Here is a 109,512-nt window from a genome sequence, read left to right as displayed (position 1 = left end):
CTGCTGCGCGACTGGCGCGCCTGGGCCTCGGCCTGGCAGCAACTCGATGGCGGCGAATGCGCGCGGCTGGCCAAGGCCCTCGACGAGGGCCAGCCGGTCGCCATCACCCTCTGCGGCGACCGCCGCTCGCGAACCTGGCGCAGCGCCGGGGGCGAGTGGCGCCGGCGCCTGGCTTCCGTTTTTTCACGCCGGCGGTCCATCGACCTGCTGGCCGACCTATGAAGATCCTCCTTCGCGACGTTCCGCCCCGTGCGGCCTGGACCCTGGAACAGGCCGGCATCCATCCCCTGCTGGCCCGCCTGTACGCCGCCCGCGGCGTGGTGGGGCGCGACGAACTGGACGACGGCCTGCAGCGCCTGCTGCCGCCCGGCGGCCTCAAGGGCGCGCAGGAGGCCGCCGTGCTGCTGGCCGACGCCATCGCGGCGCAGCGGCGCCTGTGCATCGTGGCCGACTACGACTGCGACGGCGCCACCGCCTGCGCGGTGGGCCTGCGCGGCCTGCGCCTGCTCGGCGCCCGCAACGTCGACTACCTGGTGCCCGACCGCGTCGCCGACGGCTACGGGCTCACGCCTTCGATCGCGCAGCGCGTGAAGGACACCGGCGCCGACATGCTGATCACGGTGGACAACGGCATCGCCAGCGTGGACGGCGTGGCCGCCGCCAACGCACTCGGCCTGCAGGTGCTGGTGACCGACCACCACCTGCCGGGCCCGCAACTGCCCGACGCCGCGGTCATCGTGAACCCCAACCAGCCCGGCTGCGCCTTCGAGAGCAAGTCCATTGCCGGCGTCGGCGTGATGTTCTACGTTCTGCTCGCGCTGCGCGCCGAGCTGCGCTCGCGCGGCGCGTTCGATGCGGCGTCGCAGCCGAAGCTCGACGCGCTGCTGCCACTCGTGGCCTTGGGTACGGTCGCCGACGTGGTGAAGCTGGATCCCAACAACCGCCGCCTTGTGGCGCAGGGCCTGCGCCGCGTCCGCGCCGGCGCCCTGCCCTGCGGCCTGGCGGCCCTGTTCAGCGCCGCCGGCCGCAAGTCGCAGGTGGCCACCACCTTCGATTTCGGCTTCGCGCTGGGCCCCCGCATCAACGCCGCCGGCCGGCTGGCCGACATGCGCCTGGGCATCGAATGCCTGCTCACCGACGACGCCGCGCGCGGCACCGAACTGGCGGCCACGCTGGACGGCATCAACCGCGAACGCCAGGGCCTGGAGGGCGAGATGCGCGAGCAGGCGCTGGAGATCGCCGAGGCCCTGTTCGAGGAAGGCGAAGAGCCGCCGCCGGCGCTGTGCGTGTTCGATCCGGACTTCCACGAGGGCGTCGTCGGCATCGTGGCCTCGCGCCTGAAGGACCGCTTCCACCGGCCCACCTTCGTCTTCGCCGCCAGCCAGGCGCCGGGACGCGAGCACGAGCTCAAGGGTTCGGGCCGCTCCATCCCCGGCTTCCACCTGCGCGACGCGCTCGACCTGGTGGCCAAGCGCCACCCCGGCGTGCTGCTGCGCTTCGGCGGCCATGCCATGGCGGCCGGCTGCACGATCGCGGAAGAGCATCTCGACACCTTCGAGCAGGCGCTGGCTGCCGTGGCGCAGGAATGGCTGGATGCGGCGACGCTGATGCGCCGGCTGCACACCGACGGGCCGCTCGCGCCGGAATACCGCCGCCCCGAGCTGGTGGACACGCTGCACGAGCAGGTGTGGGGCCAGGGCTTCGCGCCCCCAGTCTTCAGCGAGGAGATGGAGGTGCTGTCGCAGCGGCTGGTGGGCGAACGCCACCTGGCCGTGAAGCTGCGCCACCAGGGCCAGCCGGTGGACGGCATCTGGTTCGGCCGCACCGACCCGTTGCCGGCGAAGGCGCGCATCGCCTTCCGCCTGGAGGCCGATGAATGGCAGGGGACGCGGCGGGTGCGGTTCCTGATCGAGGGGATGGAGACGGCCTAGGAGCCGCGCAGGCTCAGTGGCGGTGGCTCCAGCCGTGGGCGTCGTCGAAGTAGGCGAACAGCCGCACCGCGGTGCGCCGCAGTTCCTCGTCGGCCACGGTCTGGGCCCGCGCCAGCTGCCACATGGCGTACTCGCGGTCGCCCAGCATCATGGAAGAGCTCACGCAGCGGCCGTGGCCCGCCATCAGCAGCGTGAAGGTGGCCAGCAACTCCGTCGGACAGTAGCGACCGGAGGACTTCGGCAGGTCGAAATCGTCGCAGGCCTCCATCGAGGTTGCCTCCTCGGCCCGGTTGTCTTCGATCACCGGATCGGCGAATTCGGCGGTGTTCATGGCGCGCTCCCCAGGATTTTGTCTGCTCAAAGAATAGGCAACGCGCCGGGCCCAGCCCGTCGGCGGCTGCACCCTGTAACTGTCGGACGCAAGCTCAACACGGGCGCGGAAAGACTCCTGCCGGCGAAGGCGAAAACGCGCAGGCGGTAGGCGCACAACGCGCCCGCGACCCGCGCGGCCGCGCGCCGGCACGGCGCCTTCTCTGGCGCCGGGATGGAAGGGTTCAGCGGGAAACTAGCGCCACCGGCCCGCCGGCATCGCCTGCGGTCGGACGGCTGGTGCCCGGGACGAAGGGCAGGGAGCAGCTGCCGATGGTGGACTGCGCCAGGTACTGCAGGCAGTCGGCATGGGCCATCCGCTGCACCTCGACGGCGGCGCGCCGGTTCTCGGCCTTGCGCACCTGGTGGGTGCACAGGAGGTAGAACGCCAGCAGCTGGGTGGCCACCACCGCGGCGAGCACCAGCCAGAAGCCGGGGTCGCGGGGCATTCCTTCACGGGGATCTAGGAGGCGAGACAGCATGGACCAGTCCGATACGCGTTCTGCAGACCATGCTAGGCAAGCACATTCGGGCGCGTTGGCCGCGCCCGACGCGAACGGGTGTAGGACGGAATCTCGGCGCGGCGCTGGCTGATCCGCAGGCGCGTGCTGCCGCTGGGGTCTCGCGAAAGGATGAGGTTGGCCGCGGGCCGGGGCCGCGCCGGGGCTCAGGCCTTGGGCAGCGTGACGCCGCTCTGGCCCTGGTACTTGCCACCGCGGTCCTTGTAGCTGGTCTCGCAGGCCTCGTCGCTCTCGAAGAACAGGACCTGGGCGCAGCCCTCGCCGGCGTAGATCTTGGCCGGCAGCGGCGTGGTGTTGGAGAACTCCAGCGTGACGTAGCCTTCCCACTCGGGCTCGAAGGGCGTGACGTTCACGATGATCCCGCAGCGGGCATAGGTGCTCTTGCCCAGGCAGATGGTCAGCACGTTGCGCGGGATGCGGAAGTACTCCAGCGTGCGCGCCAGCGCGAAGCTGTTGGGCGGGATGATGCAGACGTCGTCATGGAAGTCCACGAAGCTCTTCTCGTCGAAGTTCTTCGGGTCCACCACGGTGCTGTGGATGTTGGTGAAGACCTTGAACTCGGGTGCGCAGCGGATGTCGTAGCCGTAGCTCGAGGTGCCGTAGCTGATGACGCGCCGGCCTTCCACCTGGCGGACCTGGCCGGGCTCGAATGGCTCGATCAGGCCATGCTGTTCGGCCATGCGCCGGATCCACTTGTCGCTTTTGATGGTCATCGCCCGCTCTCCTGGCGCTATTCTAGGTGCGTGCCCGGACGGCTCCTCCTCCCACGACTCGCTTGCGCGCTGCTGCTGGCGCTGGGTGCATCGGCCCAGGCGCAATCGCCGCCGGCGACGGTGGAACGGGTGGGCGACGCGGTCGTCTTCCGGGGCCGGATCGAAGCCGCCTCGGCCGCGAGGTTCCAGGAGCTGCTGCGCGAGCCGGCGGTCACGCGGGTGGTGATCACCTCCCAGGGCGGCCTGGTGGCCCCGGCGCTCGACATGGCGCAAGCGCTGTTCGAGCGCGGGCTCGACGTGGAGGTGCCTCAGGCCTGCCTTTCCTCTTGCGCGAACTACGTCTTCCCCGCCGGCCGCCGCAAGCGACTGGGCCATGCGCGGGCCGTCGGCTGGCACGGCAACATGACGCACGTGCTGCACCTGCACCAGAGCGGCCGCGAGCGCTGGAGCGAGCCGGAGATGCAGGAGGCGCGCCTGCTGGCCAGGCGTGAGCAGGCGTTCTTCCGGCGCATCGGCGTGGACGGCTTCGTCTGCTGGTTCGGCAAGATCGCGCCCCACGACGTGGAGGAGTTCTACGCCCTCACGCCCCAGGACATGGCGCGCTTCGGCATCGCCGGCGTGGTGGTCGATCCCGGCCCGTCGGGTCCCGGCGCACCGGAGCTCCTGTCGGTCGATGCGGGGAAGATCGAAAGCCTGCGGCCGGCGGTGGCCGTCGACACCCCCTAGCCCCGGTCAGGTCGGCGAAGCGGCCTGGCCGTCCACGTACACCCGTTCCACCACGCGGTCGTCGCCCAGCACGATCAACGAGAACAGCAGTTCGTCCAGGTTGCGCGCGTTCGCGACCTTGCGCGCCAGCAGCGGCGTGGCCTTGGGGTCGAGGACGAGGAAGTCGGCCTCGGCACCGGGCTGCAGGTTGCCGATGGTGCCGTCCAGCCCGAGGGCCTGCGCGGCGCCCGCCGTGTGCTGCCACCACAGGTGCTGCGGGCTGAGGCTCACACCCGGCTTGGTCTGGCCTTCGCGGCCGACGCAGTAGGCCGCCAGCATGGTGTGGAAGGGGCTGAAGCTGGTGCCGCCGCCCACGTCGCTGGCCAGGCCGTAGCGGAAGCCCACGCGCCGTGCGCCTTCGTAGTCGAAGAAGCCGCTGCCCAGGAAGAGGTTGCTGGTGGGGCTCACCGCGGCGGCCGCGCCGGTGACGCGCATCAGTGCGCGGTCGTCGTCGTCGAAGTGGATGCAGTGGGCGTAGATGGCGCGCTCGCGCATCAGGCCGAAGCCGTCGTAGATGGCCAGGTAGCTGCGCGCCTCGGGGAAAAGCTCGCGCGCCCAGCGAACCTCGTCTCGGTTCTCGGCGACGTGAGACTGGATCCAGACGTCCGGATACTTCGAGGCGAGTTCACCGGCACCGCGCAGCTGCGCTTCGGTGCAGCTGGGCGCGAAGCGCGGCGTGATCGCGTAGCCCAGGCGGTCGGTTCCATGCCAGCGGCGGATCAGCGCCTCGGTGTCGACGAGGGACTGCTCGGTCTCGTCGCGCACGCCATCGGGCGAATGGCGGTCCTGCAGCACCTTGCCGGCGACCAGGCGCATGCCACGTGCCTGCGCCTGCGTCATCAGGGCATCGACCGAGGCGGGATGGGAGGTCGCGAAGGTGAGCGGCGTGGTGACGCCGTGGCGCAGCAGCTCGTCGAGGAAGATCTGCGCCACGCCCTGGGCATAGGCCGGGTCGGCGAAGCGCGCTTCGTGCGGGAAGGTGTAGTTCTCGAGCCAGGGCAGCAGGCCCTCGGCCGGAGAGCCGATCACGTCGGTCTGCGGGAAGTGCACGTGCAGGTCGATGAAGCCGGGGGCCAGCAGGCGGCCTGGAAGGTGCTCGACCGCCACGCCGGGGAAGTTGCCGGACAGGGCCGACCAGGAGCCCGCGGCGCGCACGCGCTGGCGGCCGTCCGGGCCGGGGCCGATGAGCAGCAGGCCGTCCTCGTCGTAGACCGCCGAACCATCATCGGTGAAGCGCAGCAGGGCGGCTCGATAAGCTTTCATGATCTGGATTCTGGAGTCCCGTCTCCACGGGGATGGCGCGAGGCGCTCGGCGCGCCCCGCGTCATTTTGGGAGCTTGCCCTGGACCCCGGATACGAGAAAGTTCATGGACAGTATCTGCTCGTCCGTCATCGCGGCGCCCGCGGGCGTGACGGCGCGGCCTTCGTTGTCGACGATCGGGCCGCTGAAGGGCTTGAGCCTGCCCTGCGCGATGTCGCGCTGCCGGGCCAGCACCTCGTCGCGCACGGCCTGGGGCGTCTTCGGCCCGAAGTGCTCGACCTTCACCATGCCCTCGCGCACGCCGCCCCAGACGTTGCCGCTGCGCCAGCGGCCGTCCAGCGCCTCGCGCGTGCGGCGGGTGTAGTAGTCGCCCCAGTGGTGGGTGACGGCGAGCAGCTGCGCATCCGGCGCCGCGAAACGCATGTCGGAGTGGTAGGCGACGGCCAGCTTGCCGCGCTCCTGCGCCGCCGTCATGACGGCGGTCGAGGCGGTGTGGAAGGCGATCACGTCCACGTCCTGGTTGAAGAGCGAGAGTGCGGCTTCGCGCTCGCGCGGCGGATCGAACCAGGCGTTGAGCCAGACCACCTTGACCTGCGCCTGCGGGTCCACCGAGCGCATGCCCAGGGTGAAGGCGTTGATGCCCTGCAGCACTTCGGGGATGGGAAAGCCGGCGACGTAGCCGGCCACGTGGGTGCGGCTCACCCGCCCGGCCGCCACGCCCGCGAGGTACCGGCCCTCGTAGTAGCGCGCATTGGCCGTGGCCACGTTGTCGGCCGCCTTGTAGCCCGTGATCGACTCGAACTTCACGTCGGGGAACTCGCGCGCCACCTTCAGCGTGGGTTCCATGTAGCCGAAGCTGGGCGTGAAGATCAGCTTGTGGCCCTGCCGGGCCAGGTCGCGCAGCACGCGCTCGGCATCGGGACCCTCGGGCACGTTCTCGACCGAGCGGGTCTCCACCCGGTGGCCCAGCGCGGCCTGCACGGCCTTGCGGCCTTCCTCGTGCTGGCGCACCCAGCCGGCTTCGGTGAGGGGGGCGACGTGGATGAAGCCGACCTTCATCGGCGCGGTGGCCTGCGACGTCTGAGCGGCGGCAGTGAGCGATAGCAAGGCGGCCGCGAACGCGGCAGCGAGGTTTTTGTACATGGTGTTCCTCTACATGGCCCCGCGAATGAAAAAGCCGCTGCGGGGCACAGCGGCTGGCGACGATTCTACGGCGACGTGCTCAGGCAGGCGCGAAGCGCAGCGCGGCGATCTCCAGCAGGCCGTCGAAGATGAGGCTGTCGACCAGCTCGAATGCCACCGACAGGTGCGGCGCCATCTTCCAGCCGGCCCCGCCCGTCATGAAGCAGGCCGGCTGCGCACCGCACTCGCGCCGCACGTGCTGCACCATGCGCTCGATGGCGCCCGCGATGGCGTAGGTGCCACCGCTGGTGAGCGCGTCGCTGGTGTTGGTGGGGAACTCGCGCACGTCCCCGGTGGGCACGTGCAGCCCGGCGGTACCGGACTCCAGGGCGCGCAGCATGATGCCGTGGCCGGGCAGGATGAAGCCGCCCAGGAACCGCCCCTCGGCGTCGACCGCTTCCACCGTGACGGCCGTGCCCACCATCACCACCACCATGGGCCGTGCGGGCCCCTCGGCCAGCAGGCGATGGCGGGCACCGATCATCGCCACCCAGCGGTCGGCGCCCAGCCGCGCCGGATGGTCGTAGCCGTTGGTGAGGCCGGCCTCGCCGGCGCTGGAGTGCACCCACTGCGCGGAAAGGTCGAGGTCCCAGGCTTCCTCGATCTGCTCTTCGGCCCGGCGCCGCACGGCGTCGCCGGCCACGGCGCAGCCGAGCATGCGCGCCGGCCTCGGCAGCCGCGACCACGGCCCTTCGGCCAGGCGCTCGATCTGCTCCAGGAACTCGGCCCCGTGCGCCAGCACCGGCGAACCCGGACGCGGCTCTGCATGCAGCGCCCACTTCAGGCGCGTGTTGCCGATGTCGATGAGGAGGAGGGACACGCCTTCAGGCGGCGGCCGAGAGCTGCTCGCCGAGGGTTTCGAGGCAGTGCGCGAGGCTGTCCTCCTGCGTGCGCAGCTGCTCGCATTCGGCCAGCAGCTGGTCCAGGCGCTTGCGCAGGTGGCCGTGGGCGTCCCTGGCGTCGTCCAGGTTCAGGCCCGAGGTCTTGCCCTCGGCGGCGGCGCCGGCCAGCGTGCCCAGGCGCGAGCGCCATTCCCTGGCCTCGCCGCCCACGGTCTTGTGCAGCGCCGCCCGCAGCGCCTGGCGCCGGTCGGCGGCGGCACGGGCCTGCTGGTGGACCTGCTGCGAGGCGGCCACCGCCGCACGAAGAAGTTTCAGGCGCGTCACCAGCGTCTCACAGCGGGCCGCGTCGGCGCGGATCGCCTGCGGGTCGGCGCCGGCCTGCGCCTCGCGGGTCTTGAGCTGGTTGCGCATGTCCTGCAGCCAGCGCGCGCCCTGGTCGATCATCTTGTCGAGGGCGCGGTATTCCACCTCCAGCTCCACCATGGTCCGGTCGCACGCGCTCGCATGCGGCTGCTGCGCCTGCTGGACCGCCGCGACCGCGGCCGGCAGGGCCTTGATCACCGCCTCGATGTCCTCGACCTGGGCGGCGAACCCGGCGCCGGCATTGCGGCTCTTGCCGGTGACGGCCGCCCACAGGCCCTTGGGCTGCAGCAGCGAGAAATCCAGCGTGGGCAGCACCTGGGCCAGGCCCTCGAGCAACGGCTGGAACGCCGCGGCCCGCGAGGCGACGGCCTGCCGCTGCAGGTCGACCCGCAGCTCGGACAGGCGCCGCACGTGCTGGTGGCCGGCATCGGCGGCCATCTGGTCCAGGAAGGCGGCCGGCGAGACCGGGGCGCGGGCCTTGGCCGCGACCTGCGCCAGCTTGGCCGGCGTCATCAGGGAAGCCGTGCGGTCTTCGGAAGAGTCCATGGGGCGGAGGGCGGGCGGGAGTGGGCGCCAATATACCGCCTCGGGCGGCTGTCGCTCCAATCGGGTGCGCGGCCGGCGGCTCAGATCGCGCCGAGCCAGCACGCGCGCTGGATGGCGGCCAGCTTGCTGTCCACCTTCAGCTTGCCCATGGCGTTGGCCAGGTGGTAGTTGACGGTGCGCTCCGAGCAGGACAGCTGCTGCGCGCTTTCCCTTGCCGTGAGGCCGCGGAAGGCCAGCACCAGGCATTCGCGCTCGCGCGGGCTGAGCGTGGAGCGTTCGTCCGCGATGCAGCGCCGCACCACCGGCCAGACGTTCAGCGCCGACCACACCAGCGAGGCCGCCTCGGCCCGGTCGTTGAGTTCGCGCGGGCTGAACATGAAGCATTCGAAGGCGCGGCCGGCCGGCAAAGGGAACTCGACCCGCACCACCGTCTGGAAGCCGTGCGCCAGCCAGAGCAGCCGCCAGCGGCCGGCCGAGTGGTGGTCGGCCTTGGCGATGTACTGCCAGGCCACCAGGGGCGCGTCGGAGTCGCGCCAGCGCGCGCCGAAGTCGTGGCTCTCGGCGAGCGCGCGGGCCGCGGTGGCCAGGCCGGGCGGGTGGACCGCGACCACCTGCCGGTCGTCGCTGGTGCCGAAGGGGTCGGGGCCGAGGACCACGATCGCCTCGACCGAGGACTCGCGCAGGGCACTGACCCATTCGCTCAGGACCGTGTCGAGGTCGGAGCTGTCAAAATTAGCAGGGTTCGACATCGACACGGTCGTGGTTTCGTACCGGGCTGAGACAATAGCAGCTCCATGTGCCACAGGCTGAGGTCGACTCCCCTTCCATGATCCATTCCCCGCCTGCCGTCGCGACACGCGCACCGACCCGTCTGCGGGGCGGGAGTGCGGCGGGCGCGGTGCGTGCGGGGACGCGGGGTCGGGCCGCATGAGCTTTCCGCTGTTCAACCGGCCCGGCACGATCGTCTTCCTCGACGACGATCCCGACTACCTGGAGATGCTGGCCCTGATGCTGCCGCGCAAGTGGCGCGCCCGGCTCTTCGTGCAGCCGCGCGAATGCATCCGCCAGCTGCAGCAGGAACTCCCCTTCTGGGAAGCCGACACCTGGAGCCAGCAGCAGCTGGTGGACCAGTGGCGCGCCGGCCGGCCGCTGGTGCCGCAGATCCTGGAGTACTGGGCGCGGCAGACCGAGCGCTTCTCCCTCACGCGCGTGTTCGTGGTGGATTACTCGATGCCGGAGATGGACGGCCTGCAGGCGCTCGACGCGCTGGCCGACTGGCCGGGGGCGCGCGTGCTGCTCACCGGCCAGGCCGACGACCAGGTCGCCATCGACGCCTTCAACGCCGGCCTGATCCAGCAGTTCATCCCCAAGCAGACGGCCGACATCGAGGCGCGCCTGGTGGACGTGCTGGAGCGCCTGCAGGGCACGCCGCACCCCAGCCACGCCCAGACCTGGCGCGCCACGCTGCGGCCCGAGCAGGCCACGCTGCTGCGCGACCCGGCGGTGGCGGGCCGGCTGGGCGCGCTGGCCGCGCGACACTGGGTGGAGCACGTGGTCATCGGCGACCCGTTCGGCGTGATCGGCCTGGATGCCGACGGCGCCGCCAGCTGGATGCAGCTGGAGACCGGCATCGGACTGCCGGCCCTGGCGGAACTGGCGCAGCTCGAAGGCCTGGGCGCCGACGTCGTGGCCGACGTGCGGGCCGGCCGCAAGCTGGTCGACCTGGAAGTGAGCCAATCGCTGCGGCGTCCGCCGCAGGTGGCCGACGCGCTGCCGCTCGACGAGGCGGGCAGCGCCTTCGCGGCCTGGTTCCCGCTGGACGTCCAGGGCCTGGGCGATGCAGGCTACAGCCGTTGGCTGGCCCGCCAGCCGCAGCGGCGCATCGACTCCTGACGACGTCCTGGTCGGGCCTTGCATTGAAGGCCGATTGAAGAGGAACCCGCGCCCCGGCGGGACAGCACCCCTGTCAGTCCTGACAGGGGGGACAGGCACCAAGTCCTTGGCCAGCGGGCTTCAGGCCAGCTTGCCGTGGCACTGCTTGTACTTCTTGCCGCTGCCGCAGGGGCATGGATCGTTGCGGCCCACGCGCGGCATCGAAGCCGTGCCCGCGGCGGCGGCCGCCACCGCGGTGCGGACGGCCGTGGACTCGTCGAGCCGGCTCTCGGCCTCGCCGCTCTCGTTGGGCGCGGTGTAGGTGACGTTGGAAATGCGCTCGGCGCGCTCCTCCAGGTCCTCGGCCGCCTGGTCGAGCTGCTCGCCGGACTGCACCTTGACCGTCATCAGGATGCGGGAAACCTCGTTCTTGACCGAATCCAGCAGCTGGCCGAACAGCTCGAAGGCTTCGCGCTTGTACTCCTGCTTGGGCTGCTTCTGCGCGTAGCCGCGCAGGTGGATGCCCTGGCGCAGGTAGTCCAGCGCCGACAGGTGCTCGCGCCAGTGCGTGTCGATGCTCTGGAGCAGCACGACGCGCTCGAACTGCGTGAAGTTCTGCTGGCCGATCTCGGTCACCTTCTGGTCGAAGGCCTCGTTGGCGGCCTTGATCACCGTCTCGAGGATGTCCTCGTCGGTGATGGCGCTGGACTCCTGCACGCGCTGCTGCAGCGGCAGTTGTATGCCCCAGTCGTCCGCCAGCACCTTTTCCAGGCCGGCCACGTCCCACTGCTCCTCCACCGATTCCGGCGGCACGTACTGGTGCACCAGGTCGGTGAAGCAGCCTTCGCGCAGCGCCGCGATCTGGGCGGACAGGTCGCCCGCGTCCATGATGTCGTTGCGCTGCTGGTAGATCACCTTGCGCTGGTCGTTGGCGACGTCGTCGTACTCCAGCAGCTGCTTGCGGATGTCGAAGTTGCGCGCCTCCACCTTGCGCTGCGCGCTCTCGATGCTGCGGGTGACGATGCCGGCCTCGATCGCCTCGCCGTCGGGCATCTTGAGGCGGTCCATGATGGCCTTGACGCGGTCGCCCGCGAAGATGCGCATCAGCGGATCGTCCAGGCTCAGGTAGAAGCGCGAGGAGCCGGGGTCGCCCTGGCGGCCCGAGCGGCCGCGCAGCTGGTTGTCGATGCGGCGGGACTCGTGCCGCTCGGTGGCGATGATGCGCAGGCCGCCCTGCTGCACCACGAACTCGTGTTCCTTCTGCCATTGCGCACGCATCTCGGCGATGCGCTGCTGCTTGTCGGCGGGGTCGACGGACTCGTCGGCCTCCAGGGCCTCGATCGCCTTCTCCACGTTGCCGCCCAGCACGATGTCGGTGCCGCGGCCGGCCATGTTGGTGGCGATGGTGATCATCTTGGACCGCCCCGCCTGGGCCACGATCTCGGCTTCGCGCGCGTGCTGCTTGGCGTTGAGCACCTGGTGCGGCAGGCCTTCCTTGATGAGCAGCTCGTCGATGATCTCGGAGTTCTCGATCGACGTCGTGCCCACCAGCACCGGCTGGCCGCGTTCGTGGCACTCCTTGATGTCCAGGATGGCGGCCTGGTACTTCTCGCGCGTGGTCTTGTAGACGCGGTCGAGCTGGTCGTCGCGGCGGCTCGGCCGGTTGGGCGGGATCACCATCGTCTCCAGGCCGTAGATCTCCTGGAACTCGTAGGCCTCGGTGTCGGCCGTGCCGGTCATGCCCGCCAGCTTGCCGTACAGGCGGAAGTAGTTCTGGAAGGTGATGGACGCCAGCGTCTGGTTTTCCGGCTGGATCGGCACGCCTTCCTTGGCCTCGACGGCCTGGTGCAGGCCGTCGCTCCAGCGGCGGCCTGACATCAGGCGGCCGGTGAACTCGTCGACGATGACCACTTCCATCTGGCCGTTCTCGCCAGGCTGCACCACGTAGTGCTGGTCGCGGTGGTACAGGTGCTTGGCCCGCAGCGCCGCGTACAGGTGGTGCATCAGCGTGATGTTGGCCGGGTCGTACAGCGTCGCGCCTTCGGGGATCAGGCCCAGGCCGGAGAGGATGCGCTCGGCGTTCTCGTGGCCCTGCTCGGTGAGGTAGACCTGGTGGGTCTTCTCGTCCACCGTGAAGTCGCCCGGCTTGATGACGCCTTCGCCGGTGCGCGGGTCGGCCTCGCCTTCCTGGCGCTGCAGCAGCGGCACCATCTGGTTCATGGCGACGTACAGGTCGGTGTGGTCCTCGGCCTGGCCGCTGATGATCAGCGGCGTGCGCGCCTCGTCGATCAGGATCGAGTCCACCTCGTCGACGATGGCGTAGCTCAGGCCGCGCTGCACGCGGTCGGCCGGCTCGTACACCATGTTGTCGCGCAGGTAGTCGAAGCCGAACTCGTTGTTGGTGCCGTACGTGATGTCCGAGCGGTAGGCCGCCTGCTTCTCCTCGCGCGGCATCTGCGGCAGGTTCACGCCGACGGACAGGCCCAGGAAGTTGTAGAGCTTGCCCATCCACTGGGCGTCGCGGTTGGCCAGGTAGTCGTTGACCGTGACCACGTGGACGCCCCGGCCGGCCAGCGCATTGAGGTACACCGGCAGGGTGGCGGTGAGCGTCTTGCCTTCGCCGGTGCGCATCTCGGCGATCTTGCCGTTGTGCAGGCCCATGCCGCCCAGCAGCTGAACATCGAAGTGGCGCATCTTCATGATGCGCTTGGAGCCTTCGCGCACGACGGCGAAAGCTTCCGGCAGCAGCGCATCCAGCGTCTCGCCCTTGGCGACGCGGTCCTTGAACTCCTGGGTCTTGGCGCGCAGCTGGTCGTCGCTCAGCTTCTCGAGCTGCGGCTCCAGGGCATTGATCTGGTCCGCCACGCGGCGGTACTGCTTGAGCAACCGGTCGTTGCGGGATCCGAAAATCTGGGTCAGGAAGTTCTTGGCCATGAACGCGATGCTGCCCTGCCGGCCCCGGGGGCCTGGCAGGGCAGCGCAATCCTTAGGTGCTGCAGCAGTTGGGGGTGCCCGCCGGCCGATGCAAGCAGCGGCCGGTCGGCAAAGCGAAAGATTTTACCGCCGCGTCGAGGCGGCGAGCCGGCCGGAGGCCATGCCGGGAAGGTGGGCGCCGGCGTTGAGGAACTTCTGCGGGTCCTGGGCGATGCCGTCGAGGAGCACTTCGAAGTGCAGGTGCGGCCCGGTCGAGCGGCCGGTGGACCCGACTTCGGCGATCTTCTGGCCGCGCTTGACCAGGTCGCCCTTGCGCACCAGCGTCCGCGAGGCGTGCGCGTAGCGCGTGACCAGGCCGTTGCCGTGGTCGACCTCGACCATGTTGCCGTAGGCCGGATGCGGCTCCTGGGCCACGACCACCCCACCGGCGGCGGCTAGGATGGAGGTGCCCGTGTCGGCCTGGAAGTCCAGCCCGGTGTGCAGGGCCGAGCGGCCGGTGAAGGGGTCGATGCGCCAGCCGAAGGCCGACCCCACCGGGCCGCTGCTGACCGGATGCTGGGTGGGCACCATCATTTTGCGAACGCGCTGGTCGAACAGGCGCGACTCGGCCAGGGTGAGCAGGTCGGCGCGCTGGTCGGTCAGCGCGTCCAGCTCGGTGAGGGTGCTGCGCAGCTCTTCCATCGTGATCGGCCGGCCCGACACCAGCGTGCCGCCGCGGCCGGGCGCGGCCTTGATCTCGGCCGGGTTCACGCCCGCGAGGCCCGAAACCCGCTCGCCGAGCGCTTCCAGCTGCACCAGCTTGGCCTGCATCTCGCCGAGCTTGCGCGCCATCGCATCGATGTTCTCTCGCATGTAGCGGTCGCGCTGCTCGATCTCGTCCTTGACCACCAGCCGCACCAGGGTGCCGACCACCGGCCAGCCCTCGCGCGCCCCCTTGAGGAAGACCCAGTGGTACAGCAAGGCGACCAGGAGCGTGAGCAGCATGGCCAGGCCCAGCAGGGCCAGCACCAGCCGCGTGCCGCTCAGGTGGACGGCGCGGCTCTTGGCCAGCCAGGCATCCGTGATAATGAAATGCACTCGCTCCTCCTTCCCGCACGTGAACCGCAATCTCCACCCCGTCACCGTGCAGCAGGCCGCCGAAGGCTCGCCCACGCTGGCGAGACTGGCGGAGCTGGCACGGGAGTCCGGTGAACGGCTCCGCGCGATTGAATCTTTGCTCCCCGCAGGGCTGCGATCCGCAGTCAAGGCCGGGCCCATCGAGGGCACGGGCTGGTGCCTGCTGGTGGAAGGCAACGCCGCGGCCGCCAAACTGAGGCAGGTGCTGCCTGCGTTGCAAGCTCAGCTGTGCGGCTTGGGCTGGGAGGTTACAGCAATCCGCATCCGGGTCCAGACCGTCCGCGGCTGAGCCGCCGGACGGGCTTGCGACCCGGCTGAACGGCGTGGCGGACAATCCCCGTGCGCCCCGCCGCCCCCTCGCCCGAGAGACGAGTTCCACCGTGTTGACAGACCCATTCGTTCCCGCGGCCGATGCGGCCGCTCAGGGCCCCGCCCTGCAGGCCTTCTGCCGGGCGCTGCCCAAGGTGGAACTGCACTGCCACTTGCTGGGCGCGATCCGGCAGGCCACCTTCCATGAGCTCGCCCGGCGCGAGGGCGGCTTCGGGCCCGAGCAGATCGATGGGCTGTTCGCCCACGGCGAGAAGCGCCAGGGGGCGATCCCGGGCTTGCGCGCGCTGGAGAGGCACGTCCTGCGACGCCCCGACGATCTCTACCGGCTCACCCGTGAATACCTGGAGGACGCGCGCGCGCACAACGTCCTCTACGCCGAGTTCTTCTGGAACCCCACGGGTGTCGTCAGGCACTCGGGCCTGTCGTACCGCGTGTTGCAGGACGCGATCGTGCAGGCCGCGAACGACGCCGAACGCGACCTCGGCATCGTCGGTCGCCTCGTGCCCGCCATCGACCGCGAGGCGCCGCCGGCCGAGGCCGATGAGATGGTCGCGTGGATGGTGGCCGCGCGCCGCGACGAGGTGCCCGGCATCGGCATCGACTATCGCGAGGCGCTGGGCCCACCCGAACTCTTCGCGTCGGCCTATGCTGCCGCGCGTCGCGCCGGCCTTCGCACGACGGCGCATGCCGGCGAATACGGGATGCCCTGGACGCATGTGCAGACGGCCCTCGACACGCTGGGCGTGGACCGCATCGACCACGGCTACACGGTGGTCGACCGGCCCGAGCTGGTGCAGCAATGCCTGGAACGCGGGATCGTGTTCACCATCGTGCCGGCCAATTCCTACTACCTGCGCACGCTGGCACCCGAGCGCTGGGCGCTGGACCACCCCATCCGCCGCATGCTCGCGCTGGGCCTGAAGGTCCACCCCAACAGCGACGACCCGACGTTGCACAACATCTCGCCCACGCAGGCCTGGAGCATGATGGTCGAACAGTTCGGCTGCAGCATCCAAGGCCTCCGCGGCCTCATGCACAACGGCCTGGACGGCGCCTGGATCGACGCTCCCCGGCGCGAACGCTGGCGTGCCGACTGGACCGCGCGCTTCGATGCGCTGGTGGAGCAGCATTTCCCGGCCGCCTGAGTGAGACTCCCCTCCCGCGCCCCTTCCCTGGATTTCCCCATGACCCAGAACCTTCGTCGCTCCGTCGTGCTGGGCGCGCTCGGGCTGATCGCCGCAACTTCCGCCCTCGCGCAACCCGCCTGGCCCTCCGCCAAGCCCATCACGCTGATCGTGCCCTTCACCGCGGGTGGCGGAACCGACGGCATCGGGCGCCTCTTCGCGCAGAAGCTGGGCCAGCAGATCGGCCAGTCGGTCGTGGTCGACAACGTGGGCGGCGGTGGCGGCACCATCGGCACGCAGAAAGCCGCACAGGCCGCGCCCGACGGCTACACCCTCCTCATGGCGGTGGACAGCCCCGCCGCCATCGCGCAGTACGTCAATCCGCCGGCCGTGAAGTACGACACGCAGCGCGACTTCGCGCCCGTGGGCATGCTCAGCACGCTGCCGCTGGTCATCATGGGCCGCCCGGGCCTGGCCGCCTCGTCTTTCCAGGAGGTGATCGCGCTCGCGAAAGCCAATCCCGGCAAGCTCACCTACGCCACCTCGGGCATCGGCACCGTACTGCACCTCGCGATGGAGCGCTTCCAGCAGCAGGCCGGCTTCCGCCTGGTGCATGTGCCCTACCGCGGCGGTGCACAGGCGATCACCGACCTGATCGGCAACCAGGTGGACCTGGCCATCCTGCCCACGGGCTCGGCGGTGCCGCTGGTCGGCAGCAAGAAGGTCAAGGGCTTGGCGGTCACCGACGCGCGCCGCCTGCCGGCGCTGCCGGAGGTGCCCTCGATCACGGAGCTGCCGGGCTTCAAGGACCTGGCAATGACCGCATGGATCGGCATCTTCGCGCCCGCGGGCACGCCGGCGCCGGTGATCGAGCGGCTCAGCACCGAGATGAACAGAGTGCTGCAGATGCCCGACGTGCGCGCCAAGTTCGCGGAGCAGGCCATCATCCCCGGCGGCGGCAGTGCCGCGGACTTCGGCGCGTTCGTGAAGAGCGAGCAGAGCCGCTACGAGCGCATCGTGCGCACCGCGAATATCCGCGAATGAGCGGCCACCATGGCCAAAAAAAAAGCCCGCAGACCGCGGGCTCGGAGGCAGATGATGCCTGGGGTCAGTAGCGCTGGCCCCCGCCGAAGCCACCCGTGCGCGGAGCACGCGACTCCATCGGCTTGGCCTCATTGACGACCATGTCCCTGCCGCCCACATCCTGGCCGTGCATTCCGCCGATGGCGGCATTCGCCTCCTCGGGCGACGACATCTCGACGAAGCCGAAGCCCTTCGACCGTCCGCTATCGCGGTCCATGATGACCTTGGCGCTGTTGACGGATCCGAATGCGCTGAACGCGCGTTCCATGTCGCTGTCGCTGTAGGAATAGGGCAGGTTGCCCACGTAGAGTTTGTTTCCCATGATGTCTCCATTGAGGAAATGCCGCGCGGCAACATGCCGTGCGGTGCACAACGCCAGAGAACATCGGAGGGGATTCGACAACGTCGCGCTGGATTGCCATGCCAGCGGAGGGAGAAGAGACCTAGAGAACGACGATCTGTTGAACGTCCAGCCAACGCATAGTAGCACGGGGACGTGCAACCGCACGGGACCTCCGATGGCGGCACCATCGCAGGCCTTCTGTCAGGCCGAGTAGCGCTCTGCTGAAGTCACGCAGGCTCCGCGACCCTCCGCTTCCTGCCGCTGCCGGCCGCCTGCCGTGCTCCAGCCGCCGCGGTGCGCAGCAGTCGCTGGAACGTCGGGCAGTCCGAATGGCTGGCCGCGGGGCAGACCGCCGCATGCCGCAGGCTCTTGCTCACGGCCTGCAGCCGCCGGATGGTCCGCTCGATCTCGTCCGCCTTCGCGGCCAGCATCTGCCGATCGAGACTCGGCCGGCCCCCCGGCGAGAACATCGAACGGATCTCGCCGAGCGAGAAGCCGGCCGAGCGCGCCAGGGCAATGAGCGCCAGCTGCTCGAGCACGCCCGGCGAGAACCGTCGCCGCAGGCCATCACGGCCGACCGAGGCGATCAGCCCCTTCTCCTCATAAAAGCGCAGCGTGGAAGCCGGCACGCCGGAACGCTTCGCGACCTCCGCGATATCCATGGGCAACCCCTTGACTTCAAGTGGACTTGAACTTCTATCCTGCCAGAACCACTCAAGGAGAATCACATGACCATGACACTCGATGCCCTGGCCCGCGAATGCCACAGCCTGCTCCTGGCGGACGGGTCGCCCGCCGGCCGCGCGCAGGTCGCGGCCCTGCTCGGCCGGGCGCTGCGCGACGAGGAGTTCGTACGCGCACAGTTCGCCGGTGGCATGCCGGAACGCAAGATCCTCCACGAGGACCGCGACCTCGGCTTCTGCATCCTCGGCCATGAGTACCAGGACGCCAAGGAAGGGGGGCCGCACGACCACGGCCCGTCGTGGGCGATCTACGGACAGGCCGAAGGCGAAACGACGATGACCGACTTCCAGGTCGTGCAGCCGCCCGCCGCCGGCGCCGCAGGGAAAGTGCGACGGCTGCGCAGCTATGTGCTGCGCCCCGGGGATGCCCACCTCTACAACGACGCGCGGTCCACGCGCCGAGCCGTGGCGGCCCCACGCGGCTGATCCGGATCGAAGGGACGAACCTGGAGAACGTGGCGCGGGGAAAGTACGAGGTGGCGACCGACTGAGACCAGGAACGGACGACCCGTCATCCGCCGCGAAGGAGATGCCCTCATGAATCCAAGCCCGATCGCGCCCCGCTGGCGCAGCCTGTTCCGCCGGTGGCCGGCCGCACTCTTGGCCCTGGCCATCGCGGCGACCTGCGTCCACTGGGGCGGCGGCGACGCACGGGCCGCCGCGCCATCCACCCCCTCGTCGTCGCCATTCCAGTCGTTGGGCGCGGCGGTGTCCTGGGTCAACTCGCCACCGCTCGCGCCCGAGTCGCTGCGCGGGAAGGTCGTGCTGCTGGACTTCTGGACCTACTCCTGCATCAACTGCCTGCGCACCCTGCCCTACATCCGCGCCTGGTCGGACAAGTACCGCGACCTGGGGTTCGTCGTGGTCGGGGTGCACACGCCCGAATTCGGTTTCGAGCACCGGCCGGCGAACGTGCAGCGCGCCGCGGCGCGGCTGGGCATCACCTTCCCGGTCGCGGTGGACAGCAATCGCGCCATCTGGCAGGCGTTCGGCGTCAGGGCCTGGCCTTCGCTCCATTTCGTCGACGCGTCCGGGCGCGTGCGCAGCCGGCAGGTGGGCGAAGGCGGCTACGAGGACGCCGAACGCGTCATCCAGCAGCTGTTGCGCGAGGCCGGCCGCAAGAACGTGCCCACCGATCTCGTCGCGCCGCAGGGCGAAGGAACGCAAGCCGCGCCCGGCCCGATGCCCCCGGCCTCACCCGAGACCTACGTCGGCGCCTCGCGCAGCGAGGGATTCCGGGCCGCGAGCGGCGGCCTGCGCGCGGGACGCACGCACGAGTACTCGCCGGCGCCGGTCCTGGGCCTCAACGAATGGACGCTTGCCGGCCAATGGAAGGTCGGCGAGGAGGATGCGCAACTGCAGCGCGCCGGAGGACGCATCGCCTACCGCTTCAAGGCCCGCGACCTCCACCTGGTGCTGGGGCCTGCCGAGGACGGCCGTCCGGTGCGCTTTCGCGTGAGGCTCGATGGCCAGGCGCCCGGCCCGGGCGGCGGCAGCGACCTCGATGCCAGCGGCATGGGCCTCATCGACGGTCATCGGCTGTACCAGCTGGTGCGCCAGCAGCCGTCCGCCGCCGAGAGGCTGTTCGAGATAGAGTTCCTCGATCCCGGCGTGCGGGCCTATGCATTCACGTTCGGTTGAACGAACGTTCGTCCTGCGCACGGATACCTGACCCGAATGACAGAAACCACTCCCACGCTCGAACTCCTGCCGCGCGACCTGGCCCCGTACAGGACAGGCAACACCGGCATTCCCTACGTGCACCGCTTCGACTCGGGACGCCCCGGGCCGCACGTACTGGTCAACGCGCTCACGCACGGCAACGAGTTCTGCGGGATGGTCGCCGCGACGCATCTGCTCGACCGCGAAGTGCGGCCGCTGCGCGGCGTGCTCACCGTGAGCTTCGCGAATGTCGAGGCGTACGAGTCGTTCTCGCAAGACGACCCGTTCGCCAGCCGGCAGTTGGTGCACAACATGAACCGCATCTGGTCGCCGGACTGGCTCGAAGGCGGCGGGATCAGCCCCGAACTGCGGCGTGCGCGCGAGCTCCGGCCAGTGCTTGCGGCGGCGGACCACATCCTTGACATGCATTCGACCTCGCAGCCGGTCGAACCTTTCTGGGTGTACCCGGCTTTCGACCGCAATGAGCGCGCCGCCACCGCCATCGGTGTGCCGGCCATTCACCTCGTGATGCCGGATGGCCTGGGCACCGGCACGCCGGTCATCCAGCACGGCCGCCACGGCGATCCGCACTCGGACTCCGTTGCGCTCGTCGCGGAATGCGGCCAGCACTTCCTGCAAGCCACCGGCGAGCTCGCGGTCGAGGTCACCCTGCGATTCATCGCGCACTTCGGGCTGATCGACGCGGCCCCGGACTGGGCGCCCCCCGCTGCGACACGGCGTTACGAGCTGCTGTCGACCGAAGTCGTGCAGCATGGGCACGTGCAGTTCTCGCGCCCGGTGGTCGGCCTGGAAACATTCGCGCGCGGGGAGTTGATCGCGACCGATGGCGAACGCGAGATCCGCTCGCCGTGCGACGGTTGCACGATCTTTATGCCGACGCGCAAGGCCGTCATCGGCCGCGAGCTCGTCTATCTCACGCGTCCGCTGTCCTGAGTGCGATAGAGCGCCGGCTCGGCAGGAACCAAGCTGCGCCCTGATGAAGCCGGCTTCGGTGGGATGCAGTGATGAAGATGCTCGAGCCGCACCAGGGTCGACAGGCGCGGCGTAGGCGCAGCGTCGTCCTACGTCCATTACTCTCCGCACCGCACACGCGACGTGCGGGCAAGCGCCAAGATGGCGTGAGGCCGGATGGTCCAGCCGAGTGGAAGGAGACAGCAATGCCGCAAACGACCAAGGCCTCCAGGGGAGGCAAGACGCAGTCGACCAAGAGCAAGAGCCGCTCCAGCGGCGCCGTGTCCGAGAAGGCCGCAGCCAAGAAGGCGTCGCGCTCGAATGGGCCGACGGGGCCGAACAAGCACGGTGAGAAGAAGAGCACGCCGCATTGAGCGGCTGCCACGAAATTGCTGAGAGACGGCGCGGCTGCTTGAGTGCGGGTCTCAGATCTGTCGACCGCTTGCGAGTATGCTGCCCGGCTTTGACCACCTGACTGCCGATGACGCAAGCCGAAACGCCCAAGAAGAACTCCGCCTTCATGAAGGCGCTGAAACCGAGCCCCGAACTGGCCGCGGTGATCGGCCCCGAGGCCGTGCCACGGACCGAAGTCACGAAGCGGCTGTGGGAGTACATCAAGGCTCACAACCTGCAGAACCCTGCCAACAAGCGCAACATCGTTTGTGACGAAAAGCTCATGGCGGTGATGGGCAAACGCGAGGTCACCATGTTCGAGATGACCGGCTTGGTGGGAAAGCACCTGCACGCGGCCTGACCGCCAAGTCGTCTCCGGCCGGCGAAGTCCTGAGCGGCGCGCTCAGGCCTCGCGCTGCAACTGCGCCAACTGCTCGCGCAGCCGCATGTTCTCCGCCGCAAGCACGGCTACGCGCTGACGCAGCGATTCGATCGTGTCCTCGCCCTCCACCGCAGTCTCGACATGCCGAGGCGGCGGCTCGACGGCCAGAGTCTTGCGCGATTCGCGCACGCGCCTGGCCGCCTGCTTCAGCTCCTCCTTGCCGCCGGTGGCCGCGGCCACCTGCTCTTCCCGGGGCAAGCTGGCGACCGTCGCCGCGGCATTGATCGAGATCTCACCCGCCTTGACGGCCGCGACCACCTCGGGCACGGCCTGCTTCTGGATCCTCTCGATCTGCATCACCCGGCTGCTGCTCAGACGGGCCACCCGGGCAAGGGCCTCCCGCGTGGTCTCATGCACCTCGCCGGCGGGTGCAGCAGCCGCAGAAGCTTCAGCAGTCGCCGCCTTGGCAGCTGACGCCTCAGGGCCAGCTTCCGGAGACGTTCGCGACAGCCGCTCGGCAACGATCTCGCGCTTGCGCAAGGCCAGCACGCCGCGCTGGAAGTCCGACAGGCTGCGGCGGCCAAGGTGCTGGTCGATCATCCAGAGGTGCACATCTTCGATCGAGCCAAAGCGAGTGCTCTGCACCGTCTGGAACGGCACGTCATGCTGGCGGCAGATGGCGTAACGGTTGTGGCCGTCCACCAGCATGTTGCCCCAGAGCACCAACGCGTCGCGGCAGCCCTCGGCCAGGATGCTGCGCTCGAGCGCACGGTACTCCTCAGGCGTCAGCGGATCGATGTAGGCCTTGATTGTTTCGTTGACGACGATGTCCATCGAGGAATGCGGGACTGGGGAAATGCGAGGGACGCGCATTGTAGGCAGCGGAGAGCCGGCTTCCGTCGTGTCCCTGCCAGTCGCAGGAGGGTCGGCTGATGGACCTTGACCCGCCTCGTTCGGCCCTCTTCAGGTTGTCTTCGCAATGGGCGACAGGCGCGAGGGCCCGACGGGGGCCATGGGGCGTTGTTGGCTCCGATGCCTCCTGATCTGTCGGACGCGGTTGGTTCGCTGGTCGCCGATCCGCCAGGCTGTGCGCCTCGAAGCCGAAGTTGCCCGGTTGAGCGTGGCGGTCACCGGGTTCTTCCAGCGGCAGTTGCTCGTTCGAGTCCTACGGCAGTTCCAGGAGGAACCTGGAGTGAGCCCGCACCGTCGCACGAATGAAACTGAGCCGCAGATCCTGGTTGCGCTTGCTGCGATGAGGTGAGAACCTCCCCGCATGTTGAGAGACTTGGACGTGAAAGAAGATCAAGCAGGGCCCCGGCGCGGCACGTGCGTCGGCATTTCGCTGGATTCGACCGGGAGATCAGAACCGATGCGCCTGGAGGCGCCCTTGTTCGTGATGGCCCTCGGAGGTTTTCTGGGAGGCATTGCTGCCGCAGCCATCCAGGCCGGGTTCCTGGGCTTTGTCGTGCTGACGCTGGGATCGGCCTACGGCCTGCTGGCGGCGCTGGGCAGCTTGGGCAACGGTTATGTCGCGTTGCAGCCGAGGATGGTGATTCTTCTGGCTTTCGTGCCGATGCTGGTGGGGTTCATTGGCATGCTGCTGGGTACGGCCCTTCTGGACTGACGCCGCCTGGCGCGGTGTCGCTCAACTTGGCTGTCAGCTTTCGCTGATGAGTTTGTCAGCGGCACTTGACGTGTGGGTAGTCGGCGTCCGACATCCATTCCCGACCGTGGATTGGTCTCAGAGTGCATCCATGTTCGCTGGCGCACTGCGGGCAGGTGACTTTGCCGCTCCAGCCCATCGGACGGTATCTGGTGGCTTCCTGCTCGACCGCACACCGCTTGCTCGGCCGTGTCGCCCCGAACCTCGGCACTACATCGGGTTTCAACGCAAAGTTCGAACCTGCTCGTTTGGCCCCACATTTCGGCCCTCGGGACGCAACCGCCCGAACCAGTCTTGACCCATTGCCCTAGCTGGCGACGCCCTGGTCGAGAACCTGCCAATTCCACCTGTAGAGGAACTGAGACATGGAAACCGATTTCATTCGGATGGGCATCGTTTACATCCACCTGATCGCATGCTGCGTCGCCATCGGCACGGTGTTCATGGGCGATCTCGACATGGTGCGCCGCCTGCTGCGCTCCAGTGACGACCGGACCGACCCGGCGCACTTCACAAGCCTGCACACCGTCGTGTCACGGGCCCTGATCGCACTGTGGATCACCGGAGTTGCCCTGGTCGGGTTCGACGTCTGGCTCAAGGGCGCCGGCATCCTGGCCAACCCGAAGCTCCAGGCCAAGATCGCGATGGTCTGCCTGCTGACCATCAACGGCCTGGCGCTCCAGCAGTACGTGCTTCCCTACCTGAAGAAGACGGGTTCCCTGATGGGCCTGTCGTTCAGCCGCCGCATGAAGGCCCTGTTCATCGGATCGGTCTCGGGCGTGTCCTGGTTCTACGCCGCCATGCTGGGCATCGCCCGTCCGCTCAACTGGAAGTTCTCGCTGACGGAAATCCTGGCCGCGTACCCGGTGATGGTCGCCGGTGGCTTCGTCGGCATGATGGCCCTGACCGCTTGGGCCGAGTACCGGGCCCGGTACGCCGGCATGGACATGGAGCTGTTCGGCCCGCGCGAGCTGCGCCGCGTCCCGGCGCTGGCCGCCGCCTGACCGGCTCCGCGGCCGCTCAGGCCACCCCGCCCCACAGCGCGTGCATCGCGGCCGCGAAACCAGCGGCATGCGCCGCCGGCGGCCGGGGCTCGGCGCCGCCGACGAACACGCGTGCGACCCTGGCGTCGGGCGACGAGAACACCGCGGCATCCAGCACCCGGTCGGCGGGGATGCCCAGCAGCGCCGGCGAAGCCGGATCCAAGACGCAGAAGTCGGCGCGCTGCCCCGCGGCCAGCCCGGCGAGCGGCAGGTCCGCGGCGGCCCCACCGCCGCCGATCGCCGCATCGAACAGGACGGCGGCGGTGGCCTCCCGGCCCGCCGCCCGTGCCGCGACGTTGCGCTGGCGCAGGACCAGCCGGCCCGAGTACTCCAGCAGCCGCAGCTCCTCCATCCAGCTGCGGGTGATGTGGCTGTCCGAGCCGATGCAGCAGCGGCCGCCGGCCGCCAGCCAGGCCGGCAGGTCGAACACGCCGTCGCCGAGGTTCGCTTCCGTGCTCGGACACAGCACGATGGCGGCCCCGCTGCGTTGCACGCCGTGCAGCTCGGCGACGCTGGCGTGCGTTGCATGCACCAGGTTCCATCCGCCATCGAGGAGATCCTGCTCCAGCAGCCACTCGATCGGGCGCCGGCCGTGCTGCGCGATGCAGTCGTCCACCTCCAGCTGCTGCTCGGCGATGTGGATGTGGACCGGCATGCCGGCCCCGCGCGCGGCCTGGGCGGTTTCGCGCAGGGCGCCGGCGTCCACCGCGCGCATCGAGTGGATCGCGATGCCGGCGGTGAGCGACGTGTCGTCGGCGCCGAGCTTGCGCAGCGCCTGCGCGATGCGCAGCACGGAATCCGGTGTGGAAGCGAAGCGGCGCTGGTCCACGCGCAGGCCTGCGGCCGTGAAGCCGGAGCGCATGTACAGCGTCGGCAGCAGCGTCAGGCCGATGCCGGCGCGCTTGGCCGCCCGCACCAGGGCCAGCGACATCTCCAGCGGATCGGCATAGGGCTTGCCGTCCAGGTCGTTGTGCAGGTAGTGGAACTCGCAGACCTGCGTGTACCCCGCCTGCAGCAGTTCGGCGTAGAGGAAGGTCGCGATCGCCTCCAGCTGCGACGGCGTGATGCGCAGCGCCGCGGCATACATGCGGTCGCGCCAGCTCCAGAAATCATCGCGGCCCGCGGGGCTGAGCTCGGCCAGGCCGGCCATGGCGCGCTGGAAGGCGTGGCTGTGGCCGTTGGCGACACCGGGCAGCACCGGGCCTGGCAGCACCTCGGCGCCTGCGCGATCCGCCTGGCCGGCGCCGGCACGCATCTCGGCCCAGCGCCCATCATGGCCCGCCACCAGCAGCACGTCGCGAGCCCAGCCGCCGGCGATCCAGGCCTGGGCGGCGAAGAAGCGGCGGCCTTCAGGCATACAGGCTCCGACAGGCGGACAGGGCCTCCTGCACCATGTCGCGCAGCACCGGCTGGATGGCGACGGCCCGGGCATCGTCGTAGTCCCACGGCGGCGCCTCGCGCATGTAGAGGCACTGGCACATCTCCAGTTGCACGGCATGCACGTGCTCGGCCGGCCGGCCGTAGTGGCGCGTGATGTAGCCGCCCTGGAAGCGGCCGTTCACCACGTGGGTCACTTGCGGATGGCGGGCGGCCGCCCGCGCCACGGCATTCGTGATGAACGGATGCGCGCTGGCACCGCCGGCCGTGCCGATGTTCAGGTCGGGCAGGCGGCCGTCGAACAGCCAGGGGATCTGGGAGCGGATGCTGTGTGCGTCCCACAGCAGCACGAAGCCGTGCTGCGCCTTGATCCGCGCGAGCTCCCCCTCCAGCGCCTGGTGGTAGGGGGCCCAGTACGCCGCGCGCCGCTGCAGCCGTTCGGCCGGCGAGGGCGCCTGGCCGTCCCGGTACAACGCCTCGCCGGTGAAGAAGCGGGTCGGGCACAGCTCGGTGTTGGAGGCGCCGGGATACATGGGCGCGTCGTCCGGCGGCCGGTTCAGGTCGATCACATAGCGCGACACCGTGGCCTGCAGCACACTGGCCCCCAGTTCGCGGGCAAAGGCATAGAGCCGGTCCAGGTGCCAGTCGGTGTCCTCCACCTCCAGGCCGCGCGGCACGAAGCCGGCCCGCAGGGGCTGCGGGATGCCGGTCCCCAGGTGGGGAATGCTCACCAGCAGCGGCACGTTGCCCGGACTCAGGGTAAAGGTCATCTCGCTTGTCCTTCCACGAAGGTGGCGCGGCAGGGATTGAGCCCCAGCGCGTAGCTCAGTTCGGCGGGGCTGCGCACGTCCCACAGCACGAAGTCGGCGCGCAGGCCGGGAGCAAGCACGCCGCGGTCGGCCAGCCCGAGGGCCTTGGCCGCATGGCGCGTCACGCCCGCCAACGCTTCCTGCGGCGTCAGCCGGAACAGGGTGCAAGCCATGTTGAGCATCAGCAGCAGCGAGGTGCAGGGCGAGGTGCCGGGGTTGCAGTCGGTGGACACGGCCATCGGCACGCCATGCTCGCGCAGCAGCGCGAGCGGCGGCAGTCGCGTGTCGCGCAGGAAATAGAAGGCGCCGGGCAGCAGCACCGCGACCGTGCCGGCCTCTGCCATCGCGCACGCGCCGGCCTCGCCCAGCCACTCCAGGTGGTCGCAGCTGAGCGCGCCATACGATGCGGCGAGTTCGGCACCGCCGCTGTCGCTCAACTGCTCCGCATGCAGCTTGACCGGCAGGCCGAGGGCACGCGCCTGGTCGAACACGCGCCGGGTCTGCGCGGTGCTGAAGGCTATGGTTTCGCAGAAGGCGTCCACCGCGTCCGCCAGGCCCTGCGCATGCAGTCCACGCATCATGCGGCAGACCTCATCGATGTAGTCGTCCGGGCGCCCGGTGAACTCCGGCGGAAGGGCATGCGCGCCCAGGAAGGTGGTGCGCACGGACACCCGCTCCACCTCGCCCAGCCGACGCGCCACGCGCAGGCACTTGGCCTCGGCTTCCAGCGACAGGCCGTAGCCGGACTTGATCTCCACCGTGGTGACGCCTTCGGCAAGCAGCGCGCGCAGGCGGCGGCGCGATTGCGCGAGCAGCTGCGCCTCGTCGGCGGCGCGCGTGGCCTTGACGGTGGAGACGATCCCGCCGCCGGCGCGGGCGATGTCCTCGTAGCTCGCGCCGTTCAGGCGCGCCTCGAACTCGGCGGCGCGGTCGCCGCCGTACACGAGGTGGGTGTGGCAGTCGATCAGCCCCGGGGTGATCAGCGCTCCCCCGGCGTCGTTCACGATGACCCCCTTGCGCCACTGCGGCGGCAGCTCGCCGCGCGGGCCGACCCAGGCGATGCGCCCGTCCTGCACGGCCAGCGCACCGTCCTCGATCAGGCCGTAGGGTTGCGGCGCGTCTTCGGCCAGCGTGGCGATCCGCGCATGGGTCCAGACCTGCAGCTTCATCGCGCGACCTCCATCCACAGTGCATCTTCGGCCATGACGTGCCCGTCGGCGGGCGCGTCCTGCAAGCGCCAGGCGAGATGGAAGGCCGGCACCGACACCGCCTGGCCGCCCAGCACCATCCGCGCCGGCGCCGAGTGCGCATACAGCGCCAGCAACGCCGGGGCGTCCGTGCTCACGGCCAGCTCGTTCCGCAACCGGCGCATCCGCGCGTGCCCCGGCGCCGCCATCAGGTTGAAGTCGCGCGTCGCACCGCCCGGCAGCTCGCAGTGCACCGCCGCGCCGCCGTCGAACCGGAAGGCCTCGCTCGCGCGCGTCAACCGCTGCTCGTGCCCCTCGATCCGCAGCACCACCCCCGCGCCTTCCAGCACCGCGAACCAGCGCTCGAGGCCTTCGAAGCGCGAGAACGGCCCGGGCGACGCCACCTCGGCGACGGACAGGCGCACGCGCCACTCCGAAGCCGTCGGCCAGGCCAGCAGCTCGCGGGTGGCGCCGCCGCCATTGCGCCACGGTTGCGGCTGCGTCGCGGCCAGGGAAACCATCTGCCAGCTCATGCCTGGAACTGCCCGCTGAAGCTGTAGCGGGTGCCGGGGTAGAGCTGGCGCGCGACGCTCGCCACGTTGGCCCCGCTGACGGTACGCCGCATCATCGCCAGGCAGGGGTCGCCGGTCTTGATGTCGAGCGCCTTCGCTTCCTCGGCACTCGGCAGGCACGCCTCGATGGCGTAGCTGGCCTCCGTCAGCGGCGCGTGCTGCAGCAGGTGCAGGGTGGGCGAGACCCGCGTGAAATCGGTCTGCAGGTACTCGGGTGCAGCCTGCGGATTGACGTAGCGGTCTTCGTACTGGATGGGCACGCCGTTCTCCAGGTGGACCAGCACGGTATGGAACACGCGCGCGCCCCGGCGCAAGCCCAGCGCCTCGGCCACCTGCGCGCCCGCCTTCTCCTGCGCAACCTTCAGCACGCGCGTGCCGTGCACATGGCCGCGCTCGGCCACCTCCTCGTGGATGTCGCGGATCACCAGCTGCGACGAGATGCGGTGCAGCTGGGCCACCCGCGTGCCCGAGCCCTGCACCCGGGTGACCAGCCCTTCCGTGGACAGCTCGCGCAGCGCGCGGTTGGCCGTCATGCGGCTGATGCCGAAGCGTTCCGTCAGCGCCGCCTCGCTGGGCACCGGGTCGCCGGGTTTCCACTGGCCGCTGGCGATGTGCTGCCGGATCCAGGCCTTCACCTGCTCGTAGACCGGCACGTCGATTCTTCCCATGGGCCCGAAGATACCCCATTGACAACGACTTGTATAGACAACTATTCTTCGACGAAATCAGCTTGTATAGACAACTCGCCACCGAACCGGAGCCGCCGATGTCCGACCTATCGCAAACCCCTCTTCTCGCCGCGGGCCCGCGGCCGGTGCGCGCCCCGCAGGGGACGCAGCTGAGCTGCGCCAACTGGCAGATCGAGGCCGCGTACCGCATGGCCCAGAACAACCTGGACCCCGCCGTCGCCGAAAACCCCGATGCCCTCGTCGTCTACGGCGGCATCGGCAAGGCCGCGCGCAACTGGCCCAGCTTCGAGGCCATCCTGGAATCGCTGCGCCGCCTGCAGCCGGACGAGACCCTGCTCATCCAGTCGGGCAAGCCGGTCGGCGTGTTCCGCACGCACGCCGGCGCCCCCCGGGTGCTGCTCGCCAACTCCAACCTGGTGCCGCGCTGGGCCACCTGGGAGCACTTCAACGAGCTCGACCGCAAGGGCTTGATGATGTACGGGCAGATGACGGCGGGCAGCTGGATCTACATCGGCAGCCAGGGCATCGTGCAGGGCACCTATGAAACCTTCGTCGAGGCCGGGCGACAGCACTACGGCGGCGACCTGGCCGGGCGCTGGGTGCTGACGGCGGGGCTGGGCGGCATGGGCGGCGCCCAGCCGCTGGCCGCTTCCTTTGCCGGCGCCTGTTCGCTCAACATCGAGTGCCAGCAGTCGCGCATCGACTTTCGCCTGCGCACCCGCTACCTGGACAAGCAGGCCGGGGACCTGGACGAGGCGCTGGAGCTCATCCGCCACCACACGACCCGCAAGGAGGCCGTCTCCATCGGCCTGTGCGGCAACGCCGCCGAGATCGTTCCCGAGCTGGCGCGGCGCGCGCAGGCCGGCGGGCTGCGCCCCGACATCGTCACCGACCAGACCTCCGCGCACGACACGATCAACGGATACCTGCCGATCGGCTGGACGGTCGAGGAATGGCAGGCAGCGCAGAAGGACCCCGCGCAGCACGCGCGCCTGATGCAGGCGGCCGGAAAGTCCTGCGCCGAGCACGTCCGGGCGATGCTGGCCTTCCACGCCATGGGCATCCCCACGGTCGACTACGGCAACAACCTGCGCCAGGTGGCGCAGGATTTCGGCGTGGACGACGCCTTCGCCTATCCGGGGTTCGTCCCGGCGTACATCCGCCCGCTGTTCTGCCGCGGCGTCGGCCCGTTCCGCTGGGTGGCCCTGTCCGGCGATCCCGAGGACATCCGCAGGACCGACGCGAAGATGAAGGAGCTGTTCCCGGGCAACCGCCACCTGCACCGCTGGCTGGACATGGCCCAGGATCGCATCGGCTTCCAGGGCCTGCCGGCGCGCATCTGCTGGATCGGCCTGGGCGAGAGGCACCTGGCCGGCCTCGCCTTCAACGAGATGGTGAAGAACGGCGAGCTTAAGGCGCCCATCGTGATCGGGCGCGACCACCTCGACAGCGGCTCGGTGGCCTCGCCCAACCGCGAGACCGAGGCGATGCAGGACGGCAGCGATGCGGTCAGCGACTGGCCGCTGCTCAACGCGCTGCTCAACACCGCCAGCGGCGCCTCCTGGGTCAGCCTCCACCATGGGGGCGGCGTCGGCATGGGCTACTCGCAGCACGCCGGCGTGGTGATCGTCTGCGACGGCACGGCCGACGCGGCGCAGAAGATCGAGCGCGTGCTCTGGAACGATCCGGCCACCGGCGTGATGCGCCACGCCGATGCCGGCTACGAGATCGCCCGGGAGTGCGCGCGCGAGCATGGCCTGCAACTCCCGATGGTGGAGTGAGCGTGCAGGAACGGGAAACCCTCGTCGCCGGCGAGATCACGCTGCCCCAGCTGCGCCGCCTGTCCACCGGCCCCGGGCATCCGGTGCAGCTCGATCCGCGCTGCCGTGGCGCCATCCGTGCCAGCGCCGAGCTGGTGCGGCGCGCCGCCTCCGGCGAGGCGCCTGTCTATGGCGTCAACACCGGGTTCGGCAAGCTGGCCACGCAGCGAATCGCGCACGATGACCTCGCGCTGCTGCAGCTGAAACTGCTGCGCTCGCACGCGGTCGGCGTGGGCGAGCCGCTGTCCGGGCGCGTGGTGCGCCTGATCCTGCTGCTCAAGGCGGCCAGCCTGGCGCGCGGCTACTCCGGCGTGCGCGAGGAAGTGGTCGACGGGCTGCTTGCGCTCTACAACCGCGGCGTGGTGCCGGTGATCCCCTGCCAGGGCTCGGTCGGCGCGTCCGGCGACCTCGCACCGCTGGCGCACCTGTGCCTCCCCCTGATCGGGGAAGGCGAGGCTTTCCACGACGGTCAGCGCATGCCGGGCGACCAGGCGCTGGAGCGGGCAGGGCTGCGGCCGCTGCGGCTCGGCGCGAAGGAAGGCCTGGCGCTCATCAACGGCACGCAGGTCTCGACCGCGCTCGCGATCGACGCGCTGCTCGGCCTGGAAAGGCTCTTCGAGTCGGCGGTGATCACCGGCGCCCTGACACTCGACGCGGCGCGCGGCAGCGACGGTCCCTTCGATCCGCGCATCCATGCGGTGCGCGGCCAGCCGGGCCAGGTGGACTGCGCCGCGGCGTACCGGGCCCTGATGGAGGGCAGTGCGATCCGCCGCTCGCACCTGGAAGGCGACGATCGCGTGCAGGATCCCTATTGCCTGCGCTGCCAGCCGCAGGTGATGGGCGCGTGCCTGGACCAGATGCGCCACGCCACCCAGGTGCTGATGCGCGAGGCGAATGCGGTGACCGACAACCCGCTGGTGTTCGCCGAGGGCGGTGCGATGGTGTCGGGCGGCAACTTCCACGCCGAGCCGGTGGCGCTGGCCGCCGACGCGCTGGCCGTGGCGATCGCCGAGATCGGCGCGATCTCCGAACGGCGCGTCGCCATGCTGGTGGACACCGTGGTGTCGCGCCTGCCGCCCTTCCTGACGCCGGAGCCGGGCCTCAACTCCGGGTTCATGATCGTGCACGTCACGGCCGCCGCGCTCGCTTCGGAGAACAAGTCCCTGGCGCATCCGGCCAGCGTGGACAGCCTGCCCACCTCCGCCAACCAGGAGGACCACGTGAGCATGGCCACCTTCGCGGCGCGCCGGCTGCAACCCATGTTGAAGAACACGGCGCACATCGTGGCGATCGAGCTGCTCGCCGCCGCCCAGGGGATCGAGTTCCTGCGGCCGCTCGCCAGTTCGCCGGCGCTGGAAGGCGTGATGCGCCTGGTGCGCAGCATCTCGCCGGCCATGATGTCCGACCGCAGCCTGGCGCGCGACATCGAGGCCATGCACCACCTGGTGGCGGGGGGCGACATCGGCCACGCCACCGAGCAGCACATCGCCGAACTGCAGGCCTTGCGCCTGGCATGAAGCATGACGGCAGCGATTCCCACCCATCCCCCCTCTGGAGACCTCGCATGAAGAAGTTGCTCACCCTCACTCTGCTGGCCCTGGTCGCCGCCGTCGCGCACGCGCAGGAGACCAAGGTCGCGATCGGACTGTCCGGCTGGACGGGCTTCGCGCCGCTCACGCTGGCCAAGGAGGCCGGCATCTTCAAGAAGCACGGGCTCGACGTGACCCTGCGCAAGATCCCGCAGAAGGACCGGCACCTGGCCATCGCCTCCGGCGACGTGCAGTGCGCCGCGACCACCGTGGAGACCTGGATCGTCTGGAACGCCAATGGCGTGGCCACCACCCAGATCTTCCAGCTGGACAAGTCCTACGGCGCCGACGGCATGGTGGTCAAGGGCGACATCGGGAAGATCGGCGACCTGAAGGGCAAGACCATCGCCGCCAGCGCGCCCGGCACCGCGCCGTACTTCACCATGGCCTGGATGCTGAAGAAGAACGGCCTCTCGCCCAAGGACGTGAAGGTCGTCAACCTGGAGCCGCAGGCCGCCGCCAACGCCATCATCGCCGGCACCGCCGGCCTCGATGCGGCCATGACCTACGAGCCGTACCTGTCGGCGGTCCGTGCCAAGCCCGAAGCCGGCAAGATCATCGCCACCACGCTCGACTACCCGATGGTGATGGACACCTTCGGCTGCACGCCGAAGTTCCTGGCCGAGAACCCCAAGGCTGGCAAGGCGCTGGCCGACAGCTACTTCGAGGCGGTGGAGATGGTCCGGCGCGATCCGAAGAAGAGCTTCGAGATCATGGGCGCGGACGTGAAGCAGACCGCCGAGCAATTCGAGGCCAGCCAGAAGTACCTGCGCTGGCAGGACCGCGAGTCGAACCTGAAGTTCTTCGCCGGCGAGCACGCCGCCTTCAGCAAGGAAGCCGCCGAGCTGCTGCTGGAAGCGGGCGTCATCAAGCAGATCCCCGACCTGGCCAAGCTGGCGGACACGCGTTTCCTGAAATGAACAAGCGTCATTCCCGCGCAGGCGGGGATGGCGGGAATCTCCCATGAAACCTCTCGCACCTGTCGAACCCGCAACGCGCGTCGTTCTCGGCGTCTCGTTCTTCGTGGTCTTCCTTGCGGCCTGGGCCGCCGTCACTTTCGGCGGCCTGGTGCCCAGGACCTTCCTGGCCGACCCGCTCACCATGCTGCAGTCCGGCTGGACGCTGCTGGCCAAGCATGGCTTCCTCGCCGACATCGGCATGACGGTGTGGCGGGTGGTGGGCGGCTTCCTGATCGCGACCGCCATCGCGGTGCCGCTGGGGGTGGTGATGGGGGCGTACAAGCCGATCGAGGCGTTCTTCGAGCCCTTCGTCAGCTTCGCGCGCTACCTGCCGGCCTCCGCCTTCATCCCGCTGCTGATCCTGTGGGCTGGCATCGGCGAAGCGCAGAAGCTGGCGGTGATCTTCATCGGCTCCTTCTTCCAGCTCGTGCTGATGATCGCGGTGAGCGTGGGGAACACCCGGCGCGACCTGGTGGAGGCGGCGTACACGCTGGGCGCGCTGGACCGGGGCGTCGTCACCCGCGTGCTGCTGCCTGCCAGCGCGCCGGAAATCGCGGAAACCCTGCGCATGGTGCTCGGCTGGGCCTGGACCTACGTGATCGTGGCCGAGCTGATCGGCGCCTCCAGCGGCATCGGCCACATGATCACCGACAGCCAGGCGCTGCTGGCCACCGACCAGATCATCTTCGGCATCATCGTCATCGGCCTGATCGGGCTGGTGACGGACTTCGCCTTCAAGGCGGGCAACCGCAAGCTCTTTCCATGGGCGCAACTGAAATGAAACGCGACGACCTCGCCCTGGGCAGCGTGTCCCCCACGCTGCAGATCACCGGCGTCGGCAAGACCTTCGCCGGCGGCACCGTCGCCCTGCAGGCGACCGACCTCGCGGTGGCGGAGAACGACTTCATCACCATCCTGGGCCCGTCCGGCTGCGGCAAGAGCACGCTGCTGCGGATGGTGGCCGGCCTGGACACGCCCACGGGCGGCCGCATCACGCTGGATGGCCGCACGGTGTCCGGCCCCGGCGCCGACCGCGGCATGGTGTTCCAGAGCTACACCCTGTTCCCCTGGCTGACGGTGCTGCAGAACGTCTGCTTCGGCCTGCGCGAAAAGGGCATGCCGCTGGCCGAGCAGCACGACATCGCGCACCGCTTCATCGGCAAGGTCGGCCTGAAGGGGTTCGGGAACCACTATCCCAAGCAGCTGTCCGGCGGCATGCAGCAACGCACGGCCCTGGCCCGCGCGCTGGCCAACAACCCCCGCATCCTGCTGATGGACGAGCCCTTCGGCGCGCTGGACCACCAGACCCGCGAACTCATGCAGGAGCTGCTGCTGGGCATCTGGGAGGACGAACGCAAGACGGTGCTGTTCGTCACCCACGACATCGACGAGGCGATCTTCATGGGCAACCGGGTGGTGGTGATGAGCGCGCGGCCGGGCCGCATCAAGTGCGACATCCCCGTGCCGCTGCCGCATCCGCGCCACTACGCGATGAAGACCATGCCGGACTTCGCCGAGCTGAAGGCGCGGCTGACGGAGGAGATTCGGATCGAGGTGCAGCGCGCGGCGGGGCTGGTGTGAGACCTTGACTGAACAGCTGGTGCCGATTGTCGGGATCGAACTGACGACCTACCGCTTTCTCGGCGACGTGCGAATCGGAGGTTTCAACGGTGAACACGGCGTCGAACTCGTCAGGCGGCTGACGCCGGAGTTGTACCGGCTGAGATGTTCGACGAATGCGTCGACTGGTTGAATCCGCCACCCTTTGCGGACATTCAAGGGCACGGCTGCCCATTTGACCTGGGATGAGTCCTCTTCGGTGGCTCGGCACGCGCGCAACCGCACGCGTCGACGTCGGTGTCGATCAGGTGCCGCAATTCACCGGCTTTCGACGCTTCGTTGGCAATGACGTCGTCCAGCGCCCTGATCGTCTTCCAGCAGGCACCCAGACGCTGCTCGTCGGCCTGCATAGCTCTTCGAAGTCGATGCAGGTCGTCCAGGTATTCGACCCTGCGCAGCCACTCGTCGAGCAGCTCCGCTCTGCTCCTGCCGGTGCAGATCGTCATGACAGCCTCCGTTGCATGGCCCACCAGAACACTTGGCGTTCCTCTGACTGAGTTCCGCCAGCCGGCGCTCAGGTCGCCTGACGTTGTCGGATCAGCAGGCCCGGCGCGCGGCAGCCAGCACGGCCCGCCGGCCGTTGCTGTCGCGGCGCTCGATCAGGCTCAGCATGTCCCGCTCCCACGGCAGCATCGCCCGGCCAGGCTCGCCTGCCACCCACGTCGGCAGACAGCGCATGCACCGCACGCCCCACGGCGTGTTGTGAAGGCACGCGGGCCGCTGCGGCTCGGGCGTGCGCTCTTCGACACACAAGTTCCTCATGGCTGGAAATCGATCTCGCTCGCCTCGACGGTGCCGCTGCCGGTCAGCTGACCCCGGGCCCGGACCGTCGCACCGTTCACGAGGCTGGCGGCGAGGGTGCCGTCCTTCTCCTGCGTCAGGCCCGGCGTGTAATGGAAGGTGACGCCGCGCACGACGAACGTCCGGGCGGCCAGGTTCACGGAGGACACCGTGCCGCGCGCATCGACCTGCGAGTCACCGCCCCCGTCGTCGAGTTCGATCCTTCGCGCCACCAGCACGTTGTTGGCGATCGCGCCTTCGACTTCCACGCGCAAGCCGACCGGCAGCACGGTGCCGGCGGGCAGGCGGGACACGTCGATGGCCACGCCGTTGACGCTGAAGCTGGTGCCGCTCTGCAGCAGGATGCCTTCCACCTCGGACTCGTCGCAATCCTCGATGCGCGAGCGCAACTCGACGCGCGTGACAAGCCACTGGCCGCCCGCGTTGGGCGTGGTGCTGGTGCGCACGCGAACGAACTGCCCCTCGGCTAGGCCCGCGTCCGGCAGCCGGTCGGCGGGCGTGCCTGCATAGGCGAACGTGGCAGTGCCGACCCGGAAGCTCCTGGCCGCAGTGTCCAGCCCGGTCACGAAGCCGCGCACCTTGAATTCGCTCGTCGTGTCTTCGCGCTCGATGCGCGACGCAGTCACCACGCCCCCCGCGCCGGCGAATCCAGAGACTTCGAGCACGTCGCCGATCGCGATGCCCGCGAACGAGGTGCCCTCGAAGACGGTTGCCGCGTCCACCTTCACCGTCTGCCCGAACACCACCAGCGTGTCCGGGGCGGTCCTGGATTCGACGGGACCCTTGATCTGGCTCTCAACCGTGATGGTGGTCGCCGTGGCCAGGGGCAACGAGCCCGCTGTACCGGGCGTGACGCTGCCGCCCCGCACGCTCACCACCATGCCCAGGCGCAGGTCCTGCGTGCCCAGCACCTTGTCGCCGTCCTCGTCCACGATGCGCGCTGCGTTGTCCTCGTAGCGCACGCCATTGACGATGACGGAGCCGAAGCCGGTGATGCGACCGGTGGAGAACGATCCGGTCCCTCCGGTGTCGACGCCGGCCACGTCACCCCCAGCGCCACCACCTCCCCCGCCGCCGCACGACGGAAGAACGACGAGGCCCGCCGAGGCGAGCAGCGTTACGAGGGCCAGCCGGCGAGGGATGCGCGGCGAGTCAGTCGGGAAGGTCGTCTTCTTCATGCTGTTGCTCCTTCGAGGGCGTAGGACGGTGTGGGACCTGTTGATCGGTCGGCCGTGACATTGGACCGGTGTAGGCGAAGAATCCGATGCGCACGCGCTGGTCTGCCCTGCGCTCGGCAGCCTTGTCCGCATCCACCAGGGCCTGCAGAGCGGGGGCGATGGCGTGCAGCAGGCGTTGCCATTCGGCGCTGACGAGCGTCCGGACCGCGGCAAGCGAGTCCTGCGAGAGTTCGTCGGCAAAGAGCGCCTGCTCGAACTGCCGGCTGCCGTCGGCCAGCACGTTCTCGACGGCTGCGCGGAGGTGGTCGCCGACGTTCGCGCCGAGGAACGCCAGCATTCGGTCCACGTCGGCGCGGGGCACGAAGGCGCGATCGACCAGGTGCACGCGGTGGCCCTCGTCGACGCGGGCGAGGCCGAGGCGGGTGAGTTCCTCCAGCAGGGTACGTGGATGCACGTCGCGCGTGACCGACTGCGCCAGCGTCTCGAAGCTCGGGGCCGGGCCGTTCACCGGAAGCACCAGCGGCGCCCCATCGGCATCGCGCAGGGCCGGGTCGGAGAGCCAGCGCGTGAAGGCTTGGGTCGGCGGCGACGGCCGCGCGGGTGTCACGCCGTCCTGGCCCTTCTGCATCAGGCGGGTGACCTCGCGCCGGTTCAGGCCCGTCGTGGCGCTGATCCGGCTGACGGCCCGGCCTGCCGCCGCGCCGGGATGGGCGTCGCGCGCCGCCTCGACGTAGCTCTGCTTGAGCAACTCGGCGACTTCGGCGAACGGCAGGCCCCGGCCAACGGCCAGCCGGGCCAGGGGTCGCAGCACGGCTTGGCACGCCTCGATCAGCGGCTGCCCGCTCAGGGGCGCCACAGCGATGGGCGATCCATCGGCGAGTGGAGTCGCGGTGCCGGAGGCGTGCAGGGGGTCGCGAAGAGGCATGTCGGGATATGGGCGTTGGGCTGGAGTGTAAATGTGCAAATCGCACAGTCAAGAGAAATGTGCAAGCTGCACATGCCAACTCATCTTGACGGCGCTGCCGACTACCCGCGGTGGAGCTCGCGGGCGTAGGATCCTGCCAGCCGACAAGGGGAGCACCATGAGCTGGCAGACATGGATTGCGTACGCAACAGTGGTCTTCGCGGTGATCATCACGCCTGGACCGGCTGCAGCTCTGTGCATGACCCATGCATCCGTGAACGGCAGCTTGCGCACGCTCTTCACGATCGGCGGACTTCTTCTCTCTTCGCTGGCACTGATCGGTGCCTCGGCTGCAGGACTCGGCGCTGCACTGGCCACCTCGGGGACGCTGTTCACGATGATCAAACTGGCAGGTGCGGCTTACCTGGTGTATCTGGGGATTCGGATCTGGCGCTCTCCACCCGCCCGTCCCCGCCAGGACCCGGCACCAGCCGCGAACGGCGTGCGCCAGTCACCCGTTCAGCTGCTGCGAACTGGTTTCCTCGTGGGCCTCAGCAATCCAAAGGACCTTCTTTTCTTCGGAGCGCTCTTTCCCCAGTTCATGAATCCCGACGGGGATGCCTGGCACCAACTCGTGGTGCTCACGGTGACGTGGTTGGTCGTCGCGGGTTCGCTCATGTTCAGCTATGCATTGGCCGGCTTCCAGCTGGCTGCCGCGCTCGGCAGATTGGGCCCCCGCAATCTTTTCAACAGAGTCACGGGTGGAGCCTTGATCGCTGCGGGAGCCTTCCTCGCAATGTTCAGGCGGTCGGGCAGCTGACCCGCTCGGATGTTCGACACCATGCGGCACAAACTGGGAGCACCGCATCACCGGGCGGGAGGATAGCCGCCGACGGCGAGAGCCTCGGCGAAATCCTGGCTGTCCTGGTCCGACATGATCTTGACGAGCCTTCTTTCGACGTCGACATCGACCTTCGCTCTGGCGTCGATAAGACGGCAGATCAATTTCACGGTGCTGGCGCAGTGCCCACATGTCATGTCCGGGATGGTCAGTTCAATCACGGCTTTCCTTAAGAGTAAGCCGTGCATCGTCATGGTTGCCACGATGGCAATGTCAAGTAGAAGGCGGGGCGAGAGCGCCGTCAGGGCGATGTCCGCGCTCGAAGTGACGCTCAGTCGAAATGTCCGAGGCCGGCCAGCACGAATGCCGCGTCGCGGGACGCGGGCGATGACGCCCCCATTTATCGCCCGCATGCCTCCACCACCTAGCGCGCGCCTGCGACATGGCGACGTGATCACCGCATTCCAGGCTCGATGAACTGGACCGAGAAGCAGAACCAAGCGCTTTCGGCCCGCTGGTACTGCACGACAAAGGCTTGACGTTGACATCGTGTCAATCCCGAGACTTCGTTCCATTCCGGTGAATTGACCTCATCGAGGTCAGCCGGAATCCAGCCGAAAGCTGGCCAACCTGGAAGAGGTCCCATCATGCAAAAGTCCATCATCGCCATCCTGCTGCTGTCCTCCGCTGCCGCGTTCGCCAACGAAGCCGCCGACGAGCAGGCCAACCGCACCGCCTTCTCCGGCTCGCTGTCCCGAGCCGAAGTCAACGCCGGCATTGCCCAGGCGAAGGCCGACGGCAACCTGCGCTTCGACGAGTACGCGAGCAACCAGCAGAAGGCCGACGGCTCCAGCCGCAGCCGTGCCGAAGTCCGCGGCGAAGCCATTCAGGCCGCCCGCACCCGCGTCATCCACGAGCAGATGTGACTGATGTGCAAGCCCAAGGCGCGTGGCGTCGGTAGACGCCGCCACCGCCGGGCGAGGTACTCGCCATGGAGTCGCAGCACACCAACGCCAGGCCGGTCGCCGCACCGGCCCAGGCGGACGTCCTGCTGTTCCGGCAGGTCAAGCAGGCGATCGTCGACCGGTGCACCCCGGGCGCTCCTCAGCACCAGCCTATAGGAGCTTCGTGCCCAACGGAACCGGCTGGTCCGGCACGCACAAAGCGACTTCGCCCTTCTCGTTGTGAAAGCCTGTCACCAGGCACTCCGACATGAGCGGCCCGATTTGTTTCTTGGGGAAGTTCACGACGGCCACCACCAGCTTGCCGACCAGATCCTCCGGCCGGTAGAGATCCGTGATCTGCGCGCTGGACTTCCGGATGCCAATCTCCGGACCGAAATCCACCTGCAGCACGTACGCAGGCTTGCGAGCTTCCGCAAACACCTGCGCGGTCAGAACCTTCCCAACCCTCAGTTCCACCCGCGCGAAATCGTTCCACGAGATCACTTCCATCGCTCGTCTCCGTCATTGTGGGCCTCAGGGGAAGCCCGCTTTCACGCGGCCAGCAGGAACTGCGCATACATGCGCGCCGTTTGGGACGGGGCCTCCATCATCGGAAGGTGGCCCACGCCAGGCAGGACATACGTCGATGCGCCGGGCAGCAGGCGACGAATCGAGAGCACGCCGGAGACATCGAACAGCTGATCGCTCTCGCCCCAGAACACTGCCGTCCGCTTACGGAGCTCGCCCAGGCGCTGCTCGAGAAGGTAGCGGTCCTCGAGCTGTTCGCTCCAGATCCGCAAGTTCGAGTCCGCCAATGCGATGGCTTGCGTCCGAGCGCCATGCAAGACGGGATACGGCAGGAAGGGGGGTCTCTTGAACAAGAGCCTGAGCATGCTCGCAAACTCGGCCCGCGAGCGCGGGACCAAAGGAGCGCGTCCTGCATCAATCAGCGAGTCCATGACACTGGGCCGCACCGTTCGCAGGCCATGGGGGGCCCCAACGAAAGCTACGCTACGGACCTGTTCCGGACGCCGGAGGGCCAGCAGGGCTGCCAAGGTTCCTCCCATGGAACTGCCGGCCACGTGAAGCTCAGGCAAGCCGAGTGCTTCGACGAACTGTTCCAGCCGCTCGACCTGGGATGCGTAGTCGTACCTCTCACTCGCCAGTCGACTGCTCGCTCCAAAGCCTGGGAGATCGGGCACGATCACTCGGTAGCGCGATGTGAGGCGCCGCGCAAAATCATTCCAGTGGTCCTTCTCGCCGAAGATGCCATGCAGCAACAGCACGGTATCTCCGCGCCCACCAGCAAGGTAGTGCACCTCGTGCGATCCAACCCTGATTCGATGGGCAGAAAGCCGCGCTGTTGCCCGGTGGCCAGCTCTGAGTACGGGTAGACAGACACCCGGAAGTCCATACCAAGCGGTCGCGCCTGCGGCGGCGAGGCCTGCGAACACGAGCACACTCACTGTTGCTGCACTCCATTTTTCGCACTGCGGCCGGCGGCCGCGCCAATCAGGCGGTGGTAGAAGGTAATCATCTCGACGTAGTTGTTGATGGAAATCCGCTCGTTCGTGCCGTGGAACCGCAAGAGGTCGTTCTCGCGCGCCCGCACCGGGGAGAAGCGGAACACCTGCTCGGCCAGCGGCTGCATATGGCGTGCGTCCGTCGCACCCACCATGAGGCCGGGAGAAACGACGGTTCCGGGGAACACCTCGCGAATCGTGGTTGCGACGTGACGGTAGGCGTCGGAGCTCGTCCCTGATACCGGTGAAGCCTCCGAGGCGAAGCCGCTGCGCCGGACCTTGATGGCTGGATTCGCAACAACGGTCTCGGTGTGGCGCAGGACGTCTTCTTGAGTGTCACCCGGCAAGATGCGGACGTTCACGAAGCCTTCGGCTTGCGCAGGCACCACGTTGACCTTGTTGCCGGCACGCACGACGGTCAACGCCGCCGTAGTGCGCGTCAGCGCGTTCGAGCTCCGATCCTTTTCGAGCTGCTGCTTGATCAGAGGCGCGAACAACCACAGGTTCGAAAGCAACACACGATTCGGCCACGGCATCTCGGGCGCGAGCGTGTCGAACATCTCAGCCGCGACGCCAGAGACGGCGTTCGGCATTGGCGTGCGCTCCAGGCGTGCCAGCGCATCGCTGAGCATGCCAATGGCCGTCTCGCGCGGGGGCATGGAGGAGTGGCCTGGATGATCATGAGCTGTAAGGGCCATCGTCATGATCCCTTTCTCGGCGATACCCACGAGTGCCGCGGGCTTGTCCAAGCCCCGGATGACTCCTTCAGTGATCAGCGTGCCTTCGTCGATCACGAACTCCAGTTTCACGTCGCGAGTGGCCAGGAGCTCCGCGACTTTCTTCGCGCCGTTCTCGCCCCCAAGCTCCTCATCGTGACCCGCTACCAGGTAGACGGTCCGCGCAGGCTGGAAGCCCTGCGCAACCAGCGCCTCGATGGCCTCGAGCATCGAAAGCAGGTTGCCCTTGTTGTCCCAGGCACCTCGACCCCAGATGAATCCGTCGCGCACGATGCCAGCGAAGGGGTCCACCTCCCAGTCCTTCTCAGTACCCTCGGCGATCGGCACCACGTCCTGGTGCGCTACGAGCATGATGGCCTTGGCTCCAAGGTCCGTGCCCCGCCACGTGTAGAGCAGGCTGTGCCCGGCGACAACTTCACGCTGGAGCGCTTGATGCGCGCGTGGGAACGCTTGCTCGAGGTAAGCGCGCAACTTGACGAATTCGTCCGCGGATGCGTCGGGGCGCTCGTCGTAGCTGATGGTGCGGATCCGCACAGACTCGGCAAGACGCTGCGCAGCCGCATCACCGTCCACCTGGAGGCGGGCGACCGGCTGAACCTCCAACTGCTTGCTTTGCTTGCGCAAGGTGTTCGCGATCAGCAGCAGGGCGAGCGCGAGGACCGCAAGAGCGATGAACAAAAGGGCACGGCGCACCATCACACACCTCCTACCAGCGCAGCACGTTCGATTTGGGCCTCCGCGCGAGCGATCCGCTCACGTTGCATGTCCCTGAGCCTGGCCACCCTCTCAGGCCCAGCTTTCTCGGGAGAACCGCAGTCGAACGGCGGTTGTGGGTCGTACTCGAACGCGAGTTGCAGAGTTCGGGCCATTTCCTCTCCAGCGAGCTCGGCAGCGAGTTGCAGCGCGAAGTCGATGCCTGCCGTGACGCCGCCTCCAGAAATCCGGTTTCTATCTCGGACGATGCGCGCTTCAACCGGGATTGCACCGAATCGAGTGAGGTACTTGCGCCACATCCAATGACAGGCAGAGCGGTATCCCACCAACAGCCCAGCCGCGCCAAGCACCAGCGCGCCATTGCACACTGAGGTGACGTACCGCGCCCCGCTGCCCTGCCGTTTCAGGAAACCAAGGGTCTGTTCATCGGTGAGCTGATCGGCGATCCCGAATCCACCTGGCACGCAGAGCACATCGAGTTGGGGGCACTCGTCGAAGGTGGAGGTGGGCTCAATAGAAAAGCCGACATCCGTCATCACCGGGGCCCTGTCCTTCCAGACGAGGTGGACCTTCGCTTCGGGAACGCGGCTCAGGATCTGCGCAGGCCCGGTGAGGTCCAGCTGGGTGACATGAGGAAAGAGAAGGAACCCGATGTGGAGCGGCATGGTCGTTCTCCGGTGTTTGACGGCGTGAGCATCGCTCCGTAGGCTGGCGGCAGCAATGTCTTGTTTCCCACCATTCCTGCCATGTCCCGTCGCGTCGATGTCCTCATCTTTCCCGGGTTCCAATTGTTGGACGCCGCCGGTCCTGTCGCGGCCTTTGAGGCTGCACGGGGCTACGAACTCCATGTGATTTCCGCAGCCGGCGGCCCCGTGCGCAGCTCTTCAGGCGTGAGCTGGCTCGCGGAAGGGATCCCCCGCGGCGACCGCGACACGCTGCTGGTCTCGGGCGGAGAAGGGGTAGACGCCGCCACGCTCGACGAAGCCCTGGTGAAGCTGCTTCGGCGGGCGTCGCGGAAGTGGGGCCGCGTCTCCAGCGTGTGCTCGGGGAGCTTGCTGCTCGCGGCTGGAGGCCTCCTGGATGGCCGCACCGCGACGACTCACTGGTCACGGACCGCCCAGTTCGAGCGGCAATTTCCCCAAGTTCAGTTGCAACCGGAACGCATCTTCGTCCACGACGGGCCGATCTGGACCAGCGCCGGGGTGACCGCTGGTATCGACCTGGCCCTCGCGATCATCGGGCACGACCTGGGCCCGGATGCCGCGCGTGCCGTAGCCCAGGAGCTGGTGGTCTACTACCGCCGGCCTGGCGGCCAGTCGCAGTTCTCGGCCTTGCTCTCCATGCAGGGCGACCGAAACCGGTTTGAGGCCCTTCTCGACCATGTGCGCAAGAACCTCGCGCAGCGCCATAACGTCGAGGACATGGCAGCCCAAGCGTGCATGAGTCCGCGTCACTTCGCCCGCGCTTTCCATGAGGAGACCGGATACACGCCGGCAAAAGCAGTGGAACGCTTGCGGGTCGAGGCTGCGCGGTCTGCCCTCGAAATCCCCGGCGCCTCCGTCCAACGCATTGCTGTCGAGTGCGGCTTCGGGGATCCCGAGCGCATGCGCCGCAGCTTCATCCGACTGCTCGGTGTCCCCCCATCCACCCTCCGGCGCGCGGCGCCTCGGAATTGACAGCACGCGGCGGCCGGAACACAGTTTCCCTCCCAGCGTGCATGGAGCACCGCATGAACCACCTGAACATTGGGGAAGCCGCCGCAGCGGCCGGGGTCACGCCCAAAATGATCCGGCACTACGAGTCACTCGGAATGATCCCCGAGGTGCAGCGCACGGAGGCGGGCTACCGGCTCTACTCACCGCGCGAAGTCGCCATGCTTCGCTTCATCCGCCAGTCGCGTGCGCTCGGCTTCTCGGTCAAGCAGATCGAGTCGCTGTTGTCCTTGTGGCGCGACGAGCATCGCGCGAGCCGGGAGGTGAAGGAAGTCGCCAGGCAACAGCTTGCCGAACTGGAGGAACGCCAGCGCGAGATCGACGAGATGCGCGCCACGCTGTCGCACCTGGTATCCCTTTGCAGGGGCGACGACGATCCGCACTGCGCCATCCTCGACAAGCTCTCGGGCGCGACCGCGCCAGCAGCTGTTCCGGCTCGCCCCGCAAAGAAGAACCTGAAGGAAGTGCGGGCGGGGTCCACCGTTCCCGCCCGCAAGAACTGCCACTCCGCGGCTCCCGAGGCGTCTGCCCATGCCGCGCTGGCGGCGTGGACCCGCGGGCTCCGGCCCTGAGGCGACTCAGGGCGACGGCGCCTTCACCCACCGCGGCTCGGCCTTCACTCCGCCACTCAGCGTGCCGAGGAAGGCGACGAGCTGGTCCACCTCCGTGGCGCTGAGACCGAGCGGCTTCAGCTCACTGTGGCCTTGCGGCGCGGTGGGAGCCCGGTTGTAGTGCTCCACGACTTCGCGCAGCGTCGCGAACTGGCCCGCGTGCATGTAAGGAGCGCGTTCGGCAACGTTTCGCAGCGAAGGGACGCGGAATTGCCGTAGCTGGTTCGCGCTGTTTTCGTCGAGGAAGCGAATCTCGCCGCACTGCTCCGGCTTCGCGTCGCTGTACCGGCCCAGGCAGTTGAATTCGTCCTTGATCACCTGCCTGGCCCCCGCGAGGCGGCCCAGGTCGGCTGCGAGTCCGTGGGCGGCCGGCACACCGGTGTTGTGGAACTCGTTGTTGGTGAACAGCGGGCCGCCGTGGCACTGCAGGCACTGCCCCTTGCCCAGGAACAGCTTGAGGCCGGCGATCTCGTCGCGCGTCATCGCCATCTCCATCTTCGCCGTATCGCCCTGCGCAGCTGCTTCGACATAGGCGTCAAAGCGCGATGGGCCAGGATCGATCCGGCGCTCATAGGCGGCGATCGCCTTGCCCATGTTGGCGAAGACACCATTGACGGTCTCCTTCTGCGCTGGTGCCAGCTCGGACCAGGCGGCGTTCGCCTTGGGATCCGCGACGGGCCCCGCGTGCCTGGGGAGGGAATCCAGAGCCGGAAGCTTGCCGAAGACCGCCTCGTACTCGGCGCGGTACTGCTCGGCGACGAGGTGAACGTACTGCGTTCGATCACCCCCATGCTCGACCGCGCTCTCCAGCGGCCCCAACGCCTGTGCCCACTGGCTGTCCTTGCGCCCGTCCCAGAACTGCCACGGGCTGCGTGCCGTTCCGATGATGCTCATCGTGCGGCGGTCCGTGGTGCCGACACCCTTGCCGAGTGGCGTGCCGTCCTGGAACGACTTTTCCGGGAGGTGGCAGCTCGCGCAGGCCACCTGGCCGTTGGCGCTCAACCGTTGGTCGAAGAACAGGCGCTGGCCAAATTCGGCCGCACGCTCGTCATCGGCAACGCGGTTGGACGGGTCCGCCGGCAGGGGCGGCAGGCGGGACATGGAGAGCTCCTGCAGTTGCGCAAGCTCCTGCTGCGTCCAGCGGGAACCAGTCGCCACCGACAGGAGCATGACCGCCACGATCGCGAGCAGCGTGCAGGCGGTCCACTTCTCGATGCGGTTCATGGGGCGGCTCCTACTTCTTCAGCTGCAGGTTGAAGCGCACGCGCTCGGTGTGGCCGCCGGCCGTGATGTCGAAGTCCATCACCCACCAGCCACCCATCTGGAACTTCACGCCTTCGAGCAGGTAGTCACCGTTGCCGAGGTTGCGAGTGACGCGCGGGCGGGTGGGAAGGCCGTGCCGGTGCTCGGGCATATCGCCATCCACGGCAATGGTCGCGTCCGTGACGGGCGTGCCGTCGATCTGCGCGATATGCAGCGTCCACGCATGCAGGCGGCCGACGGGCACCGGAGCGTCGGTGCTGTAGGTAACGCGGAAGCTGCCTGCGGATGAACTGCGTTCAGTCGCGTACTCGGCCGTGTCTTGCGGCGGGCGGACCCTGGCGTCGGCGTTGCAGCCGGCGGCCACACCGAGTGCCAGCATGGCGCTGGAGACCAGCAGGGAGCGGCGTTGCATGGTGCGTTGCATGACTCGCCTCCTTCAGTTGCAGCGCGACTGGCCGTTGGCGGCGGCCGCGAAGGCCATCGCCGGGTGCGAAAACCCGATGTCGCGCAGCTCGTCCGCGCTCATCAGTTCGAACTCACGCTTGTGGCGGCGAAGGCGGCGGGCCTCCTGGACGCGGCAGGTGAAACGCTGCCAGGTGGAGGCGAGTTGAGCGATGAAGGTTTGCATGGAAGGCTCCTTTGAAGATTGAAGGTGGTCGACGTGACCTGCCTGCAAGGTTCGGCCTTCCCGCGATGTCAAGGTCAATCAACGCGTCCCAAAACAAATCTTTCGGGGCGGGTTGACCTTGCCATCGTGTCAATTCCGAGCATGGCGCCATTCCAAACGCACCGGAGAACCGCCATGCCCCTCAGCAATCCCGCTTCCTTCACCAGGAGCGCCCTCACCGTCGCGCTGTCGCTGATCACGGCTGCGACCATCGTCGGCTGCCAACCCGCCATCGGTGATGCGTCGGCCGCCCCACCTGGGAGCCCCGCGCCCTTGCCGGTGGTCCAGGTGGTCGCCGTGCAGCAGCGCGCGGTGGCGCCCCAGTTCTCGCAGGTCGGCCGGGTGGAGGCCGCCCACCGCGTCGAGATCCGCCCTCGGGTGGCGGGTCACATCCAGGCCGTGCTGTTCCGCGAGGGCGACGTCGTGCGTGCGGGCCAGCCCCTGTTCCGCATCGATCCGCGTCCGTTCGATGTCGCGTTCGAACGCGCCCGGGCCGAACTGCAGCTAGCACGCGCCAAGGAGACGCTGGCGCGTAGTGAAGCGGATCGCGCGCAGCGCCTCGCGTCCGAGAAGGCGATCTCCACCCAGGAGGTGGAGCGCCGCGCGGCAGCGCACGCGGAAGCGCTTGCGCTTTCTGCCGCCGCGCAGGCCGCTGTCCAGTCGACCGCACTGGATCGGGAATTTGCGGTCATCACGGCACCCGCCGCAGGCCGCATCGGCCGCACCTTGGCCACGCCCGGGAACTACGTCGTCGCCGGCGCAGGGCAGCCGCTCGCCACCCTGACAGCGGTCGCGCCGCTGCACGTCTACTTCGACGTGTCCGACGCCGTGCTCATTCGCCAGCTCGCCGCCGAGCGCAAGCCAGGCGGCTGGCAGGCGCGAATCCTCGACCCGCAGTCCGGCGGCCCGCTCGCCTCGGCACCGGTCGACTTCGTCGACAACGAGATGGTCGCAGGCACGGGCACGCTGCGGATGCGCGCCCGCATCGACCAACCGGTGCCCGGGCTGATGCCCGGCCAGTTCGTGCGCGTGCAGCTCTCCGGCCAACCCGCCGAGAGTTTGCTGGTGCCCGAGAAAGCCGTTGCGACGGACCAGGGCCAGCGCTTCGTCCTCGTCGTGCAGCCGGACCAGCAGGTGGCCCACCGCGCGGTCCAGCTGGGAGCTTTGCACGGTGACCAGCGGGTGATCACATCCGGCCTGCAGCCCGGCGACCAGGTCGTGGTCTCCGGCCTGATCAAGGTGCGCCCCGGCATGAAGGTCCAGCCGCAAGGCGCACCCGCCGCCGACCAGGCGCAAGCCCCGACGTCCACCAAGAGCTGAGGAGTGCCGCAATGAAACTCGCCCGCATCTTCATCGACCGCCCGATCGTGGCGATCGTGCTGTCGCTCGTGATCCTGCTGGCCGGCCTGGCCAGCATGGGCCGCCTGCCGCTCACGGAGTATCCGAACGTGATGCCGCCCACCGTCAACGTGACGGCCAACTACCCCGGCGCGAATCCCGGCGTGATCGCCGACACCGTGGCCACGCCGCTCGAAACGGAGCTCAATGGCCTGCCCGGCCTGCAGTACATGAGCTCGCAATCGACCGGCGATGGCCGCTACGCGTTGAGCCTGACCTTCGCGCAAGGCACGGACCCGGCGCGCGCCGAGACCGAAGTGCAGAACCGCGTAGCGCGCATGCTTTCGCGATTGCCCGTCGAGGTGCAGCGCACCGGGGTCGCGGCCGAGAAGGTCTCGCCGGACATCCTCATGGTCGTGCACCTGGTCTCCCCGGATAACCGCTACGACCTGCTGCACCTGTCCAACTTCGCGCAACTGAACATCCGCGATCGCCTGTTGCGGGTGCCCGGCGTCCGCACCGTGGCCGTGTGGGGGGCCGGTGAGTACAGCCTGCGCGTCTGGCTCGACCCCGAGCGCATGCTCGCATATGGCCTGACCGCGGGCGACGTGGTCTCCGCGATCCGCGAACAGAACATGCAGGTGGCGGCCGGTTCGGTGGGCCAGCCGGACACACGTTCGCTGCAGCAACTGCCCCTGTCGGTGACCGGACGCCTGTCTTCGCCGGAAGCCTTCCGCGACATCGTGGTGCGCACCGGTACCCATGGCGAGCAGTTGAAGCTCTCCAGCGTGGCGCGCATCGAGCTCGGCGCCAGCCAGTACAGCCTGCGCAGCCTGCTCGACAACCAGCCGGCCGTCGCCCTGCAGATCACGCAAGATCCTTCGGCCAGTGCTCTTGAGGTCGCCAAGGCCGTGCGGGCCGAGATGGAACGGCTGCAGAAGGACTTCCCGCAGGGGATCGAGCATCGCGTCGCCTACGACCCCACCCTGTTCGTGCAGGCGTCGATCAGCAACGTGCTGCAGACGCTGGGCGAGGCGATCGCGCTGGTGGTCCTGGTCGTCCTGTTGTTCCTGCAGAACTGGCGCGCGTCGCTCATCCCGATCGCGGCCGTGCCCGTGTCGCTCGTGGGCACGCTGGCCGTCATGCACCTGCTGGGCTTCTCGCTCAACACGCTGTCGCTGTTCGGGCTCGTGATGGCGATCGGCATCGTGGTGGACGACGCCATCGTGGTGGTGGAGAACGTCGAGCGGCACCTCGCCGATGGCCTGGCGCCGCGAGAAGCCGCGTTGCGCGCCATGCAGGAGGTGACCGGCCCTATCCTGGTGATCACCGCCGTGCTCGCGGCCGTGTTCATCCCGACCGCTTTCATGGGCGGCCTGTCCGGCGAGTTCTATCGTCAGTTCGCCCTGACGATCGCGATCTCGACGATCCTGTCCGCGCTCAATTCGCTGACCCTGAGCCCGGCGTTGGCTGCGCTGCTGCTCAAGCCTCACGGCGCTGGGCGCGGGCGGATGGCGCGTTGGCTCGGCGGCTTCAACCGCGGCTTTGATGCGCTCGCTTCCCGCTACGCCCTGTTCACCGGGCAGGCGGTCCGGCGCAGCGCCCGGCTGCTGGTGCTGTACGGCGCGCTCATCGCACTCACCGTGCTGGCGTTCAAGGCGACACCCACCGGGTTCGTGCCGGCCCAGGACAAGTACTTCCTGGTGGGCATCGTGCAGCTGCCGCCTGGCGCTTCACTGGACCGCACGGAGGCGGTCACGCGCGAGATGACGCGCATCACGCTCGAACAACCCGGCATTGAGAGCGTGGTGGCATTCCCCGGCCTGTCCATCAACGGCTTCGTGAACAGCCCAAGCGCCGCTGTCGTGTTTGCCATGCTGGACCCGTTCGAGCAGCGCAGCGACAAGTCGCTGTCGGCCGGTGCGATCGCCGGAGCGCTCAACGGCAAGTTCGGCGGGATCGACGACGGCTTCGCGGCGATCTTTCCTCCGCCTCCCGTGCCGGGCCTGGGGCAGACCGGCGGCTTCAAGCTGCATATCCAGGACAAGGCGCGGCTCGGGCCGCAGGAGCTGGAGAAAGCCCTGCAGCGCGTGATGGCTGCCGCCGGCAAGGACAAGCGGCTGGCCGGGCTCATGTCCGGCTACCAAGCGCAAGTGCCCAAGCTCTCGGTCGAGATCGACCGCGAAAAGGCCCGAGCCATGGGCGTTCCGATGAACGCGCTGGCCGAGGCGATGCAGGTCTACCTGGGCTCGCTGTACGTCAACGACTTCAACTACCTGGGCCGGGCCTGGCAGGTGAACGTGCAGGCGGACGCTGCTTTCCGCAGCAACGCAGACGCCGTTTCCGGGCTGTGGACGCGCAACGGCGCCGGCCAGATGGTGCCGCTCGCAGCGATGGTCAACGTGCGCACCGCCTTGGGACCGGACCCGATCAGCCGCTACAACGGCGTTGCGTCGGCCGACCTCTCCGGCGGCCCGGCGCCGGGCGTGAGCGCAGGCGACGCGCTCGCGGCGATGCAGGAGATCCTGGCGCGCGAACTGCCCGAAGGCTTCAGCTACGAGTGGACCGACCTCACGTACCAGCAGATGCGAGAGGGGTCCAGCGGCTTGCTTGTGTTCCCGCTGGCCGTGGCCCTGGCGTTCCTGATCCTGGCCGCGGCCTACGGAAGCTGGTCGCTGCCGGCCGCGGTGCTCGGGATCGTGCCCACGGTACTGCTCGGCGCGCTGGCCGGCGTCTGGGCCACGGGCGGTGACAACAACCTGTTCACGCAGATCGCTTTCGTGGTGCTGATCGGTCTTGCGACCAAGAACGCGATCCTCATCGTGGAGTTCGCGCGCCGCCGGCAACAGGAAGGCCAGAGTCCCATCGCGGCAGTGGTGGAGGCGGCGCGGCTGCGCCTGCGTCCGATCCTCATGACCTCGCTGGCATTCATCATGGGCGTCATGCCCCTGGTGTTCGCCGCCGGGGCGGGCGCCGAGATGCGGCAAGCGGTAGGTGTCGCAGTGTTCGCCGGCATGGTGGCCGTGACCCTCGCCGGCCTTGTGTTCACCCCCTTGTTCTTCGTGCTGCTGCAGCGTCGCAGCGCCTCGTCTTCCCTGGAGGTCCGCCATGCGTAAGTTCGCACTGTCCACCCTTGCCCTCGCGGCGGCGCTGCTGGCTTCGCCCGTCCTCGCGCAGGAAGCCCCTCCTGCAGTCGATGCTTCCGTCCCGGTCGCGCAGTCGACGGGCTGGTGGCACGCGCTGCGAGACCCGGTGCTCTCGGCGCTCATCATGCAAGGGCTGGATGCCAACCTCGACATCGAGCAAGCTCACGAGCGCATCCTCCGCTCGCAGGCGCTGGTGGCCGGCGCTCGCGCCGAGTTCGGCCCGAGCGGATCCGTCGGCGTACAAGGGCGCGCCGCGCAGGCCAGCGAAGCCGAGGCGCCTGGACTCACCCGGGGCGAGCGCCGCACCCAGAGCGTTGCGGCCGCCGTGGAATTCAGCTGGGAAGTGGACCTGTTCGGCAGGCTCGGGCACCAAGCGGCTTCCGCGGCCCAGCGCCTGCAGGCATCCGAAGCGCAACTTCGCGGCGCTCGCCTGGCAGTGAGCGCGGAGGTTGCCAACGCGTACTTCGCCCTGATCGGTGCGCGAGAGCAACTCGAGATCGCCCGCACGGTCGCAGCCAATCGGGAGAGCACGCTGCGCCTGGTGGCTGCTCGCGCCGGAGGCGGCATGGCGGCGCCGATCGACGAGCTGCGTGCCCGCGCGGACGTGGAGGCCGCCTTGGCGGAGATCCCGGTTCAGGAGGCGGCAGCGCGGGTGGCGACGCATCGCCTGGCCGTGCTGACCGGTCAATCGCCCAGCGGGTTCGCCCTGCCCACCTCCGGCACCGTTGCGCCGGCCGCGATCGCCATTCCGCTCCCGGCAACGGACGCCTGGCTCGCGCAGCGACCGGACGTGCAGGAACTGGAGGCGGAACTGCGCGCAAGGGCGCTCGATGTGAAAGCCGTGCGCGCGGAGTTCTATCCGCGCCTGACCTTCAGCGGCCTGCTCGGGTTCGTCGCGGGCTCGGTATCCGCCATCGGAACGGGAGGAAGCCTCTCCTGGCTGAGCGCACCTTCACTGCTGACGCCTCTATTCGACCGGCCGCGCATCGAAGCTAGGCTGGCCGCGGCCAAGGCCGGCGAGAAAGAGGTCCTGGCGGCCTATCGGCAGCGCCTGCTGCTTGCCACCGAGGACCTGGAAAACGCACTGGCGCGGTACGGCTCCGGCCAGCAGCAGTTCCAGAACCTGCAGCGGCGCACGCAGCATGCGTCCGAAGCGGAACGGCTGTCGCGGGTTCGGTACGAAGCGGGCGCGGCCGACCTCCTGGAACTGCTGGACGCGCAGCGTACGGCCCAGCAGGCCCAGGGTGCGCTGTCCGCTACCTTGACCCAGCAGCGGCAGAACCTGGTCGCGGTTTTCCGGGGGATGGGCCTCGGGGCTTGACCTTGCCACCACGGCAAGGTTGATAGTCGGCGCCATTCCAAGGAGCCGCCTCATGCAACACCTCAACATCGGAGACGCCGCTGCCGCTGCCGGGGTCACCCCAAAAATGGTCCGCCATTACGAGTCCCTCGGCCTGATTCCCCAGGCCGAGCGGACCGACGCAGGCTATCGCCTCTACGGAGAGCGCGAGATCGCCATGCTCCGGTTCATCCGCCAGGCGCGCAGCGTCGGGTTCTCGATGCAGCAGATCGAAGAGCTGATGTCCTTGTGGCGCGATCCTGATCGCCAGAGCCACGACGTGAAGCAGGTAGCCAAGAGGCAGCTGGAGGAACTGGCCGAGCGCCAGCGCGAGCTCGACCAGATGCGCGCCACGCTCGAGCAGATGGTTTCGAAGTGCCGCGGCGACGAGAGCGCCCACTGCGTGATCCTGGACCATTTGGCTTCGGCGGCCACCTCGCAAGCTGCCGGGGGGCCTATTCGCGCCAGGCGTGCGCTGAAGGAAGTGCGCCCCGGTGAAAAGCGGGTTGCGCAGGAGCGCCGGACGCGGATGGACGAGCGCAAGCCAGCGGCGGCCCATGTGGCGCTGTCTGCCTGGGCTCATTCGTTCACCAGCTTGTCCGGGGCTTGAACGCGGCCAGTCCTGATCCGATCTGGAGATCGACATGCGAGGCTCACTTCGCCTACGCCTGCGCCGACTGGCGTTCTGGCTCGTTGCGGCCGCTGCCGGCGCCGTGTTCTTCGGCGCGGTTTCACACCATGTCTACACCGTCGACTTCAAGCCGCTTGCCGCGTTTTGTCTGCCGGTTCTCGTCATCTTCTTTGGGTTCACGTCGCTCCTGTACATGCGCGGACGCTCCCTGGCGAGGGGAAAAGCGCAGGTTCGGACCCTCTTCGCGGCCGAACGGAGCATGCAAGGCACGATCGCCTACCTGTCCGGAATCGTGCTCGGCACGAGCCTGTATGGCCTCTGGCGCTACCTCGATTTCCACTTCGATCCCGCGCAGCCCACGGCCCCGGGCGCATGGCTGCTCCTCTTCCTCGCGCCCTACGCGCTGATGCAGGCGGGCTTTGTGCTCTTCATGAGTGGCATGTGGACGATCGTCCCGCAGTTGCTGCGCCCCGTCAGTCCATACGAGGTGTGGCGCAGGATTGGCAAGAGCCCGCTTGACACGCCCACAGCGGCAAGGTCGATAGTTCCTTCACCAACCGAGAACGGAACAAATCCTGGTCGCATTCCGAGCGCTGGGCATGACCTGCGGCCATTCCGCCAGCGCCATCGCACGCGCAGTCGCGCCGATGGACAAACGCGCCCGTTTGGAGGTGCGCATCCCCGAGAAGCTGGTTCTGATCACCGGGGCAGCGACGCAAGAGAAGCTGGCCGAAGCGATCACTGAAGCCGGGTACACACCTGAGACAGTCGGGGCGAGTGCCGAAGTCCGCGGCGAAGCCATCCAAGCTGCCCGGCGCCCACTCCGTCGGTGAGGTGTACTGATGCCGCGAGTTCAGCCGGACTACCCGTCCTGAGGTGGTCCGGCCGAACTGTCCTCGAGCAATCGCAAGCGAGTGATCGCCGCCTCGACACCAAGCGCTGGGCTCGCGAGCACATCGACACCCACACCCGGCAGCATGTTCGAAACCGGAGCCATAGAGGCTTGAGCGAGAACGACTACGCGAGGCTTGGCCGCAGCGCCTCGCATACGCGAAGTGATCGCGCTGGCAATCGAGTTCAGGTATCCGGCACGATCGCCCTCTTCGAAGAGCTGCCAAGCATCTTCGACGCACAGCACTTCCAACCCCACGTCCGAACCGATTCGGTTTGCAGATTCCTGCAGCAACGCTGTCGTCGGTGCGACCGTGCTGCGCAATGCGGTGACCACCAGCACAGGGCCGCCATCACTCACTGCGCGATCAGCCATGGCTCGATCGATCCGCGCTGCCTCCACCCCCTGCGGGGTTGGAGCCCGCTCCGCGAGACCCCCGATCGTTGAGCAGGTACATACGACCAGCGTCGCTCCAGCCTGCGCCGCATCTAAGATCGCGCCATGGACGAGTTGCACAACCGCCGGATGGTCCGCGCCAAGTTCGCGCGCTTGCTGCAGCAGGTCTTCACGGACGACATGGTCAACGGTCACTGACGGGTCGGATGTCTTGACTAGCGCTTCGAAAGTCTCCACGTGAACCGGGGAAGTGTGAAGGAAAGCCAGGTGTTTTTTCATGGCCGACTCCCGGTCCTCAACACCACATTCTGCGCTGCGCTCTCGCGGTACAAACTGACTCGGACCTGAACCAGGGAACGGCTGCTTCTGGCCGTTCGCGACCGAAGCTCACCCAGGCTCGGCGTCTCCAGCGATCCCACGGCAATGGACCGAGGGCTCGCCGCTGACGTCAGTCGCCCCATGACCACCCGCAGGCGCCGCTGCGTCTGCGTATACGAGATCTCTGGGAAACCGGTGATCGACTCGAACCAGTTCACCGCCGCACTCCTTCGCTCTCATCCCATAGCACCTGGAATGTGGAGGCTTCCCACATTACCCGCTCAGCCTTCGCTAGCACCGCGTCGATGGCTAACGACTCGATCGGGTAAGGCCCTGCGGCCACCTTCCAGACGGCGATCCCACCCTCCCATGGGGAGATGGGCCGGGCGGCATACACCTTCGCATAGCCGATGTAGCCATCCGCGTCTGATACGGCATAGGCCGCGAGGTAGTGCCCGCAGATGGGGCCAGCGATGCGCTCCAATGCGGTGCTGCCGGTGTCCGTAGAAGGATGACCAATTATGTATCAATATTTGTAACGATCCACCGCGCTGGTGGAGAAGTCCGTGGAGAAGCGCGGGGTGCACGGGCGAGTGCATGTACTGACGCGGCCCGCAGCAGGTTGCTGTTTCTCTTGGCAGGGCTGGGGCTGGAGCTCGAGGGGTCTCACCGAAGTAGGCACCAGCGGTGACGTCGCGTGAAGAAGGGCTACTCGGTTCTCGAGGCACAACTTCAGCGGAAGTTGCCGGAGTGTCAATCGGTCGACAGGCGGCCACTTCTGGCCCGAAGCGGAAGGGTGCTTCCGGGCGGCAGCCTTCTGGGGCAATCGGCGCCCCGAAAGTCGGTTGCCCTACCGTCCCACAGCCTTGATCTCGGCCCCCCTCGCGATGGCAGTGTCGTACGCCGCCACGAAGTGACCGTCGTCTCCGCCGTCGACTGAGAAGCGCGTGCCGGCCGGCCCAGTCGTCTCGCCCGTTTGCGGACTGACCGAGGTGATGTTCCGCTCGGCGACAGCGTTGAGGCCGGCGAGCGTCACGCCATCGGCGCCGACGACGAACGAGCCGATGCGCGCGACGAACACTCGGCCCGTTGCGGTGGAGACCTGCACGAAGCCCTGGAAGCCGGTGCCGTCCGGTGCGATCTCCACGTCATCGATCTGCGGCGCGACCGAAAAGATCGTTCCCGTCCCGATCTGGGGCGCACCTGCCGCGTCGAGGATCTGCCAGTGCACGTTGACCGGCACAGTCGGGTCGGCTGCAGGCTGCGACCAGAGCACGCCGATGCGGTCGTCTTGAAGGCGGGTGGCGGCGAACTGGAACGTGCCGGCCCCCTCCGCGCCCTCGACGAGTCGTTCGGGGCCCAGTGCTTCCGAGCCGCTGCCGAACCGCCGGGTATGGATGGCGAATCCCGATCCGCCCGACGCTCCGCCTCCTGCGGACTGAAGCCACGCGACCACCAGACCGCCGTCCGATAGCGGCATGGCCTGCAACTGCGTCTGGTCACCCCCAATGGTGCTGACGGCAACGGTATCACTCGCGAACGAACCGTCCTGGGCCAGGCGCCTGAAGAACGCCTGGCGCGGCGCGGCCTGCCCGAGCGATCCCGACCACGCAACGACGCAACCGCCGTCGGACGTCCCCTTCAGGTGAAGTTCAGAGTCCACGTCCGCATACACGGTCGGATCCACCAGCGTTGTGCCCTGCACCAACTCTCCAGCGGCGTTGAAACGCTTGACCTGCACCGTCTTCGTGAATGCGCGCGCACTCTGGTCCTGCGGCACTGTAGACGCGGCCCAAGCCACCATCCAGTCGCCATTGCCCAGGCCGGTGACGTTGTAGCTGCGCAGGGCCGGCGTGAGCCGGGTGACCTCCACGGGTCCACCGAGGTTGCTTCCACTGGCATCGAGCCGCTGCGCCAACAGCGACGGACCGGAAAGCCAGAGGACCACCGACTCCCCGTTCGCAAGGCGCGCGACACGCGGGCCCTGGCCCGCACCACTCAGGGGGATCACCGCATTGGCCGAAACCGTGACGGGGCCGAAGGCGTTGAACTGGACCACGCCGGGGCTTTCTCCCGCTCCCGCGCCTGGAGCGCCGCCGACCGCAGGAACCTCGCCGCCGGGGTCCCCACCGCCAAGGGCGGGAGATTGCCCGCCAAGTCCCGTCCCCGGGTCGCCGGTCGAGTCCCCACTGGTGGTCTGCTGACCGCCGCCGCCACCGCCGCCGCATGCGGTCAAGGCAAGTGCCAGCAGGCAGGCGATGCTGCCTTGCCTGGCTCGTGTGATCCTGGTGGGTCGTTCCATTGCGTCCTCCTGCCCGCGGGGCGTCATGCTCGACAGGAAGTGCACTCGGCGTTGGAAGCAGAGTTGCCGCCTGAATGGGTCACCCTATAGGACAGTCGACTCCGTTCCCATCCTCAATCGAGGTGAGGCAAGCGCAGTCCAATTGAAAGTTCGGTGAGTGCGCCGATACGAGCTATCGCGATGCAGCGCTACCGGTGTCCGGTGGATGGCCGATCATTGTTTCAGTATCTGTAACGATCCACCGCACTGATCCGTAGCGGGCCGCGCCGCCGAGGTCGCTGGAGCAGCCTTCCATGACGTCGACCCGGCTCACGTTGCATCGCAGCGCTTTTGTTTCACGTTGCGACAGGCAATGCAGAGCTCGCGCCGACTTCAATGGTCTCCAGGGAGAAGTGATGGCCGTAAAAGTCGCACATGTCAGTTTCGGGGCCGTAACGCTCCTGCTCGCGTCCAGCGCCTGGGCCCAGCAGAACGTGATCCAGACGGAGAACGCCAAGCCCGGGAACTCCGACTGGCCGATCACGGCGCTTTCCGACCAGCCCACGGTGGAGGGCTATGCGTCACACACCAGCGTAAGCCGGGGCGAGACCATCCGCTTTTTCGTCAGCAGCTCGGCGCCGAGCTACACCATGACGATCTACCGCATGGGCTGGTATGGCGGAGCGGGTGCTCGCCGCATGCACCAGGTGACGCTGCCCGGCACCAGGCAGTCGACCGCGGCACCCGACGCGCAGACCGGAATGATCGATGCGGGCTGGGCCGAGTCCTACCGGCTGACGATTCCCGCCAGCGCCGACAAGTCGGACTGGGCCACGGGCGTCTACCTGGCGAAGCTCACGCCCAGCAGCGGCTCCCAGAGCTACATCATGTTCGTGGTGCGGGACGACACGTCGACCGCGCCGTTCACCTTCCAGTCGGCCGTCACCACGCACCAGGCCTACAACAACTGGGGCGGCAAGTCGCTCTACCACTACAACAGCGGCGGCGCTCCGGCCCGCAAGGTGTCGTTCAACCGACCGTACAAGCGGCAGGCCTGGTCGGACGCGGGCACGGGCAAGTTCCTCAACTGGGAGATCTACTTCCTGCGTTTCCTCGAACGCGAGGGCCACGACGTCAGCTACATCACCAACATCGACGTGCATGCCAACCCCGGCCGGCTGCAGCAGCACAAGGCCTTCCTCGTCGCCGGGCACGACGAATACTGGACCTACCAGATGCGGGCCGGGGTGCAGCAGGCGCAGGCGAACGGCGTGCACCTGGGCTTCTTCTCGGCCAACCAGACCTACTGGCAGATCCGGCTGGAACCGAGCGCAGCGGGCGAGGCCAACCGCACCGTCGTCGCCTACAAGGAAGCCGCGCAGTCCCAGGACCCGCTGGCGATCGACGGCGAGGCGTCGAACGACAGGTACATCACCACGCGCTTTCGCGACCTCAAGCCGATCTTCGGCGTGGACGACCCGGTGGCGCAGCCGGAGAACGCACTGGTGGGGGTGCAGTACCACGGCGACCCGTTCAACGGCGACATCGTGGTGTCGGACCCGGGAAACTGGGCCTTCGCCAGCACCGGCGTGGTGGCGGGTTCGCGCTTTTCCGGGATGCTCGGGTACGAAACCGACACCATCGTGAACAACGGCTACTCGCCCGGCGGCCTGCGCAAGCTGGCCGAGTCGCCGGACCCGTGGGGCAGCTCGCACGTGGTGACGTACACCACGCCCAGCGGCTCCATCGTGTTCGCCACCGGCTCGATGCAGTGGAACTGGGGCCTCGACAACTACGGCTTCCGCAACCTGGAGAACGCGGCGGTCAAGCAGACCACTCGCAACGTGCTGGCGCGCTTCGGAAGTTCCGCGCTACCGCTGCCGATCAACCTGCTGGCCACGGGCGGCCCGCAACGCGTCGACCTGACTTGGACCGCAGTGACCGGGGCCACCGCCTACAACGTGTACCGCGGCACCTCGGACAGCAACCTGGGCACGGCACCCTACCGCACGGGGATTACGGCCACGGCGTTCGCCGATATGGCCTTGGAGGCGGGCACGTACTACTACCAGGTGGCGGCGACCAACGGCACGTCCGAAGGCGGCCGCTCCGCGGTGGCGTCGGGCGTTGCAGGGGTAGCGGCCCCGGCCCCGGCCCCGGCCACGGCACCTGCACCTGCACCTGCACCTGCACCTGCACCTGCACCGGCACCTGCACCTGCACCGGCCACCTGTTCGTTCCCCGCTTGGGTGCAGGGGCAGCAGTACGCTGCCGGCGCGATCGTCGCCTACCAGGGTGCCTTCTACCGGGCCAGGTTCGCCAACCCCGGCTACAACCCGACGATCAGCACCTACTACTGGGAGCGCTACACCTGCACGACCGCCCCCGCCCCCGCCCCCGCCCCCGCACCCGCACCCGCACCCGCACCCGCACCCGCACCCGCACCCGCGCCCGCCCCGGCGGCTTGCTCCTACCCGCTCTGGGTGCAGGGCCGCCAGTACGCTGCGGGCAGCATCGTCACCTACCAGTCTCGGCTGTACCGCGCCAAGTTCGCCAACCCCGGCTACAACCCGACCATCAGCACCTACTACTGGGAGCCGTACACGTGCCGTTGAAACACCTTCCCGTCCTGGCGCTGGCGAGCCTGGGCTTGGCGTACGCGCAGGACATCAGCACCGAGGCTTGGTACGCGGTGCCGGACGGGCGCGGCGTGCAGGTGGTCAATATCGAATGCGGGCGCGACTACATCGATCCGCGCGAGATCGTGGTGGAGCCGGACACGCCCGTCGAGTTCGCCGTCCGCGGAGAGAATCCCGGGGAGGAGTTCCAGGCCGAGCGCATCGCCTCGCTGCCGGTCGAGAAGTCCGCCAGGAAACTGGGATTCACGCCGCGCGGACGCGGCAGCAAGCACGGCATCTTCTGCAAGCGCCAGGGTGCGCCGGACAGCGAGGTGGACCCGCGCAAGCGCGGCATCCTGCACATTGGCCATCCGCACGGGAGGCCGTAGCGTCGGGCGACAGCGTGATCATCGGCGCCGGCGACTGTACTGCCGACGCCAGCATGCTAGGCAATGGCGACGTGACGGGGCCGTTGCAGACGTAGCGCCGAGAAGCGAACACTCAACGCTCAACTGACCCGCCGACTTGGAAAGCTCACTTACTCCACATGAGGCTGAGGAGCGAGGGGGCGAGCGCATGGACGACGAGCCGAGTGTCCCGGTCGACCACATGGAACTCTCCCGCCTCGAGCACGACGTCGCGGCAGTCGCCGTCGTGCGTAAGCCACACGCAGCCGTGGAGACATCGGATGGTGCCGCCTTTGAAGCTCGGCAGGGACCGGAAGTCGTACTGCTCGAGTTGAACGCTCGCTAAACGGAGGCGTGCCGGCTCAGCCACGCGGACGAATGGAGGGTGACTCCACAGGCTCACGATGCTCGTGAGAAGTCGGCCAACGACAAGGTGGGAGGCAGCTGTCATGTGGGGCTCCTGTGATCGGGTGCTGGATTCGACTGTCGGCAGACGCAGCTTGCAGGTCTTGGAACCCCCTGAAAAAATCGCTAAACCTCCTGAAGGACCCTTGTGTCTGCCGTCTACCGTTTCGGTCGGTTCGAAGTCAGGCCTTCCGAGCGTCGCCTGCTCGCGGATGGCACTCCCGCTGTGCTCGGCGCACGCGCTTTCGATGTACTCCTGTGGCTGATCGAGCACCGGAGTCGTCTGGTGACTAAGCAGGAGTTGCTGGAGGCGGTTTGGCCGGGCCTGGTGGTTGAGGAGAACAACCTGTCGGTACAGGTCTCAGCGTTGCGCAAGGTCCTGGGCCCCGCAGCGATCGCGACCGTGCCGGGGAGAGGCTTCAGGTTCGCGGCCGAGGTGGAAACCGGCGCCCCGGCATCCCAGGCATCCTCTTCCGCCGAGGCGCCTGTCGCGTCGGCAGGCGCCACGGCGCTGCCCTTCGACAAGCCGGCAATCGCCGTCCTGCCTTTCGCCGTGCTCTCCACGCACGCTGCCGACGCGCTCCTGTGTGACGGCCTCGTGGCCGACATCACGGCGCTACTCGCACGCGTACCAGGCTTTTTCCTTATCTCGCGCGCATCCTCGTTCGTGTTTCGCGACCGAGCCCGGAACTTGTCCGAGATCGCGGGGCAGCTTGGTGTGCGTTATCTGGTCGAAGGAAGCCTGCGAACGCACGGCGAGACGTTGAGGGTGTCGACGCAGCTCATCGATGCGTCGGCCGGCCACGTCCTATGGAGCGGGGACTTCGGAAGTTCGCGCAAGGATGCGCAGGAGATGCAGGAGGGCGTCGCGCGCGGAATCATCTCGCAGCTTCAACCTGAACTCACACGCGCCGAGATCAACCTCATTCGGCGGCAGCGTCCCGGCGACCTGACGGCATGGGCGCACTACCACCAGGCGATCGACGCAATCGCCAGCAGTGGCTGGAGCGAAGCTTCGCTTGCCGAGGCACGCGCACACTTGATTGGTGCCGTCGAGGCCGCCCCGGAATTCGGATTGGCGCATGCCTACTTCGGCCTGCTCACGGCGCTCGGTTGCAACCTCGGACTGATCGCTCCTTGGCCGGCGATGACGACCGATCTCATGGCCTTGATCGAAAAATCACTGCGCTTGGACGGAGGCAATCCTGAGGTACTGGGTTTTGCAGGGTGTGCCCTGAGTGACATGGGGTTCCATGAGCGCGCCATCGAAATTCTGCAAGATGCGCTGCAGATCGATCCCAGCAATGCTCAGGCGGTCGTAGCACTGGGCGCGGCGCTGGTGCAGAGCGGCCGACTCGACGATGGGATCGATCTGATGCGTCGAGGTATGCGAATCAGTCCACGCGACCGGCGGCTTTCGTTCTGGGGCTGGACGCTCGCCGTCCATATGCTTCGCGCGGGGCAGCCAACGGAGGCACTTTCGGAGGGACGCATTGCACAAGGGCGGGATCCGCGCTTCTATCTCGCGCGCATTCTTGAGGCCGCGGCCCGCGCACGGCTTGGGCGACTTGAAGAAGCGCTGCCGCCCCTGATGCGCGCGCGTGAGCTGCGCCCCGCATTGACGCTCGGGGAAATACGGCAGACCCATGGTGAGCGCGCCGCCGAGGAGCTAGCGCCAATATGGAGTTCGAGCTTGCCGGTGTCGAGATAGGGCGGGCGTCGGCTGCTTATCCGAAAGCAGCCGACGCCCGATTCGTCCGCTCCCCTGCCCTCAGCTGCGGAGTCTCAGTCGGTGAGAACGCCGGTTGCGAGCGCGAAGACATGCCACCTGCGGTCGTTTGGAATGCGGGCTCGGCAACGCGATCTTGGCAGCCCAGCGACTTCGGCGGAGCGCCCGCAAGTTGTGGAACGCGCCGGCCAACCAAACTGCGTCACGACCTTCTTGCGCGACTGCCACCGACTTGAACGATCGTGCACAGCGTGCGCGCGATCACCAGCGGTTGCGAAACTAACGTCTTGACACGATTCAGCTACTCTTATACGGTCAGCGGGCTGCACTGCACCCACCGGAGTTGCTCAATGAATCAAAGACTGATGGTCCTGGCATTGGCCGTTGTCGGTGCTTGCCCCGCGTACTCTCAGAACCAGTGGAGTGAGGAGGAGAAGGCAAGGCTGCAGAGACACAGTCCGGAGCTGCGGCAGCTACAGAGAAGCAGCGACTGGTTGGAGAACAAAAGAAGGGCACTCTCGGACCTGTTCTCGGGGGAGAAGACGCAAGAGCAGATGGCTCGGGAGGCAGAAGAGGAGCGCAACAACCGAGAGGAACAAGAGGCGCGGCCCAAGTCGGCGGCAGAACTACAGCAGGAACGCGAAGAGGCTCAGCGACGTCAGACACAGCACAACGAGGGGCAGTCGGCTGCGCGCCAAGAACTTATGACGCGCGTCGCCAAAACTTACAGGGACTGTAAATACGCGACCAGCAGCCGACAATTCACCATTGCCGAGGCGCAGGCCGAGTGCAAGCCCTACGCTGACGCCTTGAAGCAGTGCCCGAGTGCAGGAGTGGACTGCGAAAGGATGCGGAGGGAGTTGAAGTATGCAACGCCCGACGAACTGCTCGGAGAAGCGGCGCAACGCATTTCAGATGAAGCCGTCAGGAGTGCAACGCAGAAGGACGAAGCGCGCAAGCAGGCAGAGCGAGAGGCTCGCAGAAAAGAGAGCGAAGAGGTGATGAGAGACCCGAACACCTTCCACTCCCCGGCCCCTTCGACGGGTTGGCGCAAACAGCAGTCGGAGCAGGAGGCGCTCAGGAAGAAAGAGGACGAAGAAGCCCGTAGGAGGCAGGACGATCCACGCTGGCGTCAGCAGGAAGCCCGTCCGAAACAGCCGCCGGGCCAGACGTCCACTAAGCAACCTGCAGAGCAGCCGCAAGCATCCGCGGAGGACACCAAGCAGATCATCAACTTCCTGGGCGCGGTGGCGGCCGGTGCCGCGCAGGTCGAGGCCAATCGCCGTCAAGCCGCCGCGGCAAGCGGCGGCTCGAGCGGAAGTCCGAGTCAGGCACAGCCCGCCGGAGGGGGTTGCTCGAACGCCGCTCTTGCCGGGACCGGAAGAGTGTGCACAGCGCGTTGATACGCGGTGCCGGCGTGACGCCTTTTTGTCGCGCCGCAGCCTTACTTCTTCAGCTCGACCTTCTTGCGGCTGTTGCCACGAAATGACTCACACTGACACAGCAGTTCAAGGTGTCATTCGCCAAGATCAGCAGACTGCTTTGGTGCGCACCGCAAGGAGCAGAGAGTGGCTAAGTCCTTGTGCGGCTTAGCTTTTATCAGCCGCAGTGAGGCGATCGGCCAGTCCAACCCCTCCAGGTACTGGTGCCGACTCTCGGGATTGAACCGAGGACCTACCGCTTACAAGGCGGTTGCTCTACCACTGAGCTAAATCGGCTTGGGCGGAAATTCTAGACCCGGGCGGGCAGCCCGGCGGCGCTACTTGACGCGCTTGAGGGCCGGCCGCGGGCCGGTCGGCGGCTTGGGCGGATCGCCCTCCGGCGCGCCGCCGCCGGTTTCGGGCGTCACCAGCTGGACCACCTTGCCTTCCTGCTCGGAAGACGCGCCGGCCGCGGGGACGCTGCTCAGCGGTGAAGGCTTGCTGCTGGCGGTGGGCGCAGCCGCCTCGGTGCCGGGCGCGGGCACCGGAAAAGCCATGCCCTGCCCGTTCTCGCGGGCGTAGATGGCGATGACGCGGTTGACCGGCACCATGATCTCGCGCGCCGTGCCCGCGAAGCGCGCCTTGAACTCGATGAATTCGTTGCCCAGCTTCAGTGAGCTGGTGGCGTCGAAGCTGATGTTGAGCACGATCTCGCCGTTCTTGACGTACTCGCGCGGCACCTGGACGGTTTCGTCCACCTGCACCGCGACGTAGGGCGTCAGCCCGTTGTCGGTGCACCAGTCGTACAGCGCCCGGATCAGGTACGGGCGCGTGGACGTGGACTCCAGTGCGTTCATCAGTTCTCGTGCTCCCCCGCCGCTTATTTGCGCATCACCTTCTCGGAAGGCGTCAACGCTTCAATGTACGCGGGGCGCGAGAAGATGCGTTCGGCGTACTTGAGCAGCGGCGCGGCATTCTTGGACAGTTCGATGCCATAGTAGTCCATGCGCCACAGCAGGGGCGCGATGGCGACGTCGAGCATCGAGAAGTTCTCGCCCAGCATGTACTTGTTCTTGAGGAACACCGGGGCCAGCTGGGTCAGGCGGTCGCGGATGTGCGAGCGGGCCTTCTCCAGCGCCTTCTCGTTGCCCTTGGCGGCGCGAGACTCCAGCGTGCTCACGTGGACGAACAGCTCCTTCTCGAAGTTGAGCAGGAACAGCCGCACCCGCGCACGGTCGACCGGGTCGCCCGGCATCAGCTGGGGATGCGGGAAGCGCTCGTCGATGTACTCGTTGATGATGTTCGACTCGTACAGGATCAGATCGCGCTCGACCAGGATGGGGACCTGGCCGTACGGGTTCATGACGTTGATGTCTTCCGGCTTGTTGTAGAGGTCCACGTCGCGGATCTCGAAGTCCATGCCCTTTTCGAACAGGACGAAGCGGCAGCGGTGGGAAAACGGGCAGGTGGTTCCCGAGTACAGCACCATCATGTCAATGGCTCCTTGGCAAAAGTGAAAACACGGTCGATGTCGACCGTGTCAAAACACGGTCGGCGAGCCGACCGTGCCTTTGGGGACGCGCGCCCGGCGGGCGCCGGGCAACCCGTGTGGCTATCGGATGTCCTTCCAGAACGCCGCGTTCAGGCGCCAGGCGAAGAAGGTAAAGACCAGCAGGAAGATCATCACCCACACGCCCACCCGCACCCGGGTGTTCTGGGCCGGCTCGGCCATCCAGGCCAGGTAGCCCACCAGGCTGGCGACGGCCTGGTCGTACTGCGCCGGCGTCAGCGTGCCGGGCGAGATCTGCTTCCAGCTCTTGAACACCTGCAGGTCGTAGCCGTGCGACTTGACCGTCTCGAACACCGGTTCGCGGATGCCCTGCAGTTCCCACAGGGCATGCGGCATGCCCACGTTCGGGAACGCGAGGTTGTTCCAGCCGGTGGCCTTGGTCGGGTCCTGGTAGAAGGTGCGCAGGAAGGTGTAGAGGTAGTCGGCACCCGTGCCGCCATGGCCGGAACGCGAGCGGGCGATCAGCGAGAGGTCGGGCGGGTTGGCGCCGAACCACTCCTTGGCCTGCCTGGGATCGATGGCCGACTTCATGGTGTCGCCCACCTTCTCGGTGGTGAACAGCAGGTTGTCCTTGATCTGCTGCTCGGTCAGGCCGATGTCGCGCAGGCGGTTGTAGCGCATGAAGGCTGCGGAGTGGCAGCTCAGGCAGTAGTTGACGAAGAGGCGGGCGCCGTTCTGCAGCGCCGGCAGATCGTTCGTCATGTTGGGCGCGCGGTCCCACGCGACGCCTTCGGTGACCGCCTGGGCGGGCGCCGCCAGCAGGGCCGACAGCGAGACGGCCAGGGAAAGGAGGAGCTTTTTCATTCTGGTCGGGTCCCCGGGATCAATGCGCGGCGAAGGTGATGCGATCGGGCACGGGTTTGAACTCGCCCAGCCGGCTCCACCACGGCATCAGCAGGAAGAAGCCGAAATAGAAGAGCGTGCCGAACTGCGACACCCGCTCGCCCACCGGCGACGGCGGCTGCACGCCCAGGTAGCCCAGCACCAGGAACACGATCACGAATGCGGCGTAGACCCACTTGTGCCAGTCCGGACGGTAGCGGATGGACTTCACGGGGCTGGCGTCGAGCCAGGGCAGGAAGAACAGGATGATCACGGCGCCACCCATCACCACCACGCCCCAGAACTTGGCGTCGATGGCCAGCATCAGGACGATGGCGATGGCAGCCGCCACCACGGCGACGGCCTTGCCGACCAGCGTCAGGCGCGACCGCAGCACTGCGAACGCCGCGGCGATCGCCACGCAGACGACCAGCACGTACATCATCTCGCTGGTGATGGCACGCAGCATCGAGTAGTACGGCGTGAAGTACCAGACCGGCGCGATGTGCGAGGGGGTCTTCAGCGGGTCGGCCGGGATGAAGTTGTTGTACTCCAGGAAGTAGCCGCCGAACTCGGGCGCAAAGAAGATGATCGCCGAGAAGATCATCAGGAACACCGCCACGCCCAGGATGTCGTGCACCGTGTAGTACGGGTGGAAGGGGATGCCGTCCAGCGGCTTGCCGGCGGCGTCCTTGGGCGCGTTGGGGCCCTTGATCTCCACGCCGTCCGGGTTGTTGGAGCCGACGTCGTGCAGCGCCAGGATGTGCGCGACCACCAGGCCCAGCAGCACCAGCGGCACCGCGATCACGTGGAAGCTGAAGAAGCGGTTCAGCGTGGCGTCGCTCACCACGTAGTCGCCGCGGATCAGCAGCGCCAGGTCCGGGCCGATGAAGGGGATGGCGGAGAACAGGTTCACGATCACCTGCGCGCCCCAGTAGGACATCTGGCCCCACGGCAGCAGGTAGCCCATGAAGGCCTCGGCCATCAGCGTCAGGAAGATGGTGCAGCCGAAGATCCAGACCAGCTCGCGCGGCTTGCGGTATCCGCCGTAGATCAGGCCCTTGAACATGTGCAGGTACACGACCACGAAGAACGCCGAGGCGCCGGTCGAGTGCATGTAGCGCACCAGCCAGCCCCAGGGCACGTCGCGCATGATGTACTCGACCGAGGCGAACGCCAGGTTCGCATCCGGCTTGTAGTGCATCACCAGGAAGATGCCGGTGACGATCTGGATCACCAGCACCAGCAGCGCCAGCGAGCCGAAGAAGTACCAGAAGTTGAAGTTCTTGGGCGCGTAGTACTCCGACAGGTGCGCCTTGTAGAACAGCCCGACCGACGGATAGCGGTTGTCGAACCAGTTCCCCAGCTTCTGGCCCATCGTCGCGTTCGGGGAGATTTCCTTGAATTCAGCCATGGTGCTTTCCCGCTCAGGCCTTCTTGTCTTCGCCGATCAGCAGGCGCGAGTCGGACAGGTACATGTGCGGCGGCACCTCCAGGTTGTCCGGCGCGGGCTTGTTGGAGAACACGCGGCCGGCCACGTCGAACGTGGAGCCGTGGCAGGGGCAAAGGAACCCGCCCTGCCAGTCGTCGGGCAGCGAGGGCTGCGCGCCGGGCTGCAGCTTGTCGGAGGGCGAGCAGCCCAGGTGCGAGCAGATGCCGACGGCCACGAACACCTCGGGCTTGATCGAGCGGTACTGGTTCTTCGCGTACTCGGGCGTCGGGTAGGCCTTGCGCTCGGATTTCGGGTCGGCCAGCTGCGCCTCGGTCTTCTGCAGGGAAGCCAGTTGCTCGGGCGTGCGGCGCAGGATCCAGACGGGCTTGCCGCGCCACTCGACGGTCACCTTTTCACCCGGCTTGAGCGCCGAGATGTCCACTTCCACGGGCGCCCCGGCCGCTTTCGCCCGCTCCGAGGGCTGGAAGCTGGCCACGAAGGGAACGGCGGTGAAGGCAGCGCCTGCGGCGCCAGCACAACCGGACGCGATCAGCCACGTCCGCTTGCTGGTGTCCAGTGGGGTGTCACTCATGTAGTCCTCGAAGGGAGATCGCTTGTAAGGTCAACCCGGCATTGTAGCGGACCGTATCCCCCGAAATCCACCCGAGCGGGGGGTGGCGCGATCGCTGCGCCATACTCCCGGCCGTCCCACAACAACAAGGAGCGGGAATGAGCATCGCCAAGGAGTTCCGCGAGTTCGCGGTCAAGGGCAGCGTGGTCGACCTGGCCGTCGGCGTGATCATCGGCGCCGCGTTCAACAAGATCGTCGACTCGCTGGTGAAGGACATCATCATGCCGATCGTCAGCCTGGTGGCCGGCGACCTCGATTTCTCCAGCAAGTTCTTCATCCTGGGACGGGTGCCCGAGGGCGTGCCGCGCACGCTGGCGGACCTGACCAAGGCCGGCGTCCCGGTGTTCGCCTGGGGCAACTTCCTCACCGTGCTGGTGAACTTCGCGATCCTGGCCTTCATCATTTTCATGATGGTCCGCCAGATCAACCGCCTCAAGCGCGCCCAGGCCGAACCGGCCGCCGCCGCGCCGGCCGCGCCGCCCGAAGACATCGTCCTGCTGCGCGAGATCCGCGACAACCTCAGGAAGTAGCCGCGCTCCCGGCGGCCAGCCGCCGGGCCATCCGCAGGGCCGCAAGCAGGCTGGAAGGATCGGCGCGGCCGCTGCCTGCGATGTCGAATGCGGTCCCGTGGTCGGGGCTGGTGCGCACCAGCGGCAGGCCCAGCGTGACGTTCACGCCCTGCTCCAGGCCCAGGTACTTGACCGGGATCAGGCCCTGGTCGTGGTACATCGCGACCACCACGTCGAACTCGCCCGGACGCTGCGGCGTCGAGCGCGCGCGCATGAACACGGTGTCCGGCGCCCAGGGGCCCGACACATCCAGGCCCCCGGCCCGCGCGGCCTCCAGCGCCGGAGCGATCGCCTCCTGCTCCTCGCGCCCGAACAGCCCGCCCTCCCCCGCGTGCGGGTTGAGCCCGGCGACGGCGATGCGCGGCGGCCGGCCGAGCAGGCGCGACAGCGCGGCATGGGTGATCCGCAGCGTCTCCAGCACGTTCGCGCGGGTCACCGCCTCGATGGCGTCGCGCAGCGAGACGTGGATGCTCACCAGCACGGTGCGCAACTCCTCGCTGGCCAGCATCATGCGAACGGGCATGCGGGTGAGGTCGCAGCCGGCGTGCGCGGCCGCCTCGGCCTGCAGCAGCTCGGTGTGGCCGGGATAGGCCACGCGGGCCGCGGCCAGCGCCTCCTTGTGCAGCGGCGCCGTCACGATGGCCGCGACTTCACCGCGCAGCGCCGCCCGGGCCGCCCAAACGACGGCGTCGGCCGCGATGCGACCGGCGGCGGCGTCCACCCGTCCCCAAGGCACGAGCGTCGCGGCCTGGCTGGTCGCCAGCAGCGGGATGCAGCGCGGCGGCACGTCCTGCGCCTGGCCCGGCGAATCGATGACCGCGATCGGCAGGCCCGCCCGGCCGGGCGCGGCGATCGCTTCGGCCGAGCGGCGCAGGTGCAGCAGGTCGCCCACCACGAAGCAGCCGGCCACCTCGGCTGCATGGTCGCGGAACAGCCGCGCGACGATCTCCCCGCCGATGCCGGCCGGGTCGCCTTGCGTGATCGCGATGGGCGGGACGAAAGCGGCCATGGCGCCCTTCAGGCCGGGTTGTCGATGTCGATGAAGCGATGCTCGATCCCGAGCGCCGCCGCCACGTGGGCGGCCACCGCCGGAGCGCCGTAGCGCTCGGTGGCGTGGTGCCCGCAGGCCAGGAAGCTCACCCCGCATTCGCGCGCGTAGTGCGCCTGCGGCTCCGAGATCTCGCCGGTGATGAAGGCCTGCGCGCCGGCCGCGATCGCCGCCTCGAAGTAGCCCTGGGCGCCGCCGGTGCACCAGGCGATGCGGGACACCGGCCCGGTGCCGCCTTCCACCAGCGTCACCGTGCGGCCGAGCGTCTTGCCGACGTGGTCGGCCAGCGCGGGCGCACCGGGGAAGGAACCGCCGTCCTGGCGGGTTCCGAGGAAGCCGAGGTCCTGCTCGCCGAAGCGCGCCTGCGCCTGCAGCCCGAGCACGGCGCCCAGCTGCGCGTTGTTGCCCAGCTCGGGGTGCGCATCCAGCGGCAGGTGGTAGGCGAACAGGTTGATGTCGTGCGCCAGCAGCAGCGCGAGCCGCTGCTTCATCCAGCCGGTCACGCGGCCGTCCTGGCCGCGCCAGAACAGGCCGTGGTGCACGAACACCGCATCCGCGCCGGCGTCCACGGCGGCCTCGATCAGCGCGCGGCTGGCGGTGACGCCCGAGACGATGCGGCGCACCGGCTCGCGGCCCTCGACCTGCAGGCCGTTGGGGCCGTAGTCCTTGAAGCGCTCGGGCTGGAGCAGCCGGTCGAACGCGTCGGCGAGTTGCTGTCGGGAGGTCATCGGCGGCACCGAAAAGCCCCATTGTGCGGGAGCGCACCAGGCGTGCGCGACCGCTAGCGTTCACCGGTGGCGGCATGGCGCTGCGGGCGCGACCCCGCACGCATGCCCCCGCGATCTACACTGCGGCTTTCCCTCAACGCCCGCCGTCATGCGCCGCTCCTGGCTCCTGTTTTCGCAGACCGTCACCATCCTGCTGGCCGCCTATTTCGTGGTGGCGACCTTCAAGCCCGAGTGGCTGCGGCGGCCGGGCATCACCACCCAGAGCACCGGCGTGACGCTGCTGGAGGCGCCCGCCCCGGCCGGCGGGCCGTCCCCGGCGGGGAGCTTCCGGCTGGCGGCGCAGCGCGCGTCCGCGGCCGTGGTGAGCATCAACACCAGCAAGGCGCCGCCGCGGCATCCGCAGGCCAACGATCCCTGGTTCCGCTTCTTCTTCGGCGACCAGGGCGGGGCGCAGCCGCAGGTGGGCCTGGGCAGCGGGGTGATCATCAGCCCCGACGGCTACATCCTCACCAACAACCACGTGGTCGAAGGCGCTGACGAGATCGAGGTCACCCTCAACGACAGCCGCAACGTGCAGGCCAAGGTGATCGGCACCGACCCCGACACCGACCTGGCGGTCCTGCGCATCAACCTGGAGCGCCTGCCGGTGATCACGCTGGGCAATTCCGACGCGCTGCAGGTAGGCGACCAGGTGCTGGCCATCGGCAACCCCTTCGGCGTGGGGCAGACCGTCACCAGCGGCATCGTCAGCGCGCTCGGCCGCAACCAGCTGGGCATCAACACCTTCGAGAACTTCATCCAGACCGATGCGGCCATCAACCCGGGCAACTCGGGCGGCGCGCTGGTGGACGTCAACGGCCAGCTGATGGGCATCAACACCGCGATCTATTCGCGCTCGGGCGGCAGCCTGGGCATCGGCTTCGCCATCCCGGTGTCCACCGCCAAGCAGGTGCTCGAGGGCATCGTCAAGGACGGCGTGGTGCGGCGCGGCTGGATCGGCGTGGAGCCGGCCGACCTTTCGCCCGACCTGATGGAGACTTTCGGCGTGAAGGCCCGCAACGGCGTGCTGATCACGGGCGTGCTCCAGAACGGACCGGCGGCCCAGGCCGGCCTGCGCCCGGGCGACGTGATCGTCGAGGTCGCCGGCAAGCAGATCGGCAACGTGTCGGAGCTGCTGACCAACGTCGCCGCGCTCAAGCCCGGCACGCCCACCGTCTTCAAGGTGCAGCGCCGGGACGACAGCGTGCAGCTGAACGTGACGCCCGGGCTGCGGCCCAAGCCCCGCCAGGCCGTCCGCTAGGAGGCCTTCAGGAGGTCTTCTCGGCGGCGTCGGAGTTGTCTTCCGGCGCGCGGGACGCCTTGACAAACCAGCGCGCCCCGAGGATGCCGACTTCGTAGAGGATCACCATCGGCACGGCCAGCGCGAGCTGGGAGATAACGTCCGGCGGCGTCACCACCGCGGCCACGATGAACGCGATCACGATGAAGTAGCCGCGGAACTCCTTGAGCTTCTGGATGGTGACGATCTCGAAGCGCACCAGCAGCATCACCACGATGGGCACCTGGAAGGCCAGGCCGAACGCGATGTACAGGCCCAGGATGGCCTCCACGTACGAGGCGATGTCCGGCGTGGCCGCCACGCTGGTGGGCGTGAACCCCTGGATGAAGCTGAACATCTTGTCCAGCACGAAGAACTGCACGAAGGCGATGCCGGCGTAGGCCAGGAAGCTGCCGAAGATGATCAGCGGCATCGCGAAGCGCTTCTCGTGGCTGTACAGCCCCGGCGCCACGAAGGCCCACAGCTGGTACATCAGCCAGGGCAGCACCGCCAGCACGGCCACCAGCAGCAGCACCTTGAGCGGCACGAAGAACGGCGAGAACACGCCCACCGCGATCAGCTTGGCGTCCGGCGGCATGTGCGCGCGGATCGGCTGGGCGATGAAGTCGATCAGGCCGTTGGGCCCCGGCCAGATGGCCAGCACGATGATCGCGGCGACGATGCCGTAGATGCAGTAGAGAAGCCGGTCACGCAGCTCCACCAAATGGGCGACGAACGGCTGCTCGGTACCGGCGAGCTCGTCTTCCTTGTCGGGCTGGGACATCAGTTGAGTTTCTTGGGACGGTAGCGCGCCACGCGGGCGGCGCCCGACAGGGCCCGGGTGCGAATGCCGTTGCGGGCCTTGTACCACTGGGGCGTGGCGCCCTGCTTGAGGCGCCACTTCTTCTTCGGGTTCTTGTATTCGGGATAGGCGGGCGGCGCTTCGATGGAAGGCGCCGGCGCCTCGGAGGCGGTGCCGACGGCGTCCGACCACTGCTTCTCGAAGTCGGCGGTGCCGGTGCGAACCGAGTTCTCGACGTCGCGGGCGGCGGTCTCCACGCTCTCCTTCATCTTGCGAAGCTCATCGATCTCCATGGACCGGTTGACTTCGGCCTTGACGTCGTTGACGTACCGCTGGGCCTTGCCCAGCAGCGTGCCCACCGTGCGGGCGACCCGCGGCAGTTTCTCCGGGCCGATGACGATCAGCGCCACGGCCCCGATGAGGGCCATCTTGGAAAGGCCGAGATCGATCACCCGGGGACGCCTCCAGCAAACGCTGTCACGACTTGTTGCGCGCCTCGACGTCGATGGTCGTGCGGTCCGGTGCCGTCGCCGGCGGGTTGCCCGCGACCTGCTGGGTCGGCTGCGCCGGCGGCTCGGGCTGCGAGCCGTCCTTCACGCCGTCCTTGAAGCCCTTGACCGCGCCGCCCAGGTCGGAGCCGATGTTCTTCAACTTCTTGGTGCCGAACACCAGCACCACGATCAGCAGCACCACCAACCAGTGCCAGATGGAAAACGAACCCATGGATCACTCCTGAATGAATCTCTCGATTTTAGTCGGCGGCCCCTCCCCTGCCGGGCAGGAACCTGCTGCGTGCGAAGGGTCAGCCCTTGCGCCAGGGGCGCGGACCGCCGATCACGTGAAGGTGGAGGTGGTGCACCTCCTGCCCGCCGTCGTCGCCGGTGTTGATGATGACCCGGTGGCCGCCCTCCGGGTACGGCCGGGCGCCGTTCTCCGCGGCGAGCCTGGGCGCCAGCGCCAGCATCCGGCCCAGCACGCCCGCGTGCTCCGGCCCCACCTGCGCCAGCGACGCCACGTGCTGCTTGGGGATCAGCAGGAAGTGCATCGGGGCCCAGGGCTGGATGTCGTGGAAGGCGAGGATGTCGTCGTCCTCGTACACCTTGCGCGAGGGGATCTTGCCCTCGACGATCTTGCAGAAGAGGCAGTTGGGGTCGGTTTGGCTCATGGCTTCTAGCGCGGCGGCCGGTTGTCGGTGAAACGCAGCCAGCCGCGGATGCAGCGGTACAGGTACCAGAGGCCGACGATGGCGTGGGCCACCATGCCGGGGATGAAGAACAGCAGGTACAGCGGCGACGTCACCACCAGCCACAGCACGCTCCACCAGAACGTGGCGAGCATGTAGTTGTGGTGCGAGGCGTAGATCGCGTCCATCTCGTCGGCACGGCGCACGTAGTTGACGACCACCGCGATCAACGCCAGCACCCAGTAGGTGAAAGGCGCGAAGGTGTGCATGCCGTACAGCACGTGCATCACGGTGCGGTCCTCGGGCCGCTTGCCCTCGAAGGCCGCGAAATCGGTCTCGCTCATTCGCCCGCTCCTTCGCGCTGCATGGCCTTGCGCAGCGCCTTTTCCTCGATGCCGCTGGTGCCCTCGCGCCGCTCCAGCTCCGCGATCACGTCGGCCGGCGTCAGGCCGTAGTGCGCCAGCGCGATCATGCTGTGGAACCACAGGTCGGCCACCTCGCCGACCAGCTTGGCCGGGTCGCCGCCGTGGCCCGTGTCCTTGGCCGCCATCACGACCTCGGTGGCCTCCTCGCCGATCTTCTTGAGGAAGGCGTCCGGCCCCTTGTGCAGCAGGCGCGCGACGTAGCTGCTGTCCGGGTCGCCGCCGCGCCCGGGCTTGCGGCTCTCGATGACGGCCGCGAGGCGGGCCAGGGAATCGTTGGCGCTCATGCTCTTACTTGTAGATCTCGTCCGGGTTCTTCAAGACCGGCTCGACCGGCCTCCAGGCGCCCGCCTCGTGGCGCTGGAAGAAACAGCTGTGGCGGCCGGTGTGGCAGGCGATGGACGGGTCGTGCCCCTTCTGCGTCACCTTCAGCAGCAGCACGTCGTTGTCGCAGTCCATGCGGATCTCGTGCACCTGCTGGACGTGGCCGGACTCCTCGCCCTTGAACCACAGCTTGTTGCGCGAACGGCTGAAGTAGACGGCACGGCCCAGCTCGGCCGTGCGGCTCAGTGCCTCGCGGTTCATCCACGCGAACATCAGCACGTCGCCGGTCGCCTGTTCCTGGGCGATGACGGGCACCAGGCCCGCCGCATCCCACTTGACTTCATCGAGCCAGTCCATGGCCGCATTGTGGGCCATCGGCGGACAGGCGATCAAAGGCGGACCGGGATTCCCCGCTCGGCCATCCGCGCCTTGGCCTGGGCGACCGTGAACTCGCCGTAGTGGAAGATGCTGGCGGCCAGCACGGCGTCGGCGCCGCCCTTCTGCACGCCGTCGGCCAGGTGGTCGAGGTTGCCCACGCCGCCGGAGGCGATCACCGGCACGTCGACCGCGTCGCTGACCGCCCGGGTGAGCTCCAGGTCGAAGCCGGACTTGGTGCCGTCGCGGTCCATGCTGGTCAGCAGGATCTCGCCGGCGCCGCGGCGCGCCATCTCGGCAGCCCACTGCACGGCGTCCAGGCCGGTGTTGCGCCGGCCGCCATGGCTGTACACGTCCCAGCCGGCGCCGCGCGCGGCTTCGTCCGCCCCGCCGCGCCGCTTGGCGTCGATGGCCACCACGATGCACTGCGCACCGTACTTGCCCGAAGCCGCGCTGATGACGTCGGGGTTGGCGATGGCGGCCGAGTTGAAGCTGGTCTTGTCGGCGCCCGCGTTGAGCAGCCGCCGCACGTCTTCGACCGTGCGCACGCCGCCGCCCACCGTCAGCGGGATGAACACCTGCGAGGCGACCGCCTCGATGATGTGCAGGATCAGGTCGCGGCCGTCGCTGGTGGCGGTGATGTCCAGGAAGGTGAGTTCGTCGGCGCCCTGCTCGTTGTAGCGGGCCGCGATCTCCACCGGGTCGCCGGCGTCGCGCAGCTCGACGAAGTTGACGCCCTTGACGACGCGGCCGCCGGTGACGTCCAGGCAGGGGATGATGCGCTTGGCGAGCATGGGATCAGCGGGCGCCGCAAGGCGCTCAATCCTTGGAGAGTTCGTCCGCCTTGGTTTGGGCCTGGGTGAAATCCAGGTCGCCCGAGTAGATGGCGCGGCCGCAGATCACGCCCTCGATGCCCTCGTCCTCGACGGCGCAGAGCTTCTCGATGTCGGCCAGGCCCGCCAGCCCGCCGGAGGCGATCACCGGGATGTGCAGCGACTGCGCCAGCTTCACCGTGGCGTCGATGTTGATGCCGGTGAGCATGCCGTCGCGGCCGATGTCGGTGTAGACGATGGACTCGACGCCCCAGTCCTCGAACTTGCGCGCCAGGTCGACCACCTCGTGTCCGGTGAGCTTGCTCCAGCCGTCGGTGGCGACCTTGCCGTCCTTGGCGTCCAGGCCCACGATGATGTGGCCGCCGAACGCGCTGCAGGCGTCCTTCAGGAAGCCCGGGTTCTTCACCGCGGCGGTGCCGATGATCACGTAGCGCAGGCCGCCGTCGATGTACTTCTCGATGGTGTCCAGGTCGCGGATGCCGCCGCCCAGCTGCACCGGGATCTCGTCGCCCACCGCCTTGAGGATGGACTTCACCGCGGCGAAGTTCTGCGGCTTGCCCGCGAAAGCGCCATTCAGGTCGACCAGGTGCAGGCGGCGCGCGCCCTTGGCCAGCCAGTTGCGCGCCATGGCGGCCGGGTCCTCGCTGAAGGTGGTGGCCTGGTCCATGTCGCCCTGCTTGAGGCGGACGCAGTGCCCGTCCTTCAGGTCGATCGCGGGAATGAGGAGCATGGAAGAAGAGGGATGCGCGGTGGAAGAGACAGGGAAAGGAAACGCCCGGGGGACTTCAGGGGTTCCAGCGAAGGAAATTGCGATAGAGGGCCAGGCCTGCGTCTGCGCTTTTCTCGGGGTGGAACTGGGTCGCAAAAATATTATCGCGGGCCAGCGCGGCGGTAAAGCGGGCCCCGTAATCGGCTTCGCCGGCGCTGTGGCGCGCATCCGACGGGCGGGCGTAGAAGCTGTGGACGAAATAGAACCAGGCGCCGTCGTCGATGCCGTCCCACATCGGGTGCGGCCGGGACTGCCACACCGCGTTCCATCCCATCTGCGGCACCTTGAAGCGGCTGCCGTCTTCCTGCAGCCGGCCGGCCAGCTGGAAGCGCCGCACCTCGCCGGGGATCAGGCCCAGGCCCTCGCTGGGGCCTTCCTCGCTGCGATCGAGCAGCATCTGCATGCCCACGCAGACGCCGAACAGCGGCTTGGCCGCCGCCGCCTCCAGCACCGCGGGCAGCAGGCCCGAGTCGCGCAGTTCGCGCATGCAATCGGGCATGGCGCCCTGGCCGGGAAGCACCACGCGCTCGGCGGCGCGGACCTCCTCGGGGCGCGAGGTGATCACCGCCTGGAAGCCCGAATCCTGGGCGACATGCTGCACCGCCTGCGAAACCGAGCGCAGGTTGCCCATGCCGTAATCGACGACCGCTACCGTTTTCATCTCGAACCGCCCGGCCTCGCGCCGGGACTCAGTGCATCAGAGGGAACCCTTGGTGGACGGGATCGTGCCGGCCGCGCGCGGGTCGTGCTCCACCGCGGCGCGCAGCGCGCGGGCGAAGGCCTTGAAGACCGTCTCGCACTGGTGGTGGGCGTTCTCGCCGCGCAGGTTGTCGATGTGCAGGGTGACGAACGCATGGTTGGCGAAACCCTGGAAGAACTCGTGCGCCAGCTGGCTGTCGAAGGTGCCGATCATGCCGCTCTTGAATGGCACGTTCATGACGAGCCCCGGCCGGCCGGAGAAGTCGATCACCACGCGCGACAACGCCTCGTCCAGCGGCACGTAGGCATGGCCGTAGCGGCGGATGCCCTTCTTGTCGGCGATGGCCTTGGCCACGGCCTGGCCCAGCGTGATGCCCACGTCTTCCACCGTGTGGTGGCCGTCGATGTGCAGGTCGCCCTGGGCCTCGATCTCCAGGTCGATCAAGCCGTGCCGGGCGATCTGGTCGAGCATGTGGTCGAAAAAGCCGATGCCGGTGGCCAGGCGGGCCTGGCCGGTGCCGTCGAGGTTGACGCGCACGGTGATGCGGGTCTCGGCGGTGTTGCGGGTGATCTCGGCGGTGCGGGGGTGGCTCATAGGCTTGCCTGCAGGGCCTGCAGCATCTGCGCGTTCTCTTCGGCGGTGCCGACGGTCAGGCGCAGGCAGTTGGCCAGCAGTGGATGCATTCTAGAAACGTTCTTGACCAGCACGCCGCCGGCCTTCATGCCCTGGAAGGCGCGGTCGGCATCCGGCACGCGCACCAGGACCATGTTGGCGTCGCTGCGCCAGGCCTTCACCTGCGGCAGCGCGGCCAGTCTTTCCAGCAGCAGGCCGCGCTCGCGGCGCAGCTGCGCGGCCTGTTCGTCGAACACGTCGGCGTGTTCCAGCGCGAACAGCGCCGCTTCGCAGTTCAGGACGCTCACGTTGTACGGCGGGCGGACCTTGTCGATCTGCGCGACCAGCCCCGAGGGCCCGATGAGGTAGCCGATGCGCACGCCGGCCAGCCCGAACTTGCTCAGGGTGCGCATCAGCAGCACGTGCGGGTGGCGGGTGATGCGGTCGGCGTAGCTGCGGCTGGCGAACGGCTGGTAGGCCTCGTCCATCACCACCAGGCCGGGCGCGGCCTGGACGATCCGCTCGATCACCGCGTCGTCCCACAGGTTGGCCGTGGGGTTGTTCGGGTAGGCCAGGTAGACGATAGAGGGCTGGTGCTGCTCGATGGCCGCCAGCATGGCGGCCTCGTCCAGCTCGAAATCGGGCGTGAGGTCCACCGGGACGAACTTCAGTCCCTGCAGCTGCGCGCTCATGCCGTACATCACGAAGCCGGGCACCGGCGCCAGGATCGAAGCGCCCGGTACGTCGCAGGCCATGGCCAGCATGGAGATCAGCTCGTCGGAGCCGTTGCCCAGCATCAGGTCGAAGCCTTCCGGCACCTGGGCGTGGCGGGCCAGCGCCTGGCGCAGGGTTTCCACGCGCTGGCCGGGATAGCGGTTCAGCGCCACGGCCCCGAGCCGCTCGCCCAGTTCGCGCTGCAGCGCCGCCGGCAACCGATGCGGGTTCTCCATGGCATCGAGCTTGACCAGCCCCGCCGAAGGCTGGACGGCGTAGGCATGCATGCCCTGCACGTCCTGGCGGATCAGGCGCGCGAGGCGCGGAAGCAGTCCGGCGTTCATGGCTTGAGCCTCATCTCGGCCGCGCGGGCATGCGCCTGCAGCCCTTCGCCGTGGGCGAGCGTGGACGCGATGCGGCCCAGCGTCTGCGCGCCCGCTTCGCTCACCTCGATCAGGCTGCTGCGCTTCTGGAAGTCGTACACGCCCAGGGGGCTGGAAAAGCGCGCCGTGCTGCTGGTGGGCAGCACGTGGTTGGGGCCGGCGCAGTAGTCGCCCAGGCTTTCGCTGGTGTAGCCGCCCAGGAAGATGGCGCCCGCGTGGCGCAGCAGCGGCTCCCAGCGGTGCGGCTCCTGGCTGGCGATCTCCAGGTGTTCGGGGGCGATGCGGTTGCTGATGGCGCAGGCCTCCGCCATGTCGCGGGTGAGGATCAGCGCGCCGCGGCCGTTGAGCGACCGGGTGATGATCTCGGCGCGCGGCATCTGCGGCAGCAGGCGATCGATCTCCTGCTGCACCCGCTCGAGGAAGGCGCCATCGGGACACAGCAGGATGCTCTGCGCGAGTTCGTCGTGCTCGGCCTGCGAGAACAGGTCCATCGCCACCCAGTCGGCCGGCGTGCTGCCGTCGGCCAGGACCAGGATCTCGCTGGGGCCGGCGATCATGTCGATGCCCACCAGGCCGAACACGCGGCGCTTGGCGCTGGCCACGTAGGCGTTGCCGGGGCCGGTGATCTTGTCCACCCGCGGCACGGCGTCGGTGCCGTAGGCCAGCGCGCCCACGGCCTGCGCGCCGCCAATGGTGAAAACGCGGTGCACGCCGGCGACGTGCGCGGCTGCCAGCACCAGCGGGTTCTTCTCGCCGCCCGGCGTGGGCACCACCATGACGATCTCGGCCACGCCCGCGACCTGCGCGGGGATGGCGTTCATCAGCACCGACGAGGGGTACGCCGCCTTGCCGCCGGGGACGTAGATGCCCACGCGGTCCAGCGGCGTCACCTTCTGCCCGAGCAGCGTGCCCTCGGCATCGCGGTAGCTCCAGCTCTGGCCGCTGGCCTGCATCTGGGCCTCGTGGTAGCTGCGCACGCGTTCGGCCGCGGTCTCCAGCGCCAGGCGCTGCGCGGCGGGCAACTGTTCGAAGGCGGCCTTCAGCTGCGCGGGCGCCAGCTGCAGCGACTCCATCGACGCGGCATCGAGCCGGTCGAACCGGCGCGTGTACTCCAGCACCGCTTCATCGCCACGGGCGCGCACCGCCGCCAGGATGTCCGTGACGGCCTGCTCGACCTGCGCATCCGTGTCCGCCGACCAGTGCAGCCGGGCCTGGAACGCGGCCTCGAAGCCAGCGTCGGCGGTGGACAGTCGCAGGGGACGGGCTTGCAGGGTCATCAGGCGGCCGGCGCCGCGGTGGCGCGCGAGAAAACGTCGATCAGCTCCCGGATCGGAGCCTGCTTGAGCTTGAGCGCCGCCTGGTTGACCACCAGGCGCGCACTGATGTCCATGATGCGCTCGACCTCCACCAGCTGGTTGGCCTTGAGCGTGCCACCGGTGGACACGAGGTCGACGATGGCATCGGCCAGCCCGGTCAGGGGCGCCAGCTCCATGCTGCCGTACAGCTTGATCAGGTCCACGTGCACGCCCTTGGCGGCAAAGAACTCTCGCGCGATCGACACGTACTTGGTGGCCACGCGCAGGCGCGAGCCCTGGCGCACGGCGCTGGCGTAATCGAAATCGGACCGCACGGCCACGCTCACGCGGCAGCGGGCGATGCCCAGGTCCAGCGGCTGGTACAGGCCCTGGCTGCCGTGCTCGATCAGCGTGTCCAGGCCGGTCACGCCCAGGTCGGCGCCGCCGTACTGCACGTAGGTGGGCACGTCGGTGGCGCGCACCAGCACCACGCGCAGCTGCGGCCGATTGGTGGGCAGGATCAGCTTGCGCGACTTCTCCGGGTCTTCCAGCACCCGAATGCCCGCGGCCTCCAGCAGCGGGAGCGTCTCGTCGAAGATGCGGCCCTTGGAGAGGGCGAGGGTCACGGTCATGCGCTCACCCGCTCGATCTCGGCGCCCAGGCCGCGCAGCTTGCCTTCCATCTGGTCGTAGCCGCGGTCCAGGTGGTAGATGCGATCGACCAGCGTCTCGTTCTCGGCCACCAGGCCGGCGATCACCAGGCTGGCCGAGGCCCGCAGGTCGGTGGCCATCACGGTGGCGCCCGACAGCTTGGGCACGCCCTCGACCACGGCGATCTTGCCGTCGACCTGGATCCTGGCGCCCAGGCGCACCAGCTCGTTCACGTGCATGAAGCGGTTCTCGAAGATGGTTTCGGTGACGTGCGAGGCGCCTTCGGCCACCGCGTTCAGCGCCATGAACTGGGCCTGCATGTCGGTGGGAAATCCGGGGTACTCGGTGGTGCGGAAGCTCTGCGCCTTCAGCTGTCCGTCGGAGCGGATGCGGATGCCGTCGTCCACCGCCGACACCTCGGCGCCGGCCTGGCGCAGCTTCTCGATCACCGCTTCCAGGTGGTCGGCGCGGCCGTGGCGCAGCACCGCTTCGCCACCCGTGGCGGCCACGGCGCACAGGAAGGTGCCGGCCTCGATGCGGTCGGCCACCACGCGGTGGGTGCAGCCGGAAAGACGCTGCACCCCCTCGATGCGGATGCGGCTTGTGCCGTGGCCCTCGATCTTCGCGCCCATGCGGATCAGCATCTCGGCCAGGTCGCCGATCTCCGGCTCCTGGGCGGCGTTCTCCAGCACCGTCTCGCCTTCGGCCAGCGTGGCGGCCATCATGAAGTTCTCGGTGCCGGTCACGGTGACCATGTCGGTGGTGATGCTCGCGCCGCGCAGCCGCTCCTGGCCCTTGGGCAGCTTGGCGATCATGTAGCCGTGCTCCACCACGATCTCGGCGCCCATCTGCTGCAGGCCCTTGATGTGCTGGTCCACCGGCCGCGAGCCGATGGCGCAGCCGCCCGGCAGCGACACCGTGGCCTCGCCGAAGCGCGCCAGCAACGGACCCAGTGCCAGCACCGAAGCGCGCATGGTCTTCACCAGTTCATACGGCGCTTCCGGCGAGCTCAGCTGGCTGGAGTCGATGCGGACGCTGCCGTCCTCCGCACTCTCGGCGCTCACGCCCATGTTGCGGATCAGCTTGAGCATGGTGGCCACGTCCTGCAGGCGCGGCACGTTCTGCAGCGTCACCGGCTCCGCGGTCAGCAGCGCGGCGCACAGCTGCGGCAGCGCCGCGTTCTTGGCGCCGGAGATGCGGACCTCGCCGTGGAGCGGCCGGCCCCCGCGGATCAGTAGCTTGTCCATCGCGGCTCAGGGGTGTGGGGTGGACGCCCATTCGGCGGGCGTGTACGTCTTCATCGACAGGGCGTGCACCTCGTCCGTGTGCATTCTCGCACCCAGGGTGGCGTACACCCGCTGGTGCCGCTGGATCGGGCGCTTGCCTTCGAACTCGGGCGAGACGATGACGGCCGACCAGTGGCGGCCGTCGCCGTCCACCTCGAGGTGTTCGCACGAAAGGCCGGTGGCGATGATGGAATGCAGTTCTTCGGCGGTCATGTCAGCCCCTGATCTTGTAGCCGATGCGAAGGAGGTGCACGGCGATCGCGCTCACCACCAGCATGGCGCTGCCGACGATGCCCAGGCTCAGCCACGGCGAGACGTCGCTCACGCCGAAGAAGCCGTAGCGGAAGCCGTCGATCATGTAGAAGAAGGGATTGAGGTGGCTCACGCCCTGCCAGAAAGCCGGCAGCGAATGGATGGAATAGAACACGCCGGACAGGAACGTCATCGGCATGATGACGAAGTTCTGGAAGGCCGCCATCTGGTCGAACTTCTCGGCCCACAGCCCCGCGATCAGGCCCAGCGCGCCCAGCATGCCGGCGCCCAGGAATGCGAACACCAGGATCCACAGCGGCGCCGCGAAGCTGGGCTGGGCGAACCAGGCGGTCACCAGGAACACGCCCAGGCCGACCGCGAGGCCGCGCGCGATGGACGATCCGACATAGGCGATGAACCAACTCCAGTGCGACAGCGGCGTGAGCAGCACGAACACCAGGTTGCCCATGATCTTGCTCTGGATCAGGGACGAGGAGCTGTTGGCGAAGGCGTTCTGCAGCACGCTCATCATCACCAGGCCGGGCACCAGGAAGGCGGTATAGCTGATGCTGTCGTACACCTTGACCTGGCCCTGCAGCACGTGGCCGAAGATCAGCAGGTACAGCATGGCCGTGAGCACCGGCGCGGCCACGGTCTGGAAGCTCACCTTCCAGAACCGCAGGATCTCCTTGTACAGCAGCGTCTGCCAGCCGCCCATGCCGGTCATGCGGGCACCTTCTGCTGGTACTGGGCCGACATCACGTCGAGGAACACGTCCTCCAGGTCGGCCTTGCGGATCTCGACGTCCTCGACGCGCAGGCCGGCACGGCGGATGGCCGCGAGGTACTCCTCGATCTCGTGGGCGTCGTGGGCCGGCAGCTGCACGATGCGGCCCGTCACGCGAGCCTTGTGGGCGAATTCCGCCGGCAGCTGGCTGTCCATCTTGAAGCGCAGCACGTTGGCCGACGCCGCCTTGAGCAGGTCGCTGGTGCGCTCCAGCGCCACCACCCGCCCGGTCTTGAGCATGGCGATGCGGTTGCACAGCGCCTCGGCCTCTTCCAGGTAGTGGGTGGTGAGCAGCACGGTGTGGCCCTCGCGATTGAGACGGGCGATGAACTGCCACAGCGTCTGGCGCAGCTCCACGTCCACGCCCGCGGTGGGCTCGTCCAGCACGATCACCGGCGGCTTGTGCACCAGCGCCTGGGCCACCAGCACGCGGCGCTTCATGCCGCCGGACAGCTGGCGCATGTTGGAAGTGGCCTTGTCGGCCAGGCCCAGGCTTTCCAGCAGCTCGCCGATCCAGGCCTCGTTGTTCTTCACGCCGAAGTAGCCGGACTGGATGCGCAGCGCCTCGCGCACGGTGAAGAAGGGGTCGAACACCAGCTCCTGCGGCACCACGCCGAGCTGCCGGCGCGCCTGGGCGTAATCGGCCTGCACGTCGTGCCCGCGCACGGCCACGCGGCCCGAGGTGGCCCGCGACAGGCCGGCCAGGATGCTGATCAGGGTGGTCTTGCCGGCGCCATTGGGGCCGAGCAGTCCGAAGAACTCGCCCTCCTCGATGTCGAAGGACACGCCATCGAGCGCAGTGAGCTTGCCACGCGGCGACGGGAAGGTCTTGGAGACGGACTGGAAGGAGATCGCGGGCATGGGAGCCCACGATTTTAGGCGGTGCCCCGAGGGGGCGCCCCCGGGGGCCGGACAAAGCCCTGCGCCGCGCCCGCTAGGTGGGCACGTGCTCGAGCAGTTCGCCCACGCCGTAGACGTTGGCCAGCTCGCGCAGCCGCGGCGGCATGTTGGCCACGCCGAAGGGCTTGCCCAGGGAGAGCGCCTCGCGCCGGCAATCCAGCAGCACGGCCAGGGCCGAGGAGTCGAAGTCCTGCAGCGCCCCGGCATCGGCCACCGCCGGCTGCTGCCCGTCGGAGCGCAGCGCCTGCGCCAGCATGCGCGCGCACGCCGGGGCGTCGTCGTGCGTCAGGCGCGCGGGCAGCACCAGCATCAGCTCTTGCGGCCGGCGTTGCTCCGGTTCCGCTCCGTCAGCGAGGCGATCAGGCCGTCCACGCCCTTGGTGTTGATCTCCTGAGCGAACTGGCTGCGGTAGGTTTCCACCAGCCACACGCCCAGCACGTTCAGGTTGTAGATCTTCCAGCCCGCGCCCTGGCCCGGCGTCTTCTCCAGGCGGTAATCCAGCTGGATCGGATCGCCGCGGCCGCGGATCTCGGTGCGCACGACCACTTCCTTGTCCTCGGGCGAAGCGCGCATCGGCTTGACCGAGATGACCTGGTCGTCGACCTGGGACAGCGCGCCGGAATACGTGCGCACCAGCAGTGTCTTGAACTCCTCCTGCAGGCGCTTCTGCTGCTCCGGCGTGGCCTGGCGCCAGGCCGGGCCGACAGCCGCAGCGGTCATGCGCTGGAAGTTCACGTTGGGCATGATCTTGCTGTCGACCAGCGAGATGATGCGGTTGATGTCGCCCGACTGGACCGACTTGTCGGACTTGATGGCGCCCAGCGTCTCGTCGGACAGCCGCTTGATCATCACCTCGGGCGCCTCGTCGGCGGCCAGCGCGATCTGCGGAACCCCGGCGAAGGCACCCACCACCAGGAAGGCGGCCGCGAGGCGGCCGAAAAAGCGTCTTTGCATGCTTGGAACCTTTCGTGAGCGGGGCATTTCACCCCACGAAGCTGTTTGGAACCCCCTGGCTGCGGTCGGGTTCCGGGACCCGGCCGCGGCTTGCAACAGGGTGCAACTCTAGCGGCTGGGCGCGGGGCCGGTCGGCGCCCCGCCGGGAGCCTGGTTGGCGTCGGTGCCCACGTCGGGCTCCTGACCGTCGGAGCCGTCGGACTTGTCGTCGCCCTCGTTGCGCGAGCCGATCTCGGACCGGCGGCGCTGCAGGTAGGAATCCCGGATGAAGCTGTAGCGGTCCAGCGCCGCCCCATCCAGCACCTCGCCCGCGCGCAGCAGGTTGGAACGCACGTCCACTGCGCGCAGCACGTACAGCGTGTTGCGCTCGCCGGCGTGGTTCAGGTCGCGCACCGGGTCGCCGCGCCGGTCGATCGGCAGGACGAGGGTGTCGCGCAGCGTCGAGGGGCCGAAGAACGGCAGCACGACGTACGGGCCGGCCGGCACGCCCCAGTGGCCCAGGGTCTGGCCGAAGTCCTCGCGGTGCCGCTCGATGTTCAACTCGCTGGCGATGTCCAGGATACCGGCGAAACCGAACACGGTGTTGAACGTGAACCGCATCCAGTTCTCGCCCGCGTGTCCGAGCTTGAACTGCAGCGCGCTGTTGATGGCCGACCAGGCGTCGCCCATGTTGCCGAAGAAGTTGGACACGCCGGTGCGCACCAGCGGCGGCACGTTCTCCCGGTACAGGGTGGCGCCCGGCTTCAGGATCACGAGGTCCAGGCCCTCGTTGAATTTCGACACCTCGCGGTTGAGCGGCTCCAGCGGGTCGTTGCGATTCGCGTTCGGCCCGGTGGCGCAACCGGCCAGCGGCAGCAGCGCCGCGACCAGCATCGCTCGCCCGAGGCGGGCGGCGTGGGTTCCCTTGTTCATTTCTTCGTGCCCGGTCCCGCCGGCGGGGCGGGTGCGTTGTGGGTCCCGCTGTCGGCCGCCTTGTTGTACAGGAACTGCCCGATCAGGTTTTCCAGCACCACGGCCGACTGCGTGGTGGTGATGGTATCGCCCGCCGCCAGCAACTTGTCGTCGGCGCCGGCCTCGACACCGATGTACTGCTCGCCCAGCAGACCACTGGTGAGGATCTTGAGCGAGCTGTCCTTGGGGAACTGGTAGCGCGTCTCCAGCGCCAGCGTCACGCGAGCCTGGAAGCTCTTGTCGTCGAAGCTGATCGATTCGACCCGGCCGACCACCACGCCGGCGCTGCGCACCGCCGCCTGGGGCTTGAGGCCGCCGATGTTGTCGAACTTGGCCGTGACCTTGTAGGTCGACTGGAAGCTCAGGCTGAGCAGGTTGGCCGACTGCAGGGCCAGGAACAGCAGCGCCGCGGCCCCGAGGAGCACGAACAGGCCCACCCATACGTCGTTCTTGGATCGTTCCATATCGCTTGAATCCTAGATGCTGAACATCATCGCGGTGAGCAGGAAATCCAGCCCCAGCACGGCCAGGGAACCCGCCACCACGGTGCGCGTGGTCGCGCGCGAGACGCCTTCGGGCGTCGGTTGGGCTTCATAGCCCTGCAGCAGCGCGATGAAAGTCACCGTGACGCCGAACACCAGGCTCTTGAGCACGCCGTTGCCGACGTCGCGCCACCAGTCCACCCCGCCCTGCATCTGGCTCCAGAAGGCGCCCGGGTCCACGCCGATCATCAGCACGCCGACGATGTAGCCGCCGAGGATGCCGACCGCGCTGAACACCGCCGCCAAGAGCGGCAGGGCGATCACGCCGCCCCAGAAACGCGGCGCCAGGATGCGGCGCACCGGGTCGACCGCCATCATCTCCATGGCCGAGAGCTGCTCGCCCGCCTTCATCAGGCCGATCTCGGCGGTGAGCGAAGTGCCCGCGCGGCCGGCGAACAGCAGCGCCGTGACCACCGGGCCGAGCTCGCGCACCAGCGAGAGCGCCACCAGCAGGCCCAGCGCCTCGGACGAGCCGTAGCGCTGCAGCGTGTAGTAGCCCTGCAGGCCGAGCACGAAGCCGACGAACAGGCCGGACACCGTGATGATGGCCAGCGAGTAGTTGCCCAGGAAATGGACCTGGTCGCGCACCAGGCCGAAGCGCCTGAGCGCCTCGCCCGAGAGGGCCAGCAGGCGCACGAACAGCCGGGCGCCCTTGCCCAGGTCGGCCAGCACGCCGCGGGTGGCGAGGCCGACTTCGGCGGGATGCCACCATTTCATCGGCCAAACCCTCCGCCAAAGTCCTGCGGCACCGTCGGGCCGGGGTAGTGGAAATGCACCGGGCCCTCGGGCCGGGCATTGACGAACTGGGACACCAGCGGATCGGTGGAAGCGCGCACCTGCTCGGGCGTGCCCTGGGCGGCGATCTTGCCGTTGGCCAGCACGATCACCTGGTCGGCGATGCGGAAGGTTTCCTCCAGGTCGTGCGAGACCACGATGCTGGTGATGCCCAGCGAATCGTTCAGGCGGCGGATCAGTTGCGCCGCCGTGCCCAGCGAGATCGGGTCCAGGCCCGCGAAGGGCTCGTCGTACATCACCAGGTCGGGATCGAGCGCGATGGCGCGGGCCAGCGCCACGCGGCGCGCCATGCCGCCGGAGACTTCGCTGGGCATCAGGTCGCGGGCGCCGCGCAGGCCGACGGCATTGAGCTTCATCAGGACGATGTCACGCACCAGCGTTTCGGGCAGCTGCGTGTGTTCGCGCAGCGGAAAGGCGACGTTGTCGAACACCGACAGGTCGGTGAAGAGCGCGCCGAACTGGAACAGCATGCCCATGCGCCGGCGCACGGCGTAGAGGCCGGCCCGGTCCAGGCCGCCGACCTCCTGGCCATCGAACCGCAGGCTGCCGCGCTGGGCGCGGACCTGCCCCCCGATCAGGCGCAGCACGGTGGTCTTGCCGCCACCGGAAGCCCCCATCAGCGCCGTCACCTTGCCACGCGGCACGGTGAAGCTCACGCCGTCGAGGATGCGGCGATCGCCATAGCCGAAGCTCAGGTCTTCGCACTCGACGAGCGGACGGTCGGGATCGGGCATTCGGTACGAAAAAGCCGGGACGAGCCCGGCTGTCTTGCTGCGGAAGGCCGATGATACGGCCTGCCCTCGGCCGGCGCCTTAGCTGCGGATGAGCAGGTGGCGCCGGCGCATCACCGTTCCTGTCAGCGCGGCAGGTCGCTGAACCCCATCAGGAACTCATCCACGGCGCGCGCCGCCTGCCGGCCCTCGCGGATCGCCCAGACGACCAGCGACTGGCCGCGCCGGATGTCGCCGGCGGCGAACACCTTGGGCACGCTGGTCGCGTAGCCGCCGATGAACTCGGTGCTGGCCTTGGCGTTGCCGCGGCCGTCCTTGTCCACGCCGAAGCCTTCCAGGATCGTCTGCACCGGGCTGACGAAGCCCATGGCCAGCAGCACCAGGTCGGCCTTGTATTCCTTCTCCGTGCCGGCGACCTCGACGAACTTGCCGTCCTTGAACTCGACCTGCACGGTCTTCAGGCCGGTGACCTTGCCCTTCTCGCCGATGAATTCCTTGGTGGCGATGGCGAACTCGCGCTCGCACCCTTCCTCGTGGCTGGAGCTGGTGCGCATCTTGTACGGCCAGTACGGCCAGGTCAGCTCCTTGTTCTCCTCTTCCGGCGGCATGGGCATCAGCTCGAACTGCACGACGCTGGCGGCGCCGTGGCGGTTGCTGGTGCCCACGCAGTCGGAGCCGGTGTCGCCGCCACCGATCACGATGACGTGCTTGCCGTCGGCGCGGATCTGGCCCTTCACCTTGTCGCCGGCGTTGATCTTGTTCTGCTGCGGCAGGAACTCCATCGCGAAGTGGATGCCGTCCAGGTCGCGGCCCGGCACCGGCAGGTCGCGCGACTGCTCGGCGCCACCGGTGAGCACGATCGCGTCGAAATCGGCCTGGAGCTGCTTGGGCGTGATCGTCTCCTTCGCCCAGTTGGTGACCCTGGATCCCTTGGGCAGCTCGCCCACCATCACGCCGGTGCGCATGACGACCCCTTCGGCCTCCATCTGCTGGACCCGGCGGTCGATGTGGTGCTTCTCCATCTTGAAGTCGGGGATGCCGTAGCGCAGCAGGCCGCCGATGCGGTCGTTCTTCTCGAACAGCGTCACGTCATGGCCGGCACGCGCCAGCTGCTGCGCGGCGGCCATGCCGGCGGGGCCGGAGCCGACCACCGCGACCTTCTTGCCGGTCTTGATGCGCGGCACGCGCGGCTTGACCCAGCCCTTGTCCCAGGCGCGGTCGATGATGGCGTGCTCGATCGACTTGATGCCCACCGGCTCGTCGTTCACGTTGAGCGTGCAGGCCGCCTCGCAAGGCGCCGGGCAGATGCGGCCGGTGAACTCGGGGAAGTTGTTGGTCGAGTCCAGGACGGTGAAGGCGTCTTCCCAGTCCTGGTGGTACACCAGGTCGTTGAAGTCCGGGATGATGTTGTTGACCGGGCAGCCCGAGTTGCAGAAGGGCGTGCCGCAGTCCATGCAGCGCGCGCCCTGCACCTTGGCCTGCTCGTCCGACAGGCCGATGACGAATTCCTTGTAGTGCTTCACGCGCTCGGGGACGGGCTTGTAGCCCTCCTCGACGCGCTCGAATTCCATGAAGCCGGTGATCTTTCCCATTCTCTTGTGCTCCGTCTGTGGCTTCAGGCCGCGGCGACGCCGTCGTGCCGCACCGCCATCTTGGCGTCGTTTCCGGTGCTGGTCTCCATGACCTCGCGCTCGTGCATCTCGGCCAGCGCGCGCTTGTACTCGTTGGGGAACACCTTGATGAAGCGGCCGCGCGCTTCCTTCCAGTTGTCCAGGATCTGGCGGGCGCGGCGGCTGCCGGTCCAGCGGTTGTGCTCCTCCAGCAGCTTCTTGACCTGCACGTCGTCGGCCTGGTCGCCGTGCAGCTTGGTGCGCGGCGCCACCGACTTCTGTTCGGCCGCCGTGAGCACGCGCTCCAGCGTCACCATCGACGTGTTGCAGCGGCTGGCGAACTGGCCGTCCTCATCGTAGACGTAGGCGATGCCGCCGGACATGCCGGCCGCGAAGTTGCGCCCGGTCTTGCCCAGCACCAGCACCGTGCCGCCCGTCATGTACTCGCAGCCGTGGTCACCCGTGCCTTCGACCACCGCGGTGGCACCCGACAGGCGCACCGCGAAGCGCTCGCCCGCCACGCCGGCGAAGAACGCCTCGCCGGTGGTGGCGCCGTACAGCGCGGTGTTGCCGATGATGATGTTGCGCGTCGCCTCGCCGCGGAAGTCGATGCTGGGCCGCACGACGATACGGCCGCCCGACAGGCCCTTGCCCGTGTAGTCGTTGGCGTCGCCGATCAGGTACAGCGTGATGCCCCTGGCCAGGAAAGCGCCGAACGACTGGCCGCCCGTGCCTTCCAGCTGGATGCGGATGGAGTCGTCGGGCAGGCCTTCCGGGTGCGCCTTGGTCACCGCGCCCGAGAGCATGGCGCCCACGGAGCGGTTGACGTTGCGTGCGATCTCGATGAACGAGACCTTCTCGCCGCGCTCGATGGCGGGCCGGCTGCGCTCGATCAGGATCCTGTCCAGGCTCTTGTCCAGGCGGTGGTCCTGCTCCTCGACCTGGAAGCGCGGCACTTCGGCCGGCACGTTGGGCTGCGCGAACAGGCGGCTGAAGTCCAGGCCGCGCGCCTTCCAGTGCTCGATGCCCTTCTTCATGTCCAGCAGGTCCGCCCGGCCGATCAGGTCGTCGAACTTGCGGATGCCCAGCTGCGCCATGATCTGGCGCACTTCCTCGGCGACGAAGAAGAAGTAGTTGACGACGTGCTCGGGCTTGCCCGCGAACTTCTTGCGCAGCAGCGGGTCCTGCGTGGCCACGCCCACCGGGCAGGTGTTGAGGTGGCACTTGCGCATCATGATGCAGCCCTCGACCACCAGCGGCGCGGTGGCGAAGCCGAATTCGTCGGCGCCCAGCAGCGCGCCGATGGCGACGTCGCGGCCGGTCTTCATCTGGCCGTCGGCCTGCACGCGAATGCGGCCGCGCAGGCGGTTGAGCACCAGCGTCTGCTGGGTTTCGGCCAGGCCGATCTCCCAGGGCGAGCCGGCGTGCTTGATCGACGACCAGGGCGACGCGCCCGTGCCGCCGTCATGGCCGGCGATCACCACGTGGTCGGCCTTGCACTTGGACACGCCCGCGGCGATGGTGCCCACGCCGACCTCGGACACCAGCTTGACGCTGATGGAGGCGTGTGGCGCCACGTTCTTCAGGTCGTGGATCAGCTGCGCCAGGTCTTCGATCGAGTAGATGTCGTGGTGCGGCGGCGGGGAGATCAGGCCCACACCGGGCACCGAGTAGCGCAGCTTGCCGATGTACTTGGACACCTTGCCACCGGGCAGCTGGCCGCCCTCGCCCGGCTTGGCGCCCTGCGCCATCTTGATCTGGATCTGGTCGGACGAGGACAGGTACTCGGCCGTGACGCCGAAGCGGCCCGAGGCCACCTGCTTGATGCGCGAACGCAGCGAGTCGCCCGCCTGCAGCGGGATGTCGACCTCGACCACGTCTTGGCCGATGATCTGCGCCATCGTCTGGCCGGTCTGGATCGGGATGCCCTTGAGCTCCTGCCGGTAGCGCGCCGGGTCCTCGCCGCCCTCGCCGGTGTTGCTCTTGCCGCCCATGCGGTTCATGGCGATGGCGAGCGTGGCATGCGCCTCGGTCGAGATGGAACCCAGCGACATGGCGCCGGTGGCGAAGCGCTTGACGATGTCCTTGGCCGGCTCGACCTCGTCGACCGGGATCGCCTTGCTCGGGTCGACCTTGAACTCGAACAGGCCGCGCAGCGTCATGTGGCGGCGGCTCTGGTCGTTGATCAGCTGGGCGTACTCCTTGTACGTGCTCCAGTTGTTGGCGCGCGAAGCGTGCTGCAGCTTGGCGATGGCGTCGGGCGTCCACATGTGCTCTTCGCCGCGGGTGCGCCAGGCGTATTCGCCGCCGGCGTCCAGCATGTTGGCCAGCACCGGATCGTCGCCGAAGGCGGCCTTGTGCATGCGGATCGCCTCTTCCGCGATCTCGAACACGCCGATGCCCTCGACGCGGCTGGCGGTGCCGGTGAAGTACTTCTCCACCGTGTCGCTGTTCAGGCCGATGGCCTCGAACAGCTGGGCGCCGCAGTAGGACATGTAGGTCGACACGCCCATCTTGGACATGATCTTGGACAGGCCCTTGCCGATCGCCTTGACGTAGTTGTAGATGGCCTTCTCGGCCGACAGCTCGCCCGGCAGGTCCTGGTGCAGGGACACCAGCGTTTCCATCGCCAGGTAGGGGTGCACGGCTTCGGCGCCGTAGCCGGCCAGCACGCCGAAGTGATGCACCTCGCGCGCCGTGCCGGTCTCCACCACCAGGCCGGCCGTGGTGCGCAGGCCCTCGCGCACCAGATGCTGGTGGATGGAGGACAGCGCCAGCACCGCGGGGATCGCCAGCTGCTCGGGGCCCACGCCGCGGTCGCTGATGATCAGGATGTTCTTGCCGCTGCGGATAGCGTCCACCGCCTCGGCGTTGAGCGAGGCCAGCTTGGCCTCGACGCCCTCGCGTCCCCAGTGCAGCGGGTAGGTGATGTCCAGCGTGTAGCTGCGGAACTTGCCCTGCGTGATCTTCTCGATGCCGCGCAGCTTGGCCATGTCGGCGAAGTCCAGGATCGGCTGGCTGACTTCCAGCCGCATCGGCGGGTTCACCTGGTTGATGTCCAGCAGGTTCGGCTTGGGGCCGATGAAGGACACCAGCGACATCACGATCGCCTCGCGGATCGGGTCGATCGGCGGGTTGGTCACCTGGGCGAACAGCTGCTTGAAGTAGTTGTAGAGCGGCTTGTTCTTGTTGGACAGCACGGCCAGCGGGCTGTCGTTGCCCATCGAGCCCACGCCCTCCTCGCCGGCCGCGGCCATGGGGGACATCAGGAACTTGAGGTCCTCCTGCGTGTAGCCGAAGGCCTGCTGGCGGTCCAGCAGCGAGACCGCGCTGTGCGAAGCCTCACCCGTGTCCTCGGACAGGTCGTCCAGCTTGATGCGCAGGTTCTCGATCCACTGCTTGTACGGGCGGCTGTTGGCCAGGCTGGCCTTGAGCTCCTCGTCGTCGATCATGCGGCCCTGCTCGAGGTCGATCAGGAACATCTTGCCGGGCTGCAGGCGCCACTTGCGCACGATCTTGTTCTCCGGCACCGGCAGCACGCCGGACTCGGAGGCCATGATCACCAGGTCGTCGTCGGTAACGCAGTAGCGCGAGGGGCGCAGGCCGTTGCGGTCCAGCGTGGCGCCGATCTGACGGCCGTCGGTGAACACGATCGAGGCCGGGCCGTCCCAGGGCTCGAGCATGGCCGCGTGGTACTCGTAGAAGGCCTTGCGGCGCTCGTCCATCAGCGTGTGCTGCTCCCAGGGCTCCGGGATCATCATCATCACCGCCTGGGCCAGCGGATAGCCGGCCATGGTGAGCAGTTCCAGGCAGTTGTCGAAGGTGGCGGTGTCGGACTGGCCGGGGAAGCTGATCGGATAGAGCTTCTTGAGGTCGTTGGCCAGCACCGGCGAGGACATCACGCCTTCGCGGGCGCGCATCCAGTTGTAGTTGCCCTTGACCGTGTTGATCTCCCCGTTGTGCGCGACATAGCGGTACGGGTGGGCCAGTGGCCACTCGGGGAAAGTGTTGGTGGAGAAGCGCTGGTGCACCAGGGCCAGGGCCGAGACGCAGCGGGCGTCCTTCAGGTCCAGGTAATAGGTGCCGACCTGGTCGGCCAGCAGCAGGCCCTTGTAGACGACGGTGCGGCTGGACATCGACGGGACGTAGTACTCCTTCGAGTGCTTCAGCCGCAGGTTCTGGATGGCCGCGCTGGCGGTCTTGCGGATGACGTAGAGCTTGCGCTCCAGGGCGTCCTGCACGATGACGTCGGCGCCGCGGCCGATGAACACCTGGCGCAGGATCGGCTCTTTCTTGCGCACGGCCGGCGACATGGGCATGTCGCGGTCGACCGGCACGTCGCGCCAGCCCAGCAGCACCTGGCCCTCGGCCTTGATGGCCCGCTCCATCTCCTGCTCGCAGGCCAGGCGGGAGGCGTGTTCCTTGGGCAGGAAGATCATGCCCACGCCGTACTCGCCGGGCGGCGGCAGCTCCACGCCTTGCCGGGCCATCTCCTCGCGGTACAGCGCATCGGGCAGCTGGATCAGGATGCCCGCGCCGTCGCCCATCAGCTTGTCGGCGCCGACGGCGCCCCGATGGTCGAGGTTCTCCAGGATCTTCAGGCCCTGCGAGACGATGGCATGGCTCTTGTCCCCCTTGATGTGGGCCACGAAGCCGACGCCGCAGGCATCGTGCTCGTTGGCCGCCGAATACAGGCCATGTTTTTGCAAATGAGAAATCTCGGCAGCCGTCGTCATGGCTCCACTCCAGTCAGGGGAATCAGGGTTTGCGAGCATAAAGCAGGCCAGAACACCTTGCCAAGCAAATTAAACGGGGTCAGATTCCAATTATCAGACCACCGCAGAGGCGTCGCACCTAATTAGGGACAGATGAATCTTTCTTGTGCGGCCGCCCGGCCGGCAGCGGAACCGCGCGGCGGTCGCTGCGCCGTTGCAGTTCGTCGAGGTAGGCCGCGTCGCCGAGCGCCCAGCCTTTGTGGGTCGAGCCGGCCAGCGCCTCCTTCGTCTCGCGGCTGATCCCGGCGGCGATCAGTTCGCCATAAGCCTGCTCGCGGGCGAACGGCGTGTTGCCCAGGGACCAGAACAGCGGATGCGGGGTCACCAGCCGGTCATTGGTCAACCCGGCGTAATGACGGTGGCTCGACCACGGGTACTGGGCCGGTTCGGCCACGACACCAGCCCGAACCGGGTTCAGGTCGATGTAGACCATGCAGGCCAGCAGGTAGCGTTCGGCCTGGATGAGCGTCGAGCGGTAGCGGCCCTCCCACAAGGTCCCGCTGCGCTGCTGGCGGGTGTTGAAGTAGCGCACGTAACGCCGCCCGATCGCCTGCATGAGGTCGGGCAAGCCGTTCTCCGTCTCCGGCGTCGCCAGCAGGTGGAAATGGTTGCTCATCAGCACGTAGCCGTGGATCGCCACCTTCAGCTCTCGCGCGTAACCCTCGGCCAGGGCGAGCAGGAAACGGCGGTCGTCGTCGCCTGCGAAGATCGGCTGGCGGTTGTTGCCGCGCTGGATCACGTGGTGCGGGTAGTGGGGGAGCGTGAGCCGGGGAAGGCGGGCCATGGGTTCGAAGCCGAAATTGGAATCTGACCCCGATTATCCGGAAGCCATTGGCTGACGGCGATGCAGGAGGCGCACCGACAGCGAACCGCAGAGCGAGCATCCAAGATCATCGGTCCCCGAACGGAGGCGCCAACCGGAGGACACCATGCCATTCGCTGTCTACATGATCGGATTCCTGGTGTTCATGGCCGGCGTGGTTTGGGCCGCCGTGGTGGTGGGCGTGCCCCAGCTCTACATCACGTTCGGCGCGCTGGTGCTCATCGTGGTGGGCGCCATCGTCGGTTTGAGTCGCTCGCGCACGAGGCAGCGGCGGCGACACGAGCACTAATCGGTCGAATCCGCGGCCAGCTTCAGGTCCGGGAAACGCACCGCTTCCAGCCCCTCCAACCCGAATTCGCCAAGCAGCGCGTGCAGCCGCTGGGCCGCGCTGCGCTTTCGCTTGCCGGTGTAGCGCGCCAGGATGAGCTCGTTCTTCATGCTGTGCTCCCAGCCGACCAGCTCGGTCACCGTGACCGAGTAGCCGCAGGCCTCCAGGTACAGGCAGCGCAGCACGTTGGTCAGCTGGCTGCCCATCTCCCGCGTGTGCAGCGGATGCCGCCACAGCTCGGCCAGCGGCGTGCGCGACAGCGACAGCGCCTTGCCCTGCCGCAGGCGGGAAGCCACCTCGGCCTGGCAGCAGGGCACCAGCACCATGGACGCCGCCTGCTTGCGCAGCCCGAAGGCGATGGCGTCATCGGTGGCGGTGTCGCAGGCGTGCAGCGCTGTCACCATGTCGATGTGGCCGGGCAGCGTCTCGTCATGCGCCGCATCGGCCGCGCTGGTGTGGAGGAACTGCATGCGTTCGAAGCCGAACCGCCCCGCCAGGGCCCGCGAACGCTCTACCAGGTCCTGACGGGTCTCGATCCCGTAGACCCGTCCCTTGCCCGCAGGCTGTAGCGACAAGTCGTACACGATGAACCCGAGGTAGGACTTGCCGGCGCCGTGGTCGACGATGGTCGGACCTTCGTCGGTGGTGGGCAGCTCCCGCAGCAGCTGGTCGATGAACTGGTGCAGGTGGTAGACCTGCTTGAGCTTGCGGCGCGAGTCCTGGTTGAGCTTGCCCTCGCGCGTGAGGATGTGCAGCTCCTTGAGCAGCTCGGTCGACTGCCCCGGCCTCAGCTGCAGTTGCTCGGCGCCGCTCATGAGCGCCCTGCGCCGAGCGCCTGCCAGCCCGGAAGGCCAAGACGCTCCAGCGTTTCGATGTTCGCCTCGTAGATCGCCTCAGCTTGGGGGAAGGCAGCGACGGCACGGTCGACACTCTCCTCGCGCAGCAGGTGCAGCGTGGGCCAGGGCGAGCGGTTGCTGAAGTTGGCCATGTCTTCCTCTTCGGCACCCGCGAAGACGAAGGCCGGGTGGAAGCTCGCCAGTTGCAGCACCCCCCCGAGCTTGCGGCGCGCGATCAGCCGCTCGCCCTGGCGCACCAGGTCGTGGAACAGCAGGAACTCGTCGAAGCCACGAGGCACCACCAGCAGCGTCGTGTCGCGCTCGCCCGCTTCGTGCTCCAGCAGGGCCGTGATCTCGGCATCGAGGCTTTCCAGAACGGCCGCGGCATTGTCGGCTTCGCAGACGGCGAAATGCACCTGGCCCTTGACGTGTACGGCTTTGGCGAAGGGGCAGAGGTTGAGGCCGATCACGGCCCGCTCGAGCCAGCGGCGGGTGTCGGCCACGACCTGGGGGAAAGAAACGGAGCCGACGACCATGGGGGCGCGATTCTAAGAGCGCGGCCTTGTCCCTAGTGCGAGCGCGTCTCTCGCGTGCGCGCGGCCCAGGCCGCCAGCAGCAATCCCAGGCCCGCGCAGCCGGACGTGACGAGCCAGCTCCACTGCCAGCCGCCAACGCGGGCCGCGACCCAGGCGACGGCCGGCGGCCCCAGGAACTGGCCGAGCGCGGACCACTGTTGCATCCAGCCGACCGTGGTCGAGACCGTGTCCTCGGCCGGTGCCAGGCGCACGGCCAGCGAGAACAGCGTGCCGGGAATCACGCCGCCGACGGCGGAGAAGGCCAGGACGGCCAGGTAGCGAAACAGAGGACCCGCCCCGGACTCGGGCAGCGCATCGGAGAACGCCAGCACGCTCGCGATCCCCATCGTCAGGTAACCGGCGGCCAACAGACTGGGGGCCGGCACACCGCGTTGGAGCAGCCGTCCTGCTGCCAGGTTGCCCAAGATGTTGACGGCTGCCGCGAAGGCCGTCGCGGCCGCAGCCGTCGACAACGAGATGCCGGCCGCGAGATAGATCGACGGCAGGAAGCCGATCACGGCGAGCCACTGCGCCGAATAGACGCCGAAGGCGAAGGCCACCAACCAGGGGCCGGGCGCGGCAAGCGTCTTGCGGACACGTGAGGCCCACGCACCCCGCCCGGCGACTGCAGTTTCGGGATCGCGCGGCAAACGCCTGGCCAGCGCCGCCGCCATCACGAGCGACAGTCCGCCCAGCAGCCACCACCAACCCGGCCAGCCCGCCCAGGCCATCCAGGCGGGTCCGCCCAGCAGCGCGAGGGCGGTCGCGAACGGCATGTAGGCGCCCCACACGCCGAGCATCGCGCTCATGCGGCCCGGCGGCACCAGCCGCCGGATCAAGCCGGGGGCCGGCATCGATGCGAGCAGGAACCCCAGGCCTTCGAGCGCGCGCAGGCCGAGGAGCGCAGCGGGCGTGGTCGCGAAACCGCCCGCGAGGCTGGCCAGCCCGGTCACGGCCAGGCCGGCCACCATGGTCCTTTTCAATCCCAGGCGATCGGCTGCGAGACCGACGATCAACCCCAGCGTCATGCCGGCGAACTGCACCAGCGAGAGGAGGAAGCCGGCTTCGACGAGGCTGAGGCCGAGAGTTTCCCGAAGGACCGGCAAGGCGGGCGGCAGCTTGCCGACGTGGACGGCGGCGGCGACGCCCCCCGCCACCACCAGCCAGGCGCGGCCGCTGCCCGCCGGCGTCACGGAAGCAGGGCCCGGCCGGTGAGCCGCTCGTGTTCCTTCGCCGCGAACCGGTCGGTCATGCCGGCGATGTAGTCCGCCACCGCGCGCTCGCGGTCCTGGCGCGCATCGAACCCGCCGGCCATCTGCGCCGGGTCGGCGGCATAGGCGTCGAACAGCTGCCGCACCACCAGCTTGGCGCGCCCGGTGGTCTCGGTCACCTGCGGATGGCGATAGAGGTTGCGCAGCAGGAATTGCTTGAGCTGGCCGGACTGCGCCGCCATGGGCGCGCTGAAGCTCACCAGCGGCCCGGCCGCGCGGGCGGCGTCGGCGCTGGCCACGCCGCTGGCCCGAAGCGCTTCCTGGGTGGCGTCGATGACGTCGTAGACCTGCGCGCTCAGCATGCGCCGGATCGATTCGTACAGCAGGCGGCGTCCCTGCAGCTGCGGATGCTCGGCCAGCGTCAGGCGGCGGAAGCGCTCGAACAGCTGCACTTCCTCCAGCTGCTCCAGGGAGATCAGGCCGGAGCGCACGCCGTCGTCGATGTCATGGGCGTTGTAGGCGATCTCATCGGCCAGGTTGCACAGCTGCGCTTCCAGGCTGGGCTGGGTGCGATCCAGGAAGCGTCGGCCGACGCCGCCCGGCTCGCGCTCCTCGAGCCGCTGCGCATTGGCGCGCGAGCAATGCTTGAGGATGCCTTCGCGGGTTTCGAAGCAGAGGTTCAGGCCGTCGAACAAGGGATAGCGCTCTTCGAGCTGGTCCACCACGCGCAGGCTCTGCAGGTTGTGCTCGAAGCCGCCATGGGGCTGCATGCAATCGTTCAGCGCGTCCTGGCCGGCGTGGCCGAAAGGCGTGTGGCCCAGGTCGTGGGCCAGGGCGATCGCTTCGACGAGGTCCTCGTTCAGGCCCAGCGGCCGCGCGATGGAGCGGCCCAGCTGCGCGACCTCCAGCGAATGGGTCAGCCGGGTGCGGAACAGGTCGCCCTCGTGGTTGAGGAACACCTGGGTCTTGTAGACCAGCCGGCGGAATGCGGTGGAGTGGACGATGCGGTCGCGGTCGCGCTGGAAGCCGGTGCGCGTGGGGGCTGCGGGCTCGGGATGCCGGCGCCCACGCGAGCGGTGCGGGTCGGAGGCGTAGGGGGCCGGGGACATGGCGGGGGTGGGCGCGCGGCTCGATCAGGCCGTGCAGTGCCGCAGCACCTCGCGCACCAAGGCCTCGGGTGCGGCCCGCATGGCGGCGCGGCCCGGGGCCTCGATCACCACGAAGCGCATGTCGCCCGCTTCGGCCTTCTTGTCCAGCCGCATCAGGTCCAGGTAGCGGTCGGTGCCGAGGTCGGGACCCTGGACCGGCAGGCCGGCCGCCCGCACAAGAGCAGTCATGCGGGCGGCAAAGGCGTCGTCCACCAGGCCCAGGCGACGAGACAAGTCCGTCGCCATCACCATGCCGCAGCCCACGGCTTCTCCGTGCAGCCACTCGCCATAGCCCAGGCCCGCTTCGATCGCGTGCCCGAACGTGTGGCCGAAATTGAGGATGGCCCGCAGGCCCGACTCACGCTCGTCCTGCCCGACCACCCAGCCCTTGATCTCGCAGCTGCGGCGCACGGCATGGGCGACGGCGGCCGCGTCGCGGCGCAGCAGGGCCGGCAGGTTGCCTTCGATCCAGTCGAGGAACGGCATGTCCGCGATCGGGCCGTACTTGATCACTTCGGCGAGGCCCGCGCTGAACTCGCGCGCCGGCAGTGTGGCCAGCGTGTCCAGATCGCACACCACCCGGGCCGGCTGGTAGAAGGCGCCGATCATGTTCTTGCCCATCGGATGGTTGATCGCCGTCTTGCCGCCCACCGACGAATCGACCTGCGCGAGCAGCGTGGTCGGCACCTGCACGAAGGGCACGCCGCGCATGTAGCAGGCCGCGGCGAAGCCGGTCATGTCACCGACGACACCGCCGCCCAGCGCGAAGAGCACGGTCTTTCGGTCGCAAGTCCGCGCCAGCAGCGCGTCGAAGATCCGGTTGAGGGTCTGCCAGTCCTTGTGGTCCTCGCCGTCCGGCAGGATGACGTGGTGCACCTGGGCGAATCGGCCGCGCAGCGCGGCGGCCAGGCGCCCCAGGTAGATCGGCGCCACTTTCTCGTTGGTGACGACCATGGCCGCCGCAGCGCGCGGCACCTCCGTCCAGGTCGCGGCCTCTTCCAGCAGGCCGGTGCCGATCACGATGGGATAGCTGCGGTCGCCCAGCTCGATGGCGACTTCATGAAGCACGGCGGACGGGGATGCGGCGGCAGGCATGGCCCGCAGTTTAAGCCGCGCTCGCGGATCAGGAGACGGGCAGTACGCCTGCGAGTTCCAGCTGCATGATGACCATGTTCACCAGCGTGGGCACCGAGGGCCGACCGGTCTCGACCACGAAGTGGGCCGTCTCGCGGTACAGCGGATCGCGTTGCGCGTACATCTCGCGCAGGCGGGCCTGCGGATCACTCACCTGCAGCAGAGGCCGCTGCGTGTCGTGGCGCAGGCGCCGCCAGAGTTCATCGGGCGATGAGCGCAGATAGAGCACGTGGCCCGCGCCTCGCAGAAGCGTGCGGTTGGCCTCGCGCAGGACGGCCCCGCCGCCGGTGGCGAGCACGCGTGGGTCGCCCGTCACGAGTTCCGTCAGGACTTGCTGCTCCAGGTCCCGGAAGCGCGACTCCCCTTCACGCTCGAAAAACTCGCGGATCGAACAGCCGAGCCGCTGTTCGATCGCGTGGTCCGAATCGTTGAAGGGGAGATTCAGCCGCCGCGCAAGGCTGCGGCCGACGGTCGATTTGCCGGACCCGGGCAGGCCCACGAGGACGAGGCTGAGCACGTCCGCGTGGCCGACCCCGATCAGCGCGCCGCGCTGCGGTCGGCGATCATCTTCGGGGTGATGAACACCAGCATCTCCTGCTTGTTGGCAGTGCGCTGGCGGTTGCGGAACAGGACGCCGACCCCGGGCAGTTCGCCCAGCACTGGGACGCGGGACTCGGTCTCGGTCTCGGCCAGCTCGAAGATGCCGCCGATCACCACGGTGCCACCGTTGTCCACCAGCACCTGGGTGCGGATGTGCTTGGTGTTGATCGCAATGCCGGCCGCCGTGGTCTCGCCTCGGCTGTCCTTGCTGATGTCCAGGTCCAGGATGATGTTGCCCTCGGGCGTGATCTGCGGCGTCACTTCCAGCTTGAGCGTGGCTCGGCGGAAGGCGACCGAGGTCGCGCCGCTGGACGTGGCCTGCTGGTACGGGAATTCCGTGCCCTGCTCGATCAGCGCCTTGGTCTTGTCGGCCGTCACGATTCGCGGGCTGGACACGAGCTTGCCCTTGCCGTCGGCTTCCAGGGCGGAGATCTCCAGGTTCAGCAGGCGCGTCAGCCGCGATTCGAACAGGGACACCGCGAAGCTGGCCGGGGTGAAGCCTCCGACGCCCGCGGAAGGCAGGTTCACGAAGTCCCCCGCCGTGGTCCCGACGTTGTCGCCCAGCACTGCCGTGCCGCCGGCCGGAACATCAGGGGTGATGTAGGTCGGCCCGAACTGGGTGTTGCGGCTGCCGTTCAGGGTGAAAGGCCGGCCGCCGAGGCGCACGCCCAGCGATTTGCCGAACGTGTCCGAAGCTTCGACGATCCGCGCTTCGATCAGCACCTGCGGAACGGCGATGTCCAGCTGCGAGATGAGCGACTGCACCGCCTCGAGGCGCGACGGGATGTCCGTCACGAAAATCTGGTTGGTGCGGCCCTCGGCGATGACGCTGCCGCGGGCGCTCAAGATGCGCGCCGCGCCGGCACCGGCAGTGATCTGCGCCGCGATGTCGGCCGACTTGGTGTAGTTCAGCTGGAACGACTGGGTGCGCAGCGGCTCCAGGCTCTGGATGGCGGCACGCGATTCGAGCTCCAGCTTCTCCTTCGCGGCGATCTCGTCCTTGGGAGCGATCCACAGCACGTTGCCGCTCTTGCGCATGCCCAGGCCCTTGGCCTGCAGGATGATGTCCAGCGCCTGGTCCCAGGGGACGTCCTTCAGGCGCAGCGTCACGGCGCCGGACACCGAGTCGGACGTGACGATGTTGAAGTTGGTGAAGTCGGCAATGACCTGGAGCAGCGACCGCACTTCGATGTTCTGGAAGTTCAGCGACAGCTTCTCACCGGTATAGCCGGGGCCTTGTGACAGCTTGTTCGGATCGACGCGCAACGGCCGCACTTCCACCACGAACTGGTTGTCGCTCTGGTAGGCGCTGTGCTCCCACTGGCCCTTGGGCTCGATGACCACGCGCACGCGATCGCCGGCCTGGGAGGTGGTGACGGTCTGGACCGGCGTGCCGAAGTCGGAGACGTCGAGGCGACGGCGCAAGCCTTCCGGCAGCGTGGACTTGAGGAATTCCACCACCAGCTGCTGGCCCTGCTGCTTGATGTCGACGCCCACCTGGTTGCTGGGCAGTTCGACCTGTACGCGGCCGGCGGCGTCCGGCCCGCGGCGGAAGTCGAGGTCCTTGATCGGTTGCGTATCGCGGTTGCGGCTCTCCGCGAAGGCCGACTGCGCGGGGGAAGGAGTGGCGCTCGCCACGGCCACCGGCTCGAGCGACACCAGAAGCGACTTGCCTTCGATCTGGGCCTTGTAGCCCGTGGCAGCGCGCAGATTGAGCACGAGGCGCGTGCGGTCACCCGCGGTGACCACGTTGACGGAACGCAGATTGCCCTGGTTCAGTTCGATCGAGGAGCGGCCCAGGCCATTGGTGGCGTTGGGAACGTCCAGCGCGATGCGCGCGGGGGCCTGGATGGTGAAGCCCGGGGGAACGGCCGCCAGCGGCTGGGAGAAGTCGATGCGAACGACCTCCACGCCACCCTGCACCGAGCTGCTGACGTTCTGGACGACCGTCTGCGCCCGCGCCGACAGGCTCACGCCCAGTGCCAGCAGGCCGCCGAGGCAGCCCAGGAGAAGTCGTCCCGCCATGGTTTTCTGGTTCTTCATTTCGCCCTCTCTTGCAATTGGAGCGTCGCTGTGCGCTCGATCCACTCACCGGCCGCGTCCTGCACGATCTCGCGCACGACGACCTCGGATTCGCCGACCTTCACGATCTTTCCGTAGTTCTGGCCGAGGTAGTTGCCCGGCTTGACCTGGTACAGGAGGTTGTCGACCTTGACCAGAGCGACCGGCAGCCCCTGCTTGAGCAGGCTGCCCACCATGGACATGGTGTCCAGGGGGAAACTCTCCAGCGGTTCCTTGCGGCGCGCGAGCTCGGGGGCGAGCAGGGCCGCACTGGTGGTCGACTGCGCGGATTCGCGCTTGAGCGCCTGCGTCAGTTTCTGGTTGCTGAAGGGGTCGAAGGCGTTGGCCTGCGTGTAGCCCTGGGGCGTGAATTTCTTCGGCTCCGGGATGGGCTGGACCTTGGGGCGCGTCTGCGCGCGCTGCTGGGCCATCCACGCCTGCAGCTCGTCCTGGCCGGAGCCGCCGCAGCCGCCCAGGACGGCGGCCAGGGCGACAGTGAAGGCGATGCGCTGGGTGATCATTTCTTGGCTCCCGGCGCCGTGGCCTTGCGCTGCTTCTGCACTTCCTCCGGGTCGAGGTAGCGGAAAGTCTTGGCCTGCGCTTCCATGATCAGCGTGCCATCCTTGACCGGCTGCACCGCGATGTTGTTCAGGGTCACGATGCGCGAAAGGTTGGCGATGTCCGAGGCGAAGGAGCCGATGTCGTGATACCGGCCGGTCACCTTGAGGGCGATCGGCAGTTCGGCGTAGTACTCCTTGACGTTGACTTGCCCGGGACGGAACAGCTCGAACGCCAGGCCCCGGCCCAGGCCGGCCTGGTTGATGTCGGACAGCAGGGCGTCCATCTCCGCCTTGCTGGGCAGCTGCTTCTCGAGCTGGTCCACATACTGCTGGACCTGCTCGCGCTGCTGCTTCAGCGCCGCCAGGTTGATGGCCTGGCCGAGCTTCTTGGTGAAGTCTTCCTTCAGCGTCTTTTCCCTGGCGAGTGCGGCCTCGAGCTCATCGTTGGAGCTGGAAAGCCAGACGAACCAGAGCGCGGTGACGATCGCAGCCATGAGCGCCAGGCAGGCGAGCGCGCGAGGGAGGATCGGCCATGTGGCCGGATCGTTCGGGTTGAGCCCGCGGAACTGGGATGCGACCTTCTGCTGCAGGTCAGCCAGGTTGAACTTGGGAGCGGCGGTGGTGGCCATGGGATCAGGTCCTCGTGGCGGAAGCCGGAGCGGCGGCGGAAGGCGCGGAGGCGGCGGAGGCTGCACCTGCCGCCTTCTGCACCTCGCTCGAGCGCAGCAGCCGCACGCGCATGTTGAAGTTGGCGACCCGACGCTGTTCGCGCGGGCTGAGGTTCACGCTCGCCGCCACGATCTCCACCAGTTCCGGCCGGGTCAGGTAGGGACTGTTGTTGGCCAGGTTGCGCAGCAGCTCGGAAACCCGTTCATTGGACTGCGCAAATCCGACGATCGTCACGACCTGGTTTTCCTGCTTCACGTTCGTCACGTAGACGCCGTCGGGCAACTGCGCCACGAGTTCGTTGAGCAGGTGCACCGGCATGTTGCGGTCGGCCTGCAGGTCTTCCACCGCCTGCTGGCGAGCGCGCAGGGCTGCGATTTCCTGCTGGAGGGTCGAGATTTCCTTGATCTGGCCTTCGAGCACCTTGATCTCCTGCTCCAGCACCAGGTTCTTGCCCTGCTGGTTCGAGATCTGGGCTGCGTACCAGAGGAACACGGCGCCGGCGATGACGCCGCCAAACAGGGCCGCCACGCCCAGGGAGGCAATGAAAGCCTCGCGCTTGCGCTTGCGAGCCGCTTCGCGGTGCGGGAGCAGGTTGATCAGGATCACTGCAGGAACCTCCGCATGGCCAGGCCGCAGGAAGTGAGATACGACGGGGCCTCCCGCCGCATCTTCTTCTCGCGCACACCCTCGCCGATTTGCATGCCCTCGAACGGATTGGCCAGGGCGCAGGGGAACGACGTCTGCGCGGTCACGGCTTCATTGAGGCCGGGAAGCGCCGCCGAGCCGCCGGCCAGCATGATGTGGTCGACCTTGTTGTGCGGCGTGCTGGTGAAGAAGAACTGGAGGGCGCGGGCGACTTCCTGCGCCATGCTGTCCACGAAGGGGCGCAGCACGGCGGCCTCGTAGTCGTCCGGAAGTTCGCCGCTGCGCTTCTTGCTTTCAGCCTCCTCGGGGGAGAACCCGTACTGGCGCACGATCAGCTGAGTGAGCTGGGCGCCGCCGAAGGCCTGGTCGCGGTCGTACAGCACCTCGTCGTTGCGGATCACCTGCATGCTGGTGGTGAACGCGCCGACTTCGAAGAGGGCCACCATCGTGTCCACGCCGTTGCTCGGCAGGGTCTGGATCAGGCGGCCGGCCGCGAGTCGGGACGAATAGGACTCGACGTCGATGATCACCGGCTTCAGGCCCGCGGCCTCCGCCAGGCCTTGACGGTCCTGAACCTTCTCGCGGCGTGACGCGGCGATCAGCACCTCGATGTCGCCGGTGGACGTGGGGCTGGGACCGACGACGCAGAAGTCCAGGCTCACTTCGTCCAGCGAGAAGGGGATGTACTGGTTGGCCTCGGTCTCGACCTGGACCTCCAGTTCCTGCTCGGACAGGCCACCGGGTAGGATGATCTTCTTGGTGATGACGGCCGACGGCGGCAGCGCCATCGCTACGTTCCGGGTGCGGGTGCCGCTCTTCTTGATGAGCCGCCGCATCGCCTCCGCGACTTCGTCGAACTTCTCGACGTTGCCGTCGGTGATCCAGCCGCGCTCGAGCGGCTCCATGGCGCACCGCTCCAGCACGAGCGTGCCGGACTTGTCACGGCCGAGCTCGACCAGCTTCACGCTTGAAGAGCTGATGTCCAGCCCCAGCAGTGGCGCCGGCCCCCGGCTCAGGAAAGATCCCAAAGAGATCAATTCAGTCTCCCGCACGCCCATTTCAGGACGTAACAAACTTAAGATTCCACTTGAATGCTAGCAGTAACATCCTTGTCACCCAAAGGATTTTTCCATTTGCACAGCAATGAACCGTTGCCAAAAACCGACGAGCTACAGGGGGCCTGTGATGCATTACCGCAGAGCTCCGAAGTGGCCTCTGTCGGGTTAAGGGCTGGCATGTAACCAGCCCGACCGTAGAACCAAGGTCGATTTCTATAATCCCTCCGGGACGCAATCCAACGTTTTATGTCCAAAGACTCGCCGCCTGATGACCGACCGGCGTCCCGCTCCCGGTCGTCCTCCAAACCCACCGTCAAGAAGCGTTTGCTCACTGCGCTGCTGTGGCTCGCCGGCGGCGTGCTCGCGGCCGGCTTGTCGATGGTGATCGTGGGCGCGGTCGCGCTCTCCGTGGCCTACCCCAACCTGCCGGACATCTCGGAGCTGTCGGACTACCGCCCCAAGCTGCCGCTGCGGGTGTTCTCGGCCGACAACGTGCTGATCGGCGAGTTCGGCGAGGAGCGGCGCAACCTGACGCCCATCGCCGAGATCCCGGCGGTCATGAAGAACGCCGTGCTGGCCATCGAGGACGCGCGCTTCTATTCGCACAGCGGGGTGGACTACCGCGGCCTGCTGCGTGCCGCCATCGCCAACCTGGGCCGGGCCAAGAGCCAGGGCGCCTCCACCATCACCATGCAGGTGGCGCGCAACGTCTACCTCTCCTCGGAGAAGACGTTCACCCGCAAGCTGTACGAGGTGCTGCTCACCTTCAAGCTGGAGCACCTGCTCACCAAGGACCAGATCCTCGAGATCTACATGAACCAGATCTTCCTGGGCAACCGCGCGTACGGCTTCGCGGCGGCCTCGGAGATCTACTACGGCAAGGCGATGAAGGACATCACCATCGCCGAAGCGGCGATGCTGGCCGGCCTGCCCCAGGCCCCCTCGGCCAACAACCCGGTGAGCAACCCCAAGCGCGCTCGCTCGCGCCAGCTGTACATCATCGAGCGGATGGAGGAGAACGGCTTCATCACCGCCGAACAGGCCGACTCCGCCAAGAAGCAGGAACTGAAGCTGCGCACCGGCGGCTTCGACGTCGCCACCCACTCGGCCTACGTGGCCGAGACGGTGCGCCAGCTGGTGTACGCCCAGTACGGCGCCGAGACGTACACGCGGGGCCTGAACGTGGTGACCACGGTGAAGGCCGCGCAGCAGGAGGTGGCCTACCGGTCCCTGCGCAAGGGCATCATGGACTACGAGCGCCGCCAGATCTACCGCGGCCCCGAGCAATTCGTCGACCTGCCCGCCGACCGCAAGGAGCGTGAGGACGCCATCGACGACGCGCTGGCCGACCACCCGGACAACGGCGACGTGATGGCCGCCGTGGTGCTGGAAGCCGGCCCCAAGCGCATCGTCGCGGTGCGCGGCAACGGCGAGCCCTTCGAGATCATCGGAGAGGGGCTGCGCCCGGCGCAGTCGGGTCTCTCGGACAAGGCACCGCCCAAGATCAAGATCCGGCCGGGCGCAGTCATCCGCGTCGTGCGCACGCCCAAGAACACCTGGGAGATCACCCAGCTGCCCGAGGTCGAGGGCGCCTTCATCGCCATCAACCCGAAGGACGGCGCCATCCAGGCCATGGTGGGCGGCTTCGACTTCCACAAGAACAAGTTCAACCACGCCACCCAGGCCTGGCGCCAGCCGGGCTCGGGCTTCAAGCCCTTCATCTATTCCGCCGCGCTGGAAAAGGGCTTCACGCCTTCCACCATCGTCAACGACGCCCCGCTGTTCTTCGACGCCGGCGTGACCGGCGGGCAGCCCTGGGAGCCGAAGAACTACGACGGCAAGTTCGAAGGCCCGATGCCGCTGCACACGGCGCTGGCCAAGTCCAAGAACATGGTCTCCATCCGCATCCTGCAGGCGGTGGGCACGCAGAACGCGCAGGACTGGGTGGGCCGCTTCGGCTTCGAGCCCGAGAAGCACCCGCCCTACCTGACGATGGCGCTGGGCGCCGGCTCCGTCACGCCGCTGCAGATGGCCACCGGCTACTCGGTGTTCGCCAACGGCGGCTACCGCGTCAATCCGTGGGTGATCAGCCGTATCACCGACCACCGCGGCAAGGTGCTGGTCGAGACGCAGCCGCCCCTGCCCACCGAAGCCGTCCGCGCCATCGATGCGCGCAACGCCTTCATCATGAACCGCCTGCTGCAGGAGATCGCGCGCTCCGGTACGGCGGCGCGGGCGCAGGCCACGCTCAAGCGCAGCGACCTGTACGGCAAGACCGGCACCACCAACGACTCGATCGACACCTGGTTCAACGGCTTCCATCCCTCGCTGGTCGCCGTGGTCTGGATGGGATACGACAACCCGCGGCCGCTGGGCGACCGCGAGACGGGCGGCAGCATGAGCCTGCCGGTGTGGATCAACTTCATGGAAAGCGCGCTCAAGGGCGTGCCGGAAGTGGCGCCCGTGGCGCCGCCGGGCGTGGTGAACGTCGGCGGCGAGTGGTACTACGAGGAGTACGCGCGGGGCGGCGGCGTCAGCAGCCTGGGCGTGACCGCGATCCCGGGCGAACCGGTCAGCGCCGGCGGCGCCGAGATCCAGGCCCCCCGCGGCAGTGCCGGCCAGGGCACACCGGGCGCGCCCGGCGACAGGAGCCTGCTGAACGCCGATGGCCAGCCGCCGGCACCCCAGCCGCGGCAGCCCGACGAGCGCCGCAGCATCCTGGACCTGTTCCGCAACTAGGCGGCCGCGCGGTCGCGACGTTTCAACCGAACGTCAGCGGCTGCCCGGCCTGCCGCGTGGCCTGGCGGTTCAGGTTCTCGAAGAACTCGCCCTGGCCCTTGGTGTCCATCCACTGCCGGCCGTCGAACTTGTAGTGGTAGCCCCCGGCCTTGGCCGCGAGCCAGACCTCGTGCAGGGGCTTTTGCAGGTTCACGACGATCTGCGTGCCGTTGCGGAAGGTGATCGTCACCATGCCGCCGACCCGCTGGCTGTCGATGTCCGCATCGGTGTCGTCGTTGATGCGGTCGCAGCCGGTCTCCACCTGGCGCAGCAGCGCCTCGGCGTGGTCCATGTATTCGGGGTCGGTCATTACAATTCCGCGATGTTGATGTTCACTCTCCGGCGAATTCTATGCAGCGGCCCCGCGCGCCGCGCGCTGCCGGCCGCGATGGCACTGGCGTCATTGGCGGCTTGCGGCCAGAAGGGCGACCTGTTCCTGCCCACCGACCCGGCCGCCACCAATCGCGCGACGCTTCCGCAGGTCCTCGTCCCCGGCCGCGCGAGCACCTCGCCCTCGACGCCCTCTTCCGTCACCTCCCCCGCCCCCGCCCCTGCCGCGCAGGCGCGCGAAGGCTCGGGCGGCCAGGGCACGGGCACGGCCTCACCGGTGCGCCAGCCATGACGACTCCCGGCCATCCCCACTTCGCCTGGCGCGACGGTGCGCTGCACGTGGAGCAGCTGCGCGTGGCGGAGCTCGCGCGCGAGCACGGCACGCCGCTTTTCGTCTATTCCA

116 protein-coding genes, 1 tRNA gene and 1 pseudogene (2 of these 118 running past the window's edge) are annotated in these 109,512 nt (G+C 68.2%); 39 read left to right on the top strand and 79 right to left on the bottom strand.

What is annotated here, in order from left to right:
* Both ASG30_RS17400 and recJ read left to right on the top strand, forming a co-directional pair.
* On the top strand, window positions 1-222 hold the 3' end of the coding sequence (locus tag ASG30_RS17400) for a hypothetical protein (protein WP_055899577.1). It extends 726 nt beyond the left edge of the window; the window shows 222 of its 948 coding nt (coding positions 727-948); the start codon falls outside the window, past its left edge; its stop codon occupies window positions 220-222.
* Window positions 219-1,931 carry a single-stranded-DNA-specific exonuclease RecJ gene (recJ, locus tag ASG30_RS17395; RefSeq protein WP_055899574.1) on the top strand — a complete coding sequence of 571 codons (1,713 nt, stop codon included), beginning with the start codon at window positions 219-221 and terminating at the stop codon, window positions 1,929-1,931. Before ASG30_RS17400 ends, recJ begins: the two co-directional genes overlap by 4 nt.
* Before the next feature lie 13 nt (window positions 1,932-1,944).
* Here recJ and ASG30_RS17390 read toward each other — a convergent pair whose 3' ends face one another.
* From ASG30_RS17390 to dcd, 3 genes are all read right to left on the bottom strand, one after another.
* Window positions 1,945-2,262: a hypothetical protein gene (locus ASG30_RS17390; protein ID WP_055899571.1), complete on the bottom strand. Its 318-nt coding sequence runs from the start codon at window positions 2,260-2,262 to the stop codon at window positions 1,945-1,947.
* Window positions 2,263-2,485: 223 nt separating this feature from the next.
* Window positions 2,486-2,749, bottom strand: a complete 264-nt coding sequence (locus ASG30_RS17385) for a hypothetical protein (RefSeq protein WP_055899568.1) — start codon at window positions 2,747-2,749, stop codon at window positions 2,486-2,488.
* A gap of 218 nt (window positions 2,750-2,967) precedes the next feature.
* Window positions 2,968-3,534, bottom strand: coding sequence for a dCTP deaminase (dcd, locus tag ASG30_RS17380; protein ID WP_055899565.1), 567 nt, complete (start codon window positions 3,532-3,534; stop codon window positions 2,968-2,970).
* A gap of 30 nt (window positions 3,535-3,564) precedes the next feature.
* Here dcd and ASG30_RS17375 point away from each other — a divergent pair, with 30 nt between their 5' ends.
* A complete protein-coding gene (locus tag ASG30_RS17375; protein WP_156385596.1) occupies window positions 3,565-4,260 on the top strand; it encodes a hypothetical protein in 696 nt (231 codons plus the stop codon).
* Window positions 4,261-4,266: 6 nt separating this feature from the next.
* Here ASG30_RS17375 and guaD read toward each other — a convergent pair whose 3' ends face one another.
* The 5 genes from guaD to ASG30_RS17350 form a co-directional block, all read right to left on the bottom strand.
* Window positions 4,267-5,562: a guanine deaminase gene (gene guaD, locus ASG30_RS17370; RefSeq protein WP_055899559.1), complete on the bottom strand. Its 1,296-nt coding sequence runs from the start codon at window positions 5,560-5,562 to the stop codon at window positions 4,267-4,269.
* A gap of 61 nt (window positions 5,563-5,623) precedes the next feature.
* Complete coding sequence (locus tag ASG30_RS17365; RefSeq protein WP_055899556.1) at window positions 5,624-6,703, bottom strand: BMP family ABC transporter substrate-binding protein; 1,080 nt, start codon at window positions 6,701-6,703, stop codon at window positions 5,624-5,626.
* A gap of 79 nt (window positions 6,704-6,782) precedes the next feature.
* A complete protein-coding gene (locus ASG30_RS17360; RefSeq protein ID WP_055899553.1) occupies window positions 6,783-7,562 on the bottom strand; it encodes a type III pantothenate kinase in 780 nt (259 codons plus the stop codon).
* A 4-nt stretch (window positions 7,563-7,566) separates the two neighbouring features.
* Window positions 7,567-8,493: a hypothetical protein gene (locus ASG30_RS17355; RefSeq protein ID WP_156385595.1), complete on the bottom strand. Its 927-nt coding sequence runs from the start codon at window positions 8,491-8,493 to the stop codon at window positions 7,567-7,569.
* Between the two features lie 80 nt (window positions 8,494-8,573).
* Complete coding sequence (locus ASG30_RS17350; RefSeq protein ID WP_055899547.1) at window positions 8,574-9,242, bottom strand: helix-turn-helix transcriptional regulator; 669 nt, start codon at window positions 9,240-9,242, stop codon at window positions 8,574-8,576.
* 178 nt (window positions 9,243-9,420) lie between these two features.
* Here ASG30_RS17350 and ASG30_RS17345 point away from each other — a divergent pair, with 178 nt between their 5' ends.
* Entirely contained in the window at window positions 9,421-10,386 is a 966-nt protein-coding gene (locus tag ASG30_RS17345; RefSeq protein ID WP_055899544.1) for a response regulator, read from the top strand.
* A 120-nt stretch (window positions 10,387-10,506) separates the two neighbouring features.
* Here ASG30_RS17345 and secA read toward each other — a convergent pair whose 3' ends face one another.
* Together secA and ASG30_RS17335 are read right to left on the bottom strand one after the other, a co-directional pair.
* Window positions 10,507-13,299 (bottom strand): preprotein translocase subunit SecA, encoded by a 2,793-nt coding sequence (gene secA, locus ASG30_RS17340; protein ID WP_055899541.1) that lies wholly within the window; start codon window positions 13,297-13,299, stop codon window positions 10,507-10,509.
* Between the two features lie 123 nt (window positions 13,300-13,422).
* Window positions 13,423-14,376, bottom strand: coding sequence for a M23 family metallopeptidase (locus ASG30_RS17335; protein ID WP_082522170.1), 954 nt, complete (start codon window positions 14,374-14,376; stop codon window positions 13,423-13,425).
* Window positions 14,377-14,395: 19 nt separating this feature from the next.
* Between ASG30_RS17335 and ASG30_RS17330 the strand changes: the two genes are divergently transcribed.
* The 3 genes from ASG30_RS17330 (at window position 14,396) to ASG30_RS17320 (ending at window position 16,913) form a co-directional block, all read left to right on the top strand.
* Window positions 14,396-14,704, top strand: coding sequence for a hypothetical protein (locus ASG30_RS17330; protein WP_055899535.1), 309 nt, complete (start codon window positions 14,396-14,398; stop codon window positions 14,702-14,704).
* 91 nt (window positions 14,705-14,795) lie between these two features.
* Window positions 14,796-15,890, top strand: a complete 1,095-nt coding sequence (locus tag ASG30_RS17325; protein ID WP_082522169.1) for an adenosine deaminase family protein — start codon at window positions 14,796-14,798, stop codon at window positions 15,888-15,890.
* 39 nt (window positions 15,891-15,929) lie between these two features.
* Window positions 15,930-16,913, top strand: a complete 984-nt coding sequence (locus ASG30_RS17320) for a Bug family tripartite tricarboxylate transporter substrate binding protein (RefSeq protein ID WP_055899532.1) — start codon at window positions 15,930-15,932, stop codon at window positions 16,911-16,913.
* Window positions 16,914-16,977: 64 nt separating this feature from the next.
* Here ASG30_RS17320 and ASG30_RS17315 read toward each other — a convergent pair whose 3' ends face one another.
* A complete protein-coding gene (locus ASG30_RS17315; RefSeq protein WP_082522168.1) occupies window positions 16,978-17,274 on the bottom strand; it encodes an RNA recognition motif domain-containing protein in 297 nt (98 codons plus the stop codon).
* A gap of 248 nt (window positions 17,275-17,522) precedes the next feature.
* Window positions 17,523-17,957, bottom strand: a complete 435-nt coding sequence (locus ASG30_RS17310; RefSeq protein ID WP_055899529.1) for a helix-turn-helix domain-containing protein — start codon at window positions 17,955-17,957, stop codon at window positions 17,523-17,525.
* Between the two features lie 66 nt (window positions 17,958-18,023).
* On the opposite strand from ASG30_RS17310, the gene ASG30_RS17305 reads away from it, so the two are divergent.
* The 5 genes from ASG30_RS17305 to ASG30_RS17290 all read left to right on the top strand — a co-directional run bounded on the left by ASG30_RS17305 (window position 18,024) and on the right by ASG30_RS17290 (window position 21,426).
* Complete coding sequence (locus tag ASG30_RS17305) at window positions 18,024-18,464, top strand: hypothetical protein (RefSeq protein WP_055899526.1); 441 nt, start codon at window positions 18,024-18,026, stop codon at window positions 18,462-18,464.
* A 111-nt stretch (window positions 18,465-18,575) separates the two neighbouring features.
* Window positions 18,576-19,679 (top strand): redoxin family protein, encoded by a 1,104-nt coding sequence (locus ASG30_RS17300; protein WP_055899523.1) that lies wholly within the window; start codon window positions 18,576-18,578, stop codon window positions 19,677-19,679.
* 36 nt (window positions 19,680-19,715) lie between these two features.
* Window positions 19,716-20,654: a succinylglutamate desuccinylase/aspartoacylase domain-containing protein gene (locus ASG30_RS17295; RefSeq protein WP_055899520.1), complete on the top strand. Its 939-nt coding sequence runs from the start codon at window positions 19,716-19,718 to the stop codon at window positions 20,652-20,654.
* A gap of 224 nt (window positions 20,655-20,878) precedes the next feature.
* Window positions 20,879-21,046, top strand: a complete 168-nt coding sequence (locus tag ASG30_RS22670) for a hypothetical protein (protein ID WP_156385594.1) — start codon at window positions 20,879-20,881, stop codon at window positions 21,044-21,046.
* A gap of 107 nt (window positions 21,047-21,153) precedes the next feature.
* Window positions 21,154-21,426 carry an SWIB/MDM2 domain-containing protein gene (locus ASG30_RS17290; RefSeq protein ID WP_055899517.1) on the top strand — a complete coding sequence of 91 codons (273 nt, stop codon included), beginning with the start codon at window positions 21,154-21,156 and terminating at the stop codon, window positions 21,424-21,426.
* Window positions 21,427-21,468: 42 nt separating this feature from the next.
* Here ASG30_RS17290 and ASG30_RS17285 read toward each other — a convergent pair whose 3' ends face one another.
* A complete protein-coding gene (locus tag ASG30_RS17285; RefSeq protein ID WP_055899514.1) occupies window positions 21,469-22,281 on the bottom strand; it encodes a hypothetical protein in 813 nt (270 codons plus the stop codon).
* A 457-nt stretch (window positions 22,282-22,738) separates the two neighbouring features.
* Here ASG30_RS17285 and ASG30_RS17275 point away from each other — a divergent pair, with 457 nt between their 5' ends.
* Complete coding sequence (locus ASG30_RS17275; protein ID WP_156385593.1) at window positions 22,739-23,071, top strand: hypothetical protein; 333 nt, start codon at window positions 22,739-22,741, stop codon at window positions 23,069-23,071.
* Between the two features lie 404 nt (window positions 23,072-23,475).
* Complete coding sequence (locus tag ASG30_RS17270) at window positions 23,476-24,114, top strand: hypothetical protein (protein ID WP_200947318.1); 639 nt, start codon at window positions 23,476-23,478, stop codon at window positions 24,112-24,114.
* A 16-nt stretch (window positions 24,115-24,130) separates the two neighbouring features.
* Here ASG30_RS17270 and ASG30_RS17265 read toward each other — a convergent pair whose 3' ends face one another.
* From ASG30_RS17265 to hutC, 5 genes are read right to left on the bottom strand one after another with little or no spacing between them, the layout of a single operon-like run.
* Window positions 24,131-25,510 (bottom strand): formimidoylglutamate deiminase, encoded by a 1,380-nt coding sequence (locus ASG30_RS17265; protein WP_055899505.1) that lies wholly within the window; start codon window positions 25,508-25,510, stop codon window positions 24,131-24,133.
* Complete coding sequence (hutG, locus tag ASG30_RS17260; RefSeq protein WP_055899502.1) at window positions 25,503-26,300, bottom strand: N-formylglutamate deformylase; 798 nt, start codon at window positions 26,298-26,300, stop codon at window positions 25,503-25,505. The genes ASG30_RS17265 and hutG overlap by 8 nt, the downstream gene beginning before the upstream one ends.
* Window positions 26,297-27,508 (bottom strand): imidazolonepropionase, encoded by a 1,212-nt coding sequence (gene hutI / locus ASG30_RS17255; RefSeq protein WP_055899499.1) that lies wholly within the window; start codon window positions 27,506-27,508, stop codon window positions 26,297-26,299. Before hutI ends, hutG begins: the two co-directional genes overlap by 4 nt.
* The gene (locus ASG30_RS17250; protein ID WP_082522167.1) at window positions 27,505-28,059 is read right to left on the bottom strand and encodes a HutD/Ves family protein; all 555 of its coding nucleotides are present in this window, start codon (window positions 28,057-28,059) and stop codon (window positions 27,505-27,507) included. The genes hutI and ASG30_RS17250 overlap by 4 nt, the downstream gene beginning before the upstream one ends.
* Complete coding sequence (gene hutC / locus ASG30_RS17245; RefSeq protein WP_055899494.1) at window positions 28,056-28,766, bottom strand: histidine utilization repressor; 711 nt, start codon at window positions 28,764-28,766, stop codon at window positions 28,056-28,058. Before hutC ends, ASG30_RS17250 begins: the two co-directional genes overlap by 4 nt.
* 98 nt (window positions 28,767-28,864) lie before the next feature.
* Here hutC and hutU point away from each other — a divergent pair, with 98 nt between their 5' ends.
* The 6 genes and pseudogenes from hutU to ASG30_RS22665 all read left to right on the top strand — a co-directional run bounded on the left by hutU (window position 28,865) and on the right by ASG30_RS22665 (window position 34,908).
* Complete coding sequence (hutU, locus tag ASG30_RS17240) at window positions 28,865-30,568, top strand: urocanate hydratase (protein ID WP_055899491.1); 1,704 nt, start codon at window positions 28,865-28,867, stop codon at window positions 30,566-30,568.
* 2 nt (window positions 30,569-30,570) lie between these two features.
* On the top strand, window positions 30,571-32,124 hold the full coding sequence (gene hutH / locus ASG30_RS17235) for a histidine ammonia-lyase (protein WP_156385592.1): 1,554 nt from the start codon (window positions 30,571-30,573) through the stop codon (window positions 32,122-32,124).
* A 47-nt stretch (window positions 32,125-32,171) separates the two neighbouring features.
* The gene (locus ASG30_RS17230) at window positions 32,172-33,116 is read left to right on the top strand and encodes an ABC transporter substrate-binding protein (protein WP_055899485.1); all 945 of its coding nucleotides are present in this window, start codon (window positions 32,172-32,174) and stop codon (window positions 33,114-33,116) included.
* 13 nt (window positions 33,117-33,129) lie between these two features.
* Window positions 33,130-33,936 (top strand): annotated as a pseudogene (locus tag ASG30_RS17225) (ABC transporter permease); the annotation flags it as partial.
* Complete coding sequence (locus ASG30_RS17220) at window positions 33,933-34,736, top strand: ABC transporter ATP-binding protein (RefSeq protein WP_055899479.1); 804 nt, start codon at window positions 33,933-33,935, stop codon at window positions 34,734-34,736. The pseudogene ASG30_RS17225 and the gene ASG30_RS17220, both read left to right, overlap by 4 nt.
* Before the next feature lie 4 nt (window positions 34,737-34,740).
* On the top strand, window positions 34,741-34,908 hold the full coding sequence (locus tag ASG30_RS22665; protein WP_156385591.1) for a hypothetical protein: 168 nt from the start codon (window positions 34,741-34,743) through the stop codon (window positions 34,906-34,908).
* Between the two features lie 22 nt (window positions 34,909-34,930).
* Here ASG30_RS22665 and ASG30_RS17215 read toward each other — a convergent pair whose 3' ends face one another.
* The 3 genes from ASG30_RS17215 to ASG30_RS17205 form a co-directional block, all read right to left on the bottom strand.
* On the bottom strand, window positions 34,931-35,221 hold the full coding sequence (locus tag ASG30_RS17215) for a hypothetical protein (protein ID WP_055899476.1): 291 nt from the start codon (window positions 35,219-35,221) through the stop codon (window positions 34,931-34,933).
* Window positions 35,222-35,533: 312 nt separating this feature from the next.
* Window positions 35,534-36,754 (bottom strand): DUF5666 domain-containing protein, encoded by a 1,221-nt coding sequence (locus ASG30_RS17210; protein ID WP_156385590.1) that lies wholly within the window; start codon window positions 36,752-36,754, stop codon window positions 35,534-35,536.
* On the bottom strand, window positions 36,729-37,679 hold the full coding sequence (locus tag ASG30_RS17205; RefSeq protein ID WP_200947317.1) for a DUF6502 family protein: 951 nt from the start codon (window positions 37,677-37,679) through the stop codon (window positions 36,729-36,731). Before ASG30_RS17205 ends, ASG30_RS17210 begins: the two co-directional genes overlap by 26 nt.
* A gap of 157 nt (window positions 37,680-37,836) precedes the next feature.
* On the opposite strand from ASG30_RS17205, the gene ASG30_RS22250 reads away from it, so the two are divergent.
* Entirely contained in the window at window positions 37,837-38,478 is a 642-nt protein-coding gene (locus ASG30_RS22250) for a LysE family translocator (RefSeq protein ID WP_162243750.1), read from the top strand.
* Window positions 38,479-38,525: 47 nt separating this feature from the next.
* On the opposite strand, the gene ASG30_RS17195 is transcribed toward ASG30_RS22250, so the two are convergent.
* Complete coding sequence (locus ASG30_RS17195) at window positions 38,526-38,720, bottom strand: heavy-metal-associated domain-containing protein (protein ID WP_200947316.1); 195 nt, start codon at window positions 38,718-38,720, stop codon at window positions 38,526-38,528.
* A gap of 426 nt (window positions 38,721-39,146) precedes the next feature.
* Between ASG30_RS17195 and ASG30_RS17190 the strand changes: the two genes are divergently transcribed.
* Complete coding sequence (locus ASG30_RS17190) at window positions 39,147-39,425, top strand: DUF4148 domain-containing protein (RefSeq protein WP_055899469.1); 279 nt, start codon at window positions 39,147-39,149, stop codon at window positions 39,423-39,425.
* Window positions 39,426-39,614: 189 nt separating this feature from the next.
* Here the strand turns inward: ASG30_RS17190 and ASG30_RS17185 are convergent, their stop codons facing one another.
* From ASG30_RS17185 to ASG30_RS17170, 4 genes are all read right to left on the bottom strand, one after another.
* Window positions 39,615-39,953, bottom strand: a complete 339-nt coding sequence (locus ASG30_RS17185) for a tRNA-binding protein (RefSeq protein ID WP_055899467.1) — start codon at window positions 39,951-39,953, stop codon at window positions 39,615-39,617.
* Window positions 39,954-39,994: 41 nt separating this feature from the next.
* The gene (locus tag ASG30_RS17180) at window positions 39,995-40,729 is read right to left on the bottom strand and encodes an alpha/beta fold hydrolase (RefSeq protein WP_235579827.1); all 735 of its coding nucleotides are present in this window, start codon (window positions 40,727-40,729) and stop codon (window positions 39,995-39,997) included.
* A gap of 176 nt (window positions 40,730-40,905) precedes the next feature.
* On the bottom strand, window positions 40,906-42,399 hold the full coding sequence (locus tag ASG30_RS17175; RefSeq protein ID WP_055899463.1) for a M20 family peptidase: 1,494 nt from the start codon (window positions 42,397-42,399) through the stop codon (window positions 40,906-40,908).
* On the bottom strand, window positions 42,399-43,082 hold the full coding sequence (locus ASG30_RS17170; protein ID WP_055899461.1) for a DJ-1/PfpI family protein: 684 nt from the start codon (window positions 43,080-43,082) through the stop codon (window positions 42,399-42,401). The genes ASG30_RS17175 and ASG30_RS17170 overlap by 1 nt, the downstream gene beginning before the upstream one ends.
* 81 nt (window positions 43,083-43,163) lie before the next feature.
* Between ASG30_RS17170 and ASG30_RS17165 the strand changes: the two genes are divergently transcribed.
* Together ASG30_RS17165 and ASG30_RS17160 are read left to right on the top strand one after the other, a co-directional pair.
* Window positions 43,164-44,093, top strand: coding sequence for a GlxA family transcriptional regulator (locus ASG30_RS17165; RefSeq protein ID WP_055899459.1), 930 nt, complete (start codon window positions 43,164-43,166; stop codon window positions 44,091-44,093).
* 53 nt (window positions 44,094-44,146) lie between these two features.
* Entirely contained in the window at window positions 44,147-44,701 is a 555-nt protein-coding gene (locus ASG30_RS17160) for a MerR family DNA-binding protein (protein ID WP_327212930.1), read from the top strand.
* Between the two features lie 6 nt (window positions 44,702-44,707).
* On the opposite strand, the gene ASG30_RS17155 is transcribed toward ASG30_RS17160, so the two are convergent.
* From ASG30_RS17155 to ASG30_RS17145, 3 genes are read right to left on the bottom strand one after another with little or no spacing between them, the layout of a single operon-like run.
* Window positions 44,708-45,964 carry a cytochrome-c peroxidase gene (locus ASG30_RS17155; protein ID WP_082522165.1) on the bottom strand — a complete coding sequence of 419 codons (1,257 nt, stop codon included), beginning with the start codon at window positions 45,962-45,964 and terminating at the stop codon, window positions 44,708-44,710.
* Between the two features lie 10 nt (window positions 45,965-45,974).
* Window positions 45,975-46,427 carry a FixH family protein gene (locus ASG30_RS17150; RefSeq protein WP_055899456.1) on the bottom strand — a complete coding sequence of 151 codons (453 nt, stop codon included), beginning with the start codon at window positions 46,425-46,427 and terminating at the stop codon, window positions 45,975-45,977.
* Between the two features lie 12 nt (window positions 46,428-46,439).
* Window positions 46,440-46,631, bottom strand: coding sequence for a hypothetical protein (locus ASG30_RS17145; RefSeq protein ID WP_055899454.1), 192 nt, complete (start codon window positions 46,629-46,631; stop codon window positions 46,440-46,442).
* A gap of 174 nt (window positions 46,632-46,805) precedes the next feature.
* On the opposite strand from ASG30_RS17145, the gene ASG30_RS17140 reads away from it, so the two are divergent.
* The 5 genes from ASG30_RS17140 to ASG30_RS22245 all read left to right on the top strand — a co-directional run bounded on the left by ASG30_RS17140 (window position 46,806) and on the right by ASG30_RS22245 (window position 53,957).
* Entirely contained in the window at window positions 46,806-47,990 is a 1,185-nt protein-coding gene (locus ASG30_RS17140; protein WP_055899452.1) for an efflux RND transporter periplasmic adaptor subunit, read from the top strand.
* A gap of 11 nt (window positions 47,991-48,001) precedes the next feature.
* Window positions 48,002-51,124 (top strand): efflux RND transporter permease subunit, encoded by a 3,123-nt coding sequence (locus tag ASG30_RS17135; RefSeq protein ID WP_055899450.1) that lies wholly within the window; start codon window positions 48,002-48,004, stop codon window positions 51,122-51,124.
* Window positions 51,117-52,475: an efflux transporter outer membrane subunit gene (locus ASG30_RS17130; RefSeq protein ID WP_055899448.1), complete on the top strand. Its 1,359-nt coding sequence runs from the start codon at window positions 51,117-51,119 to the stop codon at window positions 52,473-52,475. The genes ASG30_RS17135 and ASG30_RS17130 overlap by 8 nt, the downstream gene beginning before the upstream one ends.
* A 52-nt stretch (window positions 52,476-52,527) precedes the next feature.
* Window positions 52,528-53,103 (top strand): Cu(I)-responsive transcriptional regulator, encoded by a 576-nt coding sequence (gene cueR / locus ASG30_RS17125; protein ID WP_082522163.1) that lies wholly within the window; start codon window positions 52,528-52,530, stop codon window positions 53,101-53,103.
* Window positions 53,104-53,723: 620 nt separating this feature from the next.
* Window positions 53,724-53,957, top strand: coding sequence for a heavy-metal-associated domain-containing protein (locus ASG30_RS22245; protein ID WP_082522162.1), 234 nt, complete (start codon window positions 53,724-53,726; stop codon window positions 53,955-53,957).
* Between the two features lie 29 nt (window positions 53,958-53,986).
* Here the strand turns inward: ASG30_RS22245 and ASG30_RS22240 are convergent, their stop codons facing one another.
* Both ASG30_RS22240 and ASG30_RS17110 read right to left on the bottom strand, forming a co-directional pair.
* Window positions 53,987-54,691 carry a hypothetical protein gene (locus ASG30_RS22240; RefSeq protein WP_082522161.1) on the bottom strand — a complete coding sequence of 235 codons (705 nt, stop codon included), beginning with the start codon at window positions 54,689-54,691 and terminating at the stop codon, window positions 53,987-53,989.
* 889 nt (window positions 54,692-55,580) lie between these two features.
* Window positions 55,581-56,789 (bottom strand): hypothetical protein, encoded by a 1,209-nt coding sequence (locus tag ASG30_RS17110; protein ID WP_055899441.1) that lies wholly within the window; start codon window positions 56,787-56,789, stop codon window positions 55,581-55,583.
* Window positions 56,790-57,427: 638 nt separating this feature from the next.
* On the opposite strand from ASG30_RS17110, the gene ASG30_RS17105 reads away from it, so the two are divergent.
* Both ASG30_RS17105 and ASG30_RS17100 read left to right on the top strand, forming a co-directional pair.
* Complete coding sequence (locus ASG30_RS17105; RefSeq protein WP_156385589.1) at window positions 57,428-59,626, top strand: N,N-dimethylformamidase beta subunit family domain-containing protein; 2,199 nt, start codon at window positions 57,428-57,430, stop codon at window positions 59,624-59,626.
* The gene (locus ASG30_RS17100; RefSeq protein ID WP_055899435.1) at window positions 59,623-60,018 is read left to right on the top strand and encodes a hypothetical protein; all 396 of its coding nucleotides are present in this window, start codon (window positions 59,623-59,625) and stop codon (window positions 60,016-60,018) included. The genes ASG30_RS17105 and ASG30_RS17100 overlap by 4 nt, the downstream gene beginning before the upstream one ends.
* A 145-nt stretch (window positions 60,019-60,163) precedes the next feature.
* Here ASG30_RS17100 and ASG30_RS23230 read toward each other — a convergent pair whose 3' ends face one another.
* Entirely contained in the window at window positions 60,164-60,487 is a 324-nt protein-coding gene (locus tag ASG30_RS23230) for a DUF2917 domain-containing protein (protein WP_055899432.1), read from the bottom strand.
* A gap of 102 nt (window positions 60,488-60,589) precedes the next feature.
* On the opposite strand from ASG30_RS23230, the gene ASG30_RS17090 reads away from it, so the two are divergent.
* Together ASG30_RS17090 and ASG30_RS22660 are read left to right on the top strand one after the other, a co-directional pair.
* Entirely contained in the window at window positions 60,590-62,152 is a 1,563-nt protein-coding gene (locus tag ASG30_RS17090; RefSeq protein ID WP_055899430.1) for a winged helix-turn-helix domain-containing protein, read from the top strand.
* Between the two features lie 368 nt (window positions 62,153-62,520).
* The gene (locus tag ASG30_RS22660; protein WP_156385588.1) at window positions 62,521-63,573 is read left to right on the top strand and encodes a hypothetical protein; all 1,053 of its coding nucleotides are present in this window, start codon (window positions 62,521-62,523) and stop codon (window positions 63,571-63,573) included.
* Window positions 63,574-63,813: 240 nt separating this feature from the next.
* Here ASG30_RS22660 and ASG30_RS17085 read toward each other — a convergent pair.
* The 6 genes from ASG30_RS17085 to petA form a co-directional block, all read right to left on the bottom strand.
* A tRNA-Thr gene (locus tag ASG30_RS17085) sits at window positions 63,814-63,888 on the bottom strand.
* A 41-nt stretch (window positions 63,889-63,929) separates the two neighbouring features.
* Window positions 63,930-64,448: a ClpXP protease specificity-enhancing factor gene (locus tag ASG30_RS17080; protein WP_200947315.1), complete on the bottom strand. Its 519-nt coding sequence runs from the start codon at window positions 64,446-64,448 to the stop codon at window positions 63,930-63,932.
* Window positions 64,449-64,471: 23 nt separating this feature from the next.
* Window positions 64,472-65,083, bottom strand: a complete 612-nt coding sequence (locus ASG30_RS17075; protein ID WP_055899424.1) for a glutathione S-transferase N-terminal domain-containing protein — start codon at window positions 65,081-65,083, stop codon at window positions 64,472-64,474.
* 120 nt (window positions 65,084-65,203) lie between these two features.
* A complete protein-coding gene (locus ASG30_RS17070; protein WP_055899422.1) occupies window positions 65,204-65,965 on the bottom strand; it encodes a cytochrome c1 in 762 nt (253 codons plus the stop codon).
* A 19-nt stretch (window positions 65,966-65,984) separates the two neighbouring features.
* Window positions 65,985-67,397 carry a cytochrome b gene (locus ASG30_RS17065; RefSeq protein ID WP_055899420.1) on the bottom strand — a complete coding sequence of 471 codons (1,413 nt, stop codon included), beginning with the start codon at window positions 67,395-67,397 and terminating at the stop codon, window positions 65,985-65,987.
* A 13-nt stretch (window positions 67,398-67,410) separates the two neighbouring features.
* Window positions 67,411-68,007: a ubiquinol-cytochrome c reductase iron-sulfur subunit gene (petA, locus tag ASG30_RS17060; protein WP_055899418.1), complete on the bottom strand. Its 597-nt coding sequence runs from the start codon at window positions 68,005-68,007 to the stop codon at window positions 67,411-67,413.
* A gap of 137 nt (window positions 68,008-68,144) precedes the next feature.
* On the opposite strand from petA, the gene mscL reads away from it, so the two are divergent.
* Complete coding sequence (gene mscL / locus ASG30_RS17055) at window positions 68,145-68,576, top strand: large conductance mechanosensitive channel protein MscL (RefSeq protein ID WP_055899416.1); 432 nt, start codon at window positions 68,145-68,147, stop codon at window positions 68,574-68,576.
* On the opposite strand, the gene pdxA is transcribed toward mscL, so the two are convergent.
* Window positions 68,566-69,624: a 4-hydroxythreonine-4-phosphate dehydrogenase PdxA gene (pdxA, locus tag ASG30_RS17050; protein ID WP_055899414.1), complete on the bottom strand. Its 1,059-nt coding sequence runs from the start codon at window positions 69,622-69,624 to the stop codon at window positions 68,566-68,568. The two genes, mscL and pdxA, sit on opposite strands and share 11 nt — an antisense overlap.
* An 8-nt stretch (window positions 69,625-69,632) precedes the next feature.
* Window positions 69,633-70,391 (bottom strand): Nif3-like dinuclear metal center hexameric protein, encoded by a 759-nt coding sequence (locus tag ASG30_RS17045; protein WP_055899412.1) that lies wholly within the window; start codon window positions 70,389-70,391, stop codon window positions 69,633-69,635.
* A 148-nt stretch (window positions 70,392-70,539) separates the two neighbouring features.
* Between ASG30_RS17045 and ASG30_RS17040 the strand changes: the two genes are divergently transcribed.
* Window positions 70,540-71,691 (top strand): S1C family serine protease, encoded by a 1,152-nt coding sequence (locus ASG30_RS17040; RefSeq protein ID WP_055899410.1) that lies wholly within the window; start codon window positions 70,540-70,542, stop codon window positions 71,689-71,691.
* A gap of 7 nt (window positions 71,692-71,698) precedes the next feature.
* On the opposite strand, the gene tatC is transcribed toward ASG30_RS17040, so the two are convergent.
* The 27 genes from tatC to ASG30_RS16905 all read right to left on the bottom strand — a co-directional run bounded on the left by tatC (window position 71,699) and on the right by ASG30_RS16905 (window position 95,137).
* Window positions 71,699-72,493: a twin-arginine translocase subunit TatC gene (gene tatC, locus ASG30_RS17035; RefSeq protein WP_055899408.1), complete on the bottom strand. Its 795-nt coding sequence runs from the start codon at window positions 72,491-72,493 to the stop codon at window positions 71,699-71,701.
* The gene (tatB, locus tag ASG30_RS17030) at window positions 72,493-72,963 is read right to left on the bottom strand and encodes a Sec-independent protein translocase protein TatB (RefSeq protein WP_055899406.1); all 471 of its coding nucleotides are present in this window, start codon (window positions 72,961-72,963) and stop codon (window positions 72,493-72,495) included. Before tatB ends, tatC begins: the two co-directional genes overlap by 1 nt.
* Window positions 72,964-72,988: 25 nt before the next feature.
* Window positions 72,989-73,234, bottom strand: a complete 246-nt coding sequence (tatA, locus tag ASG30_RS17025; RefSeq protein WP_055899404.1) for a Sec-independent protein translocase subunit TatA — start codon at window positions 73,232-73,234, stop codon at window positions 72,989-72,991.
* Between the two features lie 79 nt (window positions 73,235-73,313).
* Entirely contained in the window at window positions 73,314-73,676 is a 363-nt protein-coding gene (locus ASG30_RS17020) for a histidine triad nucleotide-binding protein (protein WP_055899402.1), read from the bottom strand.
* 5 nt (window positions 73,677-73,681) lie between these two features.
* A complete protein-coding gene (locus ASG30_RS17015) occupies window positions 73,682-74,038 on the bottom strand; it encodes a DUF4870 family protein (RefSeq protein ID WP_055899400.1) in 357 nt (118 codons plus the stop codon).
* Window positions 74,035-74,403 carry a phosphoribosyl-ATP diphosphatase gene (locus tag ASG30_RS17010; RefSeq protein ID WP_055899398.1) on the bottom strand — a complete coding sequence of 123 codons (369 nt, stop codon included), beginning with the start codon at window positions 74,401-74,403 and terminating at the stop codon, window positions 74,035-74,037. Before ASG30_RS17010 ends, ASG30_RS17015 begins: the two co-directional genes overlap by 4 nt.
* A 4-nt stretch (window positions 74,404-74,407) precedes the next feature.
* A complete protein-coding gene (hisI, locus tag ASG30_RS17005; protein WP_055899396.1) occupies window positions 74,408-74,797 on the bottom strand; it encodes a phosphoribosyl-AMP cyclohydrolase in 390 nt (129 codons plus the stop codon).
* A gap of 32 nt (window positions 74,798-74,829) precedes the next feature.
* Complete coding sequence (hisF, locus tag ASG30_RS17000; RefSeq protein ID WP_055899394.1) at window positions 74,830-75,609, bottom strand: imidazole glycerol phosphate synthase subunit HisF; 780 nt, start codon at window positions 75,607-75,609, stop codon at window positions 74,830-74,832.
* Window positions 75,610-75,634: 25 nt separating this feature from the next.
* Window positions 75,635-76,378, bottom strand: a complete 744-nt coding sequence (hisA, locus tag ASG30_RS16995) for a 1-(5-phosphoribosyl)-5-[(5-phosphoribosylamino)methylideneamino]imidazole-4-carboxamide isomerase (protein WP_055899392.1) — start codon at window positions 76,376-76,378, stop codon at window positions 75,635-75,637.
* A 55-nt stretch (window positions 76,379-76,433) separates the two neighbouring features.
* The gene (gene hisH / locus ASG30_RS16990) at window positions 76,434-77,078 is read right to left on the bottom strand and encodes an imidazole glycerol phosphate synthase subunit HisH (protein WP_055899390.1); all 645 of its coding nucleotides are present in this window, start codon (window positions 77,076-77,078) and stop codon (window positions 76,434-76,436) included.
* A gap of 36 nt (window positions 77,079-77,114) precedes the next feature.
* Window positions 77,115-77,711, bottom strand: a complete 597-nt coding sequence (hisB, locus tag ASG30_RS16985) for an imidazoleglycerol-phosphate dehydratase HisB (RefSeq protein WP_055899388.1) — start codon at window positions 77,709-77,711, stop codon at window positions 77,115-77,117.
* Window positions 77,708-78,787 (bottom strand): histidinol-phosphate transaminase, encoded by a 1,080-nt coding sequence (gene hisC / locus ASG30_RS16980; protein WP_055899386.1) that lies wholly within the window; start codon window positions 78,785-78,787, stop codon window positions 77,708-77,710. The genes hisB and hisC overlap by 4 nt, the downstream gene beginning before the upstream one ends.
* The gene (gene hisD, locus ASG30_RS16975) at window positions 78,784-80,103 is read right to left on the bottom strand and encodes a histidinol dehydrogenase (protein WP_055899384.1); all 1,320 of its coding nucleotides are present in this window, start codon (window positions 80,101-80,103) and stop codon (window positions 78,784-78,786) included. Before hisD ends, hisC begins: the two co-directional genes overlap by 4 nt.
* Entirely contained in the window at window positions 80,103-80,753 is a 651-nt protein-coding gene (gene hisG / locus ASG30_RS16970) for an ATP phosphoribosyltransferase (protein WP_055899382.1), read from the bottom strand. The genes hisD and hisG overlap by 1 nt, the downstream gene beginning before the upstream one ends.
* Window positions 80,750-82,018, bottom strand: a complete 1,269-nt coding sequence (gene murA / locus ASG30_RS16965; protein ID WP_055899380.1) for a UDP-N-acetylglucosamine 1-carboxyvinyltransferase — start codon at window positions 82,016-82,018, stop codon at window positions 80,750-80,752. The genes hisG and murA overlap by 4 nt, the downstream gene beginning before the upstream one ends.
* Before the next feature lie 6 nt (window positions 82,019-82,024).
* Window positions 82,025-82,270, bottom strand: coding sequence for a BolA family protein (locus tag ASG30_RS16960; RefSeq protein WP_055899378.1), 246 nt, complete (start codon window positions 82,268-82,270; stop codon window positions 82,025-82,027).
* 1 nt (window position 82,271) lies between these two features.
* On the bottom strand, window positions 82,272-83,027 hold the full coding sequence (locus tag ASG30_RS16955) for an ABC transporter permease (RefSeq protein ID WP_055900166.1): 756 nt from the start codon (window positions 83,025-83,027) through the stop codon (window positions 82,272-82,274).
* Between the two features lie 5 nt (window positions 83,028-83,032).
* A complete protein-coding gene (locus tag ASG30_RS16950) occupies window positions 83,033-83,956 on the bottom strand; it encodes an ABC transporter ATP-binding protein (protein WP_055899376.1) in 924 nt (307 codons plus the stop codon).
* A 73-nt stretch (window positions 83,957-84,029) separates the two neighbouring features.
* Complete coding sequence (locus ASG30_RS16945) at window positions 84,030-84,305, bottom strand: STAS domain-containing protein (RefSeq protein ID WP_055899374.1); 276 nt, start codon at window positions 84,303-84,305, stop codon at window positions 84,030-84,032.
* Window positions 84,305-84,949, bottom strand: coding sequence for an MlaC/ttg2D family ABC transporter substrate-binding protein (locus tag ASG30_RS16940; protein WP_055899372.1), 645 nt, complete (start codon window positions 84,947-84,949; stop codon window positions 84,305-84,307). Before ASG30_RS16940 ends, ASG30_RS16945 begins: the two co-directional genes overlap by 1 nt.
* 108 nt (window positions 84,950-85,057) lie before the next feature.
* Window positions 85,058-85,861 (bottom strand): MlaA family lipoprotein, encoded by an 804-nt coding sequence (locus tag ASG30_RS16935; RefSeq protein WP_055899370.1) that lies wholly within the window; start codon window positions 85,859-85,861, stop codon window positions 85,058-85,060.
* A complete protein-coding gene (mlaD, locus tag ASG30_RS16930; protein ID WP_055899368.1) occupies window positions 85,858-86,364 on the bottom strand; it encodes an outer membrane lipid asymmetry maintenance protein MlaD in 507 nt (168 codons plus the stop codon). Before mlaD ends, ASG30_RS16935 begins: the two co-directional genes overlap by 4 nt.
* A gap of 12 nt (window positions 86,365-86,376) precedes the next feature.
* Window positions 86,377-87,159, bottom strand: coding sequence for a lipid asymmetry maintenance ABC transporter permease subunit MlaE (mlaE, locus tag ASG30_RS16925; protein ID WP_055899366.1), 783 nt, complete (start codon window positions 87,157-87,159; stop codon window positions 86,377-86,379).
* Entirely contained in the window at window positions 87,156-87,971 is an 816-nt protein-coding gene (locus ASG30_RS16920; protein ID WP_055899364.1) for an ABC transporter ATP-binding protein, read from the bottom strand. The genes mlaE and ASG30_RS16920 overlap by 4 nt, the downstream gene beginning before the upstream one ends.
* Window positions 87,972-88,093: 122 nt before the next feature.
* Window positions 88,094-89,560 carry a glutamate synthase subunit beta gene (locus ASG30_RS16915; RefSeq protein WP_055899362.1) on the bottom strand — a complete coding sequence of 489 codons (1,467 nt, stop codon included), beginning with the start codon at window positions 89,558-89,560 and terminating at the stop codon, window positions 88,094-88,096.
* Window positions 89,561-89,583: 23 nt separating this feature from the next.
* The gene (locus ASG30_RS16910; protein WP_055899360.1) at window positions 89,584-94,314 is read right to left on the bottom strand and encodes a glutamate synthase-related protein; all 4,731 of its coding nucleotides are present in this window, start codon (window positions 94,312-94,314) and stop codon (window positions 89,584-89,586) included.
* Between the two features lie 118 nt (window positions 94,315-94,432).
* Window positions 94,433-95,137, bottom strand: a complete 705-nt coding sequence (locus ASG30_RS16905; protein ID WP_055899358.1) for a transposase — start codon at window positions 95,135-95,137, stop codon at window positions 94,433-94,435.
* A 145-nt stretch (window positions 95,138-95,282) separates the two neighbouring features.
* On the opposite strand from ASG30_RS16905, the gene ASG30_RS16900 reads away from it, so the two are divergent.
* Window positions 95,283-95,465: a hypothetical protein gene (locus tag ASG30_RS16900; protein WP_055899356.1), complete on the top strand. Its 183-nt coding sequence runs from the start codon at window positions 95,283-95,285 to the stop codon at window positions 95,463-95,465.
* On the opposite strand, the gene ASG30_RS16895 is transcribed toward ASG30_RS16900, so the two are convergent.
* From ASG30_RS16895 to ASG30_RS16845, 11 genes are read right to left on the bottom strand one after another with little or no spacing between them, the layout of a single operon-like run.
* Window positions 95,462-96,319, bottom strand: coding sequence for a class I SAM-dependent methyltransferase (locus ASG30_RS16895; protein ID WP_055899354.1), 858 nt, complete (start codon window positions 96,317-96,319; stop codon window positions 95,462-95,464). The genes ASG30_RS16900 and ASG30_RS16895 overlap by 4 nt on opposite strands.
* Window positions 96,316-96,876, bottom strand: coding sequence for a DUF1415 domain-containing protein (locus ASG30_RS16890; RefSeq protein ID WP_055899352.1), 561 nt, complete (start codon window positions 96,874-96,876; stop codon window positions 96,316-96,318). The genes ASG30_RS16895 and ASG30_RS16890 overlap by 4 nt, the downstream gene beginning before the upstream one ends.
* Window positions 96,877-96,908: 32 nt before the next feature.
* Complete coding sequence (locus ASG30_RS16885) at window positions 96,909-98,108, bottom strand: MFS transporter (protein WP_055899350.1); 1,200 nt, start codon at window positions 98,106-98,108, stop codon at window positions 96,909-96,911.
* The gene (locus ASG30_RS16880; RefSeq protein WP_055899348.1) at window positions 98,105-99,235 is read right to left on the bottom strand and encodes a deoxyguanosinetriphosphate triphosphohydrolase; all 1,131 of its coding nucleotides are present in this window, start codon (window positions 99,233-99,235) and stop codon (window positions 98,105-98,107) included. Before ASG30_RS16880 ends, ASG30_RS16885 begins: the two co-directional genes overlap by 4 nt.
* 24 nt (window positions 99,236-99,259) lie before the next feature.
* Complete coding sequence (gene aroB, locus ASG30_RS16875) at window positions 99,260-100,369, bottom strand: 3-dehydroquinate synthase (RefSeq protein ID WP_055899346.1); 1,110 nt, start codon at window positions 100,367-100,369, stop codon at window positions 99,260-99,262.
* 28 nt (window positions 100,370-100,397) lie between these two features.
* Window positions 100,398-100,925: a shikimate kinase gene (locus tag ASG30_RS16870; RefSeq protein WP_055899344.1), complete on the bottom strand. Its 528-nt coding sequence runs from the start codon at window positions 100,923-100,925 to the stop codon at window positions 100,398-100,400.
* 20 nt (window positions 100,926-100,945) lie between these two features.
* Entirely contained in the window at window positions 100,946-103,051 is a 2,106-nt protein-coding gene (gene pilQ, locus ASG30_RS16865) for a type IV pilus secretin PilQ (RefSeq protein ID WP_055899342.1), read from the bottom strand.
* Window positions 103,048-103,590 (bottom strand): pilus assembly protein PilP, encoded by a 543-nt coding sequence (locus ASG30_RS16860; protein WP_055899340.1) that lies wholly within the window; start codon window positions 103,588-103,590, stop codon window positions 103,048-103,050. The genes pilQ and ASG30_RS16860 overlap by 4 nt, the downstream gene beginning before the upstream one ends.
* Entirely contained in the window at window positions 103,587-104,258 is a 672-nt protein-coding gene (locus ASG30_RS16855; protein ID WP_055899338.1) for a type 4a pilus biogenesis protein PilO, read from the bottom strand. The genes ASG30_RS16860 and ASG30_RS16855 overlap by 4 nt, the downstream gene beginning before the upstream one ends.
* A gap of 4 nt (window positions 104,259-104,262) precedes the next feature.
* A complete protein-coding gene (locus ASG30_RS16850) occupies window positions 104,263-104,904 on the bottom strand; it encodes a PilN domain-containing protein (protein WP_055899336.1) in 642 nt (213 codons plus the stop codon).
* The gene (locus tag ASG30_RS16845; protein WP_055900163.1) at window positions 104,901-105,980 is read right to left on the bottom strand and encodes a pilus assembly protein PilM; all 1,080 of its coding nucleotides are present in this window, start codon (window positions 105,978-105,980) and stop codon (window positions 104,901-104,903) included. The genes ASG30_RS16850 and ASG30_RS16845 overlap by 4 nt, the downstream gene beginning before the upstream one ends.
* Window positions 105,981-106,247: 267 nt before the next feature.
* Here ASG30_RS16845 and ASG30_RS16840 point away from each other — a divergent pair, with 267 nt between their 5' ends.
* Window positions 106,248-108,740: a penicillin-binding protein 1A gene (locus tag ASG30_RS16840; protein ID WP_055899334.1), complete on the top strand. Its 2,493-nt coding sequence runs from the start codon at window positions 106,248-106,250 to the stop codon at window positions 108,738-108,740.
* 22 nt (window positions 108,741-108,762) lie between these two features.
* On the opposite strand, the gene cyaY is transcribed toward ASG30_RS16840, so the two are convergent.
* Complete coding sequence (cyaY, locus tag ASG30_RS16835; protein WP_055899332.1) at window positions 108,763-109,089, bottom strand: iron donor protein CyaY; 327 nt, start codon at window positions 109,087-109,089, stop codon at window positions 108,763-108,765.
* A gap of 12 nt (window positions 109,090-109,101) precedes the next feature.
* Here cyaY and lptM point away from each other — a divergent pair, with 12 nt between their 5' ends.
* Together lptM and lysA are read left to right on the top strand one after the other, a co-directional pair.
* Window positions 109,102-109,401, top strand: a complete 300-nt coding sequence (lptM, locus tag ASG30_RS16830; RefSeq protein WP_235579826.1) for an LPS translocon maturation chaperone LptM — start codon at window positions 109,102-109,104, stop codon at window positions 109,399-109,401.
* Window positions 109,398-109,512, top strand: partial view of a diaminopimelate decarboxylase gene (lysA, locus tag ASG30_RS16825; RefSeq protein ID WP_055899330.1) — the start only. The gene runs 1,157 nt beyond the window's last position; the window shows 115 of its 1,272 coding nt (coding positions 1-115); its start codon is at window positions 109,398-109,400; its stop codon lies off the right edge, out of view. The genes lptM and lysA overlap by 4 nt, the downstream gene beginning before the upstream one ends.

The sequence above is a fragment of the Ramlibacter sp. Leaf400 genome (assembly GCF_001424545.1).
In the GTDB taxonomy this organism is placed as follows: domain Bacteria; phylum Pseudomonadota; class Gammaproteobacteria; order Burkholderiales; family Burkholderiaceae_C; genus Ramlibacter.
Note: the sequence above shows the minus strand (reverse complement) of the source record. Positions and strands in the feature narration are given on the sequence as shown.

Excerpts from the sequence above, each read along its gene's own strand:
- recJ (WP_055899574.1), top strand. The coding sequence starts at position 219 with ATGAAGATCCTCCTTCGCGACGTTCCGCCCCGTGCGGCCTGGACCCTG.
- ASG30_RS17390 (WP_055899571.1), bottom strand. The coding sequence starts at position 2,262 with ATGAACACCGCCGAATTCGCCGATCCGGTGATCGAAGACAACCGGGCC.
- ASG30_RS17385 (WP_055899568.1), bottom strand. The coding sequence starts at position 2,749 with ATGCCCCGCGACCCCGGCTTCTGGCTGGTGCTCGCCGCGGTGGTGGCC.
- dcd (WP_055899565.1), bottom strand. The coding sequence starts at position 3,534 with ATGACCATCAAAAGCGACAAGTGGATCCGGCGCATGGCCGAACAGCAT.
- guaD (WP_055899559.1), bottom strand. The coding sequence starts at position 5,562 with ATGAAAGCTTATCGAGCCGCCCTGCTGCGCTTCACCGATGATGGTTCG.
- ASG30_RS17365 (WP_055899556.1), bottom strand. The coding sequence starts at position 6,703 with ATGTACAAAAACCTCGCTGCCGCGTTCGCGGCCGCCTTGCTATCGCTC.
- ASG30_RS17355 (WP_156385595.1), bottom strand. The coding sequence starts at position 8,493 with ATGGACTCTTCCGAAGACCGCACGGCTTCCCTGATGACGCCGGCCAAG.
- ASG30_RS17350 (WP_055899547.1), bottom strand. The coding sequence starts at position 9,242 with ATGTCGAACCCTGCTAATTTTGACAGCTCCGACCTCGACACGGTCCTG.
- ASG30_RS17345 (WP_055899544.1), top strand. The coding sequence starts at position 9,421 with ATGAGCTTTCCGCTGTTCAACCGGCCCGGCACGATCGTCTTCCTCGAC.
- secA (WP_055899541.1), bottom strand. The coding sequence starts at position 13,299 with ATGGCCAAGAACTTCCTGACCCAGATTTTCGGATCCCGCAACGACCGG.
- ASG30_RS17320 (WP_055899532.1), top strand. The coding sequence starts at position 15,930 with ATGACCCAGAACCTTCGTCGCTCCGTCGTGCTGGGCGCGCTCGGGCTG.
- ASG30_RS17315 (WP_082522168.1), bottom strand. The coding sequence starts at position 17,274 with ATGGGAAACAAACTCTACGTGGGCAACCTGCCCTATTCCTACAGCGAC.
- ASG30_RS17310 (WP_055899529.1), bottom strand. The coding sequence starts at position 17,957 with ATGGATATCGCGGAGGTCGCGAAGCGTTCCGGCGTGCCGGCTTCCACG.
- ASG30_RS17305 (WP_055899526.1), top strand. The coding sequence starts at position 18,024 with ATGACCATGACACTCGATGCCCTGGCCCGCGAATGCCACAGCCTGCTC.
- ASG30_RS17300 (WP_055899523.1), top strand. The coding sequence starts at position 18,576 with ATGAATCCAAGCCCGATCGCGCCCCGCTGGCGCAGCCTGTTCCGCCGG.
- ASG30_RS17295 (WP_055899520.1), top strand. The coding sequence starts at position 19,716 with ATGACAGAAACCACTCCCACGCTCGAACTCCTGCCGCGCGACCTGGCC.
- ASG30_RS22670 (WP_156385594.1), top strand. The coding sequence starts at position 20,879 with ATGCCGCAAACGACCAAGGCCTCCAGGGGAGGCAAGACGCAGTCGACC.
- ASG30_RS17290 (WP_055899517.1), top strand. The coding sequence starts at position 21,154 with ATGACGCAAGCCGAAACGCCCAAGAAGAACTCCGCCTTCATGAAGGCG.
- ASG30_RS17285 (WP_055899514.1), bottom strand. The coding sequence starts at position 22,281 with ATGGACATCGTCGTCAACGAAACAATCAAGGCCTACATCGATCCGCTG.
- ASG30_RS17270 (WP_200947318.1), top strand. The coding sequence starts at position 23,476 with ATGGAAACCGATTTCATTCGGATGGGCATCGTTTACATCCACCTGATC.
- ASG30_RS17265 (WP_055899505.1), bottom strand. The coding sequence starts at position 25,510 with ATGCCTGAAGGCCGCCGCTTCTTCGCCGCCCAGGCCTGGATCGCCGGC.
- hutG (WP_055899502.1), bottom strand. The coding sequence starts at position 26,300 with ATGACCTTTACCCTGAGTCCGGGCAACGTGCCGCTGCTGGTGAGCATT.
- hutI (WP_055899499.1), bottom strand. The coding sequence starts at position 27,508 with ATGAAGCTGCAGGTCTGGACCCATGCGCGGATCGCCACGCTGGCCGAA.
- ASG30_RS17250 (WP_082522167.1), bottom strand. The coding sequence starts at position 28,059 with ATGAGCTGGCAGATGGTTTCCCTGGCCGCGACGCAGCCGCAACCGTGG.
- hutC (WP_055899494.1), bottom strand. The coding sequence starts at position 28,766 with ATGGGAAGAATCGACGTGCCGGTCTACGAGCAGGTGAAGGCCTGGATC.
- hutU (WP_055899491.1), top strand. The coding sequence starts at position 28,865 with ATGTCCGACCTATCGCAAACCCCTCTTCTCGCCGCGGGCCCGCGGCCG.
- ASG30_RS17230 (WP_055899485.1), top strand. The coding sequence starts at position 32,172 with ATGAAGAAGTTGCTCACCCTCACTCTGCTGGCCCTGGTCGCCGCCGTC.
- ASG30_RS17220 (WP_055899479.1), top strand. The coding sequence starts at position 33,933 with ATGAAACGCGACGACCTCGCCCTGGGCAGCGTGTCCCCCACGCTGCAG.
- ASG30_RS17215 (WP_055899476.1), bottom strand. The coding sequence starts at position 35,221 with ATGACGATCTGCACCGGCAGGAGCAGAGCGGAGCTGCTCGACGAGTGG.
- ASG30_RS17210 (WP_156385590.1), bottom strand. The coding sequence starts at position 36,754 with ATGAAGAAGACGACCTTCCCGACTGACTCGCCGCGCATCCCTCGCCGG.
- ASG30_RS17205 (WP_200947317.1), bottom strand. The coding sequence starts at position 37,679 with ATGCCTCTTCGCGACCCCCTGCACGCCTCCGGCACCGCGACTCCACTC.
- ASG30_RS22250 (WP_162243750.1), top strand. The coding sequence starts at position 37,837 with ATGAGCTGGCAGACATGGATTGCGTACGCAACAGTGGTCTTCGCGGTG.
- ASG30_RS17190 (WP_055899469.1), top strand. The coding sequence starts at position 39,147 with ATGCAAAAGTCCATCATCGCCATCCTGCTGCTGTCCTCCGCTGCCGCG.
- ASG30_RS17185 (WP_055899467.1), bottom strand. The coding sequence starts at position 39,953 with ATGGAAGTGATCTCGTGGAACGATTTCGCGCGGGTGGAACTGAGGGTT.
- ASG30_RS17175 (WP_055899463.1), bottom strand. The coding sequence starts at position 42,399 with ATGGTGCGCCGTGCCCTTTTGTTCATCGCTCTTGCGGTCCTCGCGCTC.
- ASG30_RS17170 (WP_055899461.1), bottom strand. The coding sequence starts at position 43,082 with ATGCCGCTCCACATCGGGTTCCTTCTCTTTCCTCATGTCACCCAGCTG.
- ASG30_RS17165 (WP_055899459.1), top strand. The coding sequence starts at position 43,164 with ATGTCCCGTCGCGTCGATGTCCTCATCTTTCCCGGGTTCCAATTGTTG.
- ASG30_RS17160 (WP_327212930.1), top strand. The coding sequence starts at position 44,147 with ATGAACCACCTGAACATTGGGGAAGCCGCCGCAGCGGCCGGGGTCACG.
- ASG30_RS17155 (WP_082522165.1), bottom strand. The coding sequence starts at position 45,964 with ATGAACCGCATCGAGAAGTGGACCGCCTGCACGCTGCTCGCGATCGTG.
- ASG30_RS17150 (WP_055899456.1), bottom strand. The coding sequence starts at position 46,427 with ATGCAACGCACCATGCAACGCCGCTCCCTGCTGGTCTCCAGCGCCATG.
- ASG30_RS17145 (WP_055899454.1), bottom strand. The coding sequence starts at position 46,631 with ATGCAAACCTTCATCGCTCAACTCGCCTCCACCTGGCAGCGTTTCACC.
- ASG30_RS17140 (WP_055899452.1), top strand. The coding sequence starts at position 46,806 with ATGCCCCTCAGCAATCCCGCTTCCTTCACCAGGAGCGCCCTCACCGTC.
- ASG30_RS17135 (WP_055899450.1), top strand. The coding sequence starts at position 48,002 with ATGAAACTCGCCCGCATCTTCATCGACCGCCCGATCGTGGCGATCGTG.
- ASG30_RS17130 (WP_055899448.1), top strand. The coding sequence starts at position 51,117 with ATGCGTAAGTTCGCACTGTCCACCCTTGCCCTCGCGGCGGCGCTGCTG.
- cueR (WP_082522163.1), top strand. The coding sequence starts at position 52,528 with ATGCAACACCTCAACATCGGAGACGCCGCTGCCGCTGCCGGGGTCACC.
- ASG30_RS22245 (WP_082522162.1), top strand. The coding sequence starts at position 53,724 with ATGACCTGCGGCCATTCCGCCAGCGCCATCGCACGCGCAGTCGCGCCG.
- ASG30_RS22240 (WP_082522161.1), bottom strand. The coding sequence starts at position 54,691 with ATGAAAAAACACCTGGCTTTCCTTCACACTTCCCCGGTTCACGTGGAG.
- ASG30_RS17105 (WP_156385589.1), top strand. The coding sequence starts at position 57,428 with ATGGCCGTAAAAGTCGCACATGTCAGTTTCGGGGCCGTAACGCTCCTG.
- ASG30_RS23230 (WP_055899432.1), bottom strand. The coding sequence starts at position 60,487 with ATGACAGCTGCCTCCCACCTTGTCGTTGGCCGACTTCTCACGAGCATC.
- ASG30_RS22660 (WP_156385588.1), top strand. The coding sequence starts at position 62,521 with ATGAATCAAAGACTGATGGTCCTGGCATTGGCCGTTGTCGGTGCTTGC.
- ASG30_RS17080 (WP_200947315.1), bottom strand. The coding sequence starts at position 64,448 with ATGAACGCACTGGAGTCCACGTCCACGCGCCCGTACCTGATCCGGGCG.
- ASG30_RS17075 (WP_055899424.1), bottom strand. The coding sequence starts at position 65,083 with ATGATGGTGCTGTACTCGGGAACCACCTGCCCGTTTTCCCACCGCTGC.
- ASG30_RS17070 (WP_055899422.1), bottom strand. The coding sequence starts at position 65,965 with ATGAAAAAGCTCCTCCTTTCCCTGGCCGTCTCGCTGTCGGCCCTGCTG.
- ASG30_RS17065 (WP_055899420.1), bottom strand. The coding sequence starts at position 67,397 with ATGGCTGAATTCAAGGAAATCTCCCCGAACGCGACGATGGGCCAGAAG.
- petA (WP_055899418.1), bottom strand. The coding sequence starts at position 68,007 with ATGAGTGACACCCCACTGGACACCAGCAAGCGGACGTGGCTGATCGCG.
- mscL (WP_055899416.1), top strand. The coding sequence starts at position 68,145 with ATGAGCATCGCCAAGGAGTTCCGCGAGTTCGCGGTCAAGGGCAGCGTG.
- pdxA (WP_055899414.1), bottom strand. The coding sequence starts at position 69,624 with ATGGCCGCTTTCGTCCCGCCCATCGCGATCACGCAAGGCGACCCGGCC.
- ASG30_RS17045 (WP_055899412.1), bottom strand. The coding sequence starts at position 70,391 with ATGACCTCCCGACAGCAACTCGCCGACGCGTTCGACCGGCTGCTCCAG.
- ASG30_RS17040 (WP_055899410.1), top strand. The coding sequence starts at position 70,540 with ATGCGCCGCTCCTGGCTCCTGTTTTCGCAGACCGTCACCATCCTGCTG.
- tatC (WP_055899408.1), bottom strand. The coding sequence starts at position 72,493 with ATGTCCCAGCCCGACAAGGAAGACGAGCTCGCCGGTACCGAGCAGCCG.
- tatA (WP_055899404.1), bottom strand. The coding sequence starts at position 73,234 with ATGGGTTCGTTTTCCATCTGGCACTGGTTGGTGGTGCTGCTGATCGTG.
- ASG30_RS17020 (WP_055899402.1), bottom strand. The coding sequence starts at position 73,676 with ATGAGCCAAACCGACCCCAACTGCCTCTTCTGCAAGATCGTCGAGGGC.
- ASG30_RS17015 (WP_055899400.1), bottom strand. The coding sequence starts at position 74,038 with ATGAGCGAGACCGATTTCGCGGCCTTCGAGGGCAAGCGGCCCGAGGAC.
- ASG30_RS17010 (WP_055899398.1), bottom strand. The coding sequence starts at position 74,403 with ATGAGCGCCAACGATTCCCTGGCCCGCCTCGCGGCCGTCATCGAGAGC.
- hisI (WP_055899396.1), bottom strand. The coding sequence starts at position 74,797 with ATGGACTGGCTCGATGAAGTCAAGTGGGATGCGGCGGGCCTGGTGCCC.
- hisF (WP_055899394.1), bottom strand. The coding sequence starts at position 75,609 with ATGCTCGCCAAGCGCATCATCCCCTGCCTGGACGTCACCGGCGGCCGC.
- hisA (WP_055899392.1), bottom strand. The coding sequence starts at position 76,378 with ATGCTCCTCATTCCCGCGATCGACCTGAAGGACGGGCACTGCGTCCGC.
- hisH (WP_055899390.1), bottom strand. The coding sequence starts at position 77,078 with ATGAAAACGGTAGCGGTCGTCGATTACGGCATGGGCAACCTGCGCTCG.
- hisB (WP_055899388.1), bottom strand. The coding sequence starts at position 77,711 with ATGAGCCACCCCCGCACCGCCGAGATCACCCGCAACACCGCCGAGACC.
- hisC (WP_055899386.1), bottom strand. The coding sequence starts at position 78,787 with ATGAACGCCGGACTGCTTCCGCGCCTCGCGCGCCTGATCCGCCAGGAC.
- hisD (WP_055899384.1), bottom strand. The coding sequence starts at position 80,103 with ATGACCCTGCAAGCCCGTCCCCTGCGACTGTCCACCGCCGACGCTGGC.
- hisG (WP_055899382.1), bottom strand. The coding sequence starts at position 80,753 with ATGACCGTGACCCTCGCCCTCTCCAAGGGCCGCATCTTCGACGAGACG.
- murA (WP_055899380.1), bottom strand. The coding sequence starts at position 82,018 with ATGGACAAGCTACTGATCCGCGGGGGCCGGCCGCTCCACGGCGAGGTC.
- ASG30_RS16960 (WP_055899378.1), bottom strand. The coding sequence starts at position 82,270 with ATGACCGCCGAAGAACTGCATTCCATCATCGCCACCGGCCTTTCGTGC.
- ASG30_RS16955 (WP_055900166.1), bottom strand. The coding sequence starts at position 83,027 with ATGGGCGGCTGGCAGACGCTGCTGTACAAGGAGATCCTGCGGTTCTGG.
- ASG30_RS16950 (WP_055899376.1), bottom strand. The coding sequence starts at position 83,956 with ATGCCCGCGATCTCCTTCCAGTCCGTCTCCAAGACCTTCCCGTCGCCG.
- ASG30_RS16945 (WP_055899374.1), bottom strand. The coding sequence starts at position 84,305 with ATGCTGGTGCTGCCCGCGCGCCTGACGCACGACGACGCCCCGGCGTGC.
- ASG30_RS16940 (WP_055899372.1), bottom strand. The coding sequence starts at position 84,949 with ATGCAAAGACGCTTTTTCGGCCGCCTCGCGGCCGCCTTCCTGGTGGTG.
- ASG30_RS16935 (WP_055899370.1), bottom strand. The coding sequence starts at position 85,861 with ATGAACAAGGGAACCCACGCCGCCCGCCTCGGGCGAGCGATGCTGGTC.
- mlaD (WP_055899368.1), bottom strand. The coding sequence starts at position 86,364 with ATGGAACGATCCAAGAACGACGTATGGGTGGGCCTGTTCGTGCTCCTC.
- mlaE (WP_055899366.1), bottom strand. The coding sequence starts at position 87,159 with ATGAAATGGTGGCATCCCGCCGAAGTCGGCCTCGCCACCCGCGGCGTG.
- ASG30_RS16920 (WP_055899364.1), bottom strand. The coding sequence starts at position 87,971 with ATGCCCGATCCCGACCGTCCGCTCGTCGAGTGCGAAGACCTGAGCTTC.
- ASG30_RS16915 (WP_055899362.1), bottom strand. The coding sequence starts at position 89,560 with ATGGGAAAGATCACCGGCTTCATGGAATTCGAGCGCGTCGAGGAGGGC.
- ASG30_RS16910 (WP_055899360.1), bottom strand. The coding sequence starts at position 94,314 with ATGACGACGGCTGCCGAGATTTCTCATTTGCAAAAACATGGCCTGTAT.
- ASG30_RS16905 (WP_055899358.1), bottom strand. The coding sequence starts at position 95,137 with ATGGCCCGCCTTCCCCGGCTCACGCTCCCCCACTACCCGCACCACGTG.
- ASG30_RS16900 (WP_055899356.1), top strand. The coding sequence starts at position 95,283 with ATGCCATTCGCTGTCTACATGATCGGATTCCTGGTGTTCATGGCCGGC.
- ASG30_RS16895 (WP_055899354.1), bottom strand. The coding sequence starts at position 96,319 with ATGAGCGGCGCCGAGCAACTGCAGCTGAGGCCGGGGCAGTCGACCGAG.
- ASG30_RS16890 (WP_055899352.1), bottom strand. The coding sequence starts at position 96,876 with ATGGTCGTCGGCTCCGTTTCTTTCCCCCAGGTCGTGGCCGACACCCGC.
- ASG30_RS16880 (WP_055899348.1), bottom strand. The coding sequence starts at position 99,235 with ATGTCCCCGGCCCCCTACGCCTCCGACCCGCACCGCTCGCGTGGGCGC.
- aroB (WP_055899346.1), bottom strand. The coding sequence starts at position 100,369 with ATGCCTGCCGCCGCATCCCCGTCCGCCGTGCTTCATGAAGTCGCCATC.
- pilQ (WP_055899342.1), bottom strand. The coding sequence starts at position 103,051 with ATGAAGAACCAGAAAACCATGGCGGGACGACTTCTCCTGGGCTGCCTC.
- ASG30_RS16860 (WP_055899340.1), bottom strand. The coding sequence starts at position 103,590 with ATGATCACCCAGCGCATCGCCTTCACTGTCGCCCTGGCCGCCGTCCTG.
- ASG30_RS16855 (WP_055899338.1), bottom strand. The coding sequence starts at position 104,258 with ATGGCCACCACCGCCGCTCCCAAGTTCAACCTGGCTGACCTGCAGCAG.
- ASG30_RS16840 (WP_055899334.1), top strand. The coding sequence starts at position 106,248 with ATGTCCAAAGACTCGCCGCCTGATGACCGACCGGCGTCCCGCTCCCGG.
- cyaY (WP_055899332.1), bottom strand. The coding sequence starts at position 109,089 with ATGACCGACCCCGAATACATGGACCACGCCGAGGCGCTGCTGCGCCAG.
- lptM (WP_235579826.1), top strand. The coding sequence starts at position 109,102 with ATGTTGATGTTCACTCTCCGGCGAATTCTATGCAGCGGCCCCGCGCGC.